This is a genomic window from Bacillus sp. (in: firmicutes), assembly GCA_012842745.1.
Classification (GTDB): Bacteria; Bacillota; Bacilli; order Bacillales; family Bacillaceae_J; genus Schinkia.
In genome coordinates this window covers 288,357-389,697 of record DUSF01000056.1, presented here as the reverse complement: position 1 = coordinate 389,697, position 101,341 = coordinate 288,357, and the positions used below count along the sequence as shown (strand labels likewise).

Sequence of the window (101,341 nt, the reverse complement as noted above, 5' to 3'; positions counted from 1 at the left end):
TTATATCCATAAATCGCCAATTGATATGGCGAAAGTAAAAAGGAAACGCAAGTGTCGGTGGCAAATATACTTTGTCACCGACACTTGCGTTTCCGAAATCACCGTCATTAAAAATGACTACTGACACCTTACGACCTTTTGATAACAAACTAAGTATTTGTCTATCATGAATTTCAAACGCTTTATCTGTTAGCTCCTGAGTAAGTTGTAATAAACAGACGGTTAATATCGAATAACGTTTATTTTCTTGAAAGTCACGGAATGCATACGGCTCGTATCTTGAACCTAAGCGAGAAAGTTGTAACAGACGATTGCGATGCAAATGGCTAATTTGTACCGTTTCTAATTCCATTCCTCGTATATATTCAAGTCGTTCTATTACTTTTAGAAATGTTTCGGGCGAAGGATGACCCGGTGGTTCCTTTAACCAACCCAATATCGTTTTATTGGATTCGGATGGATGCTGTGACGTGATGATCTCTTCAAGCTTTTCTTTTTGCTCATTTGTTAGAGATTCACTTACCGTATTAAATAACTTCTTTTCAGCCATTGCCCTTGCTTCCCATACCATTCTTTCAAGTGTAGTGATAGCAGGAAGTATGATTTTGCTTTTTCTTAGAAAATCTATACATTCATGTAATAAATGCATAGCATAACCATTTTCCAAAGCTAATTGATGAAGATACTTAAATACCATTCGATATTCCTTTAGAGTAAAAGTTACAAAGTCGTATTCACTTCGAATTTCCTTCAAATGATCCCAAAGTGTATTTTCTCTTTGAGGATAAAGACTAAGCGAAGATGAAGTAGTACTGATTTGTTTCGATATATAATCTATGACTGAACCCAGGATGCCTTTAATATGAGTGTATGGCCAACCGGGATACCGAAGAACGGCTAATTGAATGGCGAACCCTAAACGGTTTTCCTCTCTCCTTCGTTTATTTATAATTTCTAAATCTCGTTTGGAAAAGGTGTAGTAGGTTCCTAGCACCCACTCATCTTCGGGAATTTGCATAAGCGCCTGTCGCTGTTCCGGTGTAAGCAATTCTCTACCTCTCGCAATTTTCATACAATATCATCTCACTTCTGTAATTACTCAGTTAATTAGTTTAATTATCTATCAATAGAGACAGATTAATATCTAAAAGGTGTGTTTTTTTAAAAAAAGGTAGCCCTATAAAAGGCTAAATACAATTATATAACATTTATGGGACTTTTTAAAAAATGAGAGGGAATATGGAATTTAAAGTCGAATTATTAAATTGTTGAAATTTTAGACATTAATCTTAAATGAGTTAAGGAGGGGCGAGTTTTAGGTATTTTTCAAATTAAAAAAAGAAAGGTGATAAAAAATGAGAAAGATAGTATTTTCTTTGTTAACATTAGTGCTGTTATTTTCCTTTACAGCTTTTACACCAGCAAAAACACTTGATATAACTACTGATTATTCTATTGATGATAATTATAGTAGTATTGTTGTAGAGAACTATTCGGATGCTGCCGAACAATTAAAATATCTACACAAAAAAGGATATATTCCTGAGTTAATAACAGAAAAAGACTTAAAAGATAAAAACAAAATTTCTCATGGAAAAGATAAAAATGTAAAGATATTAAGTGAGGGAACCTACATTGTAGGTCTTGATACTGAAACGAAGAAAACCTTTGATTTTGATGAATTTAGAAAAGAGGTGGAACCTTTAATAGAAAATAAAACATATGAATCACAATCACCTCAAATTGAATTTACTACTCCATCAATGATAAGTATTGATATTGATACTGAAACGAAGCGACTATCTCAAAGTGAATATACCACTTTATCATCATCATTATTATGGTATACAGTTGCTTTTGAAACCTGGGTAGATGCAAACACCACATATCCCAAAATTAATCATTCAGCACAAGTAACAGGTGTATATGGAGTGGGAACAAGACCAACAAACTATACTATTATAGCGAAAATTCAGCGTGCAACAAGTAAATCTGGAACATACAGTAATGCAGCTAGTACTACAAAAACAGTACCATTAAAAGCAGTAGTATCAATATCAGCTGGAATTACTGCTACTAACTATTGGAAAACTGATTCAAGGGCATACGCCAACTATTCAGATGGTTCTTACCCAGCTGATTCAATAATAGAAGGTCCTTATTTATTGAATAAAAAGGGCGTTCCATACGTTATATATAAAGATCCGAAGTCTGGAAAAGTAATGACAGAACCATCTAGCACTACTTGGGCTAAAGTATCTGCGACGGGATGTGCTCTAACTACAACAGAAAGAACAAATTACAAAAAGTGGTACGATAATAATTATGGTGCATTAAATTGGGCTGATTATGAAATTCACCATATTAGACCTTGTGCATATGGTGGGACAAAAGATTATAGTAATCTAATACCTATTCCATATTCATTCCATAGAAGTATTGTAACACCATGGTGGGCAAATTATTAAACAATCTTAGGAATACAGAAAATAGGCATTTGTCCCTTTGTTTTAGCATCAAATTTAAACTTATATTATTGAATAGATTTATTAATTATAGTGAGGGATATGTATGTCCATTGATGTAGTAATAAAGGCATTAAAACAAAGATTAGAACCAACAGGGAAATTAACAATTCAAAGGGAAAATGGAGAACTTCTAGAAGTAACATGTGAATGGAATAATCCAGCTTCTGAGAAAGAATTGGCGGATTTTTCTTTAAAAACTGGCTGGTATCTTCCAGATGATTATAGACAATTCTTAAAATTGCATAATGGGGCAAAAATATTTTCTGTTTGGGGTGATTATTTTGAGTTATTTGATTTAAATAACATAATGAAATACTATCGTGAATATGAAATCTTTTATAAGGGTGCCTATGAGAAAAGTTGGTATATGATTGGTTATTACAAGGGATATGGTGAATATCTATTCATTGATTCAGAAAAGGCGGCTAATAATAATAGTTCTTATCTTGTGTATGTACAAGTTGGGGATAGACAAGACTTATCCCTAAACTTTGAAATGTGGTTTGATCGGTTCATAGTGGCTCAAGGTTCTAGATATTGGTTTTGGTAATTTGAAACTACCAGCATCTGGATTCAATGGAGGACTTTTTCGGAAACTTCATTGTGTGGCTATATTTCTAGCAAAGCAAATAAATTATGGGGCTAGCTAATAGTCAATTTTTTGACTTTTAGATGGCCCTTTTTTTGTGTACAAAAATTAGAATACCAGCATTCTTAATTATTAAATTTCAGGGATTTGCTCTTTATGGACAGCTAAAAATATCTGGGCTTCTATCAAAATAAAAATGTGCCTAAACGTGTATTTTCCCGTATGATATAAGTTTTCTAAACAATAAACTAAGCCGATGATTCCTTAGCGTAGGAAAAATCGGCTTTTCTTGTGGCGAATTTTGCTTAGCGTATGTTTTCCGCTTGTCGACAGGACCCCTAAAAGAGCTGATTCCATTGGAATCAGCCCCTTTACAGAAAATGATTTACTTTTTAAAACAGCTTTGATTTACTTGCAATGATTCACTCCATAGCTCACCTATACCAGGATGGCCTTGTCTTTGGTATGCTTTAAATTTGTAGACCCCTGCTTTTGATGGTGTATATCTTAGGATATGTGATCCACCTGAACCTAAAGCTGGAATTTGTCCGCTAGCGACAATTTCACCATCTTTTGGATTTCCGCTGGCAACCCAATAAACCTCATATCTCACAGGACCTTCCATCGCTCTTGAACCCGCTCCATTTCGGACAGTAGCAAATATTTCTGTACACGAACTTCTGTACGCTCCGTTAAAGCTTAAGGAACTCTTATCCCATTTTCCTGGGTCTCCTGGATCGCCGCCATTGCCGCAAATGCCTTCGACGACAAATTCAACTGGCAATGATTTATCTTCAAATTTCTTTTGCCCTTCTCCTTTTACAAATGCAACTTTTACTGAAATATCCAACTCTTCACCGATATTTAAGCCTCCCTCCGGTAGCCAAGCAGCAATATCAGGAACTGTTGTTGCTAACTTGTCAAGCGTCCAGTTTTCCGCATGTAGTTGTTCGTTATTCGCCCAAAACTCAACTTTAAATTGCTCGGCGAACTTTTCCGCTGTATTTCCCCCATTATCAGCTTCGTATGATTTTGTATCTAAAATAGTCTTTAAATACAAATGATTAACAAAAAACGATCCATTATTCTTCATTTTAAGGTGAAGGGGGTTCACTTCATTTTCAGCTGGGAACAGATTTGTTAAATTAAATTTAATCTCTGATTCAACATCAAGACTACACATCCCGACGGCTAACGTAGTGGGCATTTTTTCAATATCATTAAAATAAGACCAGGAGCCTTTTGGAATTATCGAAGCTATAATCAATAAGAAGCCTATAATTAGAAAGGAGTAGTTCTTTAAATTTTTATAAATAAACATTTTATCACCTGTTTTTGATTACTTAATTGGAGGTTAATCTATGCTTTCGATTAAAAGATGACCTACGTTTAGTTATTGTTGAAAGAATCAAAACAAATACAGGAGCAAGAAAAAATACGAAAAAGCCAATGCGGGTTTTTGTTAGTTGTAAAAAATAGCCCCCATAAGGAATCATTACATTTTGATATTTACCAAGAACATCGATTGCATTTACCGCTTCTACATCTGTAGTTAGATTTGAATCCCCTTTTGTTATAAAACGAAGCTCAGAATTGATATTTTTTACTTCAACAATTCGGTGCGTAATCAGTTGCCTTTCATTTCTTGGCGAGTGAAAGGTGATAACATCATTAACCTTTAAACTTCCTGGATCGCTAACTTTTTTTATGAGAATTAACGATCCAGGTTTAATTTCTGGATGCATTGATCCTGTTGCAACTGTTACGAAATGGTAACCGCCTATTTGTGAGGTTGGTCCGATGAATTTACTTGAAAAAATTAAATAGCAACATAATAGAAGAAATATGAACAACGTAATCTTAGCAACCATTAAAAAATATTTTTTCATAGTTTTTTGTTCCATTGCGACCATAAATACGATCTAATATTAATTATCAATTTATTCTTATTGTCGATTGTTAGTATGTCTGTTTGAATATTTTGTTTTCCAATTTCATCCGTTTCCATAATTTGTTCCGTTTCATCCTCTTCATCTCTTCTATTTACAATGAATCTATCAATTGAAAAGAATTCTGTTTCCCTTGTAGAAGTATTTAGTGATGCAACTGTATCTCTGCTGACCGACTCACTGTCACTTGATGGTTCTGCCGATTGTGTTTCATTACTAGTAGAGCTATTGTTCTCCGAATTGTCGTTACTTGTATCTGAAGATTCGGTTGTTTCGGCTGTATCCTCATGATTACTCGGTGCTCCATTATCTTTTCCAGCATTAGATGGATTATCGTCTCCATCTTGATTATTTGGTATTGAATCAGCATCATTAGGCCGTGTAGGCTGATTTGTCATTGGATCTCCATCTTTTGGATTATTCTCATTTGCTTCTTTTTCTGGAGTCTGTTGGTCAGGAATCTCGACATTGTCTTGTGGGTTTTCTTTAGGTTCTTCTTCACTCTGTGGCGGAGCTTCTGAGTTTGGTTCTTCCCCTTCAGTAGCTGGTGCATCTAAATTTGGTGCATCATCTTCCGCAGAAGGTTGTTCCTGAGGCTCGGAAACTCCTCCACCACCTGCAGGGGGCTCTTGGTTTTCAAGCTCCTGTTGGGTCCTTTTTGCTTCTTCTTCTAGTTCAATTCTTTTTGCTTCCTCTTCCTGCCTTTGTTTTTCTTGTTCGATTCTTGATTGCACTTCAGAATTTGTCGTTTTTGTATTTTCCATCGTTTCCTTTAAATGATCAATGGCTTGTTGAACTTTCTCATAATTTGCTTTTGCTTCCGCAACCACATCTGGCGAAGCCGTTTCCTTTGTACCATCAACATAGGCTTTTAGCTCGTGCAAGTATTTATCAGCATCTTTTAGCGCCTTTTGGATATCAGTTTCTGAGTTAGTAAGAGCTTCTACTAAGGACTGGAATGCGTCTAAATCAAAATTAGCTCCGTATCTTACTAGGATATCTTCAGCGCTGCCGTTTGCAGTCGTTACACCCTCTAATGCTTTTTTGGCAATTTCAGCAATGATTTCTTTCTCAAGAAGAGCCGTCTCTACTTGAATCATGGCCGTAATCGTCACATTTGCCTCGTTCAACATTCCTTCCATTTCATTTATCAACATTGTAATTGTATCCATTAATTCAGTTGCTGTTTCCAAGCCATCTTCAATGATTATTAATATTTTCGTAGCAGATTCATCTACTATAACTTCAAGCTGCCCTTGCTCTAAATAAATATTGAGTTCATTTACTTTATTGCTGGCTATTTCTTGTGAAGCTTTAGCCGCTTCAAGGATTTCATCTAGATTATTTTCACTTATTGCTTGTTCTGAACTTTCCGCCAGCTGTAATTTTTCATAAACACTGTCAGCCTGCTCCTTTAGTGTCTCGATCTGCTCCATTTCAGCTTTAATTTCATTTACAAGTCCTTCAATCGTTTCGGGAAAAACAAATGATGATGTAATTTGCCCATCTTTAATTGATGCTGAATATGAAAAGAGAGCATGAGAAGTTGGGGTAACTTGGGCAATCCCAAAGGCTGCAATCGAAAGTAGACTTGCTGTTTGATACAACGCTTTTTTCTTCATCATTTTCTTTTTTCTTGCTGATCGCTTTCTTCTCATAAGCAAAAAACTCCTATACTTTTCATTGTTTAACAACTTGCTTCTTTTTTCTTTGTATGAAAAATAAATGACTACCTACTAACAAAAGAACAATCCCTGCAAAACCAAAATTATAGATATTTGTTGCAGTTGCTGGCAATATGTGCCCACCCACCGGTGTTGAATTTAATTTTTTTGGATCAATCGGTTGCTGCGGATTTATTTTGTCCGGGTCTTCTGGTACGATTGGATTCTTTGGCTCCTCTGGATCACCTAGAACTCCCGGGGTTCCTTGATTATCGGGGCCGCTTGCCTCCCCTGGTGTAGGATTAGAAGGATTATTGGGATTGTCTGAACCACCTCCAGAGCCCCCACCGCCGCCGCCTCCAGGTGATGGAGGGTCATAGCCTTCAACGATAAACTTAAATTCAACCTCAAACGCTAATCCTTGAAATTCATTGCCAAGCTCATAAGGAAACTCTAATTCAAACAGTAGATCCTCTTCATGCTTTGATTTTAAAAATCTCGGTTTTAACCCTTTAAAATCTTTCAAATTTCCTTCATGTAAAATTCCATTTGAATCAGATACTTTAAGTAAAAATTCCTCATAAAGTTTTTTTGAGCCACCAATAAATTCTGCTGCGGTGTTATACGTAAAATCCCGTTTTCCTAAGTTTTGAACTGTTAATTTTCTTTTGGCCAAATCGCCAGGTTTCATATTAGAAATTTCAAATAAAAACCTATCCGGAGTTACTCCAATATCAAGCTCTTTATTTTCTTCTGCATTTATGATAAGAGAATTTGAACAAAAAATTATGATGACTGTCATAAGGGTAAACAGTATTTTTAGTGATTTCATTTTAAACCCTCTCATTAAAATTCAGATTATAGTAACGAAAAAAATATACATGTTACTAAAGGTGGACATAACGTCCACCCTCGGTTTGTTCAACCACTAATTATTCTTTTTAATTTCCGCCGGATTTTGAGGAGATGGATGTGCTTTTTCGTTCTCATTTACATAACCATTTTCATCAATGATAATGCCGTGCCATTGTGTTGCTTCAAATTGGAAGAGTAAATCAACGCTGTCGCCTTGGTATACATTTTGCGTGTATTCACCATAAACTGGAGATTCCATATCAGTTACTTTTTCTTGGTCATCAATCATCGTAATTGTAAACTCAACGATTTCGTAGTCATATGGATTTAGAGGAATGCCATCCCATTCTGGCCCATTTTTGCCTGGTACAGGCGTTAAGTTAAGGCGTTTGCCATTCATTTGTAATCCTGCAGGGAGCCCAGTTCCTTCAGCTAGATTTCTTAACGTAACATTATCGCTTTCTTGAATCAGCGTGTATGCGTTTGCCCCACCTTCAACACCAGAAATCAATACTTTTACAGCAAATTGGTCAAGAAATTCAAGTGCATCATTGTCAGGTTGACCATGCCTGCCTACATATTCATTTTCGCCATTTGTAAAATTCATCGGAATCACATCTAACCACACATCTTTAATTGCTAATGTTCCATTATTATTCAGTGTAAAGCTGCGTGTAAATTCATCGCCTGGTTTTAAATTTTGAAGGTCAAAAGTTGTTTCAGTTGTTGTGCCAGGAGTAATGTCAAGATCTAATGTTCCAGTCGCTATGTTATTACTTAATGTTTCTACATCATTAAATGCTGCCCATGTTCCCCCACCAATTAAAGCTAATCCTAAAGCAGCTGATGCTACACCTAAACCTAATTTCTTCTTAATTGTCACTTTTGTTTCCTCCTCTTTCTTTACCCCGGATTTTTTCGAGGTATGTAGGTTCTTTGTTTTATATTGAATTCCTAATTTTTTAGGAAAATCAACCATTGATTATTGGATTTTCATTTTCTGGCCTTTTTGTTGCTTTTTCCAATTCTTTAAGCCCCTTAAAAATTAAGATAGCTGAATAAACTAAAAGTAAAATACCTGGAATGACTAATAAAACGATAGCTCCTTTTACAGATTTAGCAAAATCCATAAAATATCCAACATAAGGAATAGTAAAATCTGTATATTTGGCAACTACATTTTGTGATAATACCGGGTTTACATCGGCCTCTTTGTTATTGTCACCTTTTGTTTTATACAATGTCTCTTCCCCACTTTGAATGACTTGAACAATCCTATGGGTCACAACATTATTCTTGCCTTCCCTAAAAGTAACAATATCGTCTTTCTTAAGCGCCGTCGGATCCTCTACAGGTTTAACTGCGATAATGGATCCCGTCATAAATGTCGGTTCCATCGAACCTGATAAGACCATTTTTAATTGATAGCCAAAAAAGTTTGGCTCGCCACCTGATGCTTTTGATGAAATCACGGCTATGACCATCACTATCAAAACTAGGAATAATAAGGTAGTTGTTAACCCGCTTATGACTTCCATTATTTTTTTCACATTTCCACCCCTTTCCTTATGCAATTTCATTTGTTCTTTATATCGAACCCGCAAATTGAGTATATGACAAAAGCCCCTGTTTGAAAAATGTGGAATTCAGCCATATCTTCTTAATAACGAACGAAAAACTTGCATTTTCTTACCTTATCTTTCTTTTCCTTATTTTTTTATAACTTTATAAAGAACTTTTAGTTCTATATATTGAACATACAGAGACTAAAATCGCTTAAATTAGAAAAACTTTTAACAGGAGGCATCAAAATGCAATGATAAAAAAATTAGCTACTTTCATCATCTTCGCTGGTATTGTATTAATTTGGATTAGCTGTTTTCAGTATTACAAAACAATAGAAGCACAGAAAAATAGTCTAAAAGAAGCCTACAAAATTTTGGATATTGATAATCAAACAGCTAAAGAAAAACCAACTATGAAGAATGAAAAAGAACAATTTAACCCACACCAAGGGGATACGGTTGGAATACTTGAGATTCCAAAGCTCGGAGCAGAACTCCCAATCGTTGAAGGAACAGCTGATGACGATCTTGAAAAAGGGGTGGGCCATTATCAAGGAACAGCTTATCCTACACAAAAGGATCAAATTGTATTGTCAGGCCATAGGGATACAGTTTTTCGAAGAATGGGCGAATTAAAGATTGGCGATATCTTAATCATTAAGCTCGCTTATGGTAGCTTTGCATACAAAATTGATAGCACAAAAATTGTCAAAGCAAATGATCAAACTATTATTAAGTCAACCGCACCAGAAGAAGAGCTTATTTTAACAACTTGTTACCCGTTCACATATGTAGGCAGCGCTCCCAACCGCTATATTTTGACTGCAAAACCAGTTGAATAAAAAAACACCTTATAGGGAGACTTGAACGGTCTTCTCTATAAGGCTCTTTTTAGTAGCTAAACTGTGTGGGGCACTATTACTGTCGAAATTCCTATATTTTTATCGTTATTTAAAGAAATAAATGATTGCAACAAATCGCCAAAATAATAATAAAATATTAGATAACTACTACTTATTCCCCAAAAATCATAATGAAAGCAGCTTGAATAATCAAAAAGGGGGTAAGTCCAATAAAAAAACAACAATTTCAAAACGGTCAATTACTTAATGTTGATTTAGAATGGCTACATTTAGTTTTGGAAGCTAAAGCAATCGGACTTTCGGTTGAGGATGTAAAGGCTTTTTTAAAGAAAAATGGAGAATACAATACGAAAAACAGATGAGACCTTTTTGTTGTTTCATTCGCTTTTATGTTTCTAATCATGAACATTCATGGTAAAATATGAGTATACATCATAAACTCAGGGAGATACCAATGATCGGAAAACGTATTCAAACTATAAGAAAAGAGAAGGGACTTTCTTTATCAGATTTGGCTTCAAAAGCTGGTGTTGCAAAATCTTATTTAAGTTCGATTGAAAGAGATATTCAATCAAATCCCTCTGTTCAATTTTTAGAAAAAGTAGCAACTGTGTTGGATATTAGTGTTCAAACGTTGCTATACCCTGAAATTAGCGAAGAAACCGAAACGCTAGATTCTGAATGGATAAAACTTGCCCAAGAGGCAGCTGAGTCTGGTGTCAGCAAAGAACAATTCCGGGAATTTTTAGAGTTTACAAAATGGCAACTTGAACAAAAGAAAAATAATGAAAATGAATAAAAGGCTGGGAACAAATAGTTGAGACTATAGGTTCCCAGTCTTTATTTTAATAATTTGATTAGTTGCTTCAATTTCTCTTTATCAATATTGGATTTGCTCATTTCAATTGCCAGCTCAATCACATCTTTGTCTAAATTATTCATTATTAAGAACGGCTGTTGTTTTGTATCGCTTAAAAGCAAAGATTGAAAATCAATTTTTAATGCCTTGGCAATCTTTTCAATCACTTCAATGCTTGGATTTGTCTGCTTACCACGTTCAATAAAACTTAAGTATGATTTGGATACACCTGAGAGCTTTGAAAGCTCCGTTAATGTAAGCCCTCTTTTTATTCGCAAATCCCTAATTTTCTTTCCATCCATTGCTACTTCCCCTTCTTATAATGTTAATGGAAATATCCCTCCCTTTCCCGATTATATAATGGTCAGGAATGTTCTTTTTAAAGAACACCTAAAACAAGTATAATCTACTACATATATAAATGTAAAGATATTTCACATAAAAACAGAGATTGTTAGTAACTTAATGAATCGAAATCAAGTATTGTTATTTTCCGCTGGCCTGTTTGCTTGATGATGCCTTGTTCTTGGAGGGAGGATAAGCGTCTGCTCAATGTTTCCCTTGTGATTCCGAGATATGAGGCAAGATCTTTTTTGCTGATTGGCAAGGTTATTTCCAGCGGCACATTCGGTAATTGGCCTGGCTCCACGCTTGCCAACTCAATTAAATAGTTGGCTAACCGTTGTTCAGAATCTTGGGAACTAAAGCTTTCGATGTTTTTCTCAGCGTCATTTAAGCGCTTACTGAAGACCTCAAGGATTTTTAATGAAATGGATGGATTGGATAACAGCATTTCCCTCATGTCTGATTTATGGATGGCACAAATCTCTGTATCGCTTATAGCCTCGGCATAACTTGTTAATGACTCATTTGTAAAAAGTGCAAGCTCCCCCATAAAGTCGCCAGGCTCCATAATTCGTATTAATTGTTCCTTCCCAGATTCGGCCAAGCGATAAATTTTCACTTGGCCTTTGTGGACAATATATAAATGTTCAGACGGTGCATCTGCTCTGAAAACCATTTCACCTTTTTTATACATTTTGTTTTGGCTTGCCTTTACAATCTCAAGCATTTCCTCATATTGTAAATGATTAAAGATTGGGACAATGGAGATACATAGCTTCTTCATGTTTTGGTCATCATCCAAATGATGGTGGCAACATTGGCTCATTTTTCAAGGCTCCTGTTCTATTGAAATTTACTATTCGATACTAGTTGATGCTTTTTCGATAACAGTATTTCGATTAGCATTTCGTTGTTTGGTGTTGCTTTTTTGAAAATAAACTAATCTTAATGCATTTAAGATTACGATTAAAACACTTAGTTCATGAATTAGCATTCCAGATGCTAGAAAAACTTGTTTTGCTAATACACCTATTAATAAGAATACCACAGTACCTACGGCAAAAAACATATTTTGCTTCATATTAAGAACAGTCGCCTTTGCTAGCCTGTGAGCCTCTGCTAGTTTTTCGAGTTTATCTGCCATGATGACGACATCTGCTGTTTCCATCGCTACATCAGTACCTGTGCCGCCCATGGCAAAGCCGATATCAGCAGTTGCAATCGCTGGGGCATCATTAATACCGTCTCCTACCATGGCTACACGATACCCCTCTTTTTTCAATTCCTTCACTTTCGTAACTTTATCCTCTGGGAGAAGTTCTGCAAATACTTTATCAATACCTAGTTGACTTGCTACTTTTTCAGCCGCATACTTGTTGTCACCAGTAAGCATATAGATTTTTTTAACACCGCTTTGTTTTAGCTTCGTTATACTTACAGCTGCCTCATTGCGAATTTGGTCAGCAATCGAAATTATTCCAATAATATTTCCATTCATTGCCGCAAAAACAGCTGTATTTCCGCATCTTTCTTGCTCAATTGCATATGTGTCGATTTCATCAGTAATATTTGTGTTGTTTGCTGCCATCCATTTGCGGTTACCGATGAAAAGATTGTTACCATTGATTGTAGCTTTAAGACCATTTCCTTTTACTACTTTAAAATGGCTAGGTTTATGGATGAGCTGCAGCCCTCTTTTTTCGGCTTCTTTTACGATTGTTTGTCCTAAATGATGCTCTGAAATGACTTCTGCCTCAGCTACCATCGTTAAAAATATGTTCTCATCAATGCCGTATGTTTGAATATTCGTAACCTCGGGCTTCCCTTTTGTGAGTGTACCTGTTTTATCAAAAACAAATGCATTCACTTTAGCAAGCTTTTCCATGATGTCTCCGCCTTTAATAAGGACACCTTTCTGGGCGCCATTGCCAATTCCAGCGACAATTGATACTGGTGCGGAAATGACTAATGCTCCAGGACAGGCGATGACTAGAAAAGTTAATGTTAATTCTATATCTCTAGTAAAAATGTAGACGATGATAGATAAAATTAAAATGGCTGGTGTATAAAAAGATGCGAATTTTTCAAGGAATTTTTGTGTTTTTGCTTTCGATTCTTGTGCTTCTTCAACAAGCTCGATAATTTTTGCAAAGGTTGTATCTTCTCCCACTTTTTCGGCAATTACTTCAATATAGCCGTTATCGATGATGGTGCCGCTATATACATAATCATTGACTTGTTTTCGTGCAAGCACCGATTCACCAGTAATTGCTGCTTCATTGATAAATGCTGTTCCAGAGATGACTTTTCCATCGATAGCTATTTTTTCACCAGATTGAATTTGGACACGGTCCCCTTCTTCCACCTCATCAGCAGAAACAATTTGCGTCTTGCCATCACGAATAACAGTTGCTTCTAATGGTGCCATATCCATTAGCGATTTTAATGAGCTCCTAGTCTTTTCTAAACTGCGGGCTTCTAAGTAAGCACCGAATAAAAATAAAAAGGTAACAGCGGCCGATTCTACATATTCCCCAATTATTAATGCGCCAACAACGGCAATAGTAACAAGTAATTCGATGCTAAAAGCCTTCATGCAGAGCGCCCGCCATGCTTTTGTAATGATTGGGTAACCAGCAATAATCGTTGCGGAAAGTAAGGCCGTGTTTTTTAAGGCGCTTAGGTTAGCCATATTAAAGAAAAAAGATGCAACAAGCAAAATTCCAGAGAGTAAGACAATTCTGGCTTTATTTTTTCTATTCATACATGATCCCCCCAATCTATTTTTGTTTAAGATACTTTACTATTTAATACTGGATAGCCAAGCTGTTCAATTGTTGATGCTAGTTGCTCCGCAGCAATGATTTCCTCATTAAATACAACTTTTACTTTGCTGGAATTAAATAAAACTTTTACGTCTGACACTCCTTCTTGTTTTGCCAAAACTCCTTCGATTTTTTTCACGCAGCTTGGACAAGTTAACTCTTCTAATTGAAATTTTACAGTTTTCATCTTTCATATCCCCTTTACCTACTATTTGTTGTTTGTAATTTAATAGTAGTGCATATCAAAGATAAATACTTTGACGCGTGTCAAATTTTAACTTTTATTTATTTTTTCAGTTATACTTATAGTTATCCAGCCTTTGAAGTAAAACTGAGGAGAACTGTAATGAAAAATAACATAAACCAATTAAAAGCAACGATAAAAAAAATTTTTGACTATCTTCATCAAAACCCAGAGCCAAGCTGGCAGGAATATGAAACGACTGTCTATTTAAAAACTTTATTAGAAAGCTACGGTTTCACAGTTCAAACATTCGATGACTGTACTGGTCTGGTCGTTGAAGTTGGTGAAGGCAACATCTGTGTCGGTGTTCGTGCTGATATTGATGCTCTTTGGCAAAATGTCGATGGCATCTTTCGCGCCAACCATTCATGTGGACATGATGCTCATATGACAATGGTGATTGGAACAATGCTGCTTTTAAAAGAAATGAACGCTTGGCCTAAAAATGGAAAGTTGAAGTTTATTTTTCAGCCTGCTGAAGAAAAAGGGACAGGTGCGCTAAAGCTAATTGAAAAAGGGGTAGTTGATAATCTTGATTTTCTTTATGGGGTTCATTTGCGCCCGCTTGAAGAACTTAAATTTGGCGAAGCATCACCAGCTACTTTTCACGGCTCGGCCACGTTTATGACTGGTATTATCAGAGGGGTGGATGCGCACGGTGCTAGGCCTCATTTAGGTCAAAATGCAATTGAAGTTGGTGCAACGCTAGTTAATGAGTTGAATCGTATTCATATAAACCCAATGGTCCCAGCTTCCGTCAAAATAACTTCTTTTCATGCCGGCAGCGAAACTGGCAACCTGATTCCTGGTGAGGCTACATTTTCTTTAGATTTACGAGCACAGACAAATGAAGTGATGATTGAATTGACAAATAGGGTAATCCATTTAGCTGAAATAATTGCCACTTTATATCAGGTTGAAATCTCGCTAACGACTACTGGTTATGTTGCTGCGGCAACCGTCGATGAGACAGCCAAAAGCTTCATGGAACAAGCTATTATTGAGACACTTGGGCAAGAAAATAATAAAGCGCCTATCATCACGCCAGGTGGAGAGGATTTTCATTTTTACACATTAAAGCGACCAAATATAAAAGCGACAATGCTTGGATTGGGCTGCGATTTACAACCAGGATTGCATCATCCGAAGATGAGTTTTAATCGCGAGGCAATGTATAATGGAATTGAGATTATCACACGGGCGGTTTTATATACGTTTGAAAAAGCAAATTGTTTGGAAGGTGAACAAAATGAAAATTAAAGAAGTTGTCATGAGACATCTCAAAATGAACATGAAGTTTGAGTTTACAACAAGCTTTGGCACCATTCGTGACAAGGAATTTATTTTAGTAGAGGCAAAAGATGAAGATGGCCTTGGCGGCTGGGGTGAATCAGTTGCCTTCTCTACACCTTGGTATACCGAGGAAACTTTAAAAACAAATTGGCATATTTTAGAGGATTTCCTCATCCCTTCTCTTTTACACAAAGACATTGAACATCCGGATGACCTAAACAGGATGTTTACCACTATTCGAAAAAATAATATGGCAAAAGCCGCTTTAGAAGGTGCAATTTGGGATTTATACGCAAAACGTTGTGGCAAATCACTTGCGGAGATGCTTGGCGGTAAGAAAAAAGAAATTGAAGTAGGGATTAGTATTGGCATTCAAAAAGATTCTGCTAATTTATTGAACATGATTGAAAAAGCACTCAATGAAGGCTATAAACGCATTAAAATAAAAATTAAACATGGCATGGATGTAAATATAATCAGAGAAGTACGCAAGCGTTTTCCAAATATACCGCTAATGGCCGATGCAAATTCGGCGTATAGCCTCAACGATATTGAGCAGCTAAAAATGCTTGATGAGTTTGAATTAATGATGATTGAACAGCCTTTAGCTTCTGATGATATTATGGATCACGCGGTCTTGCAAAAAGAAATCAAAACACCAATTTGTCTTGATGAAAGCATTCTTTCCTGTGAAGATGCGAGAAAAGCAATTGAGCTTGGAAGCTGTAAAATTATAAATATAAAAATTGGTCGTGTCGGCGGACTAACAGAAGCAAAGCGAATTCATGATCTATGCCTTGAAAAAGGAATTCAAGTATGGTGCGGCGGGATGCTTGAAGCGGGTGTCGGTAGGGCACACAATGTCGCCTTAACAACTCTCGCCAATTTTACCCTACCAGGTGATACATCAGCTTCTTCCCGTTATTGGGAAAAAGATATTATTAAACCTGAAGTAACTGTTCACAATGGCCTAATCACTGTCCCAGATGGCCCAGGGATCGGTTATGATGTTGATTTACAGGCTGTTCGTGAGTTTACCATCTTTGAAAAAGTGTATAGATGAACACCATTTTCTACCCTCAACACCGGTGCGGCGGCTTGTTGAGGGCTATATTGCTTACACTTCTTTCAATAATTAAGCTAAATGCCCTTTACAATAATCAACGATAAACTCCTTCTCATCGTCCTCCAACTCTAAATCTATGTAATCATTCGTTCCTTTTTCAAACAATTGATATTGAGCAATTCGAACAGCATCATCCTCAACTGCAATAATTGCCTTTAAATAAATACCATTTTCGGAGTACAGTTCATCATCCTCTGGCACCACAATCTGTAAAATAAATTCAAACCGCTCTCCTAATAAGATACCAGTTGGATCTATAATTTCTTCAACAGTATGTCCCTTAATTTCCATGAAGCGTTCCGTCCTTTCAATCAGTAATATCTATCATTAGTAATGTAGCTTAATCATGCGGCAATTACAACAAATAATACAGAAAATAATCGCATATTTCTTCCAAATGAGGTGAAAGATAACATTGATAATGGACAGCTTTCTTTATAAAGGAGAACAATTATGTTTTTTAAAAAAATTAAAGAGAGTAAGAACATTCCGCCAAACATGATTTTCGAGCAATTCGAAAAATCAAACGATTTCATTACATTTGAAAATAAAATAGGCCAAACATCCTATTTTATTTCATATTTCAAATCTTTAATTGATCTCGAAGTATTACATCGCGATATTTTGCCTTATATAAATGAAGCTGCTTTAAAAAATTTGGAGACTTTAAGTCTTGCCATCCCATGTGAAAATAAAATTATATCGAATGATAACGGGGAAATATCATCAACTGTATTAGCTGGCTCGATTATGATTTATATAGAAAGAAATGAACCAAGACAATTCTTGCTTATTCAAGCTGCCAAAAACGAAGTTCGCCAAATATCAATTCCTGAAGTTGAATATAGTGTCGTCGGTCCGAAGGAAGCATTTGTTGAATCAATTGATACAAATATTAATCTAATCCGAAAACGGATTCCTAGTCCAAATTTACGAATTACAAACCTTCAAGTTGGGAATATTTCGAATACAACCGTATCGATTCTCCACATCGAAGGGATTGCGAACAGTGAAAATGTAAACACCGTCGTCCAACGGATTAGGGAAATAGAATTTGACCAAATCATCGATAGTTCTTATATTACGCAAATTATCGCAGATAATCACAATTCACCCTTCCCTGGCTTGCTCGATACAGAAAGACCTGACCGTGCTGCCGCTGTTTTAGCTGAAGGAAAAATTATCATTGTTGTCGATGGATCTCCACATGTGTTAATTGGTCCAACAACAGTGATTGAATTTTTCTCATCTTTTGAGGATTATTTTTTAAATCCGCATATCGCCTCTATCTTTCGGTTAATCCGCGTATTTTCAGTGGCATTTTCATTATTAATAACGCCAATTTATGTAGCGGTCCTTACCCACCATTTTGAATTAATACCAAAGGATCTGATGAGTACACTTGTTACATCAAGAGCACAAGTCCCCTTTCCACCTTTTCTAGAAGCATTAGTGCTTGAACTAGTCATTGAACTGTTAAGAGAGGCGGGGGCAAGACTACCGACAAAAATAGGACAAACGATTGGTATCGTAGGCGGTATCGTGATTGGAACAGCTTCTGTCGAGGCCGGTTTAACAAGTAATATATTATTAATCATTATTGCACTCGCTGCACTTGCATCTTTTACAACACCTGTTTATCAAATGGGAAACACCATTCGGCTCTTACGATTTCCTTTTTTACTATTCGCACATGTTTGGGGGCTAGTAGGTATTGTGTTATGTTTTTCTTTTTTTCTAACACATTTATTACGGTTAACGTCACTAGGAAGACCGTATTTGGAGCCACTTTATCCGCCAAGAGTCGCAGATTTAAAAGATTCATTTATTCGTATGCCTTTTGTCAATCAATCGAAAAGACCGATTGAAGTTCAGGCCGAAAAAGGAAGCCGGTTTAGTGAAGTAAAAGCTTTCAAAAATAAAGATATTGATGAGTAAACCCTCATTTGCATAGAAAAAGGATGGATGTGAATGCTAAAGCCAATTGATAAAAGGTTGCAAGTTTCTCCCTTTATGGTTTTATATTTAATAACCTCTGTTCAAGTTGGTGTTGGCGTCTTAGGCTTTCAACCATTGTTACTAGTGGCTAACCATGATGGCTGGATTGCGGTTTTATTAGCAGGGTTGATGGTTCATTTTATTATTTGGATCCTGTATAAGCTTATCCAAAATGGAAAGGGAGATTTAATTGATATACACCAACAGGCCTTTGGAAAATGGGTTGGCAATTCTTTTAGTCTGAGTGTTATGCTTTATTATATTTTCACCTGCATCACCGTTTTAAGAAGTTATATCGAGGTTGTCCAAGTATGGATTTTCCCTGACCTTCCGACATGGAGCTTTGCACTCGTATTTATGATGCTTATCTATTATGTAGTCACAGGTGGATTTCGTACGGTTGCAGGAATTTGTTTTTTTAGTGTCATTATGCCCGCCTACTTAGCTTTAACCTTTTTCTTTCCCTTAAAATTTGCAAAATGGGAAAATTTAATGCCACTTTTTGATATAAATATCAAACCATTATTCACAGCTTCTTTACACATGACATTAAGTTATTTAGGTTTTTCGGTTTTATTAGTTTTTCATCCGTTTATAAAAGATGGCGAGAAAACGCAGAAGTGGGCGCAGCTAGGAACACTAGTAACAACGGCTTTATATGTATTTATCGAAATTATAACCATCGTTTATTATAGCAGGGATCAGCTTAAAGTCGTAACCTGGCCAACATTAGGTTTATGGAAAATCGCCGAATTGCCTTTTGTGGAAAGGTTTGAATTCATCGGCATCGCCACATGGCTATTAGTAATCCTGCCAAATATCACTATGTTTCTATGGGCTGCAAGTCGAATCGGAAAAAGAGTGTTTGGCTATAAACAAAAATACTTTCTAGTCGCTATATTAATAATTGTATTTGTTGGTTGTATCTATTTTGAATCTAGAGAAACGATTGATAAGCTAAATAGCCATGTTTCAAATCTCGGGAAATACTACAATTTTGTTTATATTCCTTTCCTTTTTATCATTCATTCAATCATTATAAAAGTGAGGAAAAGTAAATGAAAAAAGAAGTCCTTTTTCTCATTTTATTAGCGTGTAGTTTTGCTCCTTCAATTGTAACGCCAAAACAAGTCATTGATGATATTTTTTTAGTCATGGCTGTCGGCTATGATTACGTAGATGAAAAACATTTTACAGGCACTGCCGTCGCTCCCTTCTTCAAAATCGATAAGACATTGGAAAACCTTGCTTTTTCAAATACGTCTTCATTAGTATATCAAAACCGTGATAAGCTCGAATCGCAATCGTCAAAACCATTAATTAACGGAAAGCTGCAAATTGTTCTTTATAATCGCGAACTTTCTGAAAAAACTGGTGTATTTAGATATATCGACAACCTTCAAAGGGATCCAAATGTTGGCTCAAGAATCCAACTAGCTGTTTTTGAAGGTTCTACGGAAAAATTCTTTCACAAACTTCAAACCGATGAACCAGTTGGAACATATGTGTCGAAATTACTTGAGGAAAACAGCCGATTTAGCAATCTGCCTCTTACCAATTTGCACACCTTTGAGTTCGCCTATTACGTGAAAGGGATGGATCCTATTTTGCCTTTATTAGAGGAAAAAAACGGAAAAGCAAAGATAAAAGGGGTTGCGCTATTTAAAAAGGATAAAATGGTAGATTATATTCCGCAACAAGATATGTTTTATTTAAGAAGCATGTACGAAAACTTTAAAAAAGGCGTATTTTTTATAAACCTTGACAACGGCGAAAGAGCTTTTTTAACAAATATTTCATCATCAAGAAAATTTACAATTCATCCTAACAAAGAAAAGAACTCGCCGCCAAATGTGACAATGACAATTAAAATGAAAGGAATTATACGGGAATACAGTGGTCCATATATTCCTAATCATTCCGTAAAAAATATTGAAGAACAAATAAAAGAAAATATCGAAGAAAAAACAAATAGAATGATAAAAACTTTTCAGGAGATGGAAATTGATCCAATAGGGATTGGTTATCAGGTACGGCACCATACAAGAAATTATGATGGGGAAAATTGGGAAGGAGCCTATCCATCTATAGATGTCAACGTAATCGTTGATGTGACCATTTTAGAGCGTGGTGTTATAAAATAAAAGGTATCAGGCACGACTCTTTAATCCGAAAAAAGTCTTTGGATTTTAAAGAGAGATGCTAGATACCTTTCGTTATTCCATCAGGTTACCTAAAATCAACATTCATCTCAGCTGCTATTTTCGCCAAGCGAACATTGGAAACAGCGAGTTCTGCTAATGTAACTTCTTTTTTCGGATCAAATTTTCCGTTTGCATCTTTTGTTAAAAGGCCAAGCCCATTGACTAAAGCGATGTGACCTTTATATTTTTCATTCATTTCTTTTGTATCAGCAAAGTTCATATTGTATATTTCTTCTTTATTCGCCACAATTTCTAAGCCAAGTGTACGAGCATACCAATAAGCGAGCTCCTCTTTTGTTAGTTTCTCTTCAGTATTAAATGTTTTTACCGAACTGTCGATGATTTTTTGCTGGGCAGCCCGTTCGATAATCATAAATAATGGATTGTTGCTATTGATATTTTCAAAGGTTGGTTGACTTGGTTTGTCCTCATTATAAAAGCCTGGGTAATCATAATAAGTAGCTAATGATTTATATAAAATTTCTAGCGCTTCCCCTCTAGTAACTGGGCGGTCCGCATTAAATGAAGCTACGTCTTCTGCCTTGATAATATTGGCTTTGTGTAAAAAGTTTAACTCATCACTAGCCCAAGGATGGGAAATGGATGTTTGATCTTTCGATTCTTTTTCACCAGCATGGGAAAATCTTTGCCAAGTCCCACTAAGCGCATCAAAATAGGAGTCTAGATTTTTTTGATTTATTGTATAAACTAAACGGTATTCATTTGCCATTGGAGCATCTGCCGCATAGATCAGTCTTACATTGATGTTTTCTTTTATTGCTTCCAACGCTTGATTACGGTCTGCGGCTTTTGTTACATCTGGCCAATTGTCCACCTTATTATAATTAACATTCAAAGAATAAAGCTCCCCATCTTCCGCGGAAACACTTACATTAATTCCATTTCCACTTACAATCATTCCATCTTTTACGCGCGGGAAGTTGAAATAATATTCATTCATGGCCTTTTGATAGCCGCTTCCTGCTCCCTCTAACGGGTAGGCATGCTGGCTTAAACTAGAGGGAGCATATTGTTGCAAATAATCCATCGCTTTTTTAAGAGCTTCCTCTTCCGTGAGCTTTGCCTTTATATTTTGATTTTCTTGTTCATCCATAAAATCAAAATCTCGTTCTTGGTTATAGTAATTAATAATTTCACCTGTTTCTTTATTAATGTCAATCGAAGAACCATGACCGCCCGATCCTGAATAATACATATAACGAATACTATAAATTTTTATCCCATCGCGCTCTATTTCTTCAATTCCCTCAATCGTTAGCTTGACATTGTCCTTTTTAGGCTTAAGTAGTTTCTCCGCTAAAGCCTTGGCAGCTTCCTTAGATATCGGCCTTCCTAACTTCCCACCATTTTCGCTCTGAAGAAGCTTGATCTCTTGCGCCTTTGGTAAACCCCGGTAAAATTTATCACCAATTTTAAACTCTTTCGTTTTCGCATGAATACCAACGATGGCCGGATTTGGCACATAGGTTAATTTGACGGAAGCGGTATTAGTCATATAGTTATAGTCAATTAAATAATGTAAGTCCAATTGCAAATTTTCATTGATTATTTTTAAAGCTTCCTCTTTTGAAATAAGCTGATCTTTGCTTTCGAAAACGGCCTTATTTTCACTCATATAACCATTATAAAACTGCGTTACTTCGCCATTACCGAGAACACTAATATTTACATTCTCGTTTTGAACAGGAACACCGTTTTTAAGTTTATCGTATGTAAACTGATAAAGGACTGGTTCTGTTAATGGACGATTCATATTTGAATAGAAGTTTAAGTCTTCCTCTGATAATCGGTATTGATCTTTTAGATTTAAATTTTCCAAAAACTTTACTGCTATTTTTTGTGCTTCTTCTTTCGTTACTTTTGCTGGAAATAAAGCATCTTTCTTATCTGCAGGGTCATAATAAAAAGAAACTAATGACAAATCTTTACTAGCAAATTCAAAATGACCATTCATTTGCTTCCCCATACCCATATCTTTATAAAAATGCAAGTAGTAAGTGTCCACGCCAAATCCCCGGCGAGCCGAATTAAAGCTTGTATGGAAGTCTTTGGAACTAACAGAATTAAATTGATTAGGAAACAGACTTTTTACCTTCGCAATTAATTTTTCCTTATCCATATCAAGAACATTGTTTTCTAAAGACTGTTCGGCCTCCACTTGCTCTGTTAAAACAAAACTTTTTGTTTCAGCCGCTGCGTAGCTCACCGGTAATATTCCCGATAAAGCGAGTGCAGACGATAATGTTAACATACTCATTTTCTTAATGCTCACTTGTAAACCATCTCCATTTCTATTATTTTTTTCCTCTAACTTATATAGACGAAATCTGGGGCCAAAAAGTTTCAAAAATAAAAAAAATAACAATCTGTATATTAAAATTAACAGATCGTTATTTTACAGAAATTTATATTGATTATTAAATATAATTCGCTTGTTTTGCAGTTTAGGATTGCAAATGGTTTCATCGACCAATTGGATACCCTCGTAATTAGAATCAAAACTGAATACGGAGCCATTTTGGATAATTAAATCACTGTCAATCACTGCATTTTTAATAAAAGCATTGTTGCCGACAATGGTGTTGGGAAGGATAACCGAATTTTGAATGACTGCGCCCCTTCCGATTTTTACCCCATAGGATAACACGCTATTTTCTACTTCACCTTCAATTTCGCACCCTTCAGCGATAATTGATTGTTTAGCACTACCAAAGGAATCTAGAAAAAGCGGTGGTACATTTTGTTCTACAGTGTAAATCTCCCAATCTCTATTATTAAATAATATACTGTTTTCCTTTGAAAGTAAATCCATATTTGCATCCCAATAGTTTTTTACAGTTCCAACGTCCTTCCAATAACCAAAAAATTCATAGGAAAATACGCGGACATGGTCTTGAATCATTTTTGGAATAATATCATTTCCAAAATCCTTTAAATTACAAGCTACATTGTGAATGCAATTAAAATATCGTTTTAAAAAGCTCCATTTAAAAATGTAGATTCCCATCGAAGCCAAGTTGGACTTAGGCATTGTCGGTTTTTCTTCAAAGTTGATAATCTGTTTATTTTCATCAGCAATTAGTATTCCGAAATCTTTAGCTTCCTCAAAAGGTACTCGAATAGATGAAATCGTTGCGTCCGCTTCTGTCATTATATGCTGCATAAGCATTTGATTATAATCCATTTTATAAATGTGGTCACCAGATAATACAAGAATATGGTCTGGATTATATTTATTAATAAAATCAATATTTTGTGAAATGGCATAGGCCGTCCCTTCATACCATTTCACGCGGTCATCGGTCCAATAGGGTGGAAGGATTTTAATTCCCCCATTTCTACGATGCAAATCCCAAGCTTCTCCGTTTCCGATATACTCTTGTAATTCATGGGGCTGGTATTGTGTTAGTACACCAATTGTGTCAATATTGGAATTTCGACAATTACTTAACACAAAATCAACTATACGGTATTTCCCACCAAATGGAACAGCTGGCTTGGCGATATTTTTCGTTAACGACTTTAAGCGCCTTCCTCTACCTCCAGCTAACAGCATAGCAATACAACGTTTAGACATGTGAATTCCCTCCTATAAAACAGATAGAAAATATCGCAGTAAAACAAAAACGCGGCCTGAAAACTATTACTGTTAGTAGTAACTTACTTAAAGTATACCATTCTCTACCATTATTATATCACTAAAATTCTGAAAATTAAATGAACAATACCATTTTTAGTAAAAAAAAAAACGCAGATTTAGCGTTATGCATAGAATCTGCGTTTTTTATGATTATTTCATTATTTTGTTGTTTCTGGCTGTGGTGTTGTTTCGCGCATTGTACCAGTTTTCTCGAAGTTTGTATGCCATGAGAAAGCTTTTTCCATAACATGCGGAGTTTGTCCACCTTTTGCAAGTGCTTCGTAATAGTAATCTCTTAATTGTGCACGGTATGATGGATGTGCACAGTTTTCGATGATTAATTCAGCACGCTCTCTAGGTGCTAATCCACGTAAGTCAGCATAGCCTTGTTCTGTAACAATAACATCAACATCATGCTCTGTATGGTCAATATGCGAAGCGAAAGGTACAATACTAGAAATGTCACCATTTTTCGCGATTGATTTTGTTACAAAGATTGCTAGGCGAGCATTACGAGCAAAGTCACCTGAACCACCAATACCGTTCATCATATGTGTTCCGCGAACATGTGTTGAGTTTACGTTTCCGTAAATATCAAGTTCAAGAGCTGTATTGATTGAGATTAAGCCCATGCGGCGAATTAATTCAGGATGGTTAGAGATTTCTACTGGTCGTAACATTAAGCGATCTTTATATTTTTCAAAGTTTCCATAAACATTTTTCATTTTCTCATCTGAAATTGTGATTGAACAACAAGATGCGAACTTAACTTTACCTGCATCAAGTAAATCAAACACAGCATCTTGTAATACTTCAGAGTAAACTGTTAAATCTTCAAACTCAGACTCAACTAAACCAGCAAGGACAGCGTTTGCAACAGAGCCAATCCCTGATTGTAATGGCGCAAGTTTATTTGTTAAATTACCTTTTTTAATTTCGTTTCGTAAAAACGTCATTAAATGGTTTGCCATAATTTGTGTCTCATCATCTGGTGGTACAATAGTTGATTCTGAATCCATTTTATTTGTGATAATAATTCCTTTAATTTTGTTAACATCAACTGGAATACCAATTGTTCCAATTCTGTCAGATGGCTTTGTCAAAGGAATTGGTGAACGCTCCCCTTGTTTGCCTGTGTCGTAAACATCATGGACGCCTTCAAAACTTTCAGGCATAGCTAAGTTAATTTCAAGAATAATATTATCTGCATCATATGCAAATATAGGTGAATTAGCTACTTGTGTTGTTGGAATTATCATTCCATCTTCAGTAATGGCAACCGCTTCCAAAACAGCGTAATCAATATTAATGACGCCAGCGCGAATTAATTCTGCCGTATGTGAAAGATGTGAGTCAACGAAATAAAATGCCCCTTCATTAATCTTCTTGCGCATAACTGGGTCAGCTTGGAATGGCGAACGCTTCATAAGAATCCCTGATTCCGCCAAGATTTGGTCAGTATCATACCCCATGGATGCTCCTGTGTAAACGTTTACCTTAAAGGTTTCCTTTTCAGAACGCTTTACTAATGCGCGTGGAAACTCTTTAACTTCCCCTGCTCTAGTGAATCCACTTAACCCCAATGTCATTCCATCCTCAATCCAGCTTGCAGCTTCATCAGCAGTTACAATACGATTAAGAAGCTCTTCAATGCGAATACGATTTTTTAAATTCTCCACTTCTACTCCCCCTGTAGATGATGATGTTATTTTATAAGTATTTTACAGGAATTTTGTCGCAATTATAAGAGTTTCGGATGGAATTGTGAAAAAATCGGATAAACCAGAAAAAACGACAATGAAACAGACTGATTCAACCAATCCATTAATTCGCAATTGGAAAATTAGTCCAAAATCATAGTGAATATAAGGGTGAAATAGTAGATTATTACAGTCCTAAAAGTTTCCTAAAATAACTTGAATACGATTGGCTTACCGGAATTTCAGTGCCATTATTCATTTCTAATAAAAATGTTGAATGTGTATCCGGTTGTATCATTTTAATCTGCGTTACATTGACAATAAATGATCGATGGCATCTAATGAATGTTTCTTTTGGTAAATAGTAGTCGAATTCATTTAATGAATCTTTATGTGTTCCAGTACAATTCTCGGTAATTACATATGTTTTTCTATTTTTTGCTTCCAAATAGACGACTTTATTAAACGGAACAGGAATCCAACCATCCTCCACTTTTACTGTGACAATTGATGTTGCACTTGTTAATGTTGGAAAAACAGCTGTAATGCAACCTTTTTTCCCTTCGGTTGTAAATGGTACGGCCGTTCCATGGTATGGTACTCCATATACGTCCCGACTAATATATTCAGAAACTTTTTGCCCAGTTTTAAGTGCTTTATATGTGATTGTACCTTCCTTAATAGGATCGCCCGGCTTAATTTTTAGATTAATCCGTTTGCTTGGTCGATAATATAAGTATTCCTTGTCATTTGAGACAGCAATTGACGTTTCATCCAAAAATAATTCGCCTATTACATCAATAAGAATCGATAATGAGAATTCACTCATTGTTAAACCTCTCTATTTAATAATTTTTGTGTCAATAAAAATTTCCCAATTACTTTTATTATAACTATTTAGGCGACAAACTTATATATGAAAAGACAATTAATTATGAAAAAAGAGTGACCAATTGCTTGATCACTCTTCATGATACTAGTTCACTTTCTCCTTTACACTTTGCTTAGCTTCTTCTTTAGGAAACAATTTATTATACCAAAGCGAATGGCGATGCTTTGCATATTCTTCCTTCACATAGCCGGTGAACATCCCCGGTAGCAATGGTCGATTTTCTTTAAAAATAAACGCTGCCAAATGGCCAACGATTCCAAATATTAAAAAGATCGTTGCGAAATTATGGATATGGGCTATCCAAAAAATAACATCGTACGGAATCGTTACTCCCGGAACATTTTTTATTATTTTTATTACACCTGTAATCACGAGGAGCATAATACTAATCCCAATAAATAAATAGGCTAAACGCTGTTCCGCTAAATATTTATCGCTCGCAGGCTCTTTTCCTTTTGTAATCATTGCTTTAATGATGAGAAATGATTGTTTAACGTCTCCTTTTTTCGGCCAAATATCAAATTCCTTTTTTACGACATGCAAGACGATATGATAAAAAATGATAAATAATAGGATAATGGCTCCAATGTAATGCATTACTAAAGTGCTAAAATAATTACCGAGCCATTCAGCGCCTGGAAGGCTTGTGACATAATACCTTTTATATAAAGGTAATTGTCCAAGGCCAGAAATGATAAGGGCAAAAATTGAGATTGCTGTTACCCAGTGAACAATGCGATTGGAAAGTGTTTGCCTTAAAACCTTTTTCTCTTTATTCATCATCTTTCACCTTTCCTTTCATCGTCCGATAGGCAACAGCTCCCGCTGCAACTGCACCTGCTAAAGGTGCAAGCATCGCACTTTTCATCATTCCACTAAAGGAATCAAGCTTGTTTTCAATTTCTACCTCCATTGTTGGTCGCCCAGGTTTTTCGTCACCTTTTGCAGCTTTATCTTTTTTAATGGCAGCATCGATTTTTTCGAATGGCACTTTTGATATATAGAAAGTGGCTGTTCCGCCATTTTCCTTATCACCGTAAACATAGCCATTTATTTCTTTTGCACGTTCATATGCTAAAGCCTTCATATCATCTTTCGTTCCAAATGAAATAGCATTTTTTGGACAGGCGGTTTTACAAGCTGGCTCCTTTCCTTCAGCAAGTAAATCAGCACAAAAATCACATTTGTACATGACACCACCACCAGCTAGTTCCGGTGCTATTTTTAAATAAAGACCTACACCCGCTTGGCGCTGTGGAATATCCCATGGGCATGCATCACGACACTTAGCACCACCCATACAGTAGCCATCATCAATTGAAACGGCGCCTTCTTCGCTTTTCTTAATCGCACCAAACGGACAGAGACTCATACAAGTTGGATTGTCACAATGCATACACCTTCTTGGTACGAATACTTCCTCAACTGCACCCTCATGTTCAACTTGAACATGATCGATAAATGTCCAATTGTAAGGTGTTAACCGATTCGTTACATCCTGTTTATCTGACCAATCTTCAAATTTTTTCTGTGGCCAGTACGGCTGAATATCCTCTTTCTTTGGCTGCGGAAAATGCGCTTCATTTTTCTGTTTACATGCTACCACGCATAAAGGTGTACCTTCATTTATACAGCCATCGCATTTTGTTAAATCAATGATTGTTCCTTTTTCGACTCCCTCATTCTTAACTGCGCTGACTTTGTTCACACCAGATAGCATAACGGTAGTGATGGCTCCAGCCGCAGCTGTTCTTTTTAAGAAAGTTCTTCTTGAAAAACCTTCCGACATGCGAATACCCCCTAAAGTATACTAACTATATATTATACTCTACGGGGTACTTTGTAAATGTTTAGTTTAGTTTTTAGGGAAACTAATTAGCCACTCCAGTAATTAAAATTTGCTTTGTTTTCGGTGATCCTAATAAATCATAATCGATTTCTACTGCAGAAATATTATTCATATAGTTCTCAGCTTTAATGATTACTTTTAGTACAACATTCACTTCTTTTTGTTCTACTTTATAATTTTCTACTTGTATATAATTTTCTAACAAGTTTAATTCCTTTGCCTCGTCTTCGGTAATCGGACCTTGTGTACTTGCTAAAGTTTTTCCACTTTTATCAATATAGGCAGTCACAGAAATACCCTCATCTTCATTCGTTAAAAAGGACCCATCTGTTTTAATAAAACGGATTTCTTTTATAGTAGGTTTTCCGTTCCCATGATATTCAAAATCATAGCTTACATACATTGGTTCATTTACCTTAACATTGTCTTTTTCAATTACAGCGTAGTTACCCAACCTAAATTCATCGACGTTTATTAAGTTAATGTAGTAGAGCCACCCTACTAATGCCACGAATAATAGAACAATTATTGCCACTATTTTTTTCATTCTACTTTTTCTCCCCCTGATTTTTTTGCAATTCTAATCATTATAAAACATTTTATATTAACTACAATGTATTTTCTATAAATGACTATTTTTGTTCACAATTGGACGGGAATGCAATAGCTTTCTTTACATTCGACATTTCTTTATAATGGAAACTACAACAAATAAGTTCAGTTAGGAAGGATTGATTTTCTTGGAAAAAATTATGTTTATTGAAACTGGCATGGGTATTGATGTCCATGGCCAAGATATTACCCGTGCCGCTGTGCGTGCTGTGAAAAATGCCATTCACTATAATTCAATGCCAGGAATTCGTTCCGTTCTCCCAAATAACAGCTTAGACTATATGCGCGTAAATGTGCGTCTTGCCGTTCCTTGTGATAAGGACAAGCTAGATCTTGAAGCCGTTAAACAAGCGCTACCATTCGGACAGGTTACCGTTGAAGTTGTTGACGGCGGCATGAGTACGACAAGCGGGATTATCTTGGAGGAAAAAGGCGACAAAAACGACCAAATGTATATCGTTATAGCTGTTGTAGAGGTTGGGTACTAAGTTTGGTTATTTAGACCGACTAACAGTGCAAATTGACCAAAAAACTCACCGCCCCAGTTGGATGTGGTGAGTTTTTTAATAGTCGAATCACTACTCTACTTTTACAGTCCAGCCAAATGGATCTGGCTCTGTACCATATTGAATACCTGTTAGTGTATCGTAAAGCCTCTTTGAAAGTTCTCCTGTCTTTCCATCGTTTAAAGTTATTTTTTTATTTTTCCATAAAAGCTCACCCACTGGCGAAATAACAGCAGCCGTTCCTGTCCCAAACGCTTCCTCTAGCTTGCCGTTTGCGTGTGCTTCATAAATTTCTTCAATCGCAATTCTGCGTTCTTCTACAGGTACATTCCAATATTTTAACAACTCGATGATTGAGTCTCTTGTAATGCCCGGTAGAATACTTCCGTTCAACTCTGGTGTAACGACCTTGCCATCAATTTTAAAGAACATATTCATGCTGCCAACCTCTTCAACATATTTATGTTCTTTCCCATCCAACCATAAAACTTGGGAGTAGCCTTTTTCTTCAGAAATCTCTTGTGCTTTTAGGCTGGCCGCATAATTTCCGCCCGTTTTCGCCGTACCCGTTCCACCTTTAACTGTGCGAACATACTCATCTTCAACTTGAATTTTCACAGGATTTAAGCCTTCTTTATAATAAGCACCAACTGGTGACATGATAATCATGAACATATATCGCGTTGATGGTGCAACCCCTAAATAAGGCTGTGTTGCAATCACAAATGGACGAATATAGAGTGTAGTGCCTTCAGCATTCGGAACCCACTCTTTATCAATGGAAATTAATTTTTTTAATGCTTCTAATGCAAATTCTTCGTCAATTTGTGGAATTACCATTCGGTCGTTCGATTGGTTTAAGCGCTGCATATTTTTCTCTGGTCTGAATAATTGAACATCACCGTCTTTTGTCCGATAAGCCTTTAGTCCTTCAAAGACCGTTTGGCCATAATGAAAAACAACGCAAGAAGGTTCCAGTGTAATTGGTTGATATGGTACGATTCTTGGATTATACCAGCCCTGCCCTTCCATATAATCCATAATAAACATATGATCTGTGAAAACTTTACCAAATTGTAATGTACTTGCATCTGGTTTTGTTTTCTTTGTTGAGCTTAAATCAACTTTTATTGTTTGATCAAGCATCTGTGTCATCTCCTTGTACGATAAAAAAATCAATTTTAAATAATCCAACTTCTATTTTAAATCTAAATTGTGAAGGATAACAGTCTTTTAGTAAAATTTTTTAATTTTTCGTAATTTCCTGCTGTTAAAAATTATACATTGCAACTTTAGCAAACTATATGGTATATTTAATTTTGCGATGAGCTGAATTGTGTAAGTCGATTGACATGCTAATAGCGATGCACGAATGTGGCGTGCAGTCAATCGCCACAATACGCGGGGTACCTTTATATAAGGTGCCCTTTTTATTTTAATAATTACTTTAGTTTGTTATTTACAAATAAAAATAATCATGCTACGATTTAATTCTTAGTATATTTATCGGAAAAGTATAAGTTAGAACCTTTTCGCTGTTATAAAGACTTAAGGAAATGGAGAGATTATTATGATAACTACTAAATATCAAATTATTCCAGGTGCAGAACCGTTTTATATAAAAGGAAATGAAATTGGAATCTTACTCATACACGGATTCGTAGGAACTCCACAAAGTGTTAAATTTTTAGGTGCGGAGTTTTCTAAAAGAGGTTTCACTGTGTTAGCTCCACGTTTAAAAGGGCATGGAACACATTACAAGGAACTAGAAGAAGCAACGTTTGAAGATTGGCTCACAGAACTTGAGCAAGCTTATGAGGAACTTAAAAAGGATTGTTCACATGTATTTATTGTTGGTCAATCAATGGGTGGAGCTTTGTCTCTTTTATTGGCTAAAAATGTGAAGACAAGTGGTGTCGTTACAATTAATGCGGCCTTTTCCGTTCCAGGATATGAGTTTTATAAAAATGAACAAGTATCAAAGTATGTTGAGGAAGGGCAACCTGATATAAAAGATAGCAGTGTTACCGAAATCACATATCCATTCGTTCCAGTTCATGCCATTAAGCAGCTATTAGCCATCATTGATCATAGCAAGGAAAATCTTTCACATATTACATGTCCCCTTCTATTGTTTAAATCCTTAGAAGACCATGTTGTGCCAGCAGCAAGTACTGATTATGTTTATAACAATGTTTCATCAACGCAAAAAGAAATGGTTGAATTAAAAAATTCATATCATGTTGCTTCAATGGATTTTGATAAATTTACGATAGTTGAACAAACTGAGAGATTTATTCGAAATATAGTGAAAAGAACTGTAAATGCGTATAAAGTATCTTAGAAAATATAATTATCAAAGATATTGTGTGGACATTTTGCTACCGAATGTAAATAACAGACCACCAGAACGAACGACTAATCCTAGCGGTCCATTCTTTTTGACTATAAAATGTTCTTAAACATCCGTTTCTGCATGTTGCAGATTCGATTTTTCTACTTGAATCGTAGTGTGTAAGATTTTAAACTTACTTTCTATGATTTGAATAGCTTGTTGTAAAATTTCCTGGCAATCTTTATCATCCTTAATTAACAAATGACAGCTTAATGAATCTAGTCCTGATGTAATTGTCCAAATATGAAGGTCGTGGACATTGATGACGCCGGGAATTTGCCTTAATGCTTCATCTACTTCTTTTTGGTCAACGGTGATTGGTGTTCCTTCCATTAATATATGAACCGTATGCTTAATAACACTCCATGCGCTCCGTAAAATTAACAACGCAACGACAACGCTAATAATGGGGTCCGCTGTATACCACCCAAAAAAGTACATAATTAGTCCTGCCAAAATCGCCCCTACTGAGCCTAATGCATCACCAAGAACATGCAAATAAGCACTTCTAAGATTGACATTTCCTTTAACATCACCTTGACGAAGCATTGCCCAGGCACTTAATAAGTTGGCACCCAAACCTATGACTGCAATCAGAATCATCGTCCCACTAGCAACAGTCGGCGGCTCTAAAAAGCGCCCATACGCCTCATAAATAATAAATCCAGCAATTAAGAATAACGTAATTCCATTAAATAATGCTGCCAAAATTTCAAAACGATAAAAGCCATACGTTTTATTTGGCGAAGCAGGCCTTGCTGCAAACCACATCGCAACTAAACTTAATGCTAGAGAACTAGCATCGCTTAACATGTGACCTGAGTCAGATAGCAAGGCTAAACTGTTCGTAAACAGCCCACCGAAGAATTCTAAAAGCATGATTCCTGCTGTAATCGTAAGGGCGATTGTAAGCCCTTTTTTATTTCCTTCTCTCGTATGGTCATGATGCCCATGATGATGGTGTCCATGACTATGATGGTGGTCATGGTGATGATCATGATGGTGATGGTGATGCATCAATTTTTCCCCCTCTTTATAAAAAACAACAATTGAAATTTTATATTTATTTTATACACAAATGTTCAAATTTCATTATTTGCTCGATTGCCTCGGCAACGGTATCAACGATGAAACTTGCTTCCTTTTTCACATCGGGATGGGCGCTTGACATCGCAAAGCTATGCTTTGTTAAATGAAACATCGGAATATCATTATATGAGTCACCAATACAAGCTATTTGGTTAGGTTTTAGACCAGTATGTTTTAACAAGATTTGAATCGCATTTCCTTTACTAATATTTTTCGGCATCACATCTAGTATATGTGTTTCCGAAAGAAACGTATCTAACTCTTCAGGATAGGTCTCTTTCAATTCTTTTTGTAATTGGTGAAGCGTCTTTTCAGTACCAATATTAATAATCTTCGATACGTGGATGGATTTTCCTATCTCTGATTTCAATTCTTTTTCCTCTTCAATCGGACTGAAAAGCCTTTTCTCAATTTTAAAAATTAGTTCGTCTTTTTTTTCAACGTATTCCTTATCAATTGTCGAGAGGATTGTAATAACTTCCTCATTTGAAATCCGCTCATATAATTTTTTAACAATTATTGGGTCAAATGAAGTTCGATGCAATTCCTGATTATCTCTTGAAAAGACGAAAGCACCATTTTGGCTAATGCGGTGGAATTTTGAACCTATTATGTCAGCTACAGCTTGAATATCAATATCTTTGCGGCCCGAAGCTAAACATACATCGATGCCATTTTGTAAAGCTATTTTGATAGCTTTACTATCATCATCTCGAACTTTATTATCATTACTAAGCAAAGTTCCATCTAAATCACTAAAAATCATTTTAATCATGAAACATTTCTCCTACTTCAATCATATTTTTCAATTCCTATTTTACATTAACTTCTAAAGCGAATGTCTTATTATGCGCTTCTTCGACTAACCTTTCAGAACAATTATACATTGGCTTAAACAATAGCAACATCATTAATACAACTATGCCTGCAAAAAAATAAAGGCCTGAATAGTTAAAACGAGTCACAATTAATCCTAACACGTAAGCACCTGTGGCGATACCAATGTCAAAAAAAGTTAAATACGTTGCCGTTGCATGCCCGCTTCTATTTTTTCCGGCAAATTGCACAGCTAATGTTTGTAAGCATGGACTTAAAGACCCATATCCAATTCCGATTAACGCGGCAGAAACTACTAGCAAGAAGGCCGATTTCGTCACCGTTAATAGGAAAAGCCCTACTGAAAACGAAATGATCAACGGATAAATCACAATCATCGGTCCCTTCGTATCAAATAAACGACCAACAAACGGGCGGGCAATGAGCATCGAAGCCGCAAAAATAAGGAAAAAGTAACGGGTCGCTTCTAATAAACCGAGAGATTTTGTGAAAATGGTTACATACGATAGGATACTAGAATAAGCAAAAGTGAGTAAGCAGGCAATAATAGCAATCGGAATTGACTTTTTTTCAAATAAATCATCTAAATTTAATTTTAATTTAAAATGGACCCGCTGTATTTTATGCTTTGGAACATGAATAAAGGCCGCAATAAAAACTGTTCCAACCATTAATATGCTTAGTAAAATAAATAATGTATGAAAGCTTGCAGCTTGCAAAAGTGATATCGCAATAAAGGGGCCAGCAACAATGGCAATATTCATTGACATTGTAAAATAACCTAAACCCTCGCCATGCCGTCTATCTGGAACGAGATCCGCCGCAATTGTGCTTGTTGCTGTCGTAATAAGGCTAAACCAAATGCCATGGAAAAAGCGTAAGGCCATTAAAACGTAATAATCCATAATCAAAAGATGCAAGGCTGTTCCAATCATAAAAAAGATTAAACTAACGATAAGCGTCTCCTTTCTTCCAAATAACTCTAAAATTTTCCCGGAAAAAGGTCTAACGATAATAGCTGATAGTAATAACAATGTTACAACCAATCCAGCTTGTGCTTCACTTCCGTTTAGTTCATCTAATACATAAATTGGTAAAGAGGTAATTAAGGCGTAATAGGCTAAAAAAAGAAAAAAGTTGCTTAAAAATAAGAAAATAAAGCTTTTAGTCCAAATACGATCGTTTGATTCGTTTTCCATTGCTTCTCCCTTTCTTCGATAATTATATTCTTATAATGTTAACTATAGATTCACACCTAACATTTGTAAACTTTTTTGTTTGAAAATTATAAATATTCAGCATAATAAAACCAAACACGGTACAACAATCAAATTTCCGCCAGTACGTGCACTCAACTAGACAAGAAAAAGAGATGTGGCGCATTGACCACATCTTAATACTGTTACTACATATTAATGGTGACAGTTTTAGTATTGCTGTTCCAATCGACAGTAGCATCAAATGATTCACTAATAAATCGCAATGGGACCATTGTCCGACCGTTTCTTATTTGCGCTGGCACATCAATGGTTACGTCTCTACCATCTACATTTGCCATAGTAGAATTGGCTTTTAACCAAATTGCTTTATCGGCTTTTATTGCGGTAATTTCCTTGCTCGTTGAATTCCAATCAACAGTAGCTCCTAATGCTTCGAAAATGCCACGCAAGGGAACTAATGTCCTGTTGGAATAAATAATCGGTCCTTCATCTTGAAGAGCAAGAATTTCTCCGTTAATGATGACTTCGATTTGAGACACAGCATTTTTTCTAGTATTCGTTACCGTTTTTTCTTGATAATTCGGAGTTTGATTTAGATTTTTACTTCCACTCTCATCTTTCGCATCACCTGAAGCTGCAACAGTTGAATGTAACCATGTTTTATAATGCGCCCATAACGACACTGATTCCTGACCTAAACTCCAGTTAGCTGTACCTTTTAAATTATATTTATTTACTAATTCTAGCTTTTTTTGAATCGTTTGTTCGTTATCAAACCAAATTTCATAGTTTCCGGGCTTTAAAGGTTCCCTCCATGAAAATAATTGGAATGGTGAATCATTTTCTGTTAATGTGACACGACCGACGTAGCTCCCTTTTCCTTGGATATATTCTGCTACTCCACCATAGTTTTCAAGTAAACTTGCAGTCTTGTCCATCCAAATGCCATCACCTACAATACCTTTACGAGTCTGTAAATCTTCTACTCTCCAAATTCGCCCGTAAAAAGGAATGCCTAGAACAATTTTGTCACCCGCTATACCTTGATTAAGGGCATACTGTATTGACTTTTCAACGAAATCAAGACTCGCGACAGGCCCAGGATCGCTTCCACCATAGCTTTCATCATAAGCCATAATAATTAAATAATCTGCATACTCCGCTAGTTTTTTATAATCATAGCTACCATGCCAGCCAGTTGTTAACCCTTTTGGATTGGCAGCAACAGCGACTGATAACTCTTTTTCAGCAGGTAATTTTTCGCTTAACACTTTTATAAACTGGCTGAAGCTGTCTTTTTCTGTATGGGAAAGGCCTTCCATATCAATGTTAATGCCATCAAGATTATATTTATCAATCTCATTTGCTAGTTTAGTAGCTAATGTTTCTGTATTTTTTAATGCATTTATCCCTGAGCTTTTATCCCAATGGTTGCTTAAAAATGGAACAACTTTAACGCTGCGCTTATGCATTTCTTTAATAAAATTACTATCAAAATTTGCTGTTATAACTAAGCTGCCATCCTTTGCTAAATCGTAATAGTTCGGGGAGATGACATCAACGCTATTATTTGTTTGGTCAACATGTTTAATATAGTCATTTTTGCTAACTGAATATATGTATGAGTAATTAATTTTTTCTGCATTTGCATAATTTGTATGCATTGGTGCCAATAACAAAAAGGCTATTAACAAAAATAGGATAGACTTCTTTTTATTTCTATTCATTTTTTTCTCCTCTCTTCTAGCTTATTTCTAATCGTTGTGTCGAGTTTAATACTGCTTATTATAGTGGCTTTGCTTTAGCATTAAAGCATGAGCTTTTTCGATGATGTCAGTTAAAACATCCCCTTTATAAACTCTACCAAATTTAATATTCTTTTGATAGAATTCAACAATTTCATCAAGCTTTTCGATTGTGTCCTTTCGTACCCTTAAATTTAACTGTACTCTTGCTTGATCAGCCACCCTTTTCCCTCCTTACTATTTTCTATTTTCTTGCTATCTATTTGCTATTTTCTCAATATCATAATGATAGCATATACTACTTTCCTTTTGCTGACAATAAAAAAACGGATGCGCTGAAAAAGCTGCATCCGTTTTTTAAGTCTTTTATGCAATTAGAACATGGACAGCACCGATTAATACGGCAACAATAAGAAAGCCAAGATGGATTGAACGAAGTTGGTTATTTCCGCGTTTTTTCATAAGAAGGGCTCCAAAAATGGCGGCGATTGCCATTAATCCTACTGAAATCGTTCCCGTTACACCTTCAAAACCAAATTCACCTTCGTCAATATACATTAGTACCCCATGAATGGCACCTAATAAGATTGCCAATGACCCAATCCATAGATGTGATTTACCAACTAGCTTTAAAGCAGATATAATTGTATTTTTCGTATTGGGAAATTTCTTTATTAAACTGCGTGAGCCTCTTCTTAATGGCATAATTAGTCCTGCACCACCAATGGCAATGACAGTACCCCAGCCTAAAAGCTCTCCACCTTCTTCAAGCAGTCCGTCTTTCTCATGTCCCCCTTTGCCATGTTCGCCATAATAGTCATCATAACGACCTTTATCATTATCACCTGTTCTATATTTATAATGCTCATCATCGTCAGCAAAACTTGGATTAGCTACTAATGATAGACTAAAAATAACCATAATAGCAATAATACTTCCAGCTACTAATTTAAACCAGATATTCATCTTATTTTTCTCCTTTTATTTAGGTAATGGTAAAAAGATTGAAAAAGTTGTACCCTTCCCTTCTTCACTTTTCACTTCTAATTTGCCTTTATGAACTTGGACAATCCAATCGGCAATTGATAGGCCGATTCCACTACTGCCTTGGTCCCTTGATCTTGCTTGGTCTACCCGATAAAACCGATCAAAGATTCTTTTCTGATGCGCAAGCGGGATGCCTACACCTGTATCTCGTACATCAATTCTAATTTGATCGTTTTCCTTCACAGCTGAAACTTCTACAGTTCCATCAGGCACATTGTACTTAATGGCATTATCAACTAAAATAAACAAGAGTTGCGTTAGTTTTTCTTCATCGCCAAAGGCACTTACTTCGTTTTCTAGCACGGCGCGCAAATGAACATTCGCTTTCTCGGCTTCGTATTGAAATTTCCTTTGTAATTTTTCAAGCACATTCGTTAATGAAAACCAGTCTTTCGTTAATTGTTCTTTCCCAAGATCTGAGCGTGCCAGGAATAAAAGATCGTTTACTAGATGTGCCATTCGTTTTACTTCATCTTTTAAATCATCTAACACCGTAACAGAAAATGGCGATAAATTTCCGCGGTCCTCCGCTTCAATTACTTCTAATGATGATTGCATAATACTAAGCGGTGTCCGTAATTCATGGGAAGCGTCTGCTGTAAACTCTTTTTGTCTTTGAAAAGCGTTGGAAATCGGCACCATTGCCTTGCCGGCCATCCAATAGCCAAGCAATGCCGACGCGGCGATAAAAATAAGTGAAAGAACAATCAAGATTAAGAGAAGTGTTCGAATAACCGCCGTTTCTTCAGAAATATTCGTACCGGTGTAAATAGCCCCTAGATAACTCCCATGCTCATAAACGGTTCGCCCAGATAAAAGTAAATTTTGTTTTGATCCATCCTCTAAATGAATTGTAATCTTCTTAACTTCGTTTTTCTCTGGCTGCCAGCCCTTGATTTTAGCTAAAATTTCATCACGAAGTCCTGGATGGTTTTCATCCCCATCAATTAACGTGCCATCACTTGCAACAACAAAATAAAATGTTCTTGCATCTGGCTTATATTCAACTCTATCTTTTTTATTCTTTTTTATTCTTTTTTCAAGTTTTTCTTCTAAATCCCCTATGTCTTCTTTTTCTTCAAAATAATAGTCAAATACATCCTCACGGTGGTCTTTCCATTCCTCATAGGCTAAAGCGACCGCTTTTTCTTTTTGCTCTTTTGTCACGATTGCCAATAGTGAAAAATAAGTAACAAAAATAAAAGAGATTAGAAAAATAACGAGAAAGCTCGTAAATAATAATGTTAAACGCCATTGGGTGTGGTTAAACAGTTTATTTTTCAATTTTATAACCTACTCCCCTAATATTTTGGATAAGCTGCTGCTCCGAATTATCATCGATTTTTTTTCTTAATAAACGAACTAAGGCGTCTAAATTATTGCTGTTTACTTCGGCGTCATAACCCCAAATTCTATCAATCAATAAATCGCGAGGCAATGTTTGGTTTGGGTTGCGTAAAAATAATTCCAAGAGTTGGTATTCCTTTGGCGTTAGTTGAATTTCCTGGCCATCTTTTTCTACTATATGGGTAACTACATTTAACTTGATTGAACCAGCGGTTAAAATTTCATCTTGAACTAATGGTTTTGTAATTCTTCGCTGCAAAGCACGAATTCGTGCGAACAATTCGGCAAATTCGAACGGCTTGACAATATAGTCATCGGCCCCATAATCAAGGCCCTTTACACGATCTTCCAAGCCATCCTTCGCCGTTACCATTAAAATCGCCCCGTCATAGCCAGACGAACGTAGCTCTTTACAAACTGTAATCCCATCTTTTTTCGGCATCATCCAATCCAAAATGATTAAGTCATAATTGGTGTTTTTTGCAAATAAAACTGCATCTTCCCCGTTTTGCACCCAATCTACTTGATGTTTTTCCTTTCTCAACATATGGACAACAAGATTTCCTAATCGTTTATCATCTTCAGCTAAAAGGAGTAACATTTTTAACCAACACCTTGTCTTTTTAACTCTATTATATAGAAAATTTTACCTAAGCACTTGCTGTTTTTTTCGTTTTCGCTTTAAGAAGAAGAAGAAGTTTCACTATTAATAATGAAAAGATAATCGCGAGTGACCCCGTATAAAGAATCATTACCCAAGCAGCATTCGTATCTGTTCCTAAAAAAATGCCATGAATACTAATGAGAATAACCATCGGCAGCGCTAAACGATGGATTTTCCTCCATACTTTGCTCCCGATTTTTTTCAATAAATCCCCTGATATAAATAAGAGCACGATGAAATATAAGGAAATTGTGCCTAAACCATTTAATACTGTAGCTTCCTTTGTTGTAAAAGGTATAAAAATTTCGACTAAAGAATAGGGCTTATAGGAGTCAATATACAAAAGTAAGCCATGAAATAAGCCAAACAATAAACTAAACCAGCCTGCTGATTGATGGGTGACTTGCAGTAATTGATTTGTCTTTGGATTTGCTGCTTTTATACTAACTAATAAGCCGCAAGCTACAGACAGAAAAAGTAAGAAATAAGAGGTTAAGCCTGAAGCTCGAATCAACTCCCAAGTTGGTAAAGTCATTTTACATCACAATCCTTGTTACATATTTTTTTACAGATTGACTAATGGCAACTTGGCCATCATTTTTAATTAGGATACAGCCAGCATGCGGAAAATGCTTTGTTAGCCACGGAACCGCATCCTTAAAATTATGCATACATAGTATTTTGGCTAATACGTCAGCTTCTTCCGTATTTGTCCCGAACACCGTCGCTTGGACAATATCACTTTCTGAAGGAGTTCCCATTTTCCCATTGAAAATATGGTGGACTCGTTTCCCGCTTGCATTCCAGCTTCTGTATAATGTATTTGATGTTGCAATTCCACCGTTACGAATTTTGAATTGAATAATATCTTTGTTGCTTAGGCCTGGATCAGGATGCTGCACACCAATCGTCCTTTCTTCTTCTCCCCAAACAAAAATGTCACCGCCGGCATTGACAATCCCATTTTCTAGGCCTAGATTTTTCATGATAGAAGCCATTTTATCAACGCTCCAACCTTTGGCGATTCCACCTAAATCAATTTCACCATCAACCTTTTTGATAACACCATTTATCGTTGGTAAAAAAACAAAGGGCTCATAGAGAATCTGTTGAAATTGAAACGGTGCAATCGTGAAATCGGTTTGATCCTTGATTTCATCAAAGGTTTTATGATAACCATAAGCTTTTAAAGCTGTGCCAATAAATGGGTTAAAATTGTAACCTGTTTGAATGGCATAATCAATTGCTTTATTTAAAATCTCATAAAGAATCGGATTAATTTGAATGACAGTATCAATAGGCTGTTGATTTAAAAGCGAAAGTTCACTATTTTGGCGGAAGCGTGAGCAAATATTTTCAAATTGCTCAAACCAGCTTTCAATCTCCTCTTCCCAATCATTGCGGTCAATCTTGCCTGTTCCTGCAATTTCAATAACCGTATTCATTTTCTTACATTGAAAATAATGTTCCTGCATTAGCATTATGATCGCCTCGTGCGTTCTTTGGCACGGTCTAAATACGGCATTTTTTCTTGGCTCGGTGTGACAATGATTGTTTCATTGCTGTATTCTACATCCCAATTCCCTTCTTCCCAATCTAAAGCCAAAAGTTGCTGCTCCCGCGCTTCTTTATTTATTGCTACGTTAGCTTGGGTATTTAGAACATTCATGTTTTCATTTAGGGCGAAACCATTATCGGCATTAGATGCTTCATCGTTTGCATCAATTGTCTGCAGAAATAATGTAAATGCTGAAATCCCGCCTACTCCTACAATCCACTTCATCCATTTATTATTCATAGCTGAACAGCTCCTTTTAATTGAATTTCGTTGTTTGTTACTTTTTCATTAACTTGACAGCCAAAGCCATTGGCAAGCACTGAAATCGGTAGATAATATTCATCATTTTTCTTTATCATTGGAGCTTGCATTGGCGTTTTTCTCATGTTTTCATAAACGACTTTTGAATTATTACGAACGATAAGCTGCGTATTATCTTTGTTAATCTCAATAATTTCCGAGTTTGGATAAATGACTGTTTTTGCGCCAAGATATTCAGCAACCTCTTTTACAGGCACTAAGAGTTGACTTCCATTTGGAATTGCACTGACTTTGATAGGTTCTTCATTATTCATTTTTAATGAAATTTCAGAAGCAGCGGCTATCGGTAATTGAGCTTTCTCGCTAGGTTCTGTTGCCGATCTAGACCATTTGTACCATGATTCTTTGGCCACATTCATTTGTTGTTGCTGTTTTTCATAATAGGTATCGTCTTGCTGTTTTTCATATTTCTCGTATTTGTCATCGTCATCATCATCGTCGTCATCGTGATCACGATACTTCTTGTATTCACCACGGTCTTTATAGCGTTCCTTCTCATAGTATTTAGACTTATCATCATCATCATCGTCGTCATAACGATATTTCTTGTAATCCAGCTCTTGATATTTTTGCTCGTCATAATACTTGTAATATTTTTTATCCTTATCGTGGTCATCATCCGCCTCAGCAACTAGTGAATAGCTTAAAATGCTACTTGAAAGTAGAAAAGCAGCAGGTAGTAAGTAAATTTTTTTCATTTCCATCCCTCCATAGTCACATCTTAACCAGCCAAACTGAAAAAAAAGTGAAAAAAATGATTTTTTTCATGAATAAATAAAAAGCCTAATTTCCCCGTTTTATTGCTGAGAAACTAGACTTTTTTCTTGACCTAAATTTAAACCTTTCAGTTTAATTCGTTCATACTTTGCAACAAACATCGTTTGTTTTTGTTTATTTAATTGACAGTAGGTAAATTTTATAATAAGATGTTTGTTATTAAACAAACAAATAAAGTTATTGTTTATTATATAAACAAATACAGATTGGAAGTGTTTGAATAATGGAGATTTCAGATTTATTTTGGAATGCATCTTTGGAAGAACTTAAACAAGGATATATTCAGGAAAATGAATCTTATATATGCCTATTATGTGGTGAGAAATTTGAAAAAGGGATTATTTATCCTCATAAAAGTATTTTTTACGAAGCTGAAAGGTATATGCGTGTTCATATTGAAGATGCACACCAATCGGTATTTGAATACTTAATTGGACTTGATAAGAAACTAACGGGCCTTACCGACCATCAGAATCATCTCCTTCGCCTTTTTTATCAAGGAAAAAGTGATAAAGAGGTTCAAAGTGAAATGGGGATTGGAAGTGTCTCTACGATTAGGCATCACCGTTTTGCATTAAAAGAAAAGGAACGTCAAGCAAAGAGCTTTTTAGCAATCATGGAACTGCTAAAAGAAAAAGATAAATATGCTCCAGCCTTTATCCCTCCACATAAAACAGCAAAAATGGTTGATGATCGGTACGCTGTTACGGAAGAGGAACAACAAGAAATCATTAAAAAGTATTTACCTGAAGGGGTAAGTGGTCGATTAAAGAAATTTCCCCCTAAAGAAAAGCAACGACTGATTATTCTTCGCGAGATTACTAAACGATTCGAAAGTGATGCCATCTATACTGAAAAAGAAATAAATCAGCTTTTAAACGAAATTTATGATGATTATGTCATGATTAGGAGATATTTAATCGAATATGGCTTAATAGATCGAAAGTCAGATGGAAGCCAATATTGGCTGAAAAAATAACGGAGGAAAGTGAGTGAAGTCAAATGGATCGAAAAAAAGAACTAAAGCAACTATATATAGAAATACCAATCGAAGCTGGCATTTATCAAATTAAAAACAGCAAAAATGAAAAGATTTTTATCGGAAGTGCAAGAAATATCAAGATGTTAAACGGGGTAAAATTCCAGTTGGAAACAGGTACTCACAACAATAAAGTGCTCCAAGAAGAATGGAACCAATTCGGAAAGGATGCTTTCACTATTGAAGTATTGGAATCGCTCAAAAAGAAAGACGACCCATATTTTAACGAAAAGGAAGCGTTGTTAGAACTAGAAAGTAAATGGTTGGAACACCTTCAACCATATGGAGAACGAGGATATAACTCGAAAAAATCACATTAATAAATTTATAAAAGTTACAATAGTCCGTTTTGAAGCACAATTTTTGATAATACACTTCAAAACGGGCTACTTTTTTTACGAACTCGACTGCGCAATACTTGGCTTACTCATTTTTACCATAAAAAATTCTTGAAATTAATATACCAATGACACCGATTCCAATGAATAAAATAGCGCGAATCGCAATCGACACCATGAGTAAATCGAAAAAAACTACCTTAATAAGGGCTATGAAAAGTAAAGCCACTCCAGTTAATCGCACCGATTTTTTATTCCTTTTGACACCAAAAACGACTAATACAACAGAAAAAATGGCCCACACAAAGGAAGTTGTCATTTGGATTACATTTTCATCTAACCCTACTAATAATAAAGGAACGAAGAGGAAAGTGTACTTAAGCCATACAAGTACATTCATCCCAACAGCAAACCATTTTAATGCAGTAACGTCTTTCTCGTATTTTACTAATCCGTAAAGGACAAAGCCAGTTGTTATTAATAGTGTCAGCCAAATAATCGAATCTATCGAGAATATTTTCACATAATCATTTTCGATTGCAATTAAGTAGGCTACTAAATAAATCATCGCTCCCACGAGTTTTTGTAGCTTTGATTGCAGCTGCCAGCCAAGAAATAGAAGTGCCGCCCCTTCTAATAATAAGAATACTTGCAGCAAATCTCCTTCCAATACATAAAGAAACCATGTAATGAGCGCAAAAGCGGAGACAACGGAAGCTGTCACCATGCGATCTTTGTCTTTTTTGAAATAAACCGCGATTACAAAGAAAATCACAGTTGTAATAAGCGCAAACCATTCACTTGTTGTTTCGGTAAAATACAATTTCACCCAGCTAGTTGTTAAGACGAAGCTTGCAAATAAGGTTGCCATTTGTTCCCTTGTATACAATCTTCCTTTCAGATAAGTAACTGTAATAAATAAAAACTGCGCAATAAGGCCATAAACTATTGGCTTTTGGAAGCTTGAGAAGCCGGTTGTTAAACTAAATACGAAAAATGTTATATGTAAAAAAGCGAAGGCAAAAAAATAAAGGCCGATAAATTTTTTACGCAACGAGAAATAAAGTAAAACTAGATAGAGAATGGTCTCGTATGATGTAAAAATCCAAATGTTTGGATTTTCGCTTTCAATTAAGAATGGAATTAAATAGCCACCAATAGCAATAAAAATCCCTAGCGCTTGCGATTGATTTTTAATGGCAAAAAATAAGCCAAGTGCCAACCAAATGATATTCAATATAAATGCAAGCGGGCTTGAAAGATAGCTAAATAAGCTATTAGCTGCAAATGTTGTAAATAAAAGGATGGAATAAGAGCCACCTAACAATACAATTCCTAGTTTAACACGGTTTTTCTTTATTTGTTTTTGTCCAAAATAGATGAGAGCCACGCCGACAACATATCCTAGCATGATACGGACAATTGGAGTAAGAAATCCGTAATCTATCGCTACTTTAAAGCCCCAAAGCACACCGAGTAACATCACAACCATAAAAATCCGCGGCAACCACACTTCGGTTAACAGCTTTTCTAAATCGAGTTTTTCGGATTTAGACTTACCTAAATCAATTTTTTCTATTTTAACAAATGGACGGGCATTCGTAGTTGTTCTTTTCGTGTCAATAAAGACTGACTGGGACTCCACCTTTGCATGTTTCATAGCCGCTTTTAAGTCATTAACCTCATTTTCCAATTCGGTCACTCGTTTCTCTAACGAACATATTCGTTCCTCTTCTAGCAACTGCCTTCACTCCTTCCCAATTGATTGTAGCAACAAAACATCGTACAGCCTGCAAGTTTTTTTGAGAATATATTTCAATAAATTGTATAAATATACCACTAGTATACCAGACGGAAAGGCAACTCAGGATATTATTTCAGTAAATGATAAAGATAAAAAGGATAGGTCAGTTTAAAAGGTGATTTGAATGAATTTATTTTTAAAACATGAAGTAAAAGAAAACGATGGCAGGTATGAGGCCATTTTATTTTTAAATAAAAAAAATGTTGATCACTTAAATGAAAATGTTTTTCATCTTGCTATCAAAAAGGAAGCATTGTCATATGTTAAATCAAAATTTACGTCCGTGCCAATAGAGGTCGTGCGAATTATGATTGGCTCATTTCTGTATTTTTCATTTGCGGTTAATATTAAACGTGATGTTTGACCGAAAAGTTCTGTATGCTATCAAGAAATTTCGCTTGTTTACACTAAACATTTCGGTCATTACCGTGAAGGCTATAACTTCACCCATCAAAAGTAAAAACCACCTTCTCACTGGGTCCATACAGTAAACAGGTGGTTTTTGTCCTAAATAACTATTTCTTCTTTACTCTCACCCTCTTCTTCCTTTTCAGCATGCTGGCTAATTTTATTGAAAACAAAGATGACCGCTCCGACGAAAACGACTGACATAATCCAGCCAAAAGTTCTCATTACGATGAGGATTTTATCAAATCCATCAACACCATATTTGTAAATTAACCAAATTTTGACGCCGCTTGCGACGACATCACGTAAAATTAGAAAAGCAGTTAACCATTGAAAATATTTAAATAATTCCTTTGATTTATACTTTTTGAAGCTTTCCGCTCGTGGCGTTCCTTGTACATAAGCAGCATCCACTAGGAAATACATCACAATTGGCCTTTTGATAGCAATTGTAAATAACAAAAAGACAATCATTCCAAAATTGAAATAAATTCCATTCCAAAGCATCCACTCAGCAGAATCACTTATTAAATCCAAAATTGTATTAATCATCAATGATGACATGATATATAAGCCTGATACGTTAAATTGGCGTTCAGTAAAAAAGTTCCAAACTGTATAAACGAACGCTGGAGCTGTTGATAACAGCATAGCGTAATAATCACCCAAAGGCTCACGTCCATATTTCCATATAACAATTGGTAACACGATATAACAAATAATTTCGAGAATCGGTTTGAATTTTTTCATAGAATCTCCTTTTAAATGAATCAAATCTGCATTAGCAGAAAAATTTAATACTTACTTATTATAATATCAATTCAAGAAAAGTAAAATAACCATTTTAAAATGGAAAGAAGAAGTCTAGATGATTTATAAACCACGACTTACCGCCCAATTGATATTAAAAAAGCACGGCTCAAAATGAACCGTGCTTCTTTCAGCATCATTAAAAATTACATCCACTAAATCTTCAAAACCCCGCCCTTGCTCGCATTTGTAACCAACTTAGAATAGCGCGCTAAATAACCAGTTTTAACCTTTGGCTCAAAGCCTTTCCAATTTTCTTTGCGCTTATTCCATACTTCTTCTGGTACGTCTACGTTAATAGTGCGGTCATTAATGTCAATGACAATATGGTCGCCATTTTCAACGAATGCAAGTGGGCCGCCTTCTGCTGCTTCTGGTGAAACGTGACCGATTGACAGTCCACGGGATGCACCTGAGAAACGGCCGTCGGTTACTAGTGCAACCTTCGTGCCAAGACCCATACCAACAATTTGCGCTGTAGGAGCAAGCATTTCCGGCATCCCAGGGCCGCCTTTTGGACCTTCGTAACGAATCACAACAACATGGCCTGACTTTACAGAACCATTGGCAATACCTTCTAAGGCCTCATCTTGTGAATCAAAGACAATCGCTGGACCTTCGTGGCGTGTAATGCCGCCTTCAACTGCACCTGATTTTATAATAGAACCTTCTGGAGCAAGGTTTCCGAAAAGAACTGCAAGTCCCCCTCGTTCTGTATGTGGCTTATCAATCGGATAAATGACATCGTAGTTTTTTACTTCGAAATCAGCAATATTTTCACCTAAAGTTTTGCCTGTTACAGTTAATGTATCTAAATGAAGTGTACCTTCTTTTTTCGCTAATTCATTTAGAAGCCCATGTACGCCGCCTGCTTCATGTAAATCTTCAATAAATACATCAGACGCAGGTGCAAGCTTCGCTAAATGTGGTACACGCTCCGCCACTTCATTAATACGCTCTAATGAATACTCAACGCCTGCTTCATTTGCTAAAGCAAGTGTGTGTAATACTGTATTTGTAGAACCACCCATTGCCATGTCTAAAGCAAAGGCATTATCAATTGCTTTTTCAGTGACGATATCACGTGGTTTAATATCTTTTTCAATTAAATGCATTAATTGCTTTGCAGATTCACGAACAAAATCACGACGTTCAGGAGAAACAGCTAAAATTGTCCCGTTTCCTGGTAACGCTAATCCAAGCACCTCTGCTAAACAGTTCATAGAGTTCGCTGTAAACATTCCAGAACATGAGCCGCATGTTGGACAGCCATATTGTTCAATTTCTGTTAATGCACTTTCATCAATTTGTCCCGCTTGGAATGCTCCTACACCTTCAAAAACAGATGTTAGCGAAAGTTTTTTACCTGTGCTTGTTACCCCAGCTTTCATAGGTCCGCCACTTACAAAGATAGTCGGAATATTCAAGCGCATTGCCGCCATCATCATTCCTGGTGTAATTTTGTCACAGTTTGGTATACAAACCATGCCATCAAACCAGTGCGCTGCGACAACTGTTTCAACTGAATCAGCAATGATATCGCGGCTTGGCAGTGAATAGCGCATACCGATGTGACCCATTGCAATTCCATCATCTACACCAATCGTGTTAAATTCAAATGGAACGCCGCCTGCTTCACGAATTGCTTCTTTTACAATCTTACCAAATTCCTGTAAATGAACATGTCCAGGTACTATATCAATATAAGAATTACATACAGCAATAAATGGTTTATCGAAATCTTCTTCTTTTACCCCTGCAGCGCGAAGCAAACTGCGATGTGGTGCTCGATCAAAGCCTTTTTTAATCATATTACTACGTAGTTCTGCCACGAAAATCCCTCCAACTAATATCTAAAAAATTATTAAATTTAAATTATTTAATATTGTACCACTAATTCTATCATCATGACAGTAAAAAATTAGATGATAGAAATATACCGATGATAACCTCTCACCTCTCTTCGATGCAAATAACTATTCATGAATAGGTTCAGATTATTCGCCCGTGAAGGTTTGCTGTTAATCGCTTTATTCGTTTCCTTTTGGTATAATTATAGGGAAATTAAAGATTTGGAGGAATTTTATTAAATGATTACTGTAAGCAATGTAAGTTTGCGCTACGGCGACCGAAAGCTGTTTGAGGATGTAAATATTAAGTTTACCCCTGGAAATTGCTACGGTTTAATTGGTGCCAATGGTGCTGGGAAGTCTACTTTTATAAAAATTTTATCAGGTGAAATCGAGCCGCAAACTGGTGATGTTATCATGAATCCAGGTGAGCGCCTTGCCGTTTTGAAACAAAACCATTTCGAATATGAAGAATATGAAGTGTTGACAACGGTTATTATGGGGCATACCCGCCTTTACGAAGTGATGCAGGAAAAAGATGCAATTTATATGAAAGCCGATTTTAGCGATGAAGACGGTATCAGAGCAGCCGAGCTTGAAGGTGAATTTGCTGAAATGAACGGCTGGGAAGCAGAATCGGAAGCAGCGATTCTATTAAAAGGTCTCGGTATTACTGAAGAACTTCATACAAAGAAAATGGCAGAATTAACTGGCGGCGAAAAAGTGAAGGTGTTACTCGCGCAAGCGCTATTCGGTAAACCAGATGTTCTCTTACTTGACGAGCCGACAAACCATCTTGACTTAAAAGCTATCGCTTGGCTTGAAGAATTTCTCATTAACTTTGAAAATACGGTAATCGTTGTTTCCCATGACCGCCATTTCTTAAATAATGTCTGTACACATATAGCCGATTTAGATTTTGGTAAAATTCAAATCTACGTCGGTAACTATGATTTCTGGTATGAATCAAGCCAATTAGCGTTAAAGATGGCCCAGGATGCCAATCGTAAAAAAGAGGAAAAAATAAAAGAACTTAAAGAGTTTATTGCCCGCTTTAGTGCGAATGCCTCAAAATCAAAGCAGGCTACATCACGTAAAAAGCTTTTAGATAAAATTGATTTAGATGATATTAAACCATCATCACGCCGTTATCCGTTTGTTGGCTTTACACCTGACCGAGAAATCGGCAATGACTTGTTGCGGGTGGAAGGTCTAACAAAAACAATTGATGGCGAGAAAGTGCTTGATAATGTAAGCTTCATCATGAATAAAGGTGATAAAATAGCTCTTGTCGGCAATAACGATATTGCGAAAACAACTTTGTTTAAAATAGTAATGGGTGAAATGGAACCAGATAGCGGTTCATTTAAATGGGGTGTAACAACATCACAAGCCTATTTCCCAAAGGATAACTCTGAGTACTTTGAAAATAGTGACATGAATCTTGTAGAATGGCTACGCCAATTTTCTCCTAATGATGAAAGTGAAAGCTTTTTGCGAGGCTTCTTAGGAAGAATGTTGTTTTCAGGAGAAGAAGTTCTTAAAAAAGCTAGCGTCCTTTCCGGTGGAGAAAAAGTGCGTTGCATGTTGTCAAAAATGATGCTTAGCGGCGCAAATGTTTTACTGCTAGATGAGCCGACAAACCACTTGGACCTTGAGTCGATTACGGCTTTGAATAACGGTTTAATTGCATTTAAAGGCTCGCTTCTGTTTGCTTCTCATGACCATCAGTTTGTGCAAACGACAGCGAATCGTATTTTTGAAATCACACCAAAAGGCTTGATTGACAGGCAAATGACGTTTGATGAGTACTTGGAAAACAAGGAAATTCAACAGCAAGTAGCGGAGATGTATAAATAAGATAGGAAAGCGGAAGCCCCATGATGAGTGCTTCCGCTTTTCTACTTATATCGCCACATATTCTTTATTTTTCATTTCTCTTGTAACCGTAAAATCTTCTCCATATTTTTTAACCCCAAAAGCAGTTCGAATCATTGGAAATTCTAAACCCCAACGGCTAAACCACTCTCTTTTAATTTGCTCATTATGTAAATTTTCCCTAGCCATTTCAATTAATTCATGCTCATATAATTCACTAATTCTTTTCCCCATTTTATTGGCACATCCTTAAAAATTTTATTCATCATTACTTTTGATTACTTGTAAAATCCCAGAGGATACGATTATTTTACCGTACTCTCCAATTAAAACATTGCTGATGCCTACGGACTCCCCGATTCGGATTGTGGCATGTAAGAGCGGATATTGAAAACCTTCCAATGTAATCCCTCTTACTTCCGGTGTTAGTGGCAGTAAAGAAACATTTCTAAACCGATCTTTATAGATGATAAGCTGACTATTGACAAGTTGAATTTCATTCCATTCATCAATGATTTTAGAAGAAATACCAGCTTCTAAGCCACAAAGCAATAATTGAATATTTGCGATGGAATGATCAAAACGAGTACCCAACCCACCAAAGAGTAAAATTTCCTTTGGTTGTTTTTTCAGTGCATAATGAAATGCCATCTCTGTATCGGACTCATTTTTGTCAATTGCATCGCATGAAATGAGTTCCTTTGCATTTGTGATGATTTGTTCTTTTTCGGCTTTTGTTACGGAATCAAAGTCTCCAATCGCTATATTCATTTTTATCCGATGTGAATATAGAAAATAGGCTCCGCGATCGACCCCAATAAGAAAATCATCCTCCTTTATATAGGAAATAGCCCAATCATTTAAGTTTCCACCACTAAAAATGAGAACACGCACTCTTTTGCCACCAAACCCTCTTTATATAGAATAATACAAATCCGAAAAAATTGTATGACTAAATTAAGACATTTTCCCGAATTTCCAAATTTAAGTCGAATTTTGTACAAAATCAATAATAAACAGGCTATTTTTTAATAAGCTGTCCCCGTGTCACCCCTAATTGATTTGTTGCTTTTAATGTTTTCCAAACACTTGTACCCGTTCTTTTTCCTTCAAGCGCTTCACGATAAAGTTGAATAACTTCATGAACCTTTTCCGCATCCTCTTCTAAAAATTCAATGCGAAAATGCTTAATCCCTTCATTTAAAAAATTCGCAATATATTCCGCCCCAGATTGTTCAATCGCATTATAAACAGTATTGCGGCAGCCAATGTCCACACGAACGGGATGCTTCATGCCAATCCGGTCTTGGAGTGAGATGCGATGCTTTTCACATGGTCTTCCGCAATTTGTAAAATCGGTTCCTTCGCTTAAAAAAGTGCAGTACACACAATGCTCAGTATGGAACATTGGCAAATGCTGGTGAATGACAACTTCAATACTCTCAGTTGGCGAATTCTCAAGGAGGTCAAACATTTGTTGGATATTTAAATCATAAGATGGCGTGATGCGCGCTAAGCCCCGTCCTAAAAATAAATCGACAGCTTTTGAATTCGCACTATTCAATGAAAAATCACCAATTATTGGTATGGACAGATTTTGCTTCTCCAGATAATACTGAGCAGCTCCAAGGCTTCTAGCTAAGATTGCATCAGGTCCCGCTTTAATAATCCCATTTAAAATAGCATTTTCACCTGGCATGTGAATTCGCGGTGTCGCAAGGGCAATCGGCTTGTTATATGCTTTTGCAGCTTGTACAGCTTTTGGATAGTCAGTTGTAAACTCAAAGTCAGCATAAATAAAATCAACATCGGTTCGAGAGGCTGCTTCGATTTGCTCCATTGTGCGACATAATGCAATTAAATTTGGATTTTCCGGCTGTTTCTTGACTCTATTTTGCCCGCTTCTAGCATTTTCATCAGCGGCTTGTCCAACATTATTTTTTTGATAACGATAAGGTGCTTGCCGTAATGCAACTAACTCTTTCACCGCTTGTCTACGCATATGATTCAATTCTTTTACAGGAATCATTACATCTTCGTAAAAAGTCGCTTCAAGATTCTCGAGCCTAAAGATTGTTCCTCCTAACCGGCCTAGCTGTTCGGTCAAATATTCCGTTGTTAATGGTCGTTTCAACGCTTGTTGTAATTTTTCATTTGATTCTATTGTGACATAGTTGTTCGTTGTTTCATCGTGCCAAACGGTTATTAAAGGACTTCCAACGTTGCCGGTTGCTGAAACGCTGAGCGGAAAAAGACGATAAGTTTGCTCAGATTCGTACGTGTTCCGTAAACGGCGCTCAAGCTCCTGGTCACTTGTTTTCCAAATTTTATCACCAACATGGACCTTCGTTAAATTAATATCGTGCCGTCCAGGGACAATTTCGATAAGGCCTTGTTTAACTTCTCCGTCCATCTTCACGCCGTTTTTGCGAAGGTCGTAAACGCGCCCGCCCTCTTCTTTTTCCTCAGGACGTCCGGCATCAAAAACTATGCCATCGCCGCGCTTTAATGGCGCTTCTACATCACATAAAACAGCATCCTTTAACACCTTTTTGACCATTCCTAAATAAACGCCGCGGCTTTTCGGGAATGTCCCATCCAACAGCTGTTTATGGTTCGTTCCTTTTAAAAAACCGAAAGTAAAGCCACGGCTGAAGCTTTGCTGGAGCTCACGGATGTCAGTTTTTGTAGGTTTATAGTTTCTTCCAGCTACATACTCGTCAATCGCTTTACGATATTTGCTAACAACATTTGCTACATATTTAGGCGACTTTAACCTTCCTTCAATTTTAAAGGTCGTCACACCCGCTTCAATCAGCTCAGGAATGATTTCTAAAGCAGCTAAATCCTTTGGCGAAAGGACGTAAGCAAGATTACCCATTTCTTTTACCTCATTATCAACAATTAAATCATATGGTAGACGGCAGGCTTGGGCACATTCGCCGCGATTTGCCGAGCGCCCGCCCCACATTTCCGATGTTAAGCATTGACCAGAATAAGAAACGCAGATTGCACCGTGAACAAATACTTCCAATGGTATATTCGTTTCATCCGCAATTGTTTTAATTTGCTGTAAATTATTTTCCCGGCCTAAGACAACGACCTCAAGGTCATATGGCCTTAAAAAATCAACCGCCTCAGGTGAGGTAACCGTCATTTGTGTAGACCCATGGACAGGAAAATCAGAAGAAATTTCTCTGATTAATTGCAAAATCCCCATGTCTTGAACGATTAAACCGTCTACACCGGCATCAATGCATGCTTCGACTAACTTCTTGGCATCATCTAGCTCGCTTTCAAAAATTAATATATTTAACGTGACAAAGCCACGAACATTATATTTATGCAAATAAGCCATAATTTCTGGCAGCTCATTTGATTGAAAATTTTCCGCACGCACCCGTGCATTGTAATTTTCAACTCCGAAATAAACAGCATCTGCCCCGTTGGCAACGGCAGCTTTTATAGCTTCCCAATTTCCAGCAGGTGCTAATAACTCTATGTTTTTCTTAATGATGCGTTTCAAAATCTCAATCCTCTCTTTTTACTCACTCAAAAATTTATTTTACCTCCTCTTCTCCTATTACACTGCTTCAAAATACTCTTTATAATAGCCGCCAACTTTACCTGTATTATCGATAATAAAAATAAATTCGTCTGTTTCGTTTTTGACATCATAAACTTTTCCAACTGTTAAAACTCTATTCACCATATATTTTTCCGCGTTTGTATGTACACATTTCACTTGCTTCATTGTTTCTTTATTTTGCCATGTTCTATGTATCATTTTGTACACTCCTTCAAATTGTTTTCCATCCCCATATTATAAAGGGAACTACGCCATTTTCCAATACTAAAACAAAAAAGTGTCAAGGCCCATAGTACGTCAGCATACTTGGACATTAACACTACAAATTCAAGTTTATTTAGTTAGACTCTAAACGACATTCCTCAAACCAATGATCCAATACTTTTGCATCTAAAACTTTCTTATCTACAAAAAGAACTTGGTTTTTGGTAAAGAAAGATTTCCATTCAATCCCAAGCTCGCTGGCTAATTTAATGATTGTTAAAAGCTCTTGCCAAGCTACATAGCGCTTATACCAAAAAAATGTTGGCTGTTCATCCATATATGGATACAAATCATCAAATTCTGTATGCTTACATTCTACTGTTCTTTCAAATTGGATCTTGGCGACTTTAATTTTTTCTTCAAAAAAAGCCGCAAGTCTTTGTTGGTCCATCTTTCTACCCCCCGTTTCTTTTTCCTTTTTTTATACATATGCATTATACCATGAAATCATGTATACAAATTAGTTTATTGTAGAAGTTTTTCGAACAGATTGGCTGGTAATGGTTTACTATAATAATAACCTTGGGCAACATCACAATTTAATTCATGGAGTATTTTAGCCACTTTATCAGTTTCTACTCCCTCTGCAATCACTTTTAAGTGAAAGGTATGTCCTAATTGAATGATTGCTTTTACAATTTCAGCATCATTTTCATTATCTTCAATTTCTTGGATAAAACATCTATCTATTTTCAAAATGTTGATTGGTAATCTTTTCAAATATCCAAGGGATGAATAGCCTGTACCGAAGTCATCAATCGATATATAAATTCCCAAATCTCTTAACTCATTAAGAATTTCAATTCCCTTTTCCATATTTTGCATAAAGCTATTTTCGGTAATTTCTAGCTCTAAATATTGTGGGTCAAGTTCTGTTTCAGCTAGTATTTTTTTTAATTTTTCAACATAGTTCGGCCGCAAAAATTCAATTGTCGAGACATTGACAGCAATCCGCATCGGCGGATATCCTTTTTGAATCCATTCTTGGTTTTGTCGGCATGCTTCATATAAAACCCATTCCCCAAGCTGGACAATCAGACCTGTTTCTTCTGCCAACGGAATAAAATCATCCGGACTAACAAAACCGTAGGTTGGTGAGTTCCAACGCACCAACGCTTCCATTCCGTTCATTTGATTTGACTCAATAATATATTTAGGCTGAAAATGTAATATTAACTCATTATTCTTAATCGCTTTACGAAGATTAATTTCCAGCTCTAACCGCCCGTGCGCATCCTTTCCCATTTCATTATTGTAAAAAATAAAACCTTGTTTCCCATTAAGTTTGCAATGCTTTAATGCTGTATCAACCCTGTTTACTATTTTTTCAATACAATCTTCCGCATTTTCAGGGAACGTGGTGACCCCGATTGAACATGTAATGATAAGTTCATGCTCGTCAACTAAAAATGGCTCCTCAATAGCCTTTAATATACTTTCAACTATTAAAGCTAATGAAGTCATATTTCCATAGCTTTCTAGAATGATAACAAATTCATCACCGCTCATGTGGTAAACGCTGCCGTTTCCACTCACAAACTGCACCAATCTTTTACTAAGCTTTAAAATCAGTTTATCGCCTCTTTGGAATCCTAACGTATCATTAATTTGTTTGAAACGATCAATATCAACAAATAAAATCGCATATTTTTGATTATTTCTCTCATCTAGCTTTTCCTGTATGTCTTCCGATAGCTTTCTGCGATTTGGTAGATTTGTTAAATCATTATGGTAAGCTAAATGTTGTATTTCCTTTTGAGCCAATTCTAATATTGTTATATCGTTTGTATTCCCAATAATTTCAATAATATTGCCATCCTCTATTATAGGGGATAATGTCGTATATAGAGCGATCCCATTATAATGGTGTGTAAAGGATTGCTTCTCACCACGAAAAGCTGCTCGACCAACGTCAATGACGTGATCGACTAATTCATCACCAAAAAAATTTTCCATTCTTTTTCGATCAAAGCGCCCTTCGGAAATATCAAGGAGCTTCGATAGCTTTCCTTCGACTAATGGAATAAATAATTCTCCGTTACTATCTCTTTTAACTTTAAAGACCATATTATCGAGATTTTTTATTGTTCTCTCAAAATCATTTTTCAGCACTTTCCTGAGTTGTTCCTCAGCTTCTTTTCCTTTTGTTATATCAGTACGGAGCGTAATAAACCCTTCAACTTGATCTGTAAAGTCGTTAATAATCGGAATGATGTGGGAATGCACCCAATAATAGGATCCATCCTTTTTTTTATTTTTTACTTCCCCACTCCAAATTTCTCCAGACAAAATCGTTTTCCACATGTCCTTAAAAAAGTTTTTGCTATGGAAACCAGAATTAATCAGTCGATGTGTACTTCCTATTAATTCATCTCTACTATATGATGAAATTTCACAAAATTTATCATTAATATAAAGAATAGTCCCAGCTTTATCCGTAACAGCCACAATCGTCGAGGCATCTAATGCATATTTTATAAATGCATAATCTCTTAGGAAAATTTCCTTTACTTGCTCAAATAGTTTAGTAGCTTCACTGTTAGGAAAACATGATTTCATCTGTTCAAGAAGCTCAAGCATTTCTTTATTGGAATTCTGAGCGAATTGTTTATACATTAACGACATTTGGAATCACCTATTTACATTTTAGTTGTACTTGCCGGTAATATTTTAATTATAATGCATATTTTGGTTCTGTGATATAATGTTTATCATCAATTTTATTAGAAAATACAAAATTAGCTCAAAAGGACGAATTTCAACACGAAAATTAGGGGTTACATCATGGAACAAACATACACAATAAAGCAAAAATCTACATTATTTGTAAAAATCTTATTACCAATCTTAATTACACAATTAGGCCTCTATGCAATGAATTTCTTTGATACGATGATGTCAGGGAGAGCTAGTGCTGATGATTTAGCAGGGGTTGCCATCGGCTCAAGTCTATGGATGCCAATATTTACAGGAATTAACGGGATTTTGATGGCAATTACGCCAATCGTCGCCCATTTCGCTGGTTCTAAAAAGACGAAAAACATTCCATTTTCAGTTGTTCAAGGAATATATTTAGCGGTGTTCATCGCCATTGTGATTATATTAGTAGGAACTGTGGCAATCGACCCGATTTTAATGAAAATGAGTCTAACTCCCGAGGTGTCCCATATTGCCAAACACTATTTAATCGGCTTAGGGTATGGAGTGGTTCCTTTATTTATTTACAATGTTCTACGCTCTTTTATTGATGCCTTAGGGCAAACAAGAGTAACGATGATCATTACCCTGTCTTCTTTGCCAATCAATATTTTTCTAAATTATGTATTAATTTTTGGCAAACTAGGGTTTCCTGCATTAGGTGGAATTGGGACAGGATATGCAACTGCGATTACGTATTGGGCTATCCTGCTTTTTGCTGTCATCATTGTTACGAAGCAGCGCCCATTTCGGTCATATAAATTATTCCGAAATTTCATTCCTATCCATTTACGAACATGGAAGGAAATTCTGACAATTGGCATCCCAATTGGTTTTGCAATCTTTTTTGAGACAAGCATTTTTGCAGCCGTTACGTTACTTATGAGTAAATATGATACCATTACGATTGCTGCCCACCAAGCAGCTTTAAATTTTGCATCCTATTTATATATGATTCCTTTAAGTATCTCGATGGCTTTAACGATTATAGTTGGTTTTGAGATTGGGGCGACACGCTTTAAAGATGCTAAAATATACAGTTATCTAGGAATCACGATAGCGATGATCATGGCAGTCATTACAACAGTCTTTTTATATTATTTAAGGGAACCGATTGCCGAGCTGTATACAAATAATATGCAAGTATTAGAGCTCACAAAACACTTTTTACTTTATGCGATTTTATTTCAGATTTCTGATGCATTTGGGGCACCCATTCAAGGGGCCTTACGGGGCTATAAGGATGTAAATGCAACCTTTATAATGGCCTTGATTTCATATTGGCTAATTGGCTTGCCAACTGGGTATATCATTGCTAACTATACTACGTTTGCGGCGTTTGGTTACTGGATTGGCTTAATCATTGGTTTAGCTGTTGGAGCGATTGTACTATTAGGAAGATTATTTTTTGTCCAAAATAAAAAATATAAGCAATTCGTAAACAGTGGAGATATATAAGCGTTCATATTCCATTAGAAAAACACGCAATTTGCCATAATAGCAAATTGCGTATTTTTATCCTTGCTCATGCAATGTTTTAATCTTTTTCTCATTTGGCAGCCACGCCGTTAAAACGCCTAATAATGGTAAAAAACTAGCATAAACCAATGTTGTCGAAATCCCGATGCGGTCGCCGAGCCAACCTAGGACGATGGAGCCTATGGCGCCAAGACCAAACGACAAACCGATGATCATCCCGGATACCATGCCAATCCGACCGGGCAGTAATTCATGGGCATAAACGACGGAAACGGAAAAACTGCATAACAAAATAAATCCGATAATCGTTAACAGTATCATTGCAAGCCCTTCGCTTGCATAGGGAAGCAAAATACAAAGAGGGGCTGCTGCTACCATCGAAAAGAATAAGACGTTTTTCATGCCAATTTTATCTGCAAGCGGTCCGCCTAAAAATGTACCCGCCGCACCAGCAGCTAAAAATAAAAAGATATAGATTTGTGCATCTTCAATTTCTAAATGAAACGTATCAATCAAGTGAAAGGCAAAATAGTTCGTAATTGCCGCATGATAAAATTGCCTTACAAACACTAAAAATATAAGTAGGAAAAATGCAATTTTTATAGATTTGCCAACAGTATGCGCTTTTACAATAGCTGTGTTCGTTTTTTTATTTGTATTTATTGCCAGCTGTTCACCGTACCATTTTGAAATATAAATTAAAATTAGAACGGCTAGAAAAGCTACAAAAGTAAACCAAATCGCGCCAATTTGACCAAGCGGCACTAAAATTAATGCTGTAATTAACGGAGCTAGCGATTGTCCAGCATTCCCGCCAACCTGGAATACGGATTGCCCAAAGCCTTTCCTTGTTCCTGATGCCATATGGGCAACTTTAGACGCTTCAGGGTGAAATGCAGCAGAGCCAATCCCTAACAGCATCACTGATAATAGGATAATACTATAAGAAGGCGCCAAAGCAAGACCAAGCATTCCCACTAAAGAAAATGTCAAACCGATTGGCAATAGTTTCGGTTTTGGATGTTTATCGGAATACGTCCCAATCACAGGTTGCATGACAGAAGCCGTCATATTGAGTGCAAAAGCAATGAGGCCTAGTTGTTTAAAATTAAATCCTAATGACTTGGCCAAGATTGGAAACATCGCCGGAACAACAGCTTGAATGGAATCATTTAACAAATGGACAAAGCCGATGATAAATAAAACATGATAAATTGGATTTGCATTTCCATCCTTCTTTTGCGATGTAATCTGAAGCTTTTTTACTTGTGCATTCACGTCTATTATTCCACCCTCTTTCCTACTTAATTAAACTTTAAAATTATTTTTCTATTTTATCATCTGTTTATATTTTTCTGCCAGTTATTAAACTTTTATAGCCTATCTCTTGAAAATTTTCTTAATTTCTGTTATTGTACAATAAACTTCATAAAATTTACTTCAACTAAAATTGAAGTGAGTATAGAGGCGCGAAAACCATTAGTACGCTTTGGGAGGATAATGAGGTCCGCAGATCTTTGCAGAAAGGGGAATTCGCCGAAGTGATAGGAAGCTCATTTTTCCTAGACACTGGTTCTGTATCAAACAGGTACAGGATTGTCATGTAGCAATGGCTATATGGAGGGCTATCTCACGCATCGGAATCGTTTATATTTACATTTTCCATGCAACAGCGATAGCTTTCGTTGTTGCATTTTTATTTGCAAAATATTTTAACTAATTGAAATGAGGGCGAAAATTATGAATTTTGGACAAATTTTAACGGCAATGGTGACTCCATTTAATGAACAAGGGGCAGTAGATTTTAATAAAGTTGATAAGGTAGTAAATCATTTAATTGCGAACGGGACAGAAGGAATTGTTGTCGCTGGTACAACTGGTGAATCCCCTACTCTATCGTCAGATGAAAAGGTAGCATTATTTAAACATGTAGTTGAGGTTGTTAATGGTCGTGTCCCTGTTCTAGCTGGTACAGGATCGAACAACACCCAAGCCTCGATTGAATTAACAAAAAAAGCGGAAGAAACGGGCGTCAACGGTATTATGCTTGTTGTTCCTTACTATAACAAACCTTCACAAGAAGGGCTTTATCAACATTTTAAAGCAATTGCGGAAGCAACAACATTGCCAGTGATGCTTTATAATATACCGGGACGAAGCGCTGTCAATATGACACCTGAAACGATTATTCGCCTTTCAAAAGTAGAAAATATCGTTTGTGTCAAGGAAGCGAGCGGAAATTTAGATGCGATGGCACAGATTATTGAAGAAACTGATGACAGCTTCAGTTTGTATAGTGGTGATGATGGTATGTGTTTACCTGTTCTTGCGATTGGCGGTGTTGGTGTTGTCTCTGTTGCCGCCCATGTCATTGGCAATGAAATGCAGGAGATGGTGCAAGCCTTTGTTAAAGGCGATTTAAAAGGTGCAGCCGCTCTTCATCGCAAATTATTGCCAATGATAAAAGCCCTATTTGCAGCGCCGAGTCCTGCCCCTGTGAAGGCTGCGCTACAACTGAAAGGAATCGATTCCGGCTCATTAAGGCTGCCACTTGTACCGCTTAATGAAGAAGAGCTTGAAGCATTGAAAAAAGCCTTGCAGCCGATTTTAGAAAATGAAAAAAATGCTGTCAAACTATAATCGCCCATTCACAAATTTTAATAATAACCATAATAAAAGCGTAGTGCCTCAAAAGCTATCGAGGCCTACGCTTTTTTTATGATGTCGCCTTATTCTTCATGGCAGGAAAGATATGTTTTAAACACTTTCGTCTTTTTAAATTCCTCCCACTCATGAAAAATATCAAGTCCTGCTCCAGAATATCCTAAAATTTCAAAATGATATTTATCGGTATAAACATGTTTAAATCCATGCTTTTTCCAAAATGGTTGCGATTCATTCCAAGCATCTAAGTATATTGTGAATTGATGCTGATTCGCGTAATCTAAAATTTTCTTTAAGATTTGGCTACCTAGCCCTGTTCTTCTTTTCGTTTTCGGAAAACGAAGCAAACCGATAAAAAGCACTTTTTCGTCCTCATCAAAAAAGACATCAAGAACGACATTATCACAGCCAAAGCCGGCATCACACATCATCTCATCAATTCGAAACATGGAACGGCCTTCACACTCTATATAACGCGCATTTAAATCATTTTCTTTGAGCAGAGATAAAATGGAATGTAATGTATTTTTAAAACCTACCAACATCGTCTCCACCTCCACCCCCTATAATAACATGTTATACGTTGTCATCTCTCCATTAAAGCTGGCTATAACTGAACTTTTTGTGAAATTTTAGGAAAAATGGCATACATTCAATTTGCAATGGATAAAGAAAAGACTGCCTAAGGCAGCCTTTTCATCGTTTTCTTCCAGTTGCAGAGTATTCCTTGCCATGGGCAATTTCCTTTGCCTGAACGTCTTCGTTAGGTGTATGGTTATTTTTCTTTTCCCTTAAGCTATTGCGATCCTTTTTACCCATTGTAACCCTCCTTTTTATCTTAAGCATGAAACCAATCGGCTATAGTTTGGATTACAATGGATGTTTTGATTCATTTTAAAAATTGGCAGCTTGCTATTTTTCATTAAGACAGCGTAGGTCGATAAGCGAACAAAAATAATTGTATTTTATTAATAGAAGCGGCAGAAAAAGCAACGACAGCACTTCGCTTTTCCTTTTCACCTTGTTCCTTACTATACATTGTGTATAATGGCTCCACGATAGGCTCTTGCACGACAAATTTCGGTCTGATCTCCATTTTTACATATGCTTCTTCAACGGCTACTGGCTGTATATCTGCTAGTAGTTTGCTTAGTAAAGATTGGGAGATATAGCTTCTACCTTTGTAAATAAATAGTTGACCATCTGAGGGGATACTGTGCCCAGCAAATTCGATAGGTTGATTGTAGGGAATGATCTGAATTTGTTTAATCGTTTCCCGATCATACTTTTCTCTTACCTTATAAGCATTTAACAAAAGCTTCCTTGTGTCCTTATACCGTCCAAGAGAATCCCCTTTTAAAGCAACGACAAAATAACGGTGTCCATTTTGCTCTGCAATCGTTACTAAATTTCGTCCCGCTGCATCTGTATAACCAGTTTTCCCGCCAATGATTCCATTCACATAAAGATTAGAGCTTTTTAAAAAGGAATTTGTTGTGCCCCAATTTCTAACAACTTGCTTTCCTTTTTTATTTTTATAAACTGCTTTGTAAGCTGGGGTATTTATGATTTCTAAAAATTTAGGATGTTCGCTAGCAGCCTTTAGAATTAATGCTAAGTCATAAGGTGTTGTATAATGGTCATAATGATGATAGCCATGGGAATTAACGAAATTGGAATGGGTAGCTCCTATTTCAATCGCCTTTTCATTCATTAGTTTTGCAAAGGCTGATTCAGTGCCTGCAATATGTTCAGCAATTGCTAAAGCACTATCATTACCTGATGAAAGAAGCATTCCATAAAGAAGTTGTTCTAATGTAAGTTCATCTCCCGGCTGAATAAATACTCTACTACTATCACCTGGTAATTTATTTACATTCTCGGAAACTAGTACTTTATCATCTAAGTTTCCCTGCTCTAGAGCGATTAATGCAGTTAAGACTTTTGTTGTACTCGCAGGAAAAAAAGTTGTAAAACCGTTTTTTTCAAACATTATATTGTTCTCATCATCTTCCATGATTAACACACCTTTTGATGACACACCTTCAGAAAATGTTATACTTGGCCTAAATTTTGATTTGTTCATCGATAGGGTATAGTCAGTCTCTACAGTTTGAAAAGAATCGACGATTTCTAATTGGCCTGTACTTTCATTTAAATAAACATTTTTTTCAAGACTATTTGTTACCGCTTTTAATGGCAAATAATTTTGTCCTTCAAACAAAATAATCGGTTCTACCACTTGTACCTCTGTCCCATCTTTTTCAATGATAAAATCCTTGAATATAGCTTGGCCCGTTTTTTCTTCTGCAAAAACAGCTAGAGGTGCAACTAAAAAAATGACGATGAAAATAACGATATAAAAATATCTCTTGAAATATGTCAATATGCTCACACACCTTATTAAAAACTTATATTGATAGAATTGTATGAACATATCCTCTTATATATGCTGAAAACTTCCATATTTCCTTATTTTAATAGAACGATATAGCAATTTTTATTGTTTAGATGCAAATATTGAGAATGTTTGCAAATAAAGGTAAGATAGAAATGGTGAAAAATGAAAATGATAGATGGGGTTTTGCTATGAAAGATAAAGTAAATAAAGATAATATTTTATTTTTGGCATGGGCAGTATCACTGACTGCAACAGCCGGAAGTCTATATTTTTCGGAAGTTTTAAAATTAATACCTTGTGATTTATGTTGGGTTCAGCGAATTTTTATGTACCCGTTAGTCATCATTTTGGGAACTGCTGTTGTTAGAAAAGATTATGTTATTTATCGGTATGTGCTTCCATTAGCTATTATTGGTGGCCTTGTTTCCACCTATCATTATTTAATCCAAAAAGTACCTTTTCTTTCAGAGCATATGGATAGTTGTAGTATTGTCCCATGTACGGGGATGTACATTAATTGGCTCGGTTTTATCACAATCCCATTTCTTGCTTTGACTGCATTCGTTATAATAGTAATAGCAAATATTATCTTATTTAGATTAGGAAAGAAAGGAGACTAGCATGAAAAAAATAATCATATTTGGCACTATTATTATTGGAATTTTTGTATTACTTGGCATTTTTACTAGTATGGAAAATAAACAAAAAGCAATTGTCAATCCATACAATAAGGAAACGCTCCACCCGGCAACGATTGAGCAATTGAAGGACCCGATTTACGAAAATATTATTTTACCTGATGAGTTAACGAAACTATTAGATGACAAAGGCTCCGCTTTTATTTATTTTTATAGCCCGACATGCTCGCATTGTAAAACAACATCCCCTGTTGTTGTTCCAATGGCCAAAGAGTTGGGGATTAATTTACAGCTCTTTAATCTGCTTGAATTTGATGACGGTTGGGATACATATAAAATTGAAGGAACGCCGACGATTGTCCATTTTGAAAATGGCGAGGAAGTCTCTAGAATTGAAGGTGGCGTTGAAGCGGAACAATTTAGAGAGTGGTTTAATGAAAATAAATAGAGGCTATCTAAGAGCCTCTATTTTTCATAATAACGGATTCAATGTCCGCAAAAAATCTACCTGAACATTCCTGGCACATCGACGTAGCCACCATTCCATTTGAATTAGTTTTTCCAACGCGATGGAACGACCTTTTCTACAAATTTCATACACGATTCCCCTGAAGCATGGTACACATAATCTGCAGGTATTTGTCTAGTCTTAAATCCATAGGCTTTACATCCTCTTGGAAAGCGAGCGTCCCATGTAGTATAAAAAAATTTACATTTAAAACAATTTACTTTTTTCTCTTTCATTGTTCTCTCCTCTCCTCTTTAATAATAATACATAAAACAAAGTTCATAAACATAAAATGGACAAAGACGACGTACATAGAAGAAAGTGGAACGATTATGAATAAACAAATGACAACTTATTTATTTGTCTTCATTGGAGCTGTTTTTCAAGGGGCGGGAATGTCATTGTTTTTATTTCCGCATAATATTCCTTCAGGGGGCGCAGCTGGACTCGCTATTTTAATGAATTATTTTTTCAGAACACCTTTAGGTTTCGGCTTATGGATTGTAAATTTTATTTTTTTAACTGTTGCCTTAAAATATTTCGGTTACTCATGGACAATGCGGACGATGTTAGCCGTTACAATTACATCGGTTACGGTAAGTATCCTCACCTCTTTTGTTGCCCTTCCGCATATCCATATACTAGTAGATTTACTCATCGGCAGTTTTATTTTTGGAACTGGAGTTGGACTGTTAATCCGCAACGGGGCATCTAGTGGTGGCATGGTCATTCCCGCTTTGATGATTTCCCATTCGTACCATATTCGTCCCGGGCGCGTCATGTTTTTTATTAATATTTCAATTTTCTTATTAACATCAATTGTTATTAATTGGAAGATTGTTATTTTTGCGGTATTGTGCCAATGGGTTTCAACAAAGGTCATTGATTTTATCAATGAGTTGGAATTGCCTACGTCCACGGCACCATCATTTGGGTGGCGAAAAAAATAGGGGCTGACCTATCGGGTCAGTCCCCTTCTATGTGGAGGCCACATTCCGTTTTTTGATGGTTCAACCAACGGCCCGCTCTTGATTCGCCTTCCCCTTCGACTTCTTTTGTACAAACCTCACAACCAATACTTGGGTAGCCTTGATCGTGAAGCTTATTGTACGGTAGTCCATGGTATTTAATGTACATCCAAATTTCATCCCATGTCCAATGAATGAGTGGACAAATTTTAATGATTTTAAATTTATGATCGATATTGATATATTTTATAGTAGCCCTTGTTTCTGATTGACTTCTACGCATCCCAGAAACCCATGCTTTATATTTTTGCAGTTCTTGTTTTAAAGGCTCGATTTTTCTTAATTGACAGCATTTATTTGGGTTTACTTCCCATAATTTATCACCATATAGCTTTCTTTGCTCTTCTAGCGATAAATTTGTGTGAATAAAATTGATTTGAAAGTCGGGATATTGTTTTTTCACTTGTTCGATTATTTCATACGTTTCTTTAAAGTGGAGATTCGTATCAATAAATGTAATCTTCGCACTAGGATTAATTTTACTAATTAAATGAAGCAAAACAATGCTTTCAGCCCCAAAGCTGCATGCATACACGATTTTGTCACCATATTGCTCATAAGCCCATTTAAGACAACTCAGCGACTCTTTAAAAGAAATCGACTGAATTTCCTCTTCTGAACATAACTCGTATGTGAGCACGAAAACCTCCCCTTTTCTGACGATTCATGACATTTATGCGTCAACTGAAGTTTCCAGTTCCACCTGATGCCTACTTTTTTTTATTGATGCATGAATAAATTGGTTATTTTCAACCACTACTTGATTCATCTTTTGAATCGTACCAACGTTCTCAATCGAGAGGAATCCACGAATCCAGGAACCATGTCCAAAGACTAACACGCAAGAATATTTACGATATTGAGTAATAAATTGCTTTATTCTATTTTCAAAATCAGTTAATCTTTCGCCTAACACAAGTGTTCTAGGATTGGTGGTCCATTCCATAATTTTCATCAGTTCTTTTTTTTCAACGCCTTCATATTCGCCAAATTGCAATTCATTCAAAAGCGGCTCGATTACTGGATGCTTAAATCCATATTGTAAAGCCGTTTGTTTTGTTCTCATTAATTGACTGGCTACAATAATATCTGGTTTGAAGCTATTGATCATTTTAATATTTTCTTGTATTTTTTCGCTATCCTTTTTTGAAACTGGAAGGATTGGAATATCTTGTGACCCTTGAAGGATACCTAACTTATTCCACTTCGTTGGCAAATGTCTGATCAATATGAGTTCCATGATTGTTGCTCCTTTTTATTAATTTGGCGACTTGTTCTTTAAAAGATTGATGAGCGTGACTTTGCTTCCGTTGCCATAAAAAATGTTTCACTCCGTAATCCTACCCGTTCTGCTTCCAATAACAGGACATCGTGAATTTTTACATTTCCTAAGTTTACATTTGGACCGAATGTATTAATGAAAAACATTTGCTGTTTATTTGTCGGTGCTTCAAAAATAATTTTATTAATCTCAACTTGTTTAGAAAGCTCCTTTAAAATTGTCTTTTTCACTTCACCATCTGGATTATAAATTCCTGCCGTACCAGAATCACGACCTTCGGTAATCACATATTTACACCCAGCATCTAGTAATGAGTTCATTTCGAAGGCCCAATGTTTGGCGGAAAGCTCATGGCTTTGGTCTTTTGAGCCAACCTCCCCTAGAACATGAAAATCTGTTTTCAAATCATTGACAATATCAATTCTTTTTTCGAGTGGTATATCCAACGTGCCATTTGACACTTCAATCCATTCAAGCCCAAGCTTTTGCAGCATTTTTATATAGTCCTTTAACCTACCCTGATAATAACATTTTTCAAATAATGTTCCACCACAATAAACCTTAATCCCGTATCGTTTATATAAACTGATTTTTTCTTGTAAATTTGGGGTGACATAGGCAGAACCTACACCTAATTTTGCTACATCAATATAACAATAATAATCCTCTAACAATTGTTGCAATTGACCAACTGGAATTCCAAAATCAGCAATTGATGTCAATCCAAAAATCCGTTCTCCAGTTGTTCTCTTTGGTATTTCTAGAAAGTCCATTAGGATATACGCCTCCTTCTTCTTTCTTGTTTATGCTATTCAACGTTTGCCTAAAGGGTGAATCCGGATTGAAAAACATTGTAATGTTTTAATTGCATAGTAATGCTACTTTTTTCGAACAATAGTAAAGTCATGATTATGCAAGAAAGGAAAAGGAGTTGTACAGTCACTTGTCCAAACAAAATCAATCATTTATGACAATTTTGGCTATTGGATCAATTCCTCTCATCTTAGTATTGGGAAACTCGATGTTAATCCCGATTTTGCCTAAGATGAAATCAGAACTAAATATTTCACAATTCCAGGTAAGTTTAATTATTACCGTTTTCTCTATTGCGGCAGCGATTTCAATCCCTATACTAGGCTATTTGTCAGATCGTTTTTCAAGAAAGGCCGTCATCATACCAGCTTTAATTGCTTATGGCGCGGGCGGACTTTTGGCTGGTGCTGCAACAGCTTGGTTTTCAAACCCATATATGTGGATGATTGCAGGGCGTATCCTGCAGGGCATTGGGGCAGCGGGTACGGCTCCGATTGCGATGGCCTTAACAGGGGACTTGTTCAAGGGTGGCGAGCAGAGCCGTGTCTTAGGCCTTGTTGAAGCTTCCAATGGCTTTGGTAAAGTTGTCTCTCCCATCATCGGATCACTGTTAGCTTTATTGTTTTGGTATGCGGCTTTTTTTGCCTTTCCAGTCTTTTGTCTTTTATCAATATTACTGACGATTTTTTTCGTTCATGAAAAAAAGAAAAAGAAGGAGCCGCCACCTGTTGCAAACTATGTCAAAGGCCTTTTTTCTGTTTTTAAACAAGAAGGCAGATGGTTGTTTACGACTTACTTAGCTGGGGCAACTTGTTTGTTTACATTATTTGGAATTTTATTCTATATATCAGATGTCCTAGAAAAAACTTACGATACGGACGGCGTTTTAAAAGGAGGCATCCTCGCGATTCCACTCCTCTTTATGACGATTACATCCTATATAACTGGCAGCAAAATCGGTAAAAAAATGCTGCTAATGAAAAAATTAATCATCATCGGTTTCTTATTCATGACCGTTTCTTTTGCAGCACTCGTCTTTTTTGAAAAATTAGTGCTATTTATTGCTATATTAGTAATTTCAAGTATCGGAACTGGACTTGTGCTCCCTTGCGTAAATAGCTTTATAACAGGTTCAGTAGAAGCTTCGCGAAGAGGATTTGTCACCTCTTTGTATGGCTCCGTAAGGTTTTTAGGTGTAGCCATCGGTCCGCCGATTTACGGCTGGCTGATGGAATGGTCCAGAGCTGGCATGTTCCTTGCAACAGCTAGTTTAACATTTCTCGTTGGGATTTTGTGCATAGTGATGATTCATGTGAAAAATGAAAATCCTTCAACCAAAATGGGAGGCACATTATTCAAGCGGCTTGAATTAAAAACAGAATAAACGGGAGTGTATTCAATTGCAAATCTATTTATCACCTGAAATGATAAAAAACGAATACCAATTATTAAATATTGTCGACCAAAACAATAAACCAGTTGGTTTTCTAACTTTTTTATTTGACGAAAAAAAATTATATGTATTTGGGCAAGCAGAAGCTGGTGTAAAGGAGGATTTTAAAGACTTAGTAAAGCCTTATATTCAAGGGATGAAAAAGACTATTCCCGAAGTTGACATCTATTGTTACTTAACCGTTGGTGGAGAGAAGATTGAGCTTAGTGGACAAAATGAAGAAAAGTAAAAGGGGCCATCCACTGGACCCCCTTTTTCATTCATCATAAAAATTATTTCTTGGGAAAGCGCAGAAACTGACATTCTAGGCTAAGATTAGCAAAGTTTGTAAAATGAATCATAATTAACGCGAATGGGATGGTAGTTTTTGCAAAAATCGATCGACAATCTTGTTAAATTCCAGGAAATGTTTCGTTGGGATTTGGTGTCTTGCCTTGTCAATAAAAATTATTTCTGTATTTAGCAGCTTTTTTTCAAACAATTTATAATGCTTATGAATATAATCGTCTTTACGACCATAGACCAATAATACTGGTTTTGTTATTTTTGATAATTTATCCGTACAGTTATAAACTAGCCCGGTTTTGTACATTTGAAAAAGAATTGTTGGATTAATCTTGAGGATTGTTTTATATATTTCCCGTTGGAAATGCTTGTCTTTTGTATGGCTAACGGCAAGTACCTTTGCTAATAGTTTAATCCCTTTGCACCGTGCCGTAACCATACCTAGGCGAAATTCTTGAGCGAGCAAAAAGCTTTTTACCTTAGGAAATCCCCCGGATAGAATAAGCGCCATGACACGGTCAGGATATTTCAAGGCAAATTCAAGGGCAATGGAACCGCCGTTAGAATAACCGCAAATGACAGCCTCCTTTATTTCAAGTTCATCTAATAATTTCCTAATGTCATCTGCTAATAAAGAAATCGTTATTTCTTCATTAGAGAAGCCGCTTTCTCCATTTCCTCTTATATCATAAGTAATCATTTTATATTTTTCAGCTAACGATTTTTGTTTCTTAAAAGTAATGGAACCCATTGCTGGGGGGTGGATGAAAACGATTGGAATGCCGTTTCCATCCACTTCATAATACATCTGAAAGGCATCATCAATTGTTACATATGGCAGACAGATCCCCTCCTTCTTTATACATCGATAGTTTGTGTCCTTATATGAAAATATATAGATTCCAGCAGTTGATTATATTATGGCCCATTTAGGATTATGGACATGATTTATTTTACCACTATAAGATGAATGCCTATTCAGCCAACATCATCTAAACATATGGTAAAGAAAGATGATAAGGGAGTGGGACCATGAAGACGTATAGTTACCTAGACTTTTTAGCCTATATGGGCATCGGGAGTGCACATCCAGGGGGATTTCATATAACAGAGAAAATTTTAAAAAATGAAAACATTAAGCCACAGCATCATGTTTTAGATGTTGGTTGCGGTACGGGGATTACATCTGCCTATCTTGCAAGGCAATGGAACTGTCAAGTAAGTGCCATTGATATCCACCCGGAAATGATCAAAAAAGCACAGAGGCGGTTTATTTTTGAAGGTTTACCCATTCAGTTAGTTCAAGGAAATGCGGAACATCTTCCTTTTAAAAAAGAAACCTTTGACTACGTGATTACTGAATCAGTTACTGCTTTCACAACAATTCCTTTATCACTTCAAGAATATTCCCGAGTTTTGAAAAAAGATGGGGTTTTAATCATGCTGGAGATGACAGCGTTAGCGGATTTAACGGATTATGAAAAAAATGAAATCGAAGAGCTTTACGACATAAGTGAAATCCTTGATAAAAATGAATGGACAATTAAATTAACACAAGCTGGTTTTGACAATGTAACTATCATTCATACAGGTAGTCCACTACAGCAAGAACAGCCGGAAACATTTGGGGAAAATTCAGGTAATTTCGTTCCAATCATTGAGCCTTCTGAGCAAATTGAGCCGTCTATTTATGAAACTTGGTCTAAGCATGAATTATTATTACGCAAATATGCAGAAAAATTAGGTTACTCTGTTTTTAGAGCGATTCGAAAGTAAAAATTTTTATTTTTCATCTTCCTTGGCGATTTCTTCAATAATTCCAACACTTACCATATAGTCAAAGGCAATGTCGGCTATTATTAATGTTTCTTCCTCTGTCGGGATATGCCCAGATTTAATTAATTTATCATAAAAAAAGTTTTCAATTTCATCCGAATCAATCATGATGCTTTTCATTATGCCCCTCCTTACGTGCGATAGAATTCAAACGATAATAATATATATGGATAACAGCAGCTCTTTATGCGAAACATTTTTTGATAATAATCGGCAAAAAGATGTACAAATCAGTTGACAGTTCTTACCTTCTTATTTTATAATAATTTTAAATTAATAATAAATACAAAATAAATATTTTATATTTATTATAGAAAAATATTTCAATGCTAACACTACAAGTAGTACAAATTTTACGAAAAGGAGACAGAAACATGGCAGAAATTATTATATACAGTAGTACTGGTTGCCCTTATTGCGAAAAAATGAAAAAAGAATTCAAAGAATGGGGCTTTAATTACGAGGAACGGAATGTAACTGAAAATCCTGCGTTTTTCGAAGATTTGCATAAAGAAGGTTTGTTTTCTACTCCTGTTGCCTATATTAATGGAGAAGCATTTATCGGCTATCGACCAAAGAAAATGAAAAAAGCATTAGGGATTACGGATGAAACTTTAGCAAATGTTTCTGTAGAAAATAATGAAAATAAACAAACTGCAGAAGACTTTTTCAAGGAGCCTACAAAAGAAATTCTCGATGAAGTTTATGATTTCGTTACAATCGGCGCAGGTCCTGCAGGGGCTTCGGCAGCAGTCTATGCTGCTCGTGCTCGTTTAAAAACAATAGTAATCGATAAAGCCCCTGCATCAGGGACGCTCGCCATCACTCATAAAATTGCAAACTATCCAGGGGTTCCAGAAGAGCTTACTGGCCAAGAGCTATTAAAGAAAATTCATGTACAAGCTGATCAATTTGGCGCTACCTTTGTTCGTGCCAACGTCCTTAGTGTCGATTTTTCAGACGAAGATATTAAACGATTAGAGCTTCCAGAAGGAACGATTAAAGCAAAAAGTGTGTTTATTGCCGTTGGCGCCAAAGCTCCTGGCAGCAAAATTAAAGGAGAAGAAGAATTTACAGGACGTGGTGTAAGCTATTGTTCAACTTGTGATGCTGCCTTCTTCAAAGACCGCGTTGTTGGTGTCGTTGGCGAGACTGAGGAAGCTGTTCATGAATCGCTTGCATTAGCAAAGTTTGCAAAAGAAGTGATGCTCTTTGTTCCAACAAATAAGCTAAAAGGCGATGCAACAACAGATGAACTTGAAAAATTGCCTAATATCAAGATTTATTGGAACCATCGTTTAAAAGAAATCCAAGGAAATAAAAAGGTCGAAAAGCTGATTATCCGCGATGCCGATAAAAACGAGGCTGAATGGCCTGTTGATGGTGTATTCCTATACTTAGCAGGGCTGAAGCCTGGTACTGATTTCTTAAACGATGCAGTCAAGCGCGATGAAGAAGGCTATATTATCGTTGATGAGGCGCTACATACTAGCGTTGATGGCGTTTTCGCCGGTGGTGATGCGCGCCGCACCCTTATTAAGCAAGCGGTCATCGCAGCTGCAGATGGATGTATCGCCGCCCTTGGTGCTGATCAACATGTTAATAAGCGTAAAACAATGAAAGCACAGTACAGCTAATACGTTACGATTTGCCTGTATCCATTTTATGAATTACAATATATTGGTGGTAATTACCGAAGGGCCTTCCCTTTTGGTTAATTATAAATAAATCATAATTACATAAAAAAAGGAGGAATTACTGTGCCAAAAGGAGCAACTGAAACAAAAACGCTCAAAGTTGGAGATCAAGCTCCAGACTTTACACTGAAAGCACACGGCGACCGCGAAATCACTCTTTCTGACTATCGCGGCAAGAAAAATGTCTTTATTGCATTCTATCCTTTAGATTGGACACCTGTCTGAGGCGCGCAAATGCCTTCATACGAGGATGACCTCGATGAATTTGAAGGCTTAAATACCCAAGTTTTGGGTATAAGCGTTGATAGTGTGCCAAGCCATGAAGCATGGCAAAAATCTGTAGGTGGAATCAGCTACCCACTTCTTTCTGACTTCTACCCACAAGGTAAAGTAACAGATTTATATGGAGTGCGCCATCAAAATGGTATGAGTGAGCGGGCATTGTTCGTCATTGATAAAGAAGGAATTATCCAATTTATTGATGTTCATCCAATCGGCGAACTACCAGAAAACGAGGAAATTTTCGAAGTACTTAAAAAGCTTGAAAATAAGTAATTTAATAAATATTAACTAAACATTCACCCCTCCTTCTCTTGGACAAGCTCCAATGATAAGGAGGGGTTTACTTTTGAGCTATATTAAAAGTACATAATATAAATCACGACTACTAATACAATTCGGTATATGGCAAATGGCACCAGTTTGATTCTGTTAATAAGCTTTAAGAAAAAGCGAATCGAAAGTAATGCAAAAACAAAAGCACTAATAAAGCCAGCAATGAAAAAGCCAAAAGCATCTAGACTAAAATATTGCCAATTTTTTAACAGTGATAAAAAGCTTGCGCCGAACATAATCGGAACGGCCATTATAAAGGTAAAATCTGCCGCCGCCCGGTGGCTTAACCCAAGCAATACACCGCCTGATATCGTCGAGCCTGAGCGTGAAAAACCAGGCCAAAGGGATAGACATTGAAACAGCCCTACTAAAAAAGCTTGTTTATATGTAATTTGGTCAACAGTGATGACGGTTGGATTTTTCGTGCTACGTGGACCTACTACGTCTGCCAAGATCATTAATACCGCACCAGCAACGAGCCCTACTAAAACGGTTGTTGTCGAAAATAAATACTCATCAATATAATCTTCAAACAACACGCCAAGTACCCCAGCTGGAATTAAACCGACAATAACTTGGAGAAGCGAAAGCCGACCATGTTGTTTCGAAGAAGCTGTACCATTTTTAGTTATCTTTCCAAAGCTTAATAAATCAATAAAACGGTCTTTAAAAACGACAACAACAGCTAAAATCGAACCAAGCTGAATAACAATTTTAAATGTATTGGCTACATATTTCGTTAAAAATTGTTCAGATTGCAGCCACATATCATCGACAATAATCATATGTCCAGTTGAAGAAACAGGCGCAAATTCGGTCAGCCCTTCAACCATCCCAAGGATAATTGCTTTTAAAATCGTAAGAAAATCCATGCAATTTTACTCCTTTTCAAGTATATCTTTTTTTGCTTACATGATAAATTAGATTAGCTATTGTCATTATATTTGTCCTTTTCAAGAATAGAAGCCTATGAATAAAAATATTCCATCAATAGATTATTGTTCCCTAAAGTGATTGGACAATGCAATAGATATTTGCAAACAAAATGGACTTGCTGTATGCATGCAAGTCCATCATTTTTCAGTATTCATTTTGCAAAAAATTTAAGTTTCATACAAAACCTCGTAAGCCGTGTTCTGTTCATTCAGTGCTGCAAACGAATACGCAAAAGAGTATTCTTGCACTTGAATGGAGAATCATCTATCTCATAGCCTAAATGGCTATGGTGTCTTTTCGGTTCAATTCCCTCCAGACACTTCCCCTACCAAATTTGGGTTTCTCGCTCGTGGGGTTTACCTCGTTCCACCTCCAATGTTTCCATTGGAGCTCCGTCACTGTGGCACTTTCAAGGTAGTCATACCATATCCAAATGGACGTAGGTATTTTCCCTGCCGTCAACCCATTATATGGGCTGCCCTAGCTTACGGTTTCGCTAGGCACGAACACTACAGGCATCGCAGCCTGTGCGAGCACGGACTTTCCTCACAGATATGAAATCTGCGCGATTCTCGCCAGTTTTGTATGAGGTGTTGCTTATTTATTATATCCTACATTGCTTATTTTAACAACCAATTTCATAGAAGTCAATACAAATCGTAAAAAATAGCTTTGTATGTATACGTACTATCCCGAATGAATTACTTATTGTCTAACATTAGCTGTTTATTGTCCAGTATAAGGTGGATATTGTCCGAAAACTCGTAATTATTGTCCGCTTGCCACATTATGTAAAAAAGCTGCTAGGATTCTTAATCCGTTTCCTTAGCAGCTTCCCCTGACCCATTTTCGGCTATATATCTACAAACTAAATCGAACGCTCTTCCAACCAATCCCCAATCGTTGGATATGTTATATTATTTGCCCTTGGTCCAAATGTTACCGAAACATGACCAGTTGGCACGCAAACATAGTTCTTATCTTCACTTGAAACAACATTCATCAACGCTTCGACTTGATGCGGCATTGCAATCAGATCATTTTCAGCGGAAATATTCAAGATATTTGCTTTAATATTTGCTAAATCTACTTTACGACCGCGGACAACGAGTTCGCCTTTAATTAATTTATTTTTCTGATAAAAGTCGCGAATCCATTGGCGATATGCTTCACCTGGGAATGGAATTCCATCTGTTAGCCACTTCTGCATTAACTTCCATGAATGAACGAATGTCTGATTTTGTGAACGGTCCATTAAGCTTACATAAGGTCCATAAAAATTCGTCATCGGTTTTAGCATTTTATTCCCAAAATCAATCATTTCAGGTGGTATATTGCCATATGTCTCGACTACTTTATCTAAATCAAAGTAACGTTCATCTAAAAATTTCGCATATAGGCCTGTTTTTTCAAAGTCAAATGGACTTGTCATAAAAATTAAGTTTTTAATCGGAAGCTCTGGATAGAGCGCAGCAAAAATCGATGTCATCGTTCCGCCCATACAATAGCCTAAAATTGATAATTCATCTGCACCTGATGTTCTTAGCACCTTTTTTACAGCTCTAGGAATATAATCAAGAATATAATCATCTAGCTTCAAATGTTTATCTTCTTCACCTGGTGTGCCCCAATCAAGCAAATAAACATCAAAGCCGCGATTCTGAAGATATTCCACCATACTTCCGCCAGGTGTTAAATCTAAAATATATGGTTTGTTTATTAAAGCATAGATCATTAACAATGGTGTTTTAAATTTTGTAGGCTTGTTGGAAATATATTTGTAAAGCTTCGTTTTATTTTTTGTCCAAACAACTTCTTTCGGTGTTAAGCCAACTTCCGGTTCCGCCTCTTTCACTAAGATTTCCGAGGCCCGCTTCATCCGCATATAAGAATCTTTCATTTCTTTAGGGATTGTTTCTTCAAACACAGTTTCCCAGTCCTTCACTAATGAGGTTACCATGCGCTCCTCCCCATCCCTTCTATTTAAAATTACATATATAAACCGCCGTTAATATTTAATTGCTGCCCAGTAATATACTCTCCGTCTTGACATAAATACAAGACACCACGAGCAATTTCGTCAGCATGACCTAATCGGCGCGTAGGAATTTTACCAATAATTTGTTCCAACACATTTTCCGGCATTGCCGCAACCATTTCAGTTTCAATAAATCCTGGGCAAATCGCATTCACAGTGACACCTGTGCGCGCAAGTTCTAATGCAAGTGATTTCGTAAAGCCGATTAGTCCAGCTTTGGCAGCTGAATAATTTGTTTGACCGAAGCCACCTGCCTGACCGATAATCGATGAAATATTAATAATACGACCATTTCCAGAATCTATTAAGAATGATAATGCAGCAGAAGTCGTATTAAAGGCACTATTTAAGTTCACATCGATGACTTTTCTCCAGTTTTCTTCATCAAGCTTTTTAAATGTCCGATCGCGAGTAATCCCTGCATTATTTACAAGAATATCCAATCTTCCATACTTATCGATTGCAGCTTGTACTAAATCTGTCGCTTCCTGAGAGATGGAAACATCCCCCTTCATAGCTAAAGCTTCGCCGCCATGTGCTTGAATTTCTTCTACTACACGTTCTGCGCCTTCTTTACTGCTATTATAGTTCACAATTACTTTAACTCCGTTTTTTGCCAATTCCTTTGAAATAACAGCCCCAATTCCTTTTGAACCACCTGTAACGATGGCTACTTTCCCCATTAATTCCATAGATAAAACACTCCTTCAATTTTTATTATTTTTTCTTTTGTAGTAGTAGTAGAATTTGATCCATTTTGTTATGAAGATTTTTCACTTCTATTTGTAATTCCTTAACTTCACTAGCTACTGCTTGGGCATCAGCTTGTACAACGATTCTCTCTTCAACAACCTCTTCGATTTGATCGACTTTAGATTCCACATTAATAATTAAGGAAGCTAACTTTGCGAGATCGTCTTTAGAAGGCATATTCATTTGCTCTAGATAGGTTTTCGTTGAATCATTTACTAATTTTCGATATTGAAGATTCATATCAAGAACTTTTCCTAATCCTCTTGAAAAATCTTCAGTTGCCAAATTTTCATCTAGCACTTTGCTCCAGTAAGATTCTGTTTGATCATAGACATTTTTCCAAATCTCAAATGGATCAATCGTTTTTGATTGGTTCACAGACGTTCTCCTTTCTAAAACCATACAATTTTGTATCCCTTTCTAGCCTATGTTCCTATTTTCCATTTAGAACTTTTTTGGGAAAAATTTTTATTTTTCATTTTTTAGTTCTGAATTGAACCACCTATGTGTAAATTACATGTAAGGAGAACATTTTAAAGCAGGTGAATAATATGACAGATCGCTCTAAAAACTCTACTAATAAATCAGAACAAACCTTTCAGGCTCCTAAAAATTTTATCGTTCCATTCATTCTCTTAAGCTTGCGTGATTTAAATTGCCATGGTTACAAAATATTGCAACAATTAATGGACTTTGGTTTTTCTACAATTGATCAAGGCAATTTATATCGAATGCTTAGACAATTGGAAAAAGACGATATCGTCAAGTCTGAATGGGACACATCTGAAGCTGGGCCAGCAAAAAGAATTTACTCTTTAACAGAGGCAGGTGAGAAGTATTTAAAAACATGTGTATATTCATTAGAGCATTACCAATCAATGCTTGAGCAGTTTTTCTCGGTGTATACGAATATGTTTACTTTTCCAAACAGCAGAAAAGGAAAAGACGAAGAAAAAGAAATTTAACAACTTAAGGAGAGATTTTAATAATGACAGCACTTAACACAAAATATTTCATTAATCTTATTTGGGATCGTTGGGATGAGGGGGTAACACAAATTTATAGTGGTCAAAAACAAATCGAAAACTTCTTTTTACAGGCGATTAATCAGCAAAAAAATACAACGGAATTATATTTTAAATTATTAGATTCCTATGCAAAAGAATGTAAAGAGTTAACCGAAAAATTTCAAGCAAAAGCCTATTCAACAGTTGAAAAATACCAAGAAGAAAGCAAAAACGAATCACTGCAAAATATCCACACACAATTAGAGGACGTCATCGAACGCATTTCCAAAATATCACTTACACCGCAAAATGCCTTAAAACAATGGATGAGCCAAAACTTAAGTCAAATTGAAAAAAGTATTGATGAGCTGTTTCAGCAACAAGAGAAAAATCGTTCCGAATTAAAAACAATGATTAGTGAAATTTCGAAAGAAATGAAAAATGTCGTTGAAAAAATGACAGAGGAATTTGAAAAGGTCCAAAATCAAAATCTTTCTTTATTAAAATAAACAAATCCCAAGTGCTTGGTATTGTCAAAATTGTGACGGTGTCAGGCACTTTTTATTTTTATGATATTTTCTATGGTGTAAATAATGGATATTATGTATAATGTTCTCATAATATGGCTTATTTTACTAAAATTCGGAGGTTTTAAATGAAGTTTCGTCGTCAAGAAGGATTTCGCTATACTTTTGGCAACCCCATTGATTGCTTATTTAAAATAAATAAAATAGAAGATTTAGCCGTAAACACGGAGTATGGTGAAGGACAGATTATTGATATTAGTCCAAGTGGTATAAAAATGTTTAGCTTACTCAATTTAGCAACACATCCTAAAAAGATGGAAATTGAAGTTCGCTTTGTAATTGAAAACCATACATATCAAATTCCAGGTGTGATTCAATGGCAAAAAAAAGAGGTACTAAAGAGCGGGTATTCTTATGGAATAAAGCTAGATCCTACTGAGGAAATAGCCAAAAGTATTATTGAAGGTTTAAAAAGGCATGCAGAAAATTCCCTGAAGTCAAAAAATAGCCAAAAATAAAATTACATAAAGTTTATGTGGAAGGGATGTGATTTTATGATATTTCGCCGTAATGAAAGTTTTAGATATACATTTAAAAGCCCACTTGAATGCCAATATAAAATAATCAAAATAGAGGGATTATCCCTATGTTCTGATTTTGGCAGCGGACAAATCATTGACATTAGCCCAGGCGGAATGAAATTGATGACACCGCTAAATCTATGGAATTCAAATAAAAAAGTTGAAATTGAGATTCATTTTTCCCTTGATAATCATCCCTTTCAAATTTCCGGTCATTTACGATGGCAAAAAGAGGCGTATCAAAATGGACATTACTTTTATGGCGTTCTATTTGACCATTCAGCTGAAATTAGCAGCAAAATTACTGAATTATTGAAATCACATGTACGAAGGATGTTACAAACAGAGAGAAAAGATCATCTTCATGAAGATAAGTTTATTATGTACAGTAAAAGAAAATAGTTGTTATGAAGGGGAAATAGCCTGTTGTCCAATAGCCGAAAAACGACTTATTGGACAACCTGTCTATTTTTTTTGCAAGTTAAAAATTAAAGTTATCAGGATCTGGTCCTGTACGCTCATTTTTATTTAAAGCATTGATTTCTTCTATATCACTTTCATCAAGCTGAAAATCGAAGATATCAGCATTTTCTTTAATTCTATCGGCATGGATTGATTTTGGAATCGTAACAACACTCTTATCTAAATCCCAACGCAGTAAAATTTGTGATGGTTTTTTGCCATATTTCTCAGCAATTTTAATAATCGTTTGTTCATCGATTAATCTTCCCCGCATTAACGGTGCCCATGCTTCCATTTGAATTTGATTTTCCTTGCAGAAGGAAAGAAGCTCACGTTGTGTTAAGCGTGGATGGAATTCTACTTGATTGACCATTGGCTTTATTTCTGAATTTGTCATGACGTCTTTTAAGTGATGGATTTGGAAATTACAAACACCGATTGCCTTAACAAAGCCATCACGATACAGTTTTTCAAGGGCCTGCCATGTTTTCATATACTCCCCTTTTACTGGCCAATGAATTAAATATAAATCGATATAATCTAATCGTAATTTTCTTCTGCTTTCTTCAAATGCTTTTAGCGTCGTTTCATAGCCTTGGCTGTCATTCCAAACTTTTGTCGTAATAAATAGCTCTTCCCTCGGAATTCCGGCATCCCTTACAGCCTCGCCGACGCCCGTTTCATTTTGATAAAAAGCGGCGGTATCAATGCTGCGATACCCTACTTCAATCGCATTATGAATCGAGTGTATGACCTCATTCCCATCCTCTACCTTATAGACACCAAGACCTAACCATGGCATTTTTACACCATTATGCAACACAGCACAATCCTTTATATCATGAATCACCAAAATCAAAAACCCCCTATCTTAACATTTTTACCAAACTTTAATAGCTTTGCTTTTTATTTTAACATGATACAATGATAAAAGAGATTATACTGAGGAGTTTTCCAATGAATATTCTAATATGTGAACCGAATGTTCCGCCATATGAGAAAAAAATTACAGGTAAATATGAAGAATTGCAGCAAATTATCGGCGCAAATATGAAGGTACTTTCATTAAACCATCCTTCTATTATTATTATATGTAATAAGGATGCCTATGAAAAAAAAAGCCACAGTGAATACTATCGCTTAAATATTCCTGGTACCTTCTTATTTTCTGGTCACAAAAATAATCGATTGCGCAGCCTTAGCGAAGACGAAATCAACGTAATTATTAATACAATCAGAAAAGAAGATTTTACACTAGTATAATGAAATCCGAAACCTACAAAAGAAAGTATGTACGTACTACATAAAAATGGTTTCGCGAAGGGAGCTGATTCGCTCCCTTTTTCCTTTATTTTTCTTCAAGCTCTGCTACGGGAACAACCCTCACATCATCAGGATTATCTTTCGAAAAAACACTTACTGATTGGTTCGTTTCATTCGCGTTTTTTAACCAAACATTGACACCATTGTAGGTTACTGTAATTTCCTTCGGGGACGAGATAATTTGTTTTGCACGTTGAATGTCCAATTTACATTGCTCCTTTTCTTATTTTTTCATCTTATATTTTGTCATTCACGATTGGACTATTCATGGCTTTCGGCATTCGTTTATTCCTCCACTACCTCAACGAGCATGGAATCTCCATTGGCAGCAACTTTTACATAGGCATATTTTATTTTCTCCTGAAGGGCCCATCCCGTTTTCTCAGGAACAAAATAATTTTCGATTCCATATTCGATATTTTTATAGCCTTTTAATCTACCGGTTAGCCAAACATCTGCTTTTTCTATTCAAGCTCAAGTATATCATCGCTCCACGGAATCCTAACATCGATTTTCTCATTCGTAAATGGATGAATAAGCTCTATCCTTTCAGCATGTAATGCCTGCCTTTTTATCCCAACGGTCTTTCCTCCATAAAGAATATCACCGACAATTGGATAACCAAAATAACTCAAATGGACACGGATTTGGTGTGTTCTACCTGTATCAAGTTTTAGCTTTACAAATGTTATCTTTCGTTTAGGATAATATTGAACAACTTCATAATGTGTTACTGCATCATCACCTTTATTAGACACTCTCCTCCTTGTAGGATGATGGCGGTCACGGCCTATTTTCGCTGAAATGGTGCCTTTTTTTTGCTTTACTAAACCATGGACAAAAGCAATATAAGTTCTTGAGATCCCCCTTTTTTCAAGCATTTGATCTAGCATCGCTCCAGCCAGGGCATGCTTCGCAAACACCACGCCGCCTGATGTATCCCGGTCAAGGCGATGGATATGTCGGATTTTTGTAGAAATTCCATTCGATTGAAAATGAAAAGCAACGGCATTTGCTAGCGTATTTCCCTCACCTTCGTTTGGGTGGGTGTCCATCCCAGCAGGCTTATCAACAATTAATAAATGGTCATCCTCGTATGAAATTGTTATCGGAATAAATTGCGGGTCAACACCGTATTCTTCGTTGACAAATAACCGAAGTTGTAGTTTATCTCCTTTTTGCAGTGGCTCGTCCCATCTAGTCTGGACGGCCCCATTCACTTGTACCCTTTTTTCCATTCTAAATTGGTGAAGCAGCTTTTTCGGGGCCTTCCATTTCTCTTTTAAAAGGCTTTCAATTGACAATTGTTCCCATTCTTCTGGAACATCGATATGAAACCATTCCCCTTTTTTTGAACATTTCATGTGGTTAATCTCCTAGCTAAGCTATTTTCTTTATTCATACGTCTTTTGATCCTCTGCCCATAATTCAGGCCCTTTGGCTGTCTCTCTAAACAATTTGGATTCTCCATAATTAGTCTCATCCTGTATTTTCTTTTTCAGCAAATCGATTGTTGTCCATTGATTAACATAACTAGCAAGTCCGCTTAAATCTGGAAACAGTGTAAATTGGTTAATCCCGCTTAAGTTCAAAAACAACTCCACATCATTCTTTAACGCCCCATCAATTTGAATATGCTTTAGGATACGTTCTTTTAGAAGGACACCCTCATCTTCTTTTTCTAATCCCTGTTTTGTGTTGCCCTGTAGGGTAAAATATCCTTTCTGAAACATGCTTCGTGACGTATTCATTCTCGGGCTTAATGCCATTGATTTTTTGAATTCTTGCCGTTCATCAAGAAAACAGTTTGTTTTTGGCATGCTTTTTAATTCATCTAAATCGTGGAATAATTGATTAAGACGGAATGGGTCAAGAAGCCAAATTGAGCAAGGAATTTGATCATTCCAATCCTTCGTAGCAAAATATAAGGCAACGGCAAATGATTCCGACCAATCTAACAGTCTTGTTTTAACGCCATATTGCTGCATAATATAAAGAAGATCCCATTGGTTTTCCGTTTTATGCAAGTCAAAGCCATTCTCTAAAAAACGTCTGTAGCAAATTTCTTCCCATTCGAGAATTTTATCGAGCGAAAATCGCTGCCTAAACAGTCCAGAAAGTAAAGGATAACGCCCATTTTCAGAACCATTATTCGTTTGGCCGCGGTACCAAACAAGCCTGCTTTTCTTTGAAAAAAAAGTAACTTCATCTAAAATATTAAGCCAATTTTCCGAAAAAAAATAAGGAGTAATATCAAGTTTCCCGCTCATTTTTTCACCCACGATTTAATCAATTTTACTACAAATTATTACCAATACAAAGAGGACTATACTAATGATTGTAGAACAAGAAAGGTTCTAGTATTGTGTACTATACGATAGCATATTGATAGCATAAAAATAGCACTGTGATATAATCTGCATTTACAAATATTTTTAGATTTTATAGTTTTCGCTCTCTATTTTCTGCTATAATTTGTATTTAGTGAACTTAAAATTCGGAAGGGATGTCCTTTTTCATGAACACAACCCATACATTTTCTAAAATTGAAGAAATCGCGAACTCAATCACTCACGGCATTGGAGCTTTATTAAGCATAGCAGCACTTGTTTTACTTGTCGTCTTCTCCTCCACCCAAGGTACAATCCTTCATGTCATTAGCTTTTCTATTTTTGGTGGGACAATGTTATTTTTATATGTTTCCTCAACATTACTCCATAGTTTTCCAGCAGGGAAAACAAAAGATGTTTTTGAAATCATGGATCATTCCTCAATTTACTTATTTATTGCTGGAACCTATACTCCTTTTTTATTTATTGTCATAAAAGGCTGGGTTGGTTGGACTTTATTCGGCATTATTTGGGGATTGGCTTTATTAGGGGTCGTTTTTAAAATCTTCTATTGTAAAAAATTTTTATACGTATCAACCGCTCTTTATGTAGTAATGGGATGGTTAATCGTCTTTGCTTGGAAGCCTCTTGTCACCGGTCTTCCGACAGGTGGGATGGTGTTATTAATAACTGGTGGTGTATTGTACACACTTGGTACAATTTTTTATGTTTGGCGGGGCTTTACGTTTCACCATATGGTATGGCATTTATTTGTCCTGTTCGGCACAGTTGCCCACTTTTTTGCCGTCTTTTTATATGTCCTACCAATTCATGCATAAATAAATGCATATTTTACCAACCAATTATTTTAGCAACCTTTGCCCATACTAATAAAATAGCGGTGAAAATAACGACAGCTGAATATAAATCTCTTGAGGTGATTGTTTTGGATTTTAAATCGCTTTTTCATAAAGTAACGGACAAGTTTAAGGAAGCTTTTCAACATATTCAAAGAAGTCATGATAAGCTATCAATTGATGATGTAGCTTCCTATATTAAGAAACATACAAATACGGTAAAAACAAGTCGACATCTACTAGGAATCGACCTTCACGAATATACGTTAAAGGAAAATAGTCTGCATTTTATTTTAGAAACAAAAGGAAGCTCATCTGAAAAAATTTTATCCCTTACTATATTAACAGAGGGGAAACCACTTTTTAAGTATAAAAGCTATAATCCAACATTCTCTTCTACGATGACAGTTTCTCTACCAGAACTAGCAGCCACTAAGATGATTTAGTTCTCGGCTTTGTTGGGTCGCATTGAGGTTGTTCAAGCTCCTTTACTTGAGCAACCTTCTTTAAGTAATAACATTCTTCTTTCGTAAAAAAGAAGCTGCCGCAAAGGAAACACCTTGAGACAACCCCTCCATTAGATTTATGCTATTTAATCATTTTTGATAAAGAGTTTAAATCCATCGGTATATTGTTATTCAAAATAGCTTGGACAAGCATATCCTCCTTTTCTTTAGGAACACGCCTGCCGGCTAATTGGGCTACTTGCTGGATCACCCCTCTGACTGTTTTCTCATCTTTGAAGTTTGCGTTTGATAATGAGTTTGCTAGCCTTAGTATTTCGTTCATATTGACGCCTGTTTTCTTTTCAATATTTCCAAACATATTATTGTTGTTCTTGTTTCTGTTTTGCATTCATTTACCTCCATTCCCTTTAACGTTAATTCCATTGTATGGAGGAACGTCTGTTAAGGTGCAGTAACAGCAAAAAACAGGCTGCCACCCTCTTGTTTGTAGAAAAACATTCATACATAGTAGTGGTAAAGCATTAAAATCTATAATAAACTTATTATAGGAAACTATTAAAGGAGCAGAGGTTGTTTATGCATAATCATTTAATATTTAATTCCTCCATCGGGTCGCAAAAACCTAACAGCTTACTAAATGCAAATACATCATGCCCTTTTTGTAATCGTGAAGCACTTACGGACCTATTAGATATAGATGGTTCAATCATTTGGCTAAAAAATAAATATCCAACTTTAGAAAACACTTTTCAAACGGTAATCATCGAAACTGATGAATGCCAGGCAGAGCTTTCAGAATATAGTAAAGACCATCTATATAAAGTTATTTCCTTTGGATTAAAACATTGGAAAGAAATGATTAAAAGTAAGAAATATAAGTCTGTTTTATTTTTTAAAAACCATGGACCATTATCAGGGGGATCTTTGCGCCATCCCCATATGCAAATCGTTGGTCTTGAAAAAATTGACTATCTAGAAGCTTTACGGGAAAACCATTTTGTCGGTACGCCGATTGAAATTAAACATGGCGTTGAGTTCAACATTTCACGGTACCCAAGAATGGGCTTTTTTGAATTTAATATTATGATGGAAGACGAACAGAGGTTACAGATTTTCGCAGAAAATATTCAAATCGCTACTCACTATATTTTGAACCATTTTCACAAAAACTGTAATAGCTATAACTTATTTTTTTATGAATTTGCTGGGAAAACAGTCGTAAAAGTAGTCCCGCGCTTTCCAACATCACCGCTTTTTGTTGGTTACGCAATTCCACAGGTTTCCAACCATATTGATTCAGTCGTGGATAAAATAAAAGAGCTTTATTATAAATAGAGCTCTTTTATCTGTTCATCTTATTTTCCTATAAACATTTGCGACCAATAATTTCCTTCCCCACTATGACCAACGCCAATATGTGTAAAATTAGCGCTTAAAATATTTTTGCGATGGCCTTCACTATTCATCCATGCTTGAACAACTTCTTCAGCTGTTCGTTGCCCTTGGGCAATGTTTTCACCAGCAGCACGATAGCCGACCCCAAAATCTCGCATCATATCGAATGGTGTGCCATAGGTAGGACTTGTATGTGAAAAATAATGGTTTGTTTGCATATCGTTTGCTTTTTCACGAGCAACTTTACCTAATGGAGTATCAGCTTGCAAATCAGGTAAGCCATTTTTTCTTCTTTCCGCATTCGTTAATTGAATAACCTGTGTTTCAACAGCACTAATTCCAGCGCTAGGAGTCGCTTGTGGTTGTTGCTTTTGCTGTGTTTGTGCACCTTGTTGAGGTTGCTGTAATTGTGCTTGTTGTTGTGCTTGTCCTCCCTGTCGTGGAGCCTTCGGTGTTACGCTAGGCATATTTCTACCATCAAAAGCAAACTGCCCCGCATGACGTCCATCGACAATTCTAAAATCATATTTAGCCCCTTGCATCAATACAGGCTCCGTATGTGGGTAATCACGGCTAGACAACGTCGTATTCATACTTGAAATCGAATCATCGACATTGCTCCTACCATAACCATTATCGTTACTATTGTCATTGAATCCTGTGTCTTTATTGTTGTTGCATGCAACAGCGACTAGCAAAAATAAAATCATCATCAATATTTGAATAGGTTTTCTTCTCACCATTTGTTCCTCCTATATTTCATGATTTTCTTTTTTAATTTTTCCTTTTACAGAGAAATTATTTTGTAAAAAAGAAAAGATAGGAGTACAAAAAATGGAAACCCAATGTTTTTTAAACACAGCCATAATCATCGCCTAATGAAATTCAAATACCTATAACATCTTGTTCATACATTTCCCAGATTTGATCAAAAATAATAATAGAGTTTAATGCTGTTTCACTTAATTCTAAATAGCTACTTATTTCATGATAATCTGAAGAATATTTAGGAAAGCTATGGTCTTTATAGATTTCTTCAGCAAATTGCCCGAACAAATCTCCTTTTTTAGTTGTGCGATATTTTAAAACATATTGATAAAACGTTTTGTTCAAGTGGGAACGTCCTTTCTCTTTGGTTTTGCCTTCTTCATTTTATTTTATCAAGCGTCCCTCAAAAATCAATTAAATTGATTATATGGTCAACCCTATGTCATAATAATAGCGTGATTTATATCACACCAAACAATTTCACATTTTGATATATTATGTTTAAAAAGTATAAAATAGGTGATAGAAAATGAAATTTGAAACTCCATATGAACTCTTAGGCGGGGAGGAAACCATTCAAAAACTTGTGATTGCTTTTTATCCAAAAGTTTACGCAAACCCGATTCTAAGCCCATTGTTCGAAGGCGATATGCAAGAAATTATGAGAAAACAAAAAATGTTTTTAACACAATTTTTAGGTGGACCAACATTATATAGTGACGAATTTGGCCCACCAGCAATGAGGGCTAGACATCTTCCTTTTGAAATTACACCTACGCGAAGAAAAGCTTGGTTGGCTTGTATGAAAGAAGCGATGGATGACATTGGACTAGAGGGGCCGATGCGACATGCGTTCTACGAGCGGCTTGAGCAAGTGGCTGAAATTATGGTAAACACGCCTGATCATTGATCAGGCGTGTTTTTACCCATTTATTATCTTTTCTTTCTCTTCCTCTGTACCTTGTTCTTCGGCATCTGCCATTCCAAATTCTTTAGCTACCATTTGATCTTTTTTAAGCTTTTTCCGATAGACGACTTTTGACAATTGGATGCTTATTTCATATAAAATACATAGCGGAATGAATACTAAAGTTTGTGATAAAAAGTCAGGTGGTGTGACTACGGCAGCCACGATAGCCAGTACAAAATAGGCATATTTCCTAATTTTAGATAATATTTGTGGATTAATAATGCCAAGACTTGTTAAAAACATGACGATTACTGGCAATTCAAAAAGAAATGCAAATGGCAGCGTAATCTTAAATAAAAAACTAAAGTATTTCTCAATCGTAAACATATTTTGAATATCGTCACCAGCAAGACTTAGCAAAAATTTAAAAACGAATGGAAAAATAAGGAAATACCCAAAAGAAAGACCAACAATAAACAAAATAAATAAAGCTGGAACATATGAGAGCGTAACCCTTCTTTCGATAGGCTCTAACGCTGGCTTAATAAATAACCAAAGCTGCCAAGCCAACACTGGAATTGTTAAAGCAATCGCTACAACACCTGCAAGCTGAAAATACACCCACACAATTTCTGTTGGGCTTAATACGGTAAGCTTAAAATCTAAATCCATCACAAAAAAGTTATATATATCTTTAATATAAATAAAAGCTACGATAAAGAAGATGATAAAAGCTACACCTGTGATAATAATGCGTTTTCGTAGTTCTTCTAAATGACCAACGAGATTCATACTTTGTTCTTGTTCCAATTTATTATTCCCCCCATACAAAGGAAGCCTTATGTTACTACTTCTAGATGTAAAAGCTTTAGAAAGAGTAAAGAAGATGTAAGATGAATAATCTTACATCCTCTAGCTAATCTTCTATATTATAAAGATTCTTTCTTCTCGTCTTCGATTTTCTTCGGTTCATCATCATCTTTTGTTAATTCTTTCGTTGCCTTTTTAAACTCTTTCAATGAACTACCAACCGCTCTCCCGATTTCTGGTAATTTAGAAGGTCCAAAAACGATAAGTGCAATCACGAGAATTAATATTAATCCTGGGAAGCCAATATTTGAAAACATGAATGTTCACTCCTACTAATTCTGATAAATAAAAGTTTATTTTTTAAGTGATTTAACTTCTTCCTTCACTTCAGCAAATTCTTCAACAACATCACTTGTTAATTCTTTTGTTGATTTTTTTAATTCGCGAATCGTTTGACCAGTAGCTCTTCCTATTTCTGGCAATTTTTTAGGCCCAAAAACAATCAATGCTAAGAGCAAAATAAGAATTAAGCCCGGAATTCCGATGTTTGTTAACATAATAGAGTTCCTCCTACTCCTGTTTGAAAACCTACAAATAGTATGAAAACTATTTTTAAGATATGTTTATTATAAACATTTTCAATCGATTTTGCTATATAATAACTTATATTCATCATTATTTCACAAATATCATTCATTTCACAATCTATTAAGTCTGTAATCCTACAGATTTTGTCTTATTACTTTTTGATAATCTAAAGGCGAGTTCATATTATAAAATATTTTTTCGATATTACCGCTAATCACATTTGCTAATTCAATTTCATTTACATACCGAACCTCAAGAGTTGAAAGCAAATCACTCATCCTTAAGTTTTCTCCAAGCAAACATTGTTCTATCTTAGGTAAAATTGTTTTTTTGAAAACTGAAAAGAGCGGATGCAATTTTCCGTTTATTCTTGGAACAACTGCTTCATACTCCTCACTTAAATCAACTAGATGTTTCACTAATTCACCAGAGGCAAAAGGCATATCACAGGCCACGAAGAAATTCGTTTCCGTTTTACTATTCTTCAGACCAGCATGAATGCCCGCCATAGGGCCAAGTCCTTCGTATTCATCTTTAATCATTGGCAGTCCTAAAAATGCATATGCTTCAAAATCATTAGTCGCTATCATAATTTGAGAAAAATAAGGTGTTAATTGCTCTTTAATCAATTGAATATTAGCCTTTCCTTCGATTGGTAAAAGTGCCTTATTTGTCCCCATTCTGCTTGATTTCCCACCGGCAAGGATAATAGCTGTCGCTTCGTTGTTCACAGGACCACCTCTTATTTTTTCTCTCCGCTAAGGTATATATACGCTAAAAAGGAGGCCTACAGCAAATGGAAGCCTCCTTAAAAAATCACGAAAACTATATTAATAAATTAAATAAATCCATATCTTTATTAAGCTCTTTATATTTAAATCCCTTTTTCTCCATCCGATTAATCAGCGGCTCATAGTCTACTCTATTTTTAAGCTCAAGTCCAACGAGTGCTGGTCCGTTATCTTTATTGTTTTTCTTCGTATATTCAAAACGAGTGATATCATCATCTGGACCTAGTACTTCATCGAGGAATTCACGTAAAGCACCAGCCCGTTGCGGGAAATTAACTAGAAAATAATGCATTAATCCTTCATAAATAAGCGATTTTTCTTTCATCTCCTGCATTCTACTAATATCGTTATTCCCGCCGCTGACGATGCAAACGACCGTTTTTCCTTTAATTTTGTCTTTGTTAAAGTCAAGAGCAGCAATTGACAAAGCTCCTGCAGGCTCTACTACAATGGCATTTTCATTATAAAGTTCTAGGATTGTTGAGCAAACCTTACCTTCAGGCACAACTGTTATGCCTGATAAAAGCTCTCTACAAATATCAAAGTCCATCTCTCCTACTTTTTTTACAGCAGCACCGTCGACAAAACTATCAATTTTGTCAAGCGTTACAATTTCATTTTGGTCTAAGGCGATTTTCATTGATGGCGCCCCTTCTGGTTCAACTCCGATGATGTTTGTTTTTGGTGAAATGCCTTTTACATACGTACCTACACCAGAAACCAAGCCACCGCCGCCAATCGCAGCAAAGACATAATCGACATTTTCCCCAATTTCATTCATAAACTCCATCGCCAGTGTCCCTTGGCCAGCAATGACATGTGGATCATCAAATGGGTGGATAAAGACTTTTCCTTCCTCCTTGCAGCATTCCATCGCTTTTGCCGAAGAATCATCAAAAGTGTCACCAATTAGGACGATTTCAACGAACTCGCCGCCAAATCGTTTAACTGAATTAATCTTTTGACGCGGTGTCGTTGACGGCATGAAAATTTTCCCGTTAATTTTCAAAGCGTTGCAAGAATAGGCTACACCTTGAGCATGGTTGCCAGCACTAGCACAGACAACACCTTTTTTCCGTTCTTCTTCCGTTAAGCTTTGGATTTTATTATAGGCGCCACGAATTTTAAAGGAGCGCACGACTTGTAAGTCTTCTCTTTTTAAATAGACATTACATTGATACCGTTCAGATAAGATATCATTTCTCTGCAATGGTGTATGTGTCACAATATCCTTTAATGCATGGTTTGCAATAATGATATCTTCCATTTGAATTCTTTTCATAACTTTTGTACCTTCCATTTTAGATAATCCTTCTTTCTAGAGCTTAGTAGTCACCGAATATGTTTCTTTATTATAACACGTTTTGAAAGGTGAATAAATTTATTTTCGAAACTATTAAAATTTTCCGTTAACATGGAAGCGTTATCATTTACATGCAGCAGAAATGTAGTCTATAAAAATATAAAATCCATAAGCCGAACGCTAACGCAATCATCGACTTATGGAATAATCAAGTTTTTATTATTTTTCAGTTTCTTGCTCAATATTCATCGAGTGACTATATCAACGTTCTAGCTGGGCTGGCACCAATGTCAACGGACAAGGTGTTAAATGAATGACGCCGTAGCCAACACTTCCAAGCGCCTTGCTCACATCTGGTCCCATTCCTCTAGACCCCATAATAATGCATCTAGCACTCGTTTCCTCTGCTTCCGCACATATTTCAATAGTTGGTAACCCTAAACGCACCTTCGCCGTATAATGAAAGCCAAGCTCATCTAAATATTCTTTCGCTTTTTCTAGTAGTTTTTCACCTGTTTGATGATGAATTTCCTGTATTTCTTCATCAGTCTTCATTGAATCCCAAGGTTCATCAAATCTAGGTTGGACATTGACAAGTATGATTTGTTCATTCCAGCAATTTGCTATTTCCACGGCAAATTTTAGGGCCCTTAAAGAATGCTCCGATCCATCAATCGGTACAATTATCGGATGTTTCATTGATGTTTCCCCCATTTCTATCTTGAATAAGTGTCATAGCTAGTTTATGGATAAAATTATAACATTTTTACTTTTCCAACTGTGGTAATCATTAGGAAAATTTTATGACAATCTTCTAGTGTAAATAGTGAAATAATAATCATATCGGTTTTTCTCATCTTTAGGCCCTTTTTCCTTCGAGACAAGCTCCCAATCTGATTCATTCAGCGCAGGAAAATAGGTATCTCCTGAAAACTCATCGTCAATCAACGTTATATATAGCCGATCAACAGAAGTCAACACTTCGTTAAAAATTTCTGCGCCGCCAATCACACATATTTCTTCCGCTTCTGTTTTTTCCAAAGTAAAAATATCATCAATACTATGAATGACGTTACAACCATCTACCACGTAATTTTTGTTTTTTGTCAAAATAATATTCTTTCTACCAGGTAAAGGTCGGCCAATTGATTCATATGTTTTTCTTCCCATGACAATTGCTTTGCCCATCGTGACCTTTTTAAAAAAAGCTAAATCAGCAGGCAAATGCCATGGAAGCTGATTATCTTTACCAATCACTCGGTTTTTGTCCATTGCAACTACAATTGAAATCATCTTATTATCCTCTTCCTTTTTCTACTATATATTAGTTGTTTTTCCTTTTCTCCAATATAGATAAATAGCGATAATTATTACAATAAAAAGTAATAGAATAATGTAAACCCGGTACTGGCTTATTGTAAATTCAACCCTATGCCAATTCCCTCCTAATATACGCCCTAACGTTATAAAAACAAACCCCCAAAATACCGCACCAGTATAGGCAAATAGAGCAAACTTTTTATATGACATCGCATTAATACCTGCAAGGTAGGCCGTTATATGGCGGACACCTGGAATAAAATAACCGAAAAACAATAAATAAGGACCAAACTTTTCAAAGAGCCGATGTGTTGTTTCAATTCGTTTTTCCGTTATATGGAGTCTTGGACCAAATTTATGTAAAAATGGAACGCCTAATTTAATTCCTAAAAAATAACTAATCGATATTCCGATAATAGCCCCAATAAACGCGCTTCCCAAAGATGAAACATAAGACAATTTTCCTTGAAACACGTTATACCCTATGAAAGTAAGGAGAACTTCGTCTGGAATCGGTAGGCCAACAATGCCTAAAATGAGGACAAACGTAATTCCGAAATACCCATAATGCTCTAACAAATATATAAAATGACCTTCCATTCATTCACAACCTTGGTTTTATTTCTCATAAAGCAATTATAGTAGGAGATTCAATTTAAAACAAATGAATTATTTACTCAATTTTTTCGAGTCTCCAATGTTCACCAACTGTATCTTTATTTAATGAATGATTGCGGTTCTTCTTCCGGGAGTTGATGCTTGTAAATTGAGAAAAAACAGTCTCCTTTAGGAAGAAGACTGTTTTTTTATGTTATTATTTTATACGGCAACTGGTGCTTTTATCATTGGATGCGGATCATATCCTAGTAGCTCAAGATCCTCTACTTCAAAATCAAAAACTGAATTTATATCAGGATTTAATTTCAACATAGGTAGTGGCCGCACCTCACGGCTTAGCTGTGTTTGAATTTGTTCGATATGATTCACATAAATATGGGCATCACCAAATGTATGGACAAAATCGCCAACCTTTAAACCGCATTCTTGGGCAATCAAATGAGTTAATAAGGAATAGCTGGCAATGTTAAAAGGAACACCTAAAAACACATCGCCTGACCGTTGATAAAGCTGACAGCTTAGCTTTCCATCTGCTACGTAAAATTGAAATAAGCTATGACAAGGTGGCAGCGCCATACTAGAAACCTCTCCAGGATTATAAGCAACAATTAGAAGCCTACGGCTATCAGGATTTCGCTTAATCTCTTCGACAACATTTTTCAACTGATCAATCGTCTCTCCTCGAGCACTCTCCCACTCGCGCCATTGCTTGCCATAGACAGGTCCAAGCTCCCCATATTTTTCAGCAAATTCTTCATCAGATAGAATGAGAGTAATAAATTTATCCATTTCACTTTGATAAAGCTGATTAAATTGTTCATCATGTAAGCTACGATGCCCGAAATCGGTCATGTCTGGGCCGTGGTATTCATCACTTTCGACCCAATTTTTAAAAGCCCATTCATTCCAAATATGATTGTTATGCTGAAGAAGGTAGCGAATATTCGTATCACCTTTAATAAACCATAACAGTTCACTAGCGATGAGGCGAAAGGGAATTCTCTTTGTTGTAAGTAGAGGAAAACCTTGGCTTAAATCAAATCGCATTTGATAACCGAACACAGAAACAGTGCCCGTGCCCGTGCGATCTTCCTTTTTTATACCATTATTTAAAATGTGTTGGCACATTTGTAAGTATTCATATTCTGGATGTTTCAAAAGTATAGACACTCCTTTTTATAAAAAAAAAATTCGTTATATAACCTATATCTAACTATATAGTATAAAGCATTTTCGCAGTTAGAAATAGTTTTTTGATTTTTTTATTGTAATAGCTGGCTTCTTTTTGATAAGGTTACATTATTACTATTTTTTATTGTTGGAGGCTTTTATGGATTATAGTCAGTTTAAAGAAATTTTATTAAGTAGAAGAAGTGTTCGAAAATATGAAGAGAAAGAAGTAACAACTGAAGATATTCTTGAGTTAATTGATTGCGCGAGATTCGCTCCAAGTGATACAAATTCACAAACCTGGGAGTTCATCGTCATCAATAACAAGGAAAAAATCAAGGAAATCGAACAGATGACATGGGATGCCTTGCATGAAAAAGCAAAAGAAGCAGAACAACGCGGCTTTGATAGACCAGCGAAAATGCTCGTTAAATCATTTGGCCCATATGCAACTGCTTTTTCGGATGCCCCAGTGTTAATTATTTGTCTAGCAACTCCATACGAATCAAAATTTAGGGAAAAGGTTTTTAATCCAATTAATCTTGTACCAGATGAAGTATGGCGTGAAGAAGGCATTAAAAGCAGCTGCTTAGCTGTGCAAAATTTAATGTTAGCTGCTCATGCAAAAGGATTAGGGACATGCCCGATGACTGGTCCTGTCTTGCTCGCAGAAGAAAGATTACGCGAATATTTACAAATCGATGCCACTAAAACAATCAATATGGTTGTCGCTTTAGGATTCCCGAAGGAAACACCAAAACGATTAGCCCGCAAAGAAATTGCTGAGATTGTTCAGATTATCGAATAAGAATCGAGTCAATTTAGTAAACAATCATCATATATTTTATATGGAGTATGTTTTTCACACATCCCATATAGAGTAGGTGAGGCTTACATGTTTACTGTTCATTTTTATGAAGAAAAAACTCTGCTGTTAAGTCAACTGCTTAATCGTGTTCCATTAGTCGGTGAAAATTTAAAAATTAAAGGCCGTAAAGGGAATGTTTTAGGTGTTAATAAAATTGACGAAAAAACGTATCACGTTCAAGTAGTTCAGGAAAAGATAAAAAAAGTAAAAGTAATCGAAGATCTTTCTAAAAAGAAAAGAAGATAAGTCCTTAGCAAAAGCTCACCATTTGGTGAGCTTCTTATTTCTTCAAACTTATTTTATTCAAGCAAACGATTAAATTAAATCGTTTGCTTGCTAGTAAAACTTTCTGTAAGATTAGGAATAATTTGCTTTTTGCGTGATACAACGCCTTTTAAAGTAGCCAAATTGTTATTTAATTTTACATTAAAAGCTTGCTCGACATTTTCTGTTGCTTCACCAAGCGCTAGGGCAATTGAATCGCTCTTTAAAATATCTGTCACAACGAGAACAAATAAATCTAAACTTTTTTCGTTTATATAAGCTGTCATCGCTTCTTCTAACTCTTGTTGACGAACAAGAATATCCATCGGATCAATCGCATTCACTTGGGCCACTTGCACTTTGGCACATCCCATCGGGAACTCTTTTGAATCAAGGGTGATTAATTCTTTAGCTGTTTTATCACTTAAATCGGCTCCTGCTTTTAACATCGCCAAACCATATTCTTCCGCATTTACACCAGCAATAGCAGCTAATTCTTTTGCCGCATCAATATCTTCTTGTGTGCATGTTGGTGATTTGAATAATAGCGAATCAGAAATAATCGCCGAAAGCATTAAGCCCGCAATCTCTTTTTCAATGGCTACGCCATTTTCCTTATACATTTTATTTAAAATAGTCGCTGTACAGCCAACTGGCTCGACACGGAAATATAGAGGGTCCTTTGTTTCAAAGTTGGCTACACGGTGATGATCAATAACTTCAGCAATACGTACTTCGGTAATGTCATCTGCACTTTGCTGACGCTCATTATGGTCCACTAAAATAACAGTATTTACTTCAGCCGCTACTGCCTCTACCAATCGAGGTTCCTTTATTCCAAAATAATCAAGGGCATATTTCGTTTCACCATTGATTTGTCCTAAACGAATGGCTTCCGTATTAAAGCCTAATTTTGTTTTCAAGTCATTATACGCAATAGCAGAACAGATTGAATCTGTATCTGGGTTTTTATGACCGAGAATCAGTATTTTTTCCATAATCTCTCTCCTTTAAAAATACATATGCCACTTTATTTTCACATAGCTATTTTACTGTAAAAAAACCGGTAAGAAAAGTTAAAATTATTGTATCATACAACATCATTGAAAAAAACAGCTCATATACTATTCAATAAAAGGAAAATAAGGCCTACCCACTTCCCGAGTAAGCCTCTCATATATTATATTATTATTCACAAAGCTAATTAATCATTTCTTTTTTATGTATAACGCCCAACCCTTCTAAAAGGGTAATTGCATCTTTATTTAAGTAATCCACTACATCATTTTTTAAAAACAATTTTGCATTATTTTTGACGATTAATTTAATGGAGGTCAAATCGAAATTATTGGCATATGAATTTAATGCAAGCAATAAAGACATTTCCTTTCGTGATAACGGCTCTCTCCCAGATTCCAATTGATCGTTAATAAGTTTAAGCAATTCTCTAGCATTGCTTTTCAGTAAAAATTTATGATCCTTTAACACTTCAATATTACTTTCAATAAGTTTCCTTGTTGTAACAAAGTCTAATTCTTCCACATACTTATTTATTTCTTTTATTAATTCATCTACTTGCATGATAATCCACCCTTACCTAAATTATATTATAATGAACTATGATAAAGTGGCATAGGTTCGCCTAAAATGGCACCTTGACCATAAGATATTCCTAATGACTTGGCTGTTTCTAAATCCTCAAATGTTTCAATTCCTCCCAACATTAGTCGAATATCATTTCCACAAAAATGAATGAGTCTTTTAATACAATCTTGTTTCTCTTTTGATTGTGATAAATTATGAGACAACCCTTTATCTAGCTTTATAATATCAGGTTTGGTGATTGAATTCGTTGTTAATGTTAAAGCTCCATTAGCAACATCGTTTAAGGCTATTCGGTAGCCTGCTTTTTTCAAAGATTGAATAGTTTCTTTAAAAATAGCAAAATCCCCAATAGTCTCCAACCCCTTAATTGCAATAATAATCCGATTATGAGCAGTAACAGGATTAACCTTAATAAAGTCTAATAGGAATGGGGAAGCTAGGTAAATAAGTGTGGACGGAAATATGTTTATGAACAACGGGCAACCATTTCCTTTTAATGATTGTGAAAAAGCATAAATAGACTTTTTAATTGATAAAAAATCTAAATCGAACTTTTTCTGTTTTTCCTCTGCTATTTTCAATAATGTAAAAGTATCATAATTTTTTGAACGCAATAACGCTTCGTAGCCGTAACATTGATTTGTTTTTAAATGATAAATGGGCTGAAACACATGATAGATTTGTCCGTCTAGTTGATGCAGCAACTTAATGTTATCATTTTTCCCTATATGGGTAACAGACATTTTTTTCACTCCAGATAAATTTTCGCATTAATCAATTATAAAATTCAAAAAAGAAAACCACCTGGAAAAAAAGGTGGTTTTCTAACCATCTTTTCGGGAACCCGGCGACCATAGTTTAAAACTTTAGGCCCGTAGCTTTGCGTCCCTATCTTTCAATAGGTTTGCCGTTTCGAAGATTCGTTTAAATTTTCTATTTGGAAATTACCAATACAATAATAAAAGAATTTTGCAATTTTGTCCATTATTTAAATGAACATTTTTTAGATTTTAAATTTTGTTACGATTTCTTGCAAGTCTTGTGATAGTTCACTCAATGTTTCACTAGAAGCTGTAATTTCTTCCATAGATGCTAGTTGTTCTTCTGAAGAAGCAGCTACCGCTTGCGTTTTTTTCGATGATTCTTTTGCTATAAGTGCTAGCTGTTCAACAGAAGCTGCGACTTCTTCGGTATTTGCCGAAATTTGTTCAGATGTTGCTGAAACCTCCTGGATTTGTCTATTAACATGTTCAACAGCATCCAAAATTTGTTGGAACACTTCTCCAGTTTGATGGATGACCTCTTTTCCAACCTTAACTTCTTTTGTGCTTTCATCCATCTCTTGTCTTGCCGTCTCGGTTCCTATTTGAACTTCTTGAATTAATTCAACAATTTGCGTGGAAGAAACTCTAGATTGTTCAGCCAACTTGCGTACTTCCTCGGCAACAACAGCAAAGCCTTTTCCATGTTCCCCGGCACGTGCTGCTTCGATGGCAGCATTTAAGGCAAGTAGGTTTGTTTGGTCAGCGATATCTGTGATGACTTCAATAATATTCCCAATCTCCTGAGAAAGTTCAGTTAATTGATTAATAGCACCCATCGTGTTTTGTGTACCTTTTTCAATTGTATCCATTTGTTGGATGCATTGTTGAATCGAGTGATTACCTTTATTAGACAAAACTGTGGCATCCTCAGCTGAATCCTTAACAGTAGCAGAAAACTCAGCAATTCTTTGAATACCGGTTGAAATTTCCTCCATTGCAACAGCACTTTGTTCCGAACCGGAAACAGTTGCTTCCGAACCACTAGCAACTTCTTCAATTGCAGCTGTAATTTGCTCCGTCGCTTTTACCGCTTGGTCGCTAGTTGCATGCAATTGTTGTGAAGATGCTGCTACAACTTGTGCACTGCCATTAATTTGCTGGATAACATTTTTTAGATTTTCTTCCATGCGATTGAAAGCACTAGCTAATAGACCGATTTCATCTTTATTTTTTACATTCAATAATTCAATTGTTAAATCTCCATCGGCAATTTTTTCAGCTCGTTTTGCAATTTCAATAATCGGTCTCGCAAATGAGTTAGCAAAAATTAAGACGATGACTACCCCAACAGCAAGCGCGGCACCTAAGGAAATAAACAACGTGTATAAAATGTCATTGGCACTGCCGTTAAAATAAGTCATATAGTTACCAGCAGAAACGTACCAGCCCCAATTTGGATCCTTTTTAGTATATGTAATTTTCGGTTCAATTTTATTAGGGTTGTTTGGTAATGGATACTCGTAAACGGTAAAGCCTCCACCTTGGTCCCCTTGTTTAATAAAATCTTGGATATAAAACACGCCATTATTGTCTTTCGAATCCCATGCATTTTCGCCTTCTCTTTTTGGATGCATCATAAAGTTTCCGGCATCATCTATTGCAAAGAAATACCCGTTCTCGCCCACCTCAATATCAGGATTAATTGGACGAGTACCATCATTTTGCAAGTCCCCTAGAACACCTGATTTAAAGGACTCTTGCGCTTCTTCTAGCGTTAGCTTCCCTTTTTCTACATCTTTATTCAAAATTTCGATTATTTCGAGTGCTAAATTAACATTATTTTTTAACCTTGCTTTACCATGTTCTTCTAGATGTGATTTCGATATTTCATACCCAATAAAACCGATAATAAGACACGGGATTGCTAGTAATAGTAGTGTTACAGTTATTAGCTTTGTTCTAACCGTTAACTTAAACATTTTTTCCCCTTTCTTCACAACTATTTATAATCTACTTATAAAAATAATAGTATTTTTACTATGTAAAAGCAATATACATATAAAAGATATTATCGTTAAAGGGAATTATTTCTCCATGATGATAATCACACTCTAGTAAAATTTTCATAAATTTAAACTATGATTGGTTGATTGCTCCATTGCGAAGTTTTACTTTCTCTATCATCAATATTAAATTGCAGCCCATACTGCTGAAGGCTTTCTACCTCTTTACTTCAGACAATCCATCCTATTGCCTCTATAATATTAATATTGGTCTAGTATAGAAGTCTTAATTTTTAAAATTAAATCAGACCTTGTTGGCAGTTTGACATTTGATGTAAAGCGAACTCCCCCAAGACCGATATCCTTTTTCAGAACTTGGA

The 101,341-nt window shown here is 36.0% G+C and carries 110 protein-coding genes, 1 other RNA gene, 1 pseudogene and 1 riboswitch; of the genes and pseudogenes, 37 read left to right on the top strand and 75 right to left on the bottom strand.

The window, feature by feature from the left end:
- Window positions 1-127 precede the first annotated feature (127 nt).
- Window positions 128-1,072, bottom strand: a pseudogene (locus tag GX497_17025) (DUF4158 domain-containing protein).
- A gap of 283 nt (window positions 1,073-1,355) precedes the next feature.
- Between GX497_17025 and GX497_17020 the strand changes: the two are divergent.
- Both GX497_17020 and GX497_17015 read left to right on the top strand, forming a co-directional pair.
- A complete protein-coding gene (locus GX497_17020; GenBank protein HHY74893.1) occupies window positions 1,356-2,468 on the top strand; it encodes an HNH endonuclease in 1,113 nt (370 codons plus the stop codon).
- 103 nt (window positions 2,469-2,571) lie between these two features.
- Entirely contained in the window at window positions 2,572-3,078 is a 507-nt protein-coding gene (locus GX497_17015) for an SMI1/KNR4 family protein (GenBank protein ID HHY74892.1), read from the top strand.
- 424 nt (window positions 3,079-3,502) lie between these two features.
- Here GX497_17015 and GX497_17010 read toward each other — a convergent pair whose 3' ends face one another.
- The 6 genes from GX497_17010 to GX497_16985 form a co-directional block, all read right to left on the bottom strand.
- The gene (locus tag GX497_17010; protein ID HHY74891.1) at window positions 3,503-4,438 is read right to left on the bottom strand and encodes a hypothetical protein; all 936 of its coding nucleotides are present in this window, start codon (window positions 4,436-4,438) and stop codon (window positions 3,503-3,505) included.
- A gap of 22 nt (window positions 4,439-4,460) precedes the next feature.
- Window positions 4,461-5,006 (bottom strand): signal peptidase I, encoded by a 546-nt coding sequence (locus tag GX497_17005; protein ID HHY74890.1) that lies wholly within the window; start codon window positions 5,004-5,006, stop codon window positions 4,461-4,463.
- Window positions 5,003-6,724: a hypothetical protein gene (locus GX497_17000; protein ID HHY74889.1), complete on the bottom strand. Its 1,722-nt coding sequence runs from the start codon at window positions 6,722-6,724 to the stop codon at window positions 5,003-5,005. The genes GX497_17005 and GX497_17000 overlap by 4 nt, the downstream gene beginning before the upstream one ends.
- Window positions 6,725-6,746: 22 nt before the next feature.
- Complete coding sequence (locus GX497_16995) at window positions 6,747-7,562, bottom strand: LPXTG cell wall anchor domain-containing protein (protein HHY74888.1); 816 nt, start codon at window positions 7,560-7,562, stop codon at window positions 6,747-6,749.
- 96 nt (window positions 7,563-7,658) lie between these two features.
- The gene (locus GX497_16990; GenBank protein HHY74887.1) at window positions 7,659-8,468 is read right to left on the bottom strand and encodes a spore coat protein; all 810 of its coding nucleotides are present in this window, start codon (window positions 8,466-8,468) and stop codon (window positions 7,659-7,661) included.
- An 88-nt stretch (window positions 8,469-8,556) separates the two neighbouring features.
- A complete protein-coding gene (locus GX497_16985) occupies window positions 8,557-9,135 on the bottom strand; it encodes a signal peptidase I (GenBank protein HHY74886.1) in 579 nt (192 codons plus the stop codon).
- Window positions 9,136-9,401: 266 nt separating this feature from the next.
- Between GX497_16985 and GX497_16980 the strand changes: the two genes are divergently transcribed.
- The 3 genes from GX497_16980 to GX497_16970 all read left to right on the top strand — a co-directional run bounded on the left by GX497_16980 (window position 9,402) and on the right by GX497_16970 (window position 10,812).
- Window positions 9,402-9,992 carry a class D sortase gene (locus GX497_16980; GenBank protein ID HHY74885.1) on the top strand — a complete coding sequence of 197 codons (591 nt, stop codon included), beginning with the start codon at window positions 9,402-9,404 and terminating at the stop codon, window positions 9,990-9,992.
- Between the two features lie 230 nt (window positions 9,993-10,222).
- Window positions 10,223-10,375 carry a DNA-binding anti-repressor SinI gene (gene sinI / locus GX497_16975; protein HHY74884.1) on the top strand — a complete coding sequence of 51 codons (153 nt, stop codon included), beginning with the start codon at window positions 10,223-10,225 and terminating at the stop codon, window positions 10,373-10,375.
- Window positions 10,376-10,467: 92 nt separating this feature from the next.
- A complete protein-coding gene (locus tag GX497_16970; protein HHY74883.1) occupies window positions 10,468-10,812 on the top strand; it encodes a helix-turn-helix domain-containing protein in 345 nt (114 codons plus the stop codon).
- 41 nt (window positions 10,813-10,853) lie between these two features.
- Here GX497_16970 and GX497_16965 read toward each other — a convergent pair whose 3' ends face one another.
- From GX497_16965 to GX497_16950, 4 genes are all read right to left on the bottom strand, one after another.
- Window positions 10,854-11,174: a helix-turn-helix transcriptional regulator gene (locus GX497_16965; protein ID HHY74882.1), complete on the bottom strand. Its 321-nt coding sequence runs from the start codon at window positions 11,172-11,174 to the stop codon at window positions 10,854-10,856.
- 152 nt (window positions 11,175-11,326) lie between these two features.
- The gene (locus GX497_16960; GenBank protein HHY74881.1) at window positions 11,327-12,043 is read right to left on the bottom strand and encodes a Crp/Fnr family transcriptional regulator; all 717 of its coding nucleotides are present in this window, start codon (window positions 12,041-12,043) and stop codon (window positions 11,327-11,329) included.
- Window positions 12,044-12,073: 30 nt separating this feature from the next.
- On the bottom strand, window positions 12,074-13,981 hold the full coding sequence (locus GX497_16955) for a cation-translocating P-type ATPase (protein ID HHY74880.1): 1,908 nt from the start codon (window positions 13,979-13,981) through the stop codon (window positions 12,074-12,076).
- A gap of 26 nt (window positions 13,982-14,007) precedes the next feature.
- The gene (locus GX497_16950; GenBank protein ID HHY74879.1) at window positions 14,008-14,229 is read right to left on the bottom strand and encodes a heavy-metal-associated domain-containing protein; all 222 of its coding nucleotides are present in this window, start codon (window positions 14,227-14,229) and stop codon (window positions 14,008-14,010) included.
- Between the two features lie 159 nt (window positions 14,230-14,388).
- On the opposite strand from GX497_16950, the gene GX497_16945 reads away from it, so the two are divergent.
- Both GX497_16945 and menC read left to right on the top strand, forming a co-directional pair.
- On the top strand, window positions 14,389-15,546 hold the full coding sequence (locus GX497_16945; protein HHY74878.1) for an amidohydrolase: 1,158 nt from the start codon (window positions 14,389-14,391) through the stop codon (window positions 15,544-15,546).
- Window positions 15,536-16,642, top strand: coding sequence for an o-succinylbenzoate synthase (gene menC / locus GX497_16940; protein ID HHY74877.1), 1,107 nt, complete (start codon window positions 15,536-15,538; stop codon window positions 16,640-16,642). Before GX497_16945 ends, menC begins: the two co-directional genes overlap by 11 nt.
- A 72-nt stretch (window positions 16,643-16,714) precedes the next feature.
- Here the strand turns inward: menC and GX497_16935 are convergent, their stop codons facing one another.
- On the bottom strand, window positions 16,715-16,996 hold the full coding sequence (locus GX497_16935) for a pullulanase (GenBank protein HHY74876.1): 282 nt from the start codon (window positions 16,994-16,996) through the stop codon (window positions 16,715-16,717).
- 162 nt (window positions 16,997-17,158) lie between these two features.
- Here GX497_16935 and GX497_16930 point away from each other — a divergent pair, with 162 nt between their 5' ends.
- Genes GX497_16930 through GX497_16920 form a run of 3 tightly spaced genes read left to right on the top strand, consistent with a single transcriptional unit; the run spans window position 17,159 to window position 20,847 of the window.
- Window positions 17,159-18,643: a spore germination protein gene (locus tag GX497_16930; GenBank protein HHY74875.1), complete on the top strand. Its 1,485-nt coding sequence runs from the start codon at window positions 17,159-17,161 to the stop codon at window positions 18,641-18,643.
- Window positions 18,644-18,676: 33 nt separating this feature from the next.
- Window positions 18,677-19,765: a GerAB/ArcD/ProY family transporter gene (locus GX497_16925; protein HHY74874.1), complete on the top strand. Its 1,089-nt coding sequence runs from the start codon at window positions 18,677-18,679 to the stop codon at window positions 19,763-19,765.
- Window positions 19,762-20,847, top strand: coding sequence for a Ger(x)C family spore germination protein (locus GX497_16920; protein HHY74873.1), 1,086 nt, complete (start codon window positions 19,762-19,764; stop codon window positions 20,845-20,847). Before GX497_16925 ends, GX497_16920 begins: the two co-directional genes overlap by 4 nt.
- An 85-nt stretch (window positions 20,848-20,932) precedes the next feature.
- Here GX497_16920 and GX497_16915 read toward each other — a convergent pair whose 3' ends face one another.
- From GX497_16915 to GX497_16885, 7 genes are all read right to left on the bottom strand, one after another.
- Window positions 20,933-23,200 (bottom strand): hypothetical protein, encoded by a 2,268-nt coding sequence (locus GX497_16915; protein HHY74872.1) that lies wholly within the window; start codon window positions 23,198-23,200, stop codon window positions 20,933-20,935.
- A gap of 123 nt (window positions 23,201-23,323) precedes the next feature.
- Entirely contained in the window at window positions 23,324-24,511 is a 1,188-nt protein-coding gene (locus tag GX497_16910) for a glucose-1-phosphate adenylyltransferase (GenBank protein ID HHY74871.1), read from the bottom strand.
- A 215-nt stretch (window positions 24,512-24,726) separates the two neighbouring features.
- The gene (locus tag GX497_16905; GenBank protein HHY74870.1) at window positions 24,727-26,247 is read right to left on the bottom strand and encodes a succinate CoA transferase; all 1,521 of its coding nucleotides are present in this window, start codon (window positions 26,245-26,247) and stop codon (window positions 24,727-24,729) included.
- A 208-nt stretch (window positions 26,248-26,455) separates the two neighbouring features.
- Window positions 26,456-27,097, bottom strand: a complete 642-nt coding sequence (locus GX497_16900; protein HHY74869.1) for a LytTR family transcriptional regulator — start codon at window positions 27,095-27,097, stop codon at window positions 26,456-26,458.
- A 147-nt stretch (window positions 27,098-27,244) separates the two neighbouring features.
- Window positions 27,245-27,943 (bottom strand): cytochrome b/b6 domain-containing protein, encoded by a 699-nt coding sequence (locus GX497_16895; protein HHY74868.1) that lies wholly within the window; start codon window positions 27,941-27,943, stop codon window positions 27,245-27,247.
- Window positions 27,933-28,949 (bottom strand): 4Fe-4S dicluster domain-containing protein, encoded by a 1,017-nt coding sequence (locus tag GX497_16890; GenBank protein ID HHY74867.1) that lies wholly within the window; start codon window positions 28,947-28,949, stop codon window positions 27,933-27,935. Before GX497_16890 ends, GX497_16895 begins: the two co-directional genes overlap by 11 nt.
- Before the next feature lie 82 nt (window positions 28,950-29,031).
- Window positions 29,032-29,556, bottom strand: a complete 525-nt coding sequence (locus GX497_16885; GenBank protein HHY74866.1) for a hypothetical protein — start codon at window positions 29,554-29,556, stop codon at window positions 29,032-29,034.
- Window positions 29,557-29,749: 193 nt separating this feature from the next.
- Here GX497_16885 and GX497_16880 point away from each other — a divergent pair, with 193 nt between their 5' ends.
- Window positions 29,750-30,109 (top strand): hypothetical protein, encoded by a 360-nt coding sequence (locus tag GX497_16880; GenBank protein ID HHY74865.1) that lies wholly within the window; start codon window positions 29,750-29,752, stop codon window positions 30,107-30,109.
- A 90-nt stretch (window positions 30,110-30,199) separates the two neighbouring features.
- On the opposite strand, the gene GX497_16875 is transcribed toward GX497_16880, so the two are convergent.
- Entirely contained in the window at window positions 30,200-31,273 is a 1,074-nt protein-coding gene (locus tag GX497_16875; protein ID HHY74864.1) for a branched-chain amino acid aminotransferase, read from the bottom strand.
- A gap of 424 nt (window positions 31,274-31,697) precedes the next feature.
- On the opposite strand from GX497_16875, the gene GX497_16870 reads away from it, so the two are divergent.
- A complete protein-coding gene (locus tag GX497_16870; protein HHY74863.1) occupies window positions 31,698-32,471 on the top strand; it encodes an alpha/beta fold hydrolase in 774 nt (257 codons plus the stop codon).
- A gap of 114 nt (window positions 32,472-32,585) precedes the next feature.
- Here the strand turns inward: GX497_16870 and GX497_16865 are convergent, their stop codons facing one another.
- The 12 genes from GX497_16865 to GX497_16810 all read right to left on the bottom strand — a co-directional run bounded on the left by GX497_16865 (window position 32,586) and on the right by GX497_16810 (window position 43,048).
- Window positions 32,586-33,539 (bottom strand): cation transporter, encoded by a 954-nt coding sequence (locus GX497_16865; protein ID HHY74862.1) that lies wholly within the window; start codon window positions 33,537-33,539, stop codon window positions 32,586-32,588.
- 46 nt (window positions 33,540-33,585) lie between these two features.
- Entirely contained in the window at window positions 33,586-34,386 is an 801-nt protein-coding gene (locus GX497_16860; protein ID HHY74861.1) for an HAD family phosphatase, read from the bottom strand.
- A gap of 37 nt (window positions 34,387-34,423) precedes the next feature.
- On the bottom strand, window positions 34,424-35,647 hold the full coding sequence (locus GX497_16855) for an MFS transporter (GenBank protein HHY74860.1): 1,224 nt from the start codon (window positions 35,645-35,647) through the stop codon (window positions 34,424-34,426).
- 206 nt (window positions 35,648-35,853) lie between these two features.
- A complete protein-coding gene (locus GX497_16850) occupies window positions 35,854-37,395 on the bottom strand; it encodes a glycoside hydrolase (protein HHY74859.1) in 1,542 nt (513 codons plus the stop codon).
- A 45-nt stretch (window positions 37,396-37,440) separates the two neighbouring features.
- Window positions 37,441-37,635: a hypothetical protein gene (locus GX497_16845; GenBank protein HHY74858.1), complete on the bottom strand. Its 195-nt coding sequence runs from the start codon at window positions 37,633-37,635 to the stop codon at window positions 37,441-37,443.
- 144 nt (window positions 37,636-37,779) lie between these two features.
- Complete coding sequence (locus tag GX497_16840) at window positions 37,780-38,379, bottom strand: hypothetical protein (GenBank protein HHY74857.1); 600 nt, start codon at window positions 38,377-38,379, stop codon at window positions 37,780-37,782.
- A 15-nt stretch (window positions 38,380-38,394) separates the two neighbouring features.
- Window positions 38,395-39,744 (bottom strand): HAMP domain-containing histidine kinase, encoded by a 1,350-nt coding sequence (locus GX497_16835; GenBank protein ID HHY74856.1) that lies wholly within the window; start codon window positions 39,742-39,744, stop codon window positions 38,395-38,397.
- The gene (locus GX497_16830) at window positions 39,734-40,408 is read right to left on the bottom strand and encodes a response regulator transcription factor (GenBank protein ID HHY74855.1); all 675 of its coding nucleotides are present in this window, start codon (window positions 40,406-40,408) and stop codon (window positions 39,734-39,736) included. Before GX497_16830 ends, GX497_16835 begins: the two co-directional genes overlap by 11 nt.
- Before the next feature lie 49 nt (window positions 40,409-40,457).
- Entirely contained in the window at window positions 40,458-41,006 is a 549-nt protein-coding gene (locus tag GX497_16825; GenBank protein HHY74854.1) for a ferric reductase, read from the bottom strand.
- Between the two features lies 1 nt (window position 41,007).
- Window positions 41,008-41,952 carry an FAD:protein FMN transferase gene (locus GX497_16820; protein HHY74853.1) on the bottom strand — a complete coding sequence of 315 codons (945 nt, stop codon included), beginning with the start codon at window positions 41,950-41,952 and terminating at the stop codon, window positions 41,008-41,010.
- A complete protein-coding gene (locus tag GX497_16815) occupies window positions 41,952-42,269 on the bottom strand; it encodes a hypothetical protein (protein ID HHY74852.1) in 318 nt (105 codons plus the stop codon). The genes GX497_16820 and GX497_16815 overlap by 1 nt, the downstream gene beginning before the upstream one ends.
- A complete protein-coding gene (locus tag GX497_16810) occupies window positions 42,266-43,048 on the bottom strand; it encodes a copper amine oxidase N-terminal domain-containing protein (protein ID HHY74851.1) in 783 nt (260 codons plus the stop codon). Before GX497_16810 ends, GX497_16815 begins: the two co-directional genes overlap by 4 nt.
- A gap of 302 nt (window positions 43,049-43,350) precedes the next feature.
- Between GX497_16810 and GX497_16805 the strand changes: the two genes are divergently transcribed.
- On the top strand, window positions 43,351-44,106 hold the full coding sequence (locus tag GX497_16805; protein ID HHY74850.1) for a DUF2087 domain-containing protein: 756 nt from the start codon (window positions 43,351-43,353) through the stop codon (window positions 44,104-44,106).
- 23 nt (window positions 44,107-44,129) lie between these two features.
- Complete coding sequence (locus GX497_16800) at window positions 44,130-44,486, top strand: GIY-YIG nuclease family protein (protein HHY74849.1); 357 nt, start codon at window positions 44,130-44,132, stop codon at window positions 44,484-44,486.
- A 103-nt stretch (window positions 44,487-44,589) separates the two neighbouring features.
- Here GX497_16800 and GX497_16795 read toward each other — a convergent pair whose 3' ends face one another.
- Window positions 44,590-46,245 carry a DUF2339 domain-containing protein gene (locus tag GX497_16795; protein ID HHY74848.1) on the bottom strand — a complete coding sequence of 552 codons (1,656 nt, stop codon included), beginning with the start codon at window positions 46,243-46,245 and terminating at the stop codon, window positions 44,590-44,592.
- A 187-nt stretch (window positions 46,246-46,432) separates the two neighbouring features.
- On the opposite strand from GX497_16795, the gene GX497_16790 reads away from it, so the two are divergent.
- On the top strand, window positions 46,433-46,672 hold the full coding sequence (locus GX497_16790; protein ID HHY74847.1) for a hypothetical protein: 240 nt from the start codon (window positions 46,433-46,435) through the stop codon (window positions 46,670-46,672).
- A gap of 143 nt (window positions 46,673-46,815) precedes the next feature.
- Here GX497_16790 and GX497_16785 read toward each other — a convergent pair whose 3' ends face one another.
- A complete protein-coding gene (locus GX497_16785; GenBank protein HHY74846.1) occupies window positions 46,816-47,466 on the bottom strand; it encodes a hypothetical protein in 651 nt (216 codons plus the stop codon).
- A gap of 215 nt (window positions 47,467-47,681) precedes the next feature.
- Entirely contained in the window at window positions 47,682-49,358 is a 1,677-nt protein-coding gene (ilvD, locus tag GX497_16780) for a dihydroxy-acid dehydratase (protein ID HHY74845.1), read from the bottom strand.
- 258 nt (window positions 49,359-49,616) lie between these two features.
- Between ilvD and GX497_16775 the strand changes: the two genes are divergently transcribed.
- Window positions 49,617-51,236, top strand: a complete 1,620-nt coding sequence (locus GX497_16775) for an ATP-binding cassette domain-containing protein (GenBank protein HHY74844.1) — start codon at window positions 49,617-49,619, stop codon at window positions 51,234-51,236.
- Between the two features lie 45 nt (window positions 51,237-51,281).
- Here GX497_16775 and GX497_16770 read toward each other — a convergent pair whose 3' ends face one another.
- The 6 genes from GX497_16770 to GX497_16745 all read right to left on the bottom strand — a co-directional run bounded on the left by GX497_16770 (window position 51,282) and on the right by GX497_16745 (window position 57,732).
- Window positions 51,282-51,488: a hypothetical protein gene (locus tag GX497_16770; GenBank protein ID HHY74843.1), complete on the bottom strand. Its 207-nt coding sequence runs from the start codon at window positions 51,486-51,488 to the stop codon at window positions 51,282-51,284.
- A 24-nt stretch (window positions 51,489-51,512) separates the two neighbouring features.
- Window positions 51,513-52,148: a thiamine diphosphokinase gene (locus GX497_16765; protein HHY74842.1), complete on the bottom strand. Its 636-nt coding sequence runs from the start codon at window positions 52,146-52,148 to the stop codon at window positions 51,513-51,515.
- A gap of 127 nt (window positions 52,149-52,275) precedes the next feature.
- A complete protein-coding gene (locus tag GX497_16760; GenBank protein HHY74841.1) occupies window positions 52,276-54,780 on the bottom strand; it encodes a U32 family peptidase in 2,505 nt (834 codons plus the stop codon).
- 57 nt (window positions 54,781-54,837) lie between these two features.
- Entirely contained in the window at window positions 54,838-55,041 is a 204-nt protein-coding gene (locus GX497_16755) for a hypothetical protein (GenBank protein ID HHY74840.1), read from the bottom strand.
- 139 nt (window positions 55,042-55,180) lie between these two features.
- Window positions 55,181-55,498 (bottom strand): hypothetical protein, encoded by a 318-nt coding sequence (locus GX497_16750; protein HHY74839.1) that lies wholly within the window; start codon window positions 55,496-55,498, stop codon window positions 55,181-55,183.
- A gap of 74 nt (window positions 55,499-55,572) precedes the next feature.
- Window positions 55,573-57,732, bottom strand: coding sequence for an EAL domain-containing protein (locus tag GX497_16745; GenBank protein ID HHY74838.1), 2,160 nt, complete (start codon window positions 57,730-57,732; stop codon window positions 55,573-55,575).
- Between the two features lie 159 nt (window positions 57,733-57,891).
- On the opposite strand from GX497_16745, the gene GX497_16740 reads away from it, so the two are divergent.
- Entirely contained in the window at window positions 57,892-59,262 is a 1,371-nt protein-coding gene (locus tag GX497_16740; protein HHY74837.1) for an MATE family efflux transporter, read from the top strand.
- 57 nt (window positions 59,263-59,319) lie between these two features.
- Here GX497_16740 and GX497_16735 read toward each other — a convergent pair whose 3' ends face one another.
- The gene (locus GX497_16735; protein ID HHY74836.1) at window positions 59,320-60,561 is read right to left on the bottom strand and encodes an MFS transporter; all 1,242 of its coding nucleotides are present in this window, start codon (window positions 60,559-60,561) and stop codon (window positions 59,320-59,322) included.
- A 459-nt stretch (window positions 60,562-61,020) separates the two neighbouring features.
- Here GX497_16735 and dapA point away from each other — a divergent pair, with 459 nt between their 5' ends.
- A complete protein-coding gene (dapA, locus tag GX497_16730; protein HHY74835.1) occupies window positions 61,021-61,923 on the top strand; it encodes a 4-hydroxy-tetrahydrodipicolinate synthase in 903 nt (300 codons plus the stop codon).
- An 89-nt stretch (window positions 61,924-62,012) separates the two neighbouring features.
- On the opposite strand, the gene GX497_16725 is transcribed toward dapA, so the two are convergent.
- Both GX497_16725 and GX497_16720 read right to left on the bottom strand, forming a co-directional pair.
- Window positions 62,013-62,492 (bottom strand): GNAT family N-acetyltransferase, encoded by a 480-nt coding sequence (locus GX497_16725; GenBank protein HHY74834.1) that lies wholly within the window; start codon window positions 62,490-62,492, stop codon window positions 62,013-62,015.
- Window positions 62,493-62,869: 377 nt separating this feature from the next.
- A complete protein-coding gene (locus tag GX497_16720; GenBank protein HHY74833.1) occupies window positions 62,870-64,384 on the bottom strand; it encodes a D-alanyl-D-alanine carboxypeptidase in 1,515 nt (504 codons plus the stop codon).
- A 152-nt stretch (window positions 64,385-64,536) separates the two neighbouring features.
- Here GX497_16720 and GX497_16715 point away from each other — a divergent pair, with 152 nt between their 5' ends.
- From GX497_16715 to GX497_16705, 3 genes are all read left to right on the top strand, one after another.
- The gene (locus GX497_16715; GenBank protein ID HHY74832.1) at window positions 64,537-64,968 is read left to right on the top strand and encodes a disulfide bond formation protein B; all 432 of its coding nucleotides are present in this window, start codon (window positions 64,537-64,539) and stop codon (window positions 64,966-64,968) included.
- Window position 64,969: 1 nt separating this feature from the next.
- Entirely contained in the window at window positions 64,970-65,434 is a 465-nt protein-coding gene (locus GX497_16710) for a thioredoxin family protein (GenBank protein HHY74831.1), read from the top strand.
- Between the two features lie 392 nt (window positions 65,435-65,826).
- Window positions 65,827-66,444, top strand: coding sequence for a YitT family protein (locus tag GX497_16705; protein HHY74830.1), 618 nt, complete (start codon window positions 65,827-65,829; stop codon window positions 66,442-66,444).
- A gap of 16 nt (window positions 66,445-66,460) precedes the next feature.
- Here GX497_16705 and GX497_16700 read toward each other — a convergent pair whose 3' ends face one another.
- Genes GX497_16700 through GX497_16690 form a run of 3 tightly spaced genes read right to left on the bottom strand, consistent with a single transcriptional unit; the run spans window position 66,461 to window position 68,577 of the window.
- Window positions 66,461-67,162: a phosphoadenylyl-sulfate reductase gene (locus GX497_16700; GenBank protein ID HHY74829.1), complete on the bottom strand. Its 702-nt coding sequence runs from the start codon at window positions 67,160-67,162 to the stop codon at window positions 66,461-66,463.
- A gap of 33 nt (window positions 67,163-67,195) precedes the next feature.
- On the bottom strand, window positions 67,196-67,762 hold the full coding sequence (locus tag GX497_16695) for a phosphoglycerate mutase family protein (GenBank protein HHY74828.1): 567 nt from the start codon (window positions 67,760-67,762) through the stop codon (window positions 67,196-67,198).
- Between the two features lie 38 nt (window positions 67,763-67,800).
- Entirely contained in the window at window positions 67,801-68,577 is a 777-nt protein-coding gene (locus GX497_16690; GenBank protein ID HHY74827.1) for a phosphosulfolactate synthase, read from the bottom strand.
- A 194-nt stretch (window positions 68,578-68,771) separates the two neighbouring features.
- Here GX497_16690 and GX497_16685 point away from each other — a divergent pair, with 194 nt between their 5' ends.
- The gene (locus tag GX497_16685) at window positions 68,772-70,001 is read left to right on the top strand and encodes an MFS transporter (protein ID HHY74826.1); all 1,230 of its coding nucleotides are present in this window, start codon (window positions 68,772-68,774) and stop codon (window positions 69,999-70,001) included.
- 16 nt (window positions 70,002-70,017) lie between these two features.
- A complete protein-coding gene (locus tag GX497_16680; protein HHY74825.1) occupies window positions 70,018-70,299 on the top strand; it encodes a hypothetical protein in 282 nt (93 codons plus the stop codon).
- 114 nt (window positions 70,300-70,413) lie between these two features.
- Here the strand turns inward: GX497_16680 and GX497_16675 are convergent, their stop codons facing one another.
- Entirely contained in the window at window positions 70,414-71,196 is a 783-nt protein-coding gene (locus GX497_16675) for an alpha/beta hydrolase (GenBank protein HHY74824.1), read from the bottom strand.
- A gap of 191 nt (window positions 71,197-71,387) precedes the next feature.
- Here GX497_16675 and GX497_16670 point away from each other — a divergent pair, with 191 nt between their 5' ends.
- Window positions 71,388-72,131, top strand: coding sequence for a class I SAM-dependent methyltransferase (locus tag GX497_16670; protein HHY74823.1), 744 nt, complete (start codon window positions 71,388-71,390; stop codon window positions 72,129-72,131).
- 6 nt (window positions 72,132-72,137) lie between these two features.
- Here GX497_16670 and GX497_16665 read toward each other — a convergent pair whose 3' ends face one another.
- A complete protein-coding gene (locus GX497_16665; GenBank protein HHY74822.1) occupies window positions 72,138-72,311 on the bottom strand; it encodes a YozD family protein in 174 nt (57 codons plus the stop codon).
- A gap of 254 nt (window positions 72,312-72,565) precedes the next feature.
- Here GX497_16665 and GX497_16660 point away from each other — a divergent pair, with 254 nt between their 5' ends.
- Together GX497_16660 and GX497_16655 are read left to right on the top strand one after the other, a co-directional pair.
- The gene (locus GX497_16660) at window positions 72,566-73,828 is read left to right on the top strand and encodes an FAD-dependent oxidoreductase (protein ID HHY74821.1); all 1,263 of its coding nucleotides are present in this window, start codon (window positions 72,566-72,568) and stop codon (window positions 73,826-73,828) included.
- 123 nt (window positions 73,829-73,951) lie between these two features.
- A complete protein-coding gene (locus tag GX497_16655) occupies window positions 73,952-74,443 on the top strand; it encodes a peroxiredoxin (protein ID HHY74820.1) in 492 nt (163 codons plus the stop codon).
- Window positions 74,444-74,526: 83 nt separating this feature from the next.
- Here GX497_16655 and GX497_16650 read toward each other — a convergent pair whose 3' ends face one another.
- The 5 genes from GX497_16650 to phaR all read right to left on the bottom strand — a co-directional run bounded on the left by GX497_16650 (window position 74,527) and on the right by phaR (window position 78,608).
- Window positions 74,527-75,375, bottom strand: coding sequence for an undecaprenyl-diphosphate phosphatase (locus GX497_16650; GenBank protein HHY74819.1), 849 nt, complete (start codon window positions 75,373-75,375; stop codon window positions 74,527-74,529).
- A 248-nt stretch (window positions 75,376-75,623) separates the two neighbouring features.
- Window positions 75,624-76,021: RNase P RNA component class B (gene rnpB / locus GX497_16645), an RNA gene on the bottom strand.
- A 286-nt stretch (window positions 76,022-76,307) separates the two neighbouring features.
- Window positions 76,308-77,399, bottom strand: coding sequence for a class III poly(R)-hydroxyalkanoic acid synthase subunit PhaC (phaC, locus tag GX497_16640; GenBank protein HHY74818.1), 1,092 nt, complete (start codon window positions 77,397-77,399; stop codon window positions 76,308-76,310).
- A gap of 29 nt (window positions 77,400-77,428) precedes the next feature.
- Entirely contained in the window at window positions 77,429-78,169 is a 741-nt protein-coding gene (phbB, locus tag GX497_16635) for an acetoacetyl-CoA reductase (protein HHY74817.1), read from the bottom strand.
- Between the two features lie 25 nt (window positions 78,170-78,194).
- Complete coding sequence (gene phaR, locus GX497_16630) at window positions 78,195-78,608, bottom strand: polyhydroxyalkanoic acid synthase subunit PhaR (GenBank protein HHY74816.1); 414 nt, start codon at window positions 78,606-78,608, stop codon at window positions 78,195-78,197.
- A gap of 173 nt (window positions 78,609-78,781) precedes the next feature.
- On the opposite strand from phaR, the gene phaQ reads away from it, so the two are divergent.
- The 4 genes from phaQ (at window position 78,782) to GX497_16610 (ending at window position 80,747) form a co-directional block, all read left to right on the top strand.
- Window positions 78,782-79,195 carry a poly-beta-hydroxybutyrate-responsive repressor gene (gene phaQ, locus GX497_16625; GenBank protein HHY74815.1) on the top strand — a complete coding sequence of 138 codons (414 nt, stop codon included), beginning with the start codon at window positions 78,782-78,784 and terminating at the stop codon, window positions 79,193-79,195.
- A 23-nt stretch (window positions 79,196-79,218) separates the two neighbouring features.
- Window positions 79,219-79,746 carry a hypothetical protein gene (locus tag GX497_16620; GenBank protein ID HHY74814.1) on the top strand — a complete coding sequence of 176 codons (528 nt, stop codon included), beginning with the start codon at window positions 79,219-79,221 and terminating at the stop codon, window positions 79,744-79,746.
- 146 nt (window positions 79,747-79,892) lie between these two features.
- Window positions 79,893-80,282, top strand: coding sequence for a PilZ domain-containing protein (locus tag GX497_16615; GenBank protein ID HHY74813.1), 390 nt, complete (start codon window positions 79,893-79,895; stop codon window positions 80,280-80,282).
- Window positions 80,283-80,318: 36 nt separating this feature from the next.
- The gene (locus GX497_16610; GenBank protein HHY74812.1) at window positions 80,319-80,747 is read left to right on the top strand and encodes a PilZ domain-containing protein; all 429 of its coding nucleotides are present in this window, start codon (window positions 80,319-80,321) and stop codon (window positions 80,745-80,747) included.
- 79 nt (window positions 80,748-80,826) lie between these two features.
- Here GX497_16610 and GX497_16605 read toward each other — a convergent pair whose 3' ends face one another.
- Window positions 80,827-81,609, bottom strand: coding sequence for an aldo/keto reductase (locus tag GX497_16605; protein HHY74811.1), 783 nt, complete (start codon window positions 81,607-81,609; stop codon window positions 80,827-80,829).
- 155 nt (window positions 81,610-81,764) lie between these two features.
- Between GX497_16605 and GX497_16600 the strand changes: the two genes are divergently transcribed.
- Window positions 81,765-82,070, top strand: a complete 306-nt coding sequence (locus GX497_16600) for a hypothetical protein (protein HHY74810.1) — start codon at window positions 81,765-81,767, stop codon at window positions 82,068-82,070.
- 85 nt (window positions 82,071-82,155) lie between these two features.
- On the opposite strand, the gene GX497_16595 is transcribed toward GX497_16600, so the two are convergent.
- The 4 genes from GX497_16595 to GX497_16580 form a co-directional block, all read right to left on the bottom strand.
- The gene (locus GX497_16595; protein ID HHY74809.1) at window positions 82,156-82,335 is read right to left on the bottom strand and encodes an H-type small acid-soluble spore protein; all 180 of its coding nucleotides are present in this window, start codon (window positions 82,333-82,335) and stop codon (window positions 82,156-82,158) included.
- An 80-nt stretch (window positions 82,336-82,415) separates the two neighbouring features.
- The gene (locus GX497_16590) at window positions 82,416-82,598 is read right to left on the bottom strand and encodes a GDYXXLXY domain-containing protein (protein ID HHY74808.1); all 183 of its coding nucleotides are present in this window, start codon (window positions 82,596-82,598) and stop codon (window positions 82,416-82,418) included.
- Window positions 82,595-83,494 carry an RluA family pseudouridine synthase gene (locus GX497_16585; GenBank protein ID HHY74807.1) on the bottom strand — a complete coding sequence of 300 codons (900 nt, stop codon included), beginning with the start codon at window positions 83,492-83,494 and terminating at the stop codon, window positions 82,595-82,597. Before GX497_16585 ends, GX497_16590 begins: the two co-directional genes overlap by 4 nt.
- A 30-nt stretch (window positions 83,495-83,524) precedes the next feature.
- Window positions 83,525-84,400: an FRG domain-containing protein gene (locus GX497_16580; GenBank protein HHY74806.1), complete on the bottom strand. Its 876-nt coding sequence runs from the start codon at window positions 84,398-84,400 to the stop codon at window positions 83,525-83,527.
- A gap of 248 nt (window positions 84,401-84,648) precedes the next feature.
- On the opposite strand from GX497_16580, the gene GX497_16575 reads away from it, so the two are divergent.
- Together GX497_16575 and GX497_16570 are read left to right on the top strand one after the other, a co-directional pair.
- On the top strand, window positions 84,649-85,299 hold the full coding sequence (locus GX497_16575) for a hemolysin III family protein (protein HHY74805.1): 651 nt from the start codon (window positions 84,649-84,651) through the stop codon (window positions 85,297-85,299).
- A 107-nt stretch (window positions 85,300-85,406) separates the two neighbouring features.
- Window positions 85,407-85,763, top strand: a complete 357-nt coding sequence (locus tag GX497_16570) for a hypothetical protein (protein ID HHY74804.1) — start codon at window positions 85,407-85,409, stop codon at window positions 85,761-85,763.
- Between the two features lie 142 nt (window positions 85,764-85,905).
- Here GX497_16570 and GX497_16565 read toward each other — a convergent pair whose 3' ends face one another.
- A complete protein-coding gene (locus GX497_16565) occupies window positions 85,906-86,172 on the bottom strand; it encodes a stage VI sporulation protein F (protein HHY74803.1) in 267 nt (88 codons plus the stop codon).
- A 188-nt stretch (window positions 86,173-86,360) separates the two neighbouring features.
- On the opposite strand from GX497_16565, the gene GX497_16560 reads away from it, so the two are divergent.
- Window positions 86,361-87,119 (top strand): DUF4931 domain-containing protein, encoded by a 759-nt coding sequence (locus GX497_16560; protein ID HHY74802.1) that lies wholly within the window; start codon window positions 86,361-86,363, stop codon window positions 87,117-87,119.
- Window positions 87,120-87,139: 20 nt separating this feature from the next.
- On the opposite strand, the gene GX497_16555 is transcribed toward GX497_16560, so the two are convergent.
- Window positions 87,140-87,892, bottom strand: a complete 753-nt coding sequence (locus GX497_16555; protein ID HHY74801.1) for a hypothetical protein — start codon at window positions 87,890-87,892, stop codon at window positions 87,140-87,142.
- Window positions 87,893-88,064: 172 nt separating this feature from the next.
- Window positions 88,065-88,292, bottom strand: coding sequence for a YozE family protein (locus tag GX497_16550; GenBank protein HHY74800.1), 228 nt, complete (start codon window positions 88,290-88,292; stop codon window positions 88,065-88,067).
- A 184-nt stretch (window positions 88,293-88,476) separates the two neighbouring features.
- On the opposite strand from GX497_16550, the gene GX497_16545 reads away from it, so the two are divergent.
- Window positions 88,477-88,857: a globin gene (locus GX497_16545; protein HHY74799.1), complete on the top strand. Its 381-nt coding sequence runs from the start codon at window positions 88,477-88,479 to the stop codon at window positions 88,855-88,857.
- A gap of 12 nt (window positions 88,858-88,869) precedes the next feature.
- On the opposite strand, the gene tatC is transcribed toward GX497_16545, so the two are convergent.
- The 9 genes from tatC to GX497_16500 all read right to left on the bottom strand — a co-directional run bounded on the left by tatC (window position 88,870) and on the right by GX497_16500 (window position 95,445).
- On the bottom strand, window positions 88,870-89,649 hold the full coding sequence (gene tatC, locus GX497_16540; protein HHY74798.1) for a twin-arginine translocase subunit TatC: 780 nt from the start codon (window positions 89,647-89,649) through the stop codon (window positions 88,870-88,872).
- Window positions 89,650-89,786: 137 nt separating this feature from the next.
- A complete protein-coding gene (gene tatA / locus GX497_16535; protein HHY74797.1) occupies window positions 89,787-89,984 on the bottom strand; it encodes a twin-arginine translocase TatA/TatE family subunit in 198 nt (65 codons plus the stop codon).
- A 36-nt stretch (window positions 89,985-90,020) separates the two neighbouring features.
- On the bottom strand, window positions 90,021-90,224 hold the full coding sequence (gene tatA / locus GX497_16530) for a twin-arginine translocase TatA/TatE family subunit (protein ID HHY74796.1): 204 nt from the start codon (window positions 90,222-90,224) through the stop codon (window positions 90,021-90,023).
- Between the two features lie 165 nt (window positions 90,225-90,389).
- On the bottom strand, window positions 90,390-90,935 hold the full coding sequence (locus GX497_16525; GenBank protein ID HHY74795.1) for a molybdenum cofactor guanylyltransferase: 546 nt from the start codon (window positions 90,933-90,935) through the stop codon (window positions 90,390-90,392).
- A gap of 145 nt (window positions 90,936-91,080) precedes the next feature.
- Window positions 91,081-92,346, bottom strand: a complete 1,266-nt coding sequence (gene ilvA / locus GX497_16520; protein ID HHY74794.1) for a threonine ammonia-lyase IlvA — start codon at window positions 92,344-92,346, stop codon at window positions 91,081-91,083.
- 264 nt (window positions 92,347-92,610) lie between these two features.
- Entirely contained in the window at window positions 92,611-93,048 is a 438-nt protein-coding gene (locus tag GX497_16515) for a universal stress protein (GenBank protein ID HHY74793.1), read from the bottom strand.
- Between the two features lie 102 nt (window positions 93,049-93,150).
- Window positions 93,151-93,642: a dihydrofolate reductase gene (locus GX497_16510; protein ID HHY74792.1), complete on the bottom strand. Its 492-nt coding sequence runs from the start codon at window positions 93,640-93,642 to the stop codon at window positions 93,151-93,153.
- A 24-nt stretch (window positions 93,643-93,666) separates the two neighbouring features.
- Window positions 93,667-94,269, bottom strand: coding sequence for a DedA family protein (locus GX497_16505; GenBank protein HHY74791.1), 603 nt, complete (start codon window positions 94,267-94,269; stop codon window positions 93,667-93,669).
- A 219-nt stretch (window positions 94,270-94,488) separates the two neighbouring features.
- Window positions 94,489-95,445 carry a thymidylate synthase gene (locus GX497_16500; protein HHY74790.1) on the bottom strand — a complete coding sequence of 319 codons (957 nt, stop codon included), beginning with the start codon at window positions 95,443-95,445 and terminating at the stop codon, window positions 94,489-94,491.
- 172 nt (window positions 95,446-95,617) lie between these two features.
- Between GX497_16500 and GX497_16495 the strand changes: the two genes are divergently transcribed.
- Entirely contained in the window at window positions 95,618-96,265 is a 648-nt protein-coding gene (locus GX497_16495) for a nitroreductase family protein (GenBank protein HHY74789.1), read from the top strand.
- An 87-nt stretch (window positions 96,266-96,352) separates the two neighbouring features.
- The gene (locus GX497_16490) at window positions 96,353-96,571 is read left to right on the top strand and encodes a hypothetical protein (GenBank protein ID HHY74788.1); all 219 of its coding nucleotides are present in this window, start codon (window positions 96,353-96,355) and stop codon (window positions 96,569-96,571) included.
- 74 nt (window positions 96,572-96,645) lie between these two features.
- On the opposite strand, the gene GX497_16485 is transcribed toward GX497_16490, so the two are convergent.
- The 4 genes from GX497_16485 to GX497_16470 all read right to left on the bottom strand — a co-directional run bounded on the left by GX497_16485 (window position 96,646) and on the right by GX497_16470 (window position 100,937).
- A complete protein-coding gene (locus GX497_16485) occupies window positions 96,646-97,587 on the bottom strand; it encodes a manganese-dependent inorganic pyrophosphatase (protein HHY74787.1) in 942 nt (313 codons plus the stop codon).
- A 202-nt stretch (window positions 97,588-97,789) separates the two neighbouring features.
- Window positions 97,790-98,170 carry a hypothetical protein gene (locus GX497_16480; GenBank protein ID HHY74786.1) on the bottom strand — a complete coding sequence of 127 codons (381 nt, stop codon included), beginning with the start codon at window positions 98,168-98,170 and terminating at the stop codon, window positions 97,790-97,792.
- 26 nt (window positions 98,171-98,196) lie between these two features.
- Window positions 98,197-98,937: an EAL domain-containing protein gene (locus GX497_16475; GenBank protein HHY74785.1), complete on the bottom strand. Its 741-nt coding sequence runs from the start codon at window positions 98,935-98,937 to the stop codon at window positions 98,197-98,199.
- Between the two features lie 92 nt (window positions 98,938-99,029).
- Window positions 99,030-99,113, bottom strand: a riboswitch (cyclic di-GMP riboswitch).
- An 84-nt stretch (window positions 99,114-99,197) separates the two neighbouring features.
- On the bottom strand, window positions 99,198-100,937 hold the full coding sequence (locus tag GX497_16470; protein HHY74784.1) for a HAMP domain-containing protein: 1,740 nt from the start codon (window positions 100,935-100,937) through the stop codon (window positions 99,198-99,200).
- Window positions 100,938-101,341 lie beyond the last annotated feature (404 nt).

What these genes read in the sequence shown, in the direction of transcription:
- GX497_16950 (HHY74879.1), bottom strand. Translation starts at nt 14,229, where the DNA reads ATGAAAACTGTAAAATTTCAATTAGAAGAGTTAACTTGTCCAAGCTGC.
- GX497_16690 (HHY74827.1), bottom strand. Translation starts at nt 68,577, where the DNA reads ATGGACTTTCTAGAAATACCAAAGAGAACAACTGGAGAACGGATTTTT.
- GX497_17005 (HHY74890.1), bottom strand. Translation starts at nt 5,006, where the DNA reads ATGAAAAAATATTTTTTAATGGTTGCTAAGATTACGTTGTTCATATTT.
- GX497_16610 (HHY74812.1), top strand. Translation starts at nt 80,319, where the DNA reads ATGATATTTCGCCGTAATGAAAGTTTTAGATATACATTTAAAAGCCCA.
- GX497_16665 (HHY74822.1), bottom strand. Translation starts at nt 72,311, where the DNA reads ATGAAAAGCATCATGATTGATTCGGATGAAATTGAAAACTTTTTTTAT.
- GX497_16895 (HHY74868.1), bottom strand. Translation starts at nt 27,943, where the DNA reads ATGATGAATAAAGAGAAAAAGGTTTTAAGGCAAACACTTTCCAATCGC.
- GX497_16580 (HHY74806.1), bottom strand. Translation starts at nt 84,400, where the DNA reads ATGAGCGGGAAACTTGATATTACTCCTTATTTTTTTTCGGAAAATTGG.
- GX497_16815 (HHY74852.1), bottom strand. Translation starts at nt 42,269, where the DNA reads ATGAATAATAAATGGATGAAGTGGATTGTAGGAGTAGGCGGGATTTCA.
- GX497_16965 (HHY74882.1), bottom strand. Translation starts at nt 11,174, where the DNA reads ATGGATGGAAAGAAAATTAGGGATTTGCGAATAAAAAGAGGGCTTACA.
- GX497_16525 (HHY74795.1), bottom strand. Translation starts at nt 90,935, where the DNA reads ATGGGGACAAATAAGGCACTTTTACCAATCGAAGGAAAGGCTAATATT.
- GX497_16560 (HHY74802.1), top strand. Translation starts at nt 86,361, where the DNA reads ATGCATAATCATTTAATATTTAATTCCTCCATCGGGTCGCAAAAACCT.
- GX497_16790 (HHY74847.1), top strand. Translation starts at nt 46,433, where the DNA reads ATGAATTTATTTTTAAAACATGAAGTAAAAGAAAACGATGGCAGGTAT.
- GX497_16660 (HHY74821.1), top strand. Translation starts at nt 72,566, where the DNA reads ATGGCAGAAATTATTATATACAGTAGTACTGGTTGCCCTTATTGCGAA.
- tatC (HHY74798.1), bottom strand. Translation starts at nt 89,649, where the DNA reads ATGAATCTCGTTGGTCATTTAGAAGAACTACGAAAACGCATTATTATC.
- GX497_16925 (HHY74874.1), top strand. Translation starts at nt 18,677, where the DNA reads ATGCTAAAGCCAATTGATAAAAGGTTGCAAGTTTCTCCCTTTATGGTT.
- GX497_16810 (HHY74851.1), bottom strand. Translation starts at nt 43,048, where the DNA reads ATGAAAAAAATTTACTTACTACCTGCTGCTTTTCTACTTTCAAGTAGC.
- GX497_16710 (HHY74831.1), top strand. Translation starts at nt 64,970, where the DNA reads ATGAAAAAAATAATCATATTTGGCACTATTATTATTGGAATTTTTGTA.
- GX497_16575 (HHY74805.1), top strand. Translation starts at nt 84,649, where the DNA reads ATGAACACAACCCATACATTTTCTAAAATTGAAGAAATCGCGAACTCA.
- tatA (HHY74797.1), bottom strand. Translation starts at nt 89,984, where the DNA reads ATGTTTTCAAATATTGGCTTCCCAGGATTAATATTAATTCTCGTGATT.
- GX497_16725 (HHY74834.1), bottom strand. Translation starts at nt 62,492, where the DNA reads ATGTTGGTAGGTTTTAAAAATACATTACATTCCATTTTATCTCTGCTC.
- GX497_16565 (HHY74803.1), bottom strand. Translation starts at nt 86,172, where the DNA reads ATGCAAAACAGAAACAAGAACAACAATAATATGTTTGGAAATATTGAA.
- GX497_16750 (HHY74839.1), bottom strand. Translation starts at nt 55,498, where the DNA reads ATGGACCAACAAAGACTTGCGGCTTTTTTTGAAGAAAAAATTAAAGTC.
- GX497_16755 (HHY74840.1), bottom strand. Translation starts at nt 55,041, where the DNA reads ATGATACATAGAACATGGCAAAATAAAGAAACAATGAAGCAAGTGAAA.
- GX497_16935 (HHY74876.1), bottom strand. Translation starts at nt 16,996, where the DNA reads ATGGAAATTAAGGGACATACTGTTGAAGAAATTATAGATCCAACTGGT.
- menC (HHY74877.1), top strand. Translation starts at nt 15,536, where the DNA reads ATGAAAATTAAAGAAGTTGTCATGAGACATCTCAAAATGAACATGAAG.
- GX497_16555 (HHY74801.1), bottom strand. Translation starts at nt 87,892, where the DNA reads ATGATGATTTTATTTTTGCTAGTCGCTGTTGCATGCAACAACAATAAA.
- GX497_16785 (HHY74846.1), bottom strand. Translation starts at nt 47,466, where the DNA reads ATGAAAAAATTCAAACCGATTCTCGAAATTATTTGTTATATCGTGTTA.
- GX497_16770 (HHY74843.1), bottom strand. Translation starts at nt 51,488, where the DNA reads ATGGGGAAAAGAATTAGTGAATTATATGAGCATGAATTAATTGAAATG.
- GX497_16485 (HHY74787.1), bottom strand. Translation starts at nt 97,587, where the DNA reads ATGGAAAAAATACTGATTCTCGGTCATAAAAACCCAGATACAGATTCA.
- GX497_17015 (HHY74892.1), top strand. Translation starts at nt 2,572, where the DNA reads ATGTCCATTGATGTAGTAATAAAGGCATTAAAACAAAGATTAGAACCA.
- GX497_16515 (HHY74793.1), bottom strand. Translation starts at nt 93,048, where the DNA reads ATGAAACATCCGATAATTGTACCGATTGATGGATCGGAGCATTCTTTA.
- GX497_16820 (HHY74853.1), bottom strand. Translation starts at nt 41,952, where the DNA reads ATGCTAATGCAGGAACATTATTTTCAATGTAAGAAAATGAATACGGTT.
- GX497_16685 (HHY74826.1), top strand. Translation starts at nt 68,772, where the DNA reads ATGACAATTTTGGCTATTGGATCAATTCCTCTCATCTTAGTATTGGGA.
- GX497_16605 (HHY74811.1), bottom strand. Translation starts at nt 81,609, where the DNA reads ATGCCATGGTTAGGTCTTGGTGTCTATAAGGTAGAGGATGGGAATGAG.
- GX497_16980 (HHY74885.1), top strand. Translation starts at nt 9,402, where the DNA reads ATGATAAAAAAATTAGCTACTTTCATCATCTTCGCTGGTATTGTATTA.
- GX497_17010 (HHY74891.1), bottom strand. Translation starts at nt 4,438, where the DNA reads ATGTTTATTTATAAAAATTTAAAGAACTACTCCTTTCTAATTATAGGC.
- GX497_16600 (HHY74810.1), top strand. Translation starts at nt 81,765, where the DNA reads ATGAATATTCTAATATGTGAACCGAATGTTCCGCCATATGAGAAAAAA.
- GX497_16995 (HHY74888.1), bottom strand. Translation starts at nt 7,562, where the DNA reads ATGAAATCACTAAAAATACTGTTTACCCTTATGACAGTCATCATAATT.
- GX497_16865 (HHY74862.1), bottom strand. Translation starts at nt 33,539, where the DNA reads ATGCATCACCATCACCATCATGATCATCACCATGACCACCATCATAGT.
- GX497_16745 (HHY74838.1), bottom strand. Translation starts at nt 57,732, where the DNA reads ATGTCGTTAATGTATAAACAATTCGCTCAGAATTCCAATAAAGAAATG.
- GX497_16920 (HHY74873.1), top strand. Translation starts at nt 19,762, where the DNA reads ATGAAAAAAGAAGTCCTTTTTCTCATTTTATTAGCGTGTAGTTTTGCT.
- GX497_16825 (HHY74854.1), bottom strand. Translation starts at nt 41,006, where the DNA reads ATGACTTTACCAACTTGGGAGTTGATTCGAGCTTCAGGCTTAACCTCT.
- GX497_16855 (HHY74860.1), bottom strand. Translation starts at nt 35,647, where the DNA reads ATGGAAAACGAATCAAACGATCGTATTTGGACTAAAAGCTTTATTTTC.
- GX497_16860 (HHY74861.1), bottom strand. Translation starts at nt 34,386, where the DNA reads ATGATTAAAATGATTTTTAGTGATTTAGATGGAACTTTGCTTAGTAAT.
- GX497_16775 (HHY74844.1), top strand. Translation starts at nt 49,617, where the DNA reads ATGATTACTGTAAGCAATGTAAGTTTGCGCTACGGCGACCGAAAGCTG.
- tatA (HHY74796.1), bottom strand. Translation starts at nt 90,224, where the DNA reads ATGTTAACAAACATCGGAATTCCGGGCTTAATTCTTATTTTGCTCTTA.
- GX497_16800 (HHY74849.1), top strand. Translation starts at nt 44,130, where the DNA reads ATGGATCGAAAAAAAGAACTAAAGCAACTATATATAGAAATACCAATC.
- GX497_16870 (HHY74863.1), top strand. Translation starts at nt 31,698, where the DNA reads ATGATAACTACTAAATATCAAATTATTCCAGGTGCAGAACCGTTTTAT.
- GX497_16900 (HHY74869.1), bottom strand. Translation starts at nt 27,097, where the DNA reads ATGAGTGAATTCTCATTATCGATTCTTATTGATGTAATAGGCGAATTA.
- GX497_16830 (HHY74855.1), bottom strand. Translation starts at nt 40,408, where the DNA reads ATGTTACTCCTTTTAGCTGAAGATGATAAACGATTAGGAAATCTTGTT.
- GX497_16805 (HHY74850.1), top strand. Translation starts at nt 43,351, where the DNA reads ATGGAGATTTCAGATTTATTTTGGAATGCATCTTTGGAAGAACTTAAA.
- GX497_16740 (HHY74837.1), top strand. Translation starts at nt 57,892, where the DNA reads ATGGAACAAACATACACAATAAAGCAAAAATCTACATTATTTGTAAAA.
- GX497_16470 (HHY74784.1), bottom strand. Translation starts at nt 100,937, where the DNA reads ATGTTTAAGTTAACGGTTAGAACAAAGCTAATAACTGTAACACTACTA.
- ilvA (HHY74794.1), bottom strand. Translation starts at nt 92,346, where the DNA reads ATGGAAGGTACAAAAGTTATGAAAAGAATTCAAATGGAAGATATCATT.
- GX497_16695 (HHY74828.1), bottom strand. Translation starts at nt 67,762, where the DNA reads ATGGAACTCATATTGATCAGACATTTGCCAACGAAGTGGAATAAGTTA.
- GX497_16490 (HHY74788.1), top strand. Translation starts at nt 96,353, where the DNA reads ATGTTTACTGTTCATTTTTATGAAGAAAAAACTCTGCTGTTAAGTCAA.
- GX497_16495 (HHY74789.1), top strand. Translation starts at nt 95,618, where the DNA reads ATGGATTATAGTCAGTTTAAAGAAATTTTATTAAGTAGAAGAAGTGTT.
- GX497_16970 (HHY74883.1), top strand. Translation starts at nt 10,468, where the DNA reads ATGATCGGAAAACGTATTCAAACTATAAGAAAAGAGAAGGGACTTTCT.
- GX497_16875 (HHY74864.1), bottom strand. Translation starts at nt 31,273, where the DNA reads ATGCTTGATCAAACAATAAAAGTTGATTTAAGCTCAACAAAGAAAACA.
- phaC (HHY74818.1), bottom strand. Translation starts at nt 77,399, where the DNA reads ATGGTAACCTCATTAGTGAAGGACTGGGAAACTGTGTTTGAAGAAACA.
- GX497_16720 (HHY74833.1), bottom strand. Translation starts at nt 64,384, where the DNA reads ATGTTCATACAATTCTATCAATATAAGTTTTTAATAAGGTGTGTGAGC.
- GX497_16615 (HHY74813.1), top strand. Translation starts at nt 79,893, where the DNA reads ATGAAGTTTCGTCGTCAAGAAGGATTTCGCTATACTTTTGGCAACCCC.
- GX497_17000 (HHY74889.1), bottom strand. Translation starts at nt 6,724, where the DNA reads ATGAGAAGAAAGCGATCAGCAAGAAAAAAGAAAATGATGAAGAAAAAA.
- GX497_16510 (HHY74792.1), bottom strand. Translation starts at nt 93,642, where the DNA reads ATGATTTCAATTGTAGTTGCAATGGACAAAAACCGAGTGATTGGTAAA.
- GX497_16885 (HHY74866.1), bottom strand. Translation starts at nt 29,556, where the DNA reads ATGAAAAAAATAGTGGCAATAATTGTTCTATTATTCGTGGCATTAGTA.
- GX497_16670 (HHY74823.1), top strand. Translation starts at nt 71,388, where the DNA reads ATGAAGACGTATAGTTACCTAGACTTTTTAGCCTATATGGGCATCGGG.
- GX497_16840 (HHY74857.1), bottom strand. Translation starts at nt 38,379, where the DNA reads ATGAATATCTGGTTTAAATTAGTAGCTGGAAGTATTATTGCTATTATG.
- GX497_16930 (HHY74875.1), top strand. Translation starts at nt 17,159, where the DNA reads ATGTTTTTTAAAAAAATTAAAGAGAGTAAGAACATTCCGCCAAACATG.
- GX497_16620 (HHY74814.1), top strand. Translation starts at nt 79,219, where the DNA reads ATGACAGCACTTAACACAAAATATTTCATTAATCTTATTTGGGATCGT.
- GX497_16850 (HHY74859.1), bottom strand. Translation starts at nt 37,395, where the DNA reads ATGAATAGAAATAAAAAGAAGTCTATCCTATTTTTGTTAATAGCCTTT.
- GX497_16475 (HHY74785.1), bottom strand. Translation starts at nt 98,937, where the DNA reads ATGTCTGTTACCCATATAGGGAAAAATGATAACATTAAGTTGCTGCAT.
- GX497_16480 (HHY74786.1), bottom strand. Translation starts at nt 98,170, where the DNA reads ATGCAAGTAGATGAATTAATAAAAGAAATAAATAAGTATGTGGAAGAA.
- GX497_16715 (HHY74832.1), top strand. Translation starts at nt 64,537, where the DNA reads ATGAAAGATAAAGTAAATAAAGATAATATTTTATTTTTGGCATGGGCA.
- phaQ (HHY74815.1), top strand. Translation starts at nt 78,782, where the DNA reads ATGACAGATCGCTCTAAAAACTCTACTAATAAATCAGAACAAACCTTT.
- GX497_16505 (HHY74791.1), bottom strand. Translation starts at nt 94,269, where the DNA reads ATGGAAGGTCATTTTATATATTTGTTAGAGCATTATGGGTATTTCGGA.
- GX497_16890 (HHY74867.1), bottom strand. Translation starts at nt 28,949, where the DNA reads ATGTCGGAAGGTTTTTCAAGAAGAACTTTCTTAAAAAGAACAGCTGCG.
- GX497_16545 (HHY74799.1), top strand. Translation starts at nt 88,477, where the DNA reads ATGAAATTTGAAACTCCATATGAACTCTTAGGCGGGGAGGAAACCATT.
- GX497_17020 (HHY74893.1), top strand. Translation starts at nt 1,356, where the DNA reads ATGAGAAAGATAGTATTTTCTTTGTTAACATTAGTGCTGTTATTTTCC.
- GX497_16650 (HHY74819.1), bottom strand. Translation starts at nt 75,375, where the DNA reads ATGGATTTTCTTACGATTTTAAAAGCAATTATCCTTGGGATGGTTGAA.
- GX497_16945 (HHY74878.1), top strand. Translation starts at nt 14,389, where the DNA reads ATGAAAAATAACATAAACCAATTAAAAGCAACGATAAAAAAAATTTTT.
- GX497_16585 (HHY74807.1), bottom strand. Translation starts at nt 83,494, where the DNA reads ATGAAATGTTCAAAAAAAGGGGAATGGTTTCATATCGATGTTCCAGAA.
- GX497_16955 (HHY74880.1), bottom strand. Translation starts at nt 13,981, where the DNA reads ATGAATAGAAAAAATAAAGCCAGAATTGTCTTACTCTCTGGAATTTTG.
- phbB (HHY74817.1), bottom strand. Translation starts at nt 78,169, where the DNA reads ATGGAATTAATGGGGAAAGTAGCCATCGTTACAGGTGGTTCAAAAGGA.
- GX497_16960 (HHY74881.1), bottom strand. Translation starts at nt 12,043, where the DNA reads ATGAGCCAATGTTGCCACCATCATTTGGATGATGACCAAAACATGAAG.
- GX497_16705 (HHY74830.1), top strand. Translation starts at nt 65,827, where the DNA reads ATGAATAAACAAATGACAACTTATTTATTTGTCTTCATTGGAGCTGTT.